Annotated in this window: 90 protein-coding genes and 1 other annotated feature (2 of these 91 only partly in view); of the genes, 14 read left to right on the forward strand and 76 right to left on the reverse strand. The window is 47.5% G+C overall.

Going from position 1 to position 115,343, the window contains the following annotated elements:
• Nucleotides 1-335 carry the 5' portion of a class I SAM-dependent methyltransferase gene (locus NST47_RS28700; protein ID WP_341158182.1) on the reverse strand. Its footprint begins 394 nt before the window's first position, so the window shows 335 of its 729 coding nt (coding positions 1-335); it begins with the start codon at nucleotides 333-335; its stop codon lies beyond the left edge, outside the window.
• 290 nt (nucleotides 336-625) lie between these two features.
• On the opposite strand from NST47_RS28700, the gene NST47_RS28705 reads away from it, so the two are divergent.
• The 3 genes from NST47_RS28705 to NST47_RS28715 all read left to right on the forward strand — a co-directional run bounded on the left by NST47_RS28705 (nucleotide 626) and on the right by NST47_RS28715 (nucleotide 3,477).
• Nucleotides 626-1,810, forward strand: coding sequence for an MFS transporter (locus NST47_RS28705; protein ID WP_341158183.1), 1,185 nt, complete (start codon nucleotides 626-628; stop codon nucleotides 1,808-1,810).
• A 338-nt stretch (nucleotides 1,811-2,148) separates the two neighbouring features.
• Complete coding sequence (locus NST47_RS28710) at nucleotides 2,149-2,427, forward strand: ArsR/SmtB family transcription factor (RefSeq protein ID WP_341158184.1); 279 nt, start codon at nucleotides 2,149-2,151, stop codon at nucleotides 2,425-2,427.
• 90 nt (nucleotides 2,428-2,517) lie between these two features.
• Entirely contained in the window at nucleotides 2,518-3,477 is a 960-nt protein-coding gene (locus NST47_RS28715) for a serine hydrolase domain-containing protein (protein WP_341158185.1), read from the forward strand.
• 75 nt (nucleotides 3,478-3,552) lie between these two features.
• Here the strand turns inward: NST47_RS28715 and NST47_RS28720 are convergent, their stop codons facing one another.
• The 8 genes from NST47_RS28720 to NST47_RS28755 form a co-directional block, all read right to left on the reverse strand.
• The gene (locus NST47_RS28720) at nucleotides 3,553-4,476 is read right to left on the reverse strand and encodes a helix-turn-helix transcriptional regulator (protein WP_341158186.1); all 924 of its coding nucleotides are present in this window, start codon (nucleotides 4,474-4,476) and stop codon (nucleotides 3,553-3,555) included.
• Between the two features lie 101 nt (nucleotides 4,477-4,577).
• Nucleotides 4,578-5,744, reverse strand: a complete 1,167-nt coding sequence (locus NST47_RS28725) for an epoxide hydrolase family protein (RefSeq protein ID WP_341159778.1) — start codon at nucleotides 5,742-5,744, stop codon at nucleotides 4,578-4,580.
• Nucleotides 5,745-5,917: 173 nt separating this feature from the next.
• Entirely contained in the window at nucleotides 5,918-6,940 is a 1,023-nt protein-coding gene (locus NST47_RS28730) for a GNAT family N-acetyltransferase (protein ID WP_341158187.1), read from the reverse strand.
• Nucleotides 6,941-7,013: 73 nt separating this feature from the next.
• Nucleotides 7,014-8,099: a saccharopine dehydrogenase family protein gene (locus NST47_RS28735; protein WP_341158188.1), complete on the reverse strand. Its 1,086-nt coding sequence runs from the start codon at nucleotides 8,097-8,099 to the stop codon at nucleotides 7,014-7,016.
• A gap of 25 nt (nucleotides 8,100-8,124) precedes the next feature.
• On the reverse strand, nucleotides 8,125-8,838 hold the full coding sequence (locus NST47_RS28740; RefSeq protein WP_341158189.1) for a class I SAM-dependent methyltransferase: 714 nt from the start codon (nucleotides 8,836-8,838) through the stop codon (nucleotides 8,125-8,127).
• 38 nt (nucleotides 8,839-8,876) lie between these two features.
• Nucleotides 8,877-9,569: an ABC transporter ATP-binding protein gene (locus tag NST47_RS28745; protein ID WP_341158190.1), complete on the reverse strand. Its 693-nt coding sequence runs from the start codon at nucleotides 9,567-9,569 to the stop codon at nucleotides 8,877-8,879.
• Between the two features lie 4 nt (nucleotides 9,570-9,573).
• Nucleotides 9,574-10,350 carry an ABC transporter permease gene (locus NST47_RS28750; protein ID WP_341158191.1) on the reverse strand — a complete coding sequence of 259 codons (777 nt, stop codon included), beginning with the start codon at nucleotides 10,348-10,350 and terminating at the stop codon, nucleotides 9,574-9,576.
• Nucleotides 10,325-11,194: an ABC transporter substrate-binding protein gene (locus tag NST47_RS28755; RefSeq protein ID WP_341158192.1), complete on the reverse strand. Its 870-nt coding sequence runs from the start codon at nucleotides 11,192-11,194 to the stop codon at nucleotides 10,325-10,327. Before NST47_RS28755 ends, NST47_RS28750 begins: the two co-directional genes overlap by 26 nt.
• Before the next feature lie 262 nt (nucleotides 11,195-11,456).
• On the opposite strand from NST47_RS28755, the gene NST47_RS28760 reads away from it, so the two are divergent.
• Entirely contained in the window at nucleotides 11,457-12,572 is a 1,116-nt protein-coding gene (locus NST47_RS28760) for a helix-turn-helix transcriptional regulator (RefSeq protein WP_341158193.1), read from the forward strand.
• Between the two features lie 81 nt (nucleotides 12,573-12,653).
• Here NST47_RS28760 and NST47_RS28765 read toward each other — a convergent pair whose 3' ends face one another.
• The 3 genes from NST47_RS28765 to NST47_RS28775 form a co-directional block, all read right to left on the reverse strand.
• A complete protein-coding gene (locus tag NST47_RS28765) occupies nucleotides 12,654-13,598 on the reverse strand; it encodes an NAD(P)/FAD-dependent oxidoreductase (RefSeq protein ID WP_341159779.1) in 945 nt (314 codons plus the stop codon).
• A gap of 149 nt (nucleotides 13,599-13,747) precedes the next feature.
• Nucleotides 13,748-14,341 (reverse strand): TetR/AcrR family transcriptional regulator, encoded by a 594-nt coding sequence (locus NST47_RS28770; RefSeq protein ID WP_341158194.1) that lies wholly within the window; start codon nucleotides 14,339-14,341, stop codon nucleotides 13,748-13,750.
• Nucleotides 14,342-14,357: 16 nt separating this feature from the next.
• Nucleotides 14,358-15,719 carry an MATE family efflux transporter gene (locus tag NST47_RS28775; RefSeq protein WP_341158195.1) on the reverse strand — a complete coding sequence of 454 codons (1,362 nt, stop codon included), beginning with the start codon at nucleotides 15,717-15,719 and terminating at the stop codon, nucleotides 14,358-14,360.
• 618 nt (nucleotides 15,720-16,337) lie between these two features.
• Between NST47_RS28775 and NST47_RS28780 the strand changes: the two genes are divergently transcribed.
• Complete coding sequence (locus NST47_RS28780) at nucleotides 16,338-17,261, forward strand: S66 peptidase family protein (RefSeq protein WP_341158196.1); 924 nt, start codon at nucleotides 16,338-16,340, stop codon at nucleotides 17,259-17,261.
• A 171-nt stretch (nucleotides 17,262-17,432) separates the two neighbouring features.
• On the opposite strand, the gene NST47_RS28785 is transcribed toward NST47_RS28780, so the two are convergent.
• The 14 genes from NST47_RS28785 to NST47_RS28850 all read right to left on the reverse strand — a co-directional run bounded on the left by NST47_RS28785 (nucleotide 17,433) and on the right by NST47_RS28850 (nucleotide 39,055).
• Nucleotides 17,433-18,350: a dihydrodipicolinate synthase family protein gene (locus NST47_RS28785; protein WP_341158197.1), complete on the reverse strand. Its 918-nt coding sequence runs from the start codon at nucleotides 18,348-18,350 to the stop codon at nucleotides 17,433-17,435.
• A gap of 57 nt (nucleotides 18,351-18,407) precedes the next feature.
• Nucleotides 18,408-19,406, reverse strand: a complete 999-nt coding sequence (locus NST47_RS28790; protein ID WP_341158198.1) for an ROK family protein — start codon at nucleotides 19,404-19,406, stop codon at nucleotides 18,408-18,410.
• Nucleotides 19,403-20,038, reverse strand: coding sequence for a D-sedoheptulose-7-phosphate isomerase (locus NST47_RS28795; protein WP_341158199.1), 636 nt, complete (start codon nucleotides 20,036-20,038; stop codon nucleotides 19,403-19,405). The genes NST47_RS28790 and NST47_RS28795 overlap by 4 nt, the downstream gene beginning before the upstream one ends.
• A gap of 65 nt (nucleotides 20,039-20,103) precedes the next feature.
• The gene (locus NST47_RS28800; RefSeq protein ID WP_341158200.1) at nucleotides 20,104-22,608 is read right to left on the reverse strand and encodes an alpha-mannosidase; all 2,505 of its coding nucleotides are present in this window, start codon (nucleotides 22,606-22,608) and stop codon (nucleotides 20,104-20,106) included.
• Between the two features lie 38 nt (nucleotides 22,609-22,646).
• The gene (locus NST47_RS28805; protein ID WP_341158201.1) at nucleotides 22,647-23,519 is read right to left on the reverse strand and encodes a carbohydrate ABC transporter permease; all 873 of its coding nucleotides are present in this window, start codon (nucleotides 23,517-23,519) and stop codon (nucleotides 22,647-22,649) included.
• Between the two features lie 27 nt (nucleotides 23,520-23,546).
• Entirely contained in the window at nucleotides 23,547-24,512 is a 966-nt protein-coding gene (locus tag NST47_RS28810; protein WP_341158202.1) for an ABC transporter permease, read from the reverse strand.
• A 78-nt stretch (nucleotides 24,513-24,590) separates the two neighbouring features.
• Nucleotides 24,591-26,180, reverse strand: coding sequence for an extracellular solute-binding protein (locus tag NST47_RS28815; RefSeq protein WP_341158203.1), 1,590 nt, complete (start codon nucleotides 26,178-26,180; stop codon nucleotides 24,591-24,593).
• 160 nt (nucleotides 26,181-26,340) lie between these two features.
• Entirely contained in the window at nucleotides 26,341-28,677 is a 2,337-nt protein-coding gene (locus NST47_RS28820) for an AraC family transcriptional regulator (protein WP_341158204.1), read from the reverse strand.
• 282 nt (nucleotides 28,678-28,959) lie between these two features.
• The gene (locus NST47_RS28825) at nucleotides 28,960-30,027 is read right to left on the reverse strand and encodes a bifunctional heptose 7-phosphate kinase/heptose 1-phosphate adenyltransferase (RefSeq protein WP_341158205.1); all 1,068 of its coding nucleotides are present in this window, start codon (nucleotides 30,025-30,027) and stop codon (nucleotides 28,960-28,962) included.
• Nucleotides 30,017-33,298 carry an alpha-mannosidase gene (locus NST47_RS28830; RefSeq protein WP_341158206.1) on the reverse strand — a complete coding sequence of 1,094 codons (3,282 nt, stop codon included), beginning with the start codon at nucleotides 33,296-33,298 and terminating at the stop codon, nucleotides 30,017-30,019. The genes NST47_RS28825 and NST47_RS28830 overlap by 11 nt, the downstream gene beginning before the upstream one ends.
• A gap of 309 nt (nucleotides 33,299-33,607) precedes the next feature.
• On the reverse strand, nucleotides 33,608-34,414 hold the full coding sequence (locus NST47_RS28835) for an HAD family hydrolase (RefSeq protein WP_341158207.1): 807 nt from the start codon (nucleotides 34,412-34,414) through the stop codon (nucleotides 33,608-33,610).
• Nucleotides 34,415-34,495: 81 nt separating this feature from the next.
• A complete protein-coding gene (locus NST47_RS28840) occupies nucleotides 34,496-36,523 on the reverse strand; it encodes a hypothetical protein (RefSeq protein ID WP_341158208.1) in 2,028 nt (675 codons plus the stop codon).
• Between the two features lie 317 nt (nucleotides 36,524-36,840).
• Nucleotides 36,841-37,833: a DUF4432 family protein gene (locus tag NST47_RS28845; protein ID WP_341158209.1), complete on the reverse strand. Its 993-nt coding sequence runs from the start codon at nucleotides 37,831-37,833 to the stop codon at nucleotides 36,841-36,843.
• An 85-nt stretch (nucleotides 37,834-37,918) separates the two neighbouring features.
• A complete protein-coding gene (locus tag NST47_RS28850; RefSeq protein WP_341158210.1) occupies nucleotides 37,919-39,055 on the reverse strand; it encodes an ROK family protein in 1,137 nt (378 codons plus the stop codon).
• 354 nt (nucleotides 39,056-39,409) lie between these two features.
• Here NST47_RS28850 and nfsA point away from each other — a divergent pair, with 354 nt between their 5' ends.
• Both nfsA and NST47_RS28860 read left to right on the forward strand, forming a co-directional pair.
• Nucleotides 39,410-40,147 carry an oxygen-insensitive NADPH nitroreductase gene (gene nfsA, locus NST47_RS28855; protein ID WP_341158211.1) on the forward strand — a complete coding sequence of 246 codons (738 nt, stop codon included), beginning with the start codon at nucleotides 39,410-39,412 and terminating at the stop codon, nucleotides 40,145-40,147.
• Nucleotides 40,148-40,326: 179 nt separating this feature from the next.
• Nucleotides 40,327-41,460, forward strand: a complete 1,134-nt coding sequence (locus tag NST47_RS28860; RefSeq protein WP_341158212.1) for an NAD(P)-binding domain-containing protein — start codon at nucleotides 40,327-40,329, stop codon at nucleotides 41,458-41,460.
• Nucleotides 41,461-41,553: 93 nt separating this feature from the next.
• On the opposite strand, the gene NST47_RS28865 is transcribed toward NST47_RS28860, so the two are convergent.
• From NST47_RS28865 to NST47_RS28960, 20 genes are all read right to left on the reverse strand, one after another.
• Entirely contained in the window at nucleotides 41,554-42,873 is a 1,320-nt protein-coding gene (locus NST47_RS28865; RefSeq protein ID WP_341158213.1) for an LLM class flavin-dependent oxidoreductase, read from the reverse strand.
• 80 nt (nucleotides 42,874-42,953) lie between these two features.
• On the reverse strand, nucleotides 42,954-44,303 hold the full coding sequence (locus NST47_RS28870) for an ABC transporter substrate-binding protein (RefSeq protein ID WP_341158214.1): 1,350 nt from the start codon (nucleotides 44,301-44,303) through the stop codon (nucleotides 42,954-42,956).
• Between the two features lie 282 nt (nucleotides 44,304-44,585).
• Nucleotides 44,586-46,448 carry an ABC transporter ATP-binding protein gene (locus tag NST47_RS28875; RefSeq protein WP_445667411.1) on the reverse strand — a complete coding sequence of 621 codons (1,863 nt, stop codon included), beginning with the start codon at nucleotides 46,446-46,448 and terminating at the stop codon, nucleotides 44,586-44,588.
• Nucleotides 46,393-48,147 carry an ABC transporter ATP-binding protein gene (locus NST47_RS28880; RefSeq protein ID WP_341158216.1) on the reverse strand — a complete coding sequence of 585 codons (1,755 nt, stop codon included), beginning with the start codon at nucleotides 48,145-48,147 and terminating at the stop codon, nucleotides 46,393-46,395. The genes NST47_RS28875 and NST47_RS28880 overlap by 56 nt, the downstream gene beginning before the upstream one ends.
• On the reverse strand, nucleotides 48,144-49,112 hold the full coding sequence (locus NST47_RS28885) for a carbohydrate ABC transporter permease (protein WP_262685521.1): 969 nt from the start codon (nucleotides 49,110-49,112) through the stop codon (nucleotides 48,144-48,146). The genes NST47_RS28880 and NST47_RS28885 overlap by 4 nt, the downstream gene beginning before the upstream one ends.
• A gap of 109 nt (nucleotides 49,113-49,221) precedes the next feature.
• Entirely contained in the window at nucleotides 49,222-50,088 is an 867-nt protein-coding gene (locus tag NST47_RS28890; RefSeq protein ID WP_262685520.1) for a carbohydrate ABC transporter permease, read from the reverse strand.
• Nucleotides 50,085-52,490: a DUF5696 domain-containing protein gene (locus NST47_RS28895; RefSeq protein ID WP_341158217.1), complete on the reverse strand. Its 2,406-nt coding sequence runs from the start codon at nucleotides 52,488-52,490 to the stop codon at nucleotides 50,085-50,087. Before NST47_RS28895 ends, NST47_RS28890 begins: the two co-directional genes overlap by 4 nt.
• Entirely contained in the window at nucleotides 52,487-54,580 is a 2,094-nt protein-coding gene (locus NST47_RS28900; protein ID WP_445667485.1) for an SMP-30/gluconolactonase/LRE family protein, read from the reverse strand. The genes NST47_RS28895 and NST47_RS28900 overlap by 4 nt, the downstream gene beginning before the upstream one ends.
• Nucleotides 54,581-54,645: 65 nt before the next feature.
• Nucleotides 54,646-55,548 (reverse strand): carbohydrate ABC transporter permease, encoded by a 903-nt coding sequence (locus NST47_RS28905; RefSeq protein ID WP_341158219.1) that lies wholly within the window; start codon nucleotides 55,546-55,548, stop codon nucleotides 54,646-54,648.
• A 30-nt stretch (nucleotides 55,549-55,578) separates the two neighbouring features.
• Complete coding sequence (locus NST47_RS28910; RefSeq protein WP_341158220.1) at nucleotides 55,579-56,568, reverse strand: carbohydrate ABC transporter permease; 990 nt, start codon at nucleotides 56,566-56,568, stop codon at nucleotides 55,579-55,581.
• Nucleotides 56,558-59,455, reverse strand: coding sequence for an extracellular solute-binding protein (locus NST47_RS28915; RefSeq protein ID WP_341158221.1), 2,898 nt, complete (start codon nucleotides 59,453-59,455; stop codon nucleotides 56,558-56,560). The genes NST47_RS28910 and NST47_RS28915 overlap by 11 nt, the downstream gene beginning before the upstream one ends.
• Nucleotides 59,456-59,596: 141 nt before the next feature.
• Complete coding sequence (locus NST47_RS28920) at nucleotides 59,597-60,703, reverse strand: ABC transporter ATP-binding protein (protein WP_262685514.1); 1,107 nt, start codon at nucleotides 60,701-60,703, stop codon at nucleotides 59,597-59,599.
• A gap of 224 nt (nucleotides 60,704-60,927) precedes the next feature.
• Complete coding sequence (locus NST47_RS28925) at nucleotides 60,928-61,965, reverse strand: aldo/keto reductase (protein ID WP_341158222.1); 1,038 nt, start codon at nucleotides 61,963-61,965, stop codon at nucleotides 60,928-60,930.
• Between the two features lie 51 nt (nucleotides 61,966-62,016).
• Complete coding sequence (locus tag NST47_RS28930) at nucleotides 62,017-63,219, reverse strand: LLM class flavin-dependent oxidoreductase (RefSeq protein WP_341158223.1); 1,203 nt, start codon at nucleotides 63,217-63,219, stop codon at nucleotides 62,017-62,019.
• 209 nt (nucleotides 63,220-63,428) lie between these two features.
• Nucleotides 63,429-64,751, reverse strand: coding sequence for an LLM class flavin-dependent oxidoreductase (locus tag NST47_RS28935; protein ID WP_341158224.1), 1,323 nt, complete (start codon nucleotides 64,749-64,751; stop codon nucleotides 63,429-63,431).
• Between the two features lie 238 nt (nucleotides 64,752-64,989).
• Nucleotides 64,990-66,057, reverse strand: a complete 1,068-nt coding sequence (locus NST47_RS28940) for an isocitrate/isopropylmalate dehydrogenase family protein (RefSeq protein ID WP_341158225.1) — start codon at nucleotides 66,055-66,057, stop codon at nucleotides 64,990-64,992.
• Nucleotides 66,058-66,163: 106 nt separating this feature from the next.
• A complete protein-coding gene (locus tag NST47_RS28945) occupies nucleotides 66,164-67,495 on the reverse strand; it encodes an LLM class flavin-dependent oxidoreductase (RefSeq protein ID WP_341158226.1) in 1,332 nt (443 codons plus the stop codon).
• Between the two features lie 28 nt (nucleotides 67,496-67,523).
• On the reverse strand, nucleotides 67,524-68,855 hold the full coding sequence (locus NST47_RS28950; RefSeq protein ID WP_341158227.1) for an ABC transporter substrate-binding protein: 1,332 nt from the start codon (nucleotides 68,853-68,855) through the stop codon (nucleotides 67,524-67,526).
• Between the two features lie 120 nt (nucleotides 68,856-68,975).
• Entirely contained in the window at nucleotides 68,976-70,334 is a 1,359-nt protein-coding gene (locus tag NST47_RS28955; protein WP_341159780.1) for an LLM class flavin-dependent oxidoreductase, read from the reverse strand.
• Between the two features lie 51 nt (nucleotides 70,335-70,385).
• Nucleotides 70,386-71,762: an LLM class flavin-dependent oxidoreductase gene (locus NST47_RS28960; protein ID WP_341158228.1), complete on the reverse strand. Its 1,377-nt coding sequence runs from the start codon at nucleotides 71,760-71,762 to the stop codon at nucleotides 70,386-70,388.
• Nucleotides 71,763-72,448: 686 nt separating this feature from the next.
• On the opposite strand from NST47_RS28960, the gene NST47_RS28965 reads away from it, so the two are divergent.
• On the forward strand, nucleotides 72,449-73,507 hold the full coding sequence (locus NST47_RS28965; RefSeq protein WP_341158229.1) for a bifunctional 3-deoxy-7-phosphoheptulonate synthase/chorismate mutase: 1,059 nt from the start codon (nucleotides 72,449-72,451) through the stop codon (nucleotides 73,505-73,507).
• Between the two features lie 169 nt (nucleotides 73,508-73,676).
• On the opposite strand, the gene NST47_RS28970 is transcribed toward NST47_RS28965, so the two are convergent.
• From NST47_RS28970 to NST47_RS29050, 17 genes are all read right to left on the reverse strand, one after another.
• Nucleotides 73,677-74,693 (reverse strand): sialidase family protein, encoded by a 1,017-nt coding sequence (locus NST47_RS28970; RefSeq protein ID WP_341158230.1) that lies wholly within the window; start codon nucleotides 74,691-74,693, stop codon nucleotides 73,677-73,679.
• Nucleotides 74,694-74,739: 46 nt separating this feature from the next.
• A complete protein-coding gene (locus tag NST47_RS28975) occupies nucleotides 74,740-75,483 on the reverse strand; it encodes an RraA family protein (RefSeq protein ID WP_341158231.1) in 744 nt (247 codons plus the stop codon).
• A gap of 416 nt (nucleotides 75,484-75,899) precedes the next feature.
• Entirely contained in the window at nucleotides 75,900-77,198 is a 1,299-nt protein-coding gene (locus tag NST47_RS28980) for an IS110 family transposase (RefSeq protein ID WP_341154505.1), read from the reverse strand.
• 111 nt (nucleotides 77,199-77,309) lie between these two features.
• Nucleotides 77,310-78,575 (reverse strand): sialidase family protein, encoded by a 1,266-nt coding sequence (locus tag NST47_RS28985; protein WP_341158232.1) that lies wholly within the window; start codon nucleotides 78,573-78,575, stop codon nucleotides 77,310-77,312.
• A 39-nt stretch (nucleotides 78,576-78,614) separates the two neighbouring features.
• Nucleotides 78,615-80,078 carry a hypothetical protein gene (locus tag NST47_RS28990; RefSeq protein WP_341158233.1) on the reverse strand — a complete coding sequence of 488 codons (1,464 nt, stop codon included), beginning with the start codon at nucleotides 80,076-80,078 and terminating at the stop codon, nucleotides 78,615-78,617.
• A 74-nt stretch (nucleotides 80,079-80,152) separates the two neighbouring features.
• A complete protein-coding gene (locus NST47_RS28995) occupies nucleotides 80,153-81,541 on the reverse strand; it encodes an extracellular solute-binding protein (protein WP_341158234.1) in 1,389 nt (462 codons plus the stop codon).
• A gap of 26 nt (nucleotides 81,542-81,567) precedes the next feature.
• The gene (locus NST47_RS29000; RefSeq protein ID WP_341158235.1) at nucleotides 81,568-82,464 is read right to left on the reverse strand and encodes a carbohydrate ABC transporter permease; all 897 of its coding nucleotides are present in this window, start codon (nucleotides 82,462-82,464) and stop codon (nucleotides 81,568-81,570) included.
• Nucleotides 82,465-82,470: 6 nt separating this feature from the next.
• Nucleotides 82,471-83,343 carry a carbohydrate ABC transporter permease gene (locus tag NST47_RS29005; RefSeq protein WP_341158236.1) on the reverse strand — a complete coding sequence of 291 codons (873 nt, stop codon included), beginning with the start codon at nucleotides 83,341-83,343 and terminating at the stop codon, nucleotides 82,471-82,473.
• 116 nt (nucleotides 83,344-83,459) lie between these two features.
• A complete protein-coding gene (locus NST47_RS29010) occupies nucleotides 83,460-85,082 on the reverse strand; it encodes a response regulator (protein WP_341158237.1) in 1,623 nt (540 codons plus the stop codon).
• On the reverse strand, nucleotides 85,075-86,847 hold the full coding sequence (locus NST47_RS29015) for a sensor histidine kinase (protein ID WP_341159781.1): 1,773 nt from the start codon (nucleotides 86,845-86,847) through the stop codon (nucleotides 85,075-85,077). Before NST47_RS29015 ends, NST47_RS29010 begins: the two co-directional genes overlap by 8 nt.
• Before the next feature lie 37 nt (nucleotides 86,848-86,884).
• Complete coding sequence (locus NST47_RS29020) at nucleotides 86,885-87,619, reverse strand: IclR family transcriptional regulator (protein WP_341158238.1); 735 nt, start codon at nucleotides 87,617-87,619, stop codon at nucleotides 86,885-86,887.
• Between the two features lie 24 nt (nucleotides 87,620-87,643).
• On the reverse strand, nucleotides 87,644-88,639 hold the full coding sequence (locus NST47_RS29025; protein ID WP_341158239.1) for a Gfo/Idh/MocA family protein: 996 nt from the start codon (nucleotides 88,637-88,639) through the stop codon (nucleotides 87,644-87,646).
• Nucleotides 88,640-88,819: 180 nt separating this feature from the next.
• Nucleotides 88,820-90,304: a sulfatase-like hydrolase/transferase gene (locus NST47_RS29030; RefSeq protein ID WP_341158240.1), complete on the reverse strand. Its 1,485-nt coding sequence runs from the start codon at nucleotides 90,302-90,304 to the stop codon at nucleotides 88,820-88,822.
• A gap of 46 nt (nucleotides 90,305-90,350) precedes the next feature.
• Entirely contained in the window at nucleotides 90,351-91,184 is an 834-nt protein-coding gene (locus tag NST47_RS29035; RefSeq protein ID WP_341158241.1) for a carbohydrate ABC transporter permease, read from the reverse strand.
• Entirely contained in the window at nucleotides 91,181-92,179 is a 999-nt protein-coding gene (locus NST47_RS29040; RefSeq protein ID WP_341158242.1) for a carbohydrate ABC transporter permease, read from the reverse strand. Before NST47_RS29040 ends, NST47_RS29035 begins: the two co-directional genes overlap by 4 nt.
• A 37-nt stretch (nucleotides 92,180-92,216) precedes the next feature.
• The gene (locus NST47_RS29045; protein ID WP_341158243.1) at nucleotides 92,217-93,716 is read right to left on the reverse strand and encodes an ABC transporter substrate-binding protein; all 1,500 of its coding nucleotides are present in this window, start codon (nucleotides 93,714-93,716) and stop codon (nucleotides 92,217-92,219) included.
• Nucleotides 93,717-93,813: 97 nt separating this feature from the next.
• Nucleotides 93,814-95,196, reverse strand: a complete 1,383-nt coding sequence (locus NST47_RS29050) for a response regulator transcription factor (RefSeq protein ID WP_341158244.1) — start codon at nucleotides 95,194-95,196, stop codon at nucleotides 93,814-93,816.
• Between the two features lie 137 nt (nucleotides 95,197-95,333).
• On the opposite strand from NST47_RS29050, the gene NST47_RS29055 reads away from it, so the two are divergent.
• Complete coding sequence (locus NST47_RS29055) at nucleotides 95,334-97,157, forward strand: cache domain-containing sensor histidine kinase (protein ID WP_341158245.1); 1,824 nt, start codon at nucleotides 95,334-95,336, stop codon at nucleotides 97,155-97,157.
• Between the two features lie 135 nt (nucleotides 97,158-97,292).
• Here the strand turns inward: NST47_RS29055 and asd are convergent, their stop codons facing one another.
• The 7 genes from asd to NST47_RS29090 all read right to left on the reverse strand — a co-directional run bounded on the left by asd (nucleotide 97,293) and on the right by NST47_RS29090 (nucleotide 104,925).
• Complete coding sequence (asd, locus tag NST47_RS29060) at nucleotides 97,293-98,360, reverse strand: aspartate-semialdehyde dehydrogenase (protein ID WP_341158246.1); 1,068 nt, start codon at nucleotides 98,358-98,360, stop codon at nucleotides 97,293-97,295.
• 97 nt (nucleotides 98,361-98,457) lie between these two features.
• Nucleotides 98,458-98,722 (reverse strand) — a binding site (T-box leader).
• A 55-nt stretch (nucleotides 98,723-98,777) separates the two neighbouring features.
• On the reverse strand, nucleotides 98,778-99,299 hold the full coding sequence (locus NST47_RS29065) for an OsmC family protein (RefSeq protein ID WP_341158247.1): 522 nt from the start codon (nucleotides 99,297-99,299) through the stop codon (nucleotides 98,778-98,780).
• Between the two features lie 27 nt (nucleotides 99,300-99,326).
• The gene (locus NST47_RS29070; protein WP_341158248.1) at nucleotides 99,327-100,358 is read right to left on the reverse strand and encodes an ABC transporter ATP-binding protein; all 1,032 of its coding nucleotides are present in this window, start codon (nucleotides 100,356-100,358) and stop codon (nucleotides 99,327-99,329) included.
• Nucleotides 100,345-101,394: an ABC transporter ATP-binding protein gene (locus NST47_RS29075; protein ID WP_341158249.1), complete on the reverse strand. Its 1,050-nt coding sequence runs from the start codon at nucleotides 101,392-101,394 to the stop codon at nucleotides 100,345-100,347. Before NST47_RS29075 ends, NST47_RS29070 begins: the two co-directional genes overlap by 14 nt.
• A gap of 36 nt (nucleotides 101,395-101,430) precedes the next feature.
• Nucleotides 101,431-102,345 (reverse strand): ABC transporter permease, encoded by a 915-nt coding sequence (locus NST47_RS29080; protein WP_341158250.1) that lies wholly within the window; start codon nucleotides 102,343-102,345, stop codon nucleotides 101,431-101,433.
• A gap of 17 nt (nucleotides 102,346-102,362) precedes the next feature.
• Nucleotides 102,363-103,310: an ABC transporter permease gene (locus NST47_RS29085; protein WP_341158251.1), complete on the reverse strand. Its 948-nt coding sequence runs from the start codon at nucleotides 103,308-103,310 to the stop codon at nucleotides 102,363-102,365.
• A 25-nt stretch (nucleotides 103,311-103,335) separates the two neighbouring features.
• Complete coding sequence (locus NST47_RS29090) at nucleotides 103,336-104,925, reverse strand: ABC transporter substrate-binding protein (protein ID WP_341158252.1); 1,590 nt, start codon at nucleotides 104,923-104,925, stop codon at nucleotides 103,336-103,338.
• Between the two features lie 217 nt (nucleotides 104,926-105,142).
• Between NST47_RS29090 and NST47_RS29095 the strand changes: the two genes are divergently transcribed.
• Nucleotides 105,143-106,066, forward strand: a complete 924-nt coding sequence (locus tag NST47_RS29095; protein ID WP_341158253.1) for a LysR family transcriptional regulator — start codon at nucleotides 105,143-105,145, stop codon at nucleotides 106,064-106,066.
• 109 nt (nucleotides 106,067-106,175) lie between these two features.
• Here the strand turns inward: NST47_RS29095 and NST47_RS29100 are convergent, their stop codons facing one another.
• Both NST47_RS29100 and NST47_RS29105 read right to left on the reverse strand, forming a co-directional pair.
• On the reverse strand, nucleotides 106,176-106,448 hold the full coding sequence (locus NST47_RS29100; RefSeq protein WP_262685467.1) for a glutaredoxin family protein: 273 nt from the start codon (nucleotides 106,446-106,448) through the stop codon (nucleotides 106,176-106,178).
• A 47-nt stretch (nucleotides 106,449-106,495) separates the two neighbouring features.
• Entirely contained in the window at nucleotides 106,496-107,686 is a 1,191-nt protein-coding gene (locus NST47_RS29105) for a M20 family metallopeptidase (protein ID WP_341158254.1), read from the reverse strand.
• A gap of 308 nt (nucleotides 107,687-107,994) precedes the next feature.
• Here NST47_RS29105 and NST47_RS29110 point away from each other — a divergent pair, with 308 nt between their 5' ends.
• Together NST47_RS29110 and NST47_RS29115 are read left to right on the forward strand one after the other, a co-directional pair.
• Entirely contained in the window at nucleotides 107,995-109,362 is a 1,368-nt protein-coding gene (locus NST47_RS29110) for an LLM class flavin-dependent oxidoreductase (RefSeq protein WP_341158255.1), read from the forward strand.
• 47 nt (nucleotides 109,363-109,409) lie between these two features.
• Nucleotides 109,410-110,657 carry an acyl-CoA dehydrogenase family protein gene (locus NST47_RS29115; RefSeq protein WP_341158256.1) on the forward strand — a complete coding sequence of 416 codons (1,248 nt, stop codon included), beginning with the start codon at nucleotides 109,410-109,412 and terminating at the stop codon, nucleotides 110,655-110,657.
• 181 nt (nucleotides 110,658-110,838) lie between these two features.
• Here NST47_RS29115 and NST47_RS29120 read toward each other — a convergent pair whose 3' ends face one another.
• From NST47_RS29120 to NST47_RS29135, 4 genes are all read right to left on the reverse strand, one after another.
• On the reverse strand, nucleotides 110,839-111,036 hold the full coding sequence (locus tag NST47_RS29120; RefSeq protein ID WP_445667486.1) for a hypothetical protein: 198 nt from the start codon (nucleotides 111,034-111,036) through the stop codon (nucleotides 110,839-110,841).
• 94 nt (nucleotides 111,037-111,130) lie between these two features.
• A complete protein-coding gene (locus NST47_RS29125) occupies nucleotides 111,131-112,432 on the reverse strand; it encodes an ankyrin repeat domain-containing protein (protein ID WP_341158258.1) in 1,302 nt (433 codons plus the stop codon).
• 49 nt (nucleotides 112,433-112,481) lie between these two features.
• Complete coding sequence (locus NST47_RS29130; RefSeq protein ID WP_341158259.1) at nucleotides 112,482-113,105, reverse strand: HAD family hydrolase; 624 nt, start codon at nucleotides 113,103-113,105, stop codon at nucleotides 112,482-112,484.
• 43 nt (nucleotides 113,106-113,148) lie between these two features.
• Nucleotides 113,149-113,913, reverse strand: a complete 765-nt coding sequence (locus NST47_RS29135) for a DeoR/GlpR family DNA-binding transcription regulator (protein WP_341158260.1) — start codon at nucleotides 113,911-113,913, stop codon at nucleotides 113,149-113,151.
• A gap of 179 nt (nucleotides 113,914-114,092) precedes the next feature.
• Here NST47_RS29135 and NST47_RS29140 point away from each other — a divergent pair, with 179 nt between their 5' ends.
• Nucleotides 114,093-115,010 (forward strand): helix-turn-helix transcriptional regulator, encoded by a 918-nt coding sequence (locus tag NST47_RS29140; protein WP_341158261.1) that lies wholly within the window; start codon nucleotides 114,093-114,095, stop codon nucleotides 115,008-115,010.
• Nucleotides 115,011-115,098: 88 nt separating this feature from the next.
• A protein-coding gene (locus NST47_RS29145; RefSeq protein WP_341158262.1) for a DinB family protein crosses the window boundary here: on the forward strand, nucleotides 115,099-115,343 show its beginning. It continues 283 nt past the right edge of the window; only the first 245 of its 528 coding nucleotides appear in the window; its start codon is at nucleotides 115,099-115,101; the stop codon falls past the right edge of the window.

The raw sequence follows: 115,343 nt of genomic DNA on the forward strand, positions 1-115,343 counted from the left end.
ACAATCAGGTTGAATGTCTCGTTATGGAACGGAAGTGTTTCAGCCAAATCACAAGTGAACACCGCTGTCTCTGAACCGACTCGTCTTTTACAAGCTTCTACCATGGCAGGACTTAGATCAACAGCCGTAACCTGAGAACCCCGTTTAATAAATTGCTCCGTATACCAACCTGCGGCACAGCCAGCATCCAGTACTGCAAGTTCACTCATATCGCTTGGCATAAGCTTCATCATCGCAGGTCGTTCATAATAAGCGTTATGTCCACTCGCAATATCCACATGTATTTCATAGTCTTTAGCAAGCTTTTCGTAAGCCTGGAGAACCTTTTCTTTCATTTCTTCACACCTTCCCTCTATTTGTCTGCACTTCACGTTATGTTAACGAATTCCACATTTAAGCTCATTTTCCTTGTTTTTATGCGCGAATAAGGTACTTGACGAACACCATCTTTAATTATATAGTTATACAAGTATCTAATTGAAAGCAAAAAAAGAAGGATGGTTTGCTGTGATTTAGTCTGTTTAATCCCGCCAGAGATGCTTGAGGTTTGAAGAAAATCGGCGCATGTGACTAGCGTCAATTGAGAGATTTACAACTACATGATAATTGGGAGATGATTTCAAAGGTGGCTCAATCCAAATCTTTAATTATATTCATCCTCGCATTCGGTATCTTTGGTATCATCAATACCGAAATGGGTGTAATCGGCATTTTGCCACAGATTTCCCAGCAATTTGGCATAACCGTATCCGATGCAGGTTTGCTTGTCAGCCTTTTCGCACTGGCTGTTGCGATCAGCGGCCCCTTCTTACCCTTGCTTTTTTCAGGAATGAATCGTAAGAACGCCATGCTCATGGTAATTGGACTTTTCGTTATCACCAATGTAATATCTGTTTATGCGCCTAACTTTACCGTGCTCCTAATAGCTCGGATTATCCCTGCGTTCCTGCATCCCGTTTATTTCTCGGTAGCTTTTACAGCAGCAGCCAGTTCCGTTAGCAAAGACCAGATTCCCAAAGTCATATCCAAAGTATTCATGGGCGTTACCGCCGGGATGGTCATTGGTACACCCATCACGTCTTTTATCGCGGACGTCATGTCGCTTGAAGCTTCACTTTGGTTCTTTGTTGTAGTCAATGCGGTAGCATTCGCAGCCATTCTCGCGTTCATTCCATCCATGCCTGTTAAGGAAAGACTATCCTATGGGGCGCAGTTGGGCGTGTTGAAGAAACCTCTGGTCTGGATCAGCATTGTGACTGTCGTTTTCTTGAATTCATCGATGTATGCCGTTTACAGTTTTTTTGCCGAGTATCTGGATACCGTTACTCACATGACTGGAAAACAAATCAGCCTGATGCTGGTATTATTCGGTGTCACCGGTATGGCAGGCAATCTACTAGCTGGTAAATTTCTAAGCAATAGAGCGATCGCAACAGCAATCGTGTTTCCATTTGTGTTTGGAGTCATTTATTTACTCATGTATTTGCTAGGGAATTTCACTATTCCGATGACGATAATTATCGCGTTATGGGGTGTGCTTTTTACCCTCGGGCTCAATATATCTCAATACTGGATTACTTCCTCGGCTCCAGAAGCGCCTGATTTTGCAAACGGCTTGTTTGTTGCCTTTGCCAATCTAGGCGTAACGGTCGGCACGCTAATTGGCGGTATGTTTATTGCAAGTATGGGCACTCATCATGTCATATGGTCCGGCATCATATTTCTGGCGCTTGGTTTTGTGACCATTATGCTAAGAACATCCCTTGGTTCAAAAAAAGCGAGATCTAAGCTAATCGTGACTAATCACTGATTGCCAGACAAGCAGCTCTTTTAGCAATAAGCATAGAGGGAACTACATTTCCCTTCTATGACTATTGCTAAATGGAGCTGTTTATTTGCTGTTATGAATCCGTCCCAATAGGATCAGAAATGTACGGGAGTGGAGGATCGATCGACCTGCCCTTCTCAAGAGAAATTTAATGCCAAATATGGTATGATAAACATAATCGCAGTTGCTTTTCATGGTTACCTGAGTCTGCGCTGCCAAATCAAGATACTTCCATAATAATCAAAATGAAGAATGGCTAACGACATATACTGAAGTTTAGATCCCAAAACAAAATGTCATAGAAAAGGAGAAAAATCTGTATGACTACGCTATCAGACCAGCAATTCGCGAGAATCTCCCGGGCTCTAGCCGAACCGCGACGTTATCAAATGCTCAAGGAAATCGGAGCAGCCAAAGAGCCGCTGCCATGCAGCATACTACACGAGTCCCACAACGTGAGCGCCGCTACCATCTCCCATCATATTAAAGAATTGGAGACAGCCGATTTGGTTCAATGCATTCGTGAAGGCAAGTTCATGAGTCTTGTCCTTCAACACGATGTTCTACGTGCCTATTTGGAAAAACTTTCGGAAATATAATAATCTTTCATTATATTCCAATTGACCTCATCGCTTCTGCCCAATCCATGATATGATGGAAAAAGAAACCATATCTACGGGAGGGCTATTATGACAGAACATCTGTTACCTCGTTCCAAACCTGAAGATCAGAATATCATTCCACAGGCCATTGAACAATTCATTATCGCCATTGAAGCTGCCGGATTGAATATGCACAGCTTTATGCTCCTTCGTCATGGGTACGTTGTATCCGAAAAGTGGTGGCCAACGCATCATCCGGACGAACCGCATGCTTTATTTTCAATTAGTAAAAGCTTCTGTTCAACAGCTATCGGTATGTTGGCTGATGATGGTCTGTTATCCATCGAGGAACCGGTACTGCAATATTTCCCTGATCACATGACACCGGAAATTGAGTCCAACATGAGCTCTTTACTGATCCGACATCTGCTTACAATGACGACTGGCCATTCAGAAGATCCTACAAACCTCATACGGAATACACAAGACGGTGATTGGGTAAAAGCCTTCTTCGAAACGACCATTGAAGAAGCTCCAGGTTCACGATTCGTCTACAATAGTGGCGCTACTTACCTACTGTCCGCGATCGTGCAGAAGGTAACCGGACAAACGCTCCTCGACTATCTACGACCCAGACTTTTTCAACCTCTTGGAATCGAAAATGCAACTTGGGAATCCTGTCCTATGGGAATTAGCTGTGGCGGCTGGGGTCTTAATCTTACGACAGAGGACATCGCGAAATTTGGACAGTTATACTTACGTAATGGAGTTTGGAACGGCCAACGCCTCATATCGGAGGAATGGATTGAGGAGGCGACTTCTGTTCATATATCAACATCTGCTATGGATGGTATAGACAAGCAGCAGGGTTATGGGTATCAGTTTTGGCGCTGCCAGTTTGGCGGGTTTTGCGGAAGAGGTGCAAACGGTCAATTTTGTATCATAATGCCCGAGCAGGATGTGGTCATTGCGATTACCTCGGACGAGAAAAGAATGCAGGCAATACTGGATATCGTATGGGAGAAGCTTCTTCCAGCTATAGAGTGAATACTGTCTATTTTCATATGTAGCAAAGCAAAGAGGCAACCATGTTCATTGGCTGCCCCCTAACCACATTCATAATTAGTCGACCTTGTAGATCTGGACCATTTTCATAATATGACCTTGCAGCTCGGCAATTAATTCGGGAGGCTCTATCAGCTTGACATAGCTGCTGTAGCTAAGAATGTTCTGAATCGCTTTTTCCATGGAGGAATAATGTGCCGTTACGGATATCGTCCCGTCCGGGTTATCTATGATCTGGTCATAACCATATTCATCCCGTACTCTCGTCTTGACCTCTGGATTAAAACACAAAACCGCTCTCACTTTAGCAAAATTAGCATGGCTCATGAACTGCCGTTCAACATCCTGCAGCGTATAAGCACGACGGACGAATAGCTCTGGCAAGCTTCGCAGCCTAATCATACGGGAAAGCCTGAACACACGTATAGCAGATCGAGTGAGACAATAGCCATACAAATACCAAACATATCCTTTGAGAAACAATCCCATCGGTTCGATCGTTCTTTCCGTTTCCGTTCCCTTGCTATCCAAATAGTCAAACCCGACGATATGCAGCTCTTTAATAGCCTGGCGAAGCGGGGCGATTTTCACCTTGTCATTGGGAGCTGGGGTGAAATCAAGATCCACATGAACCATATTGGCGGCATTCGATGGAGTCGGCATCAAGACATTGATTCTCTCCAAAAGCCCATCGATGTCCGAGCTGTCGGTAGCGGAGCGTGCTCCTTTCAATGCCGAACAAATAGCCGAAAAGTCATCGAGGGATAAGACTTGTTTATCTATACGATATCCAGACATAATCTCATACCCTCCGTCCGAGCCGGGAAATGAAACAATCGGGATTCCAGCCTGATTAATTGATTCCATATCGCGATAGATCGTACGCAGAGAAACTTCAAAGCGCTCGGCCAGTTCAGTTGCGTTGACACGGGGCTGATTGAGTAAAGTCATCGTAATGGCAAGCAACCGATCCAGTTTCACTTGAAGCTCCCCCTTGCCAAGTTTAATGGTCACACTTGCAGATTCTTATTATTTTCTACATCTAACCGTCTATAACCTTCTTATACAAGGAAGTCATGTCATTATCTGAAGCGACGGAAGAAGCTTTGCAGGTCGGGCGCCAAAAGATCCGGCGCATCCATGGCGGCAAAATGCGTGCCACGCTCAAACTCCGACCAATGTACGATATGAGTGTTATCGCGCTCTGCAAAACGCTTCATCGACTTGAAGTCGTAGCCAAACACAGCAACTCCGGTCTCGGTCGTATTAGGGCCTTGCACTGCCTGTTTGCTTTTATGTGCATTTTCATAATAGAGACGAGTGGAGGATTCCGCCGTATTGGTCAGCCAATACAGCATTACATTCGTCAGAAACGCATCACGATTGATGAAATCCACATGGTCACCAAACCCATTGAACAACTCGGCGATCCAGGCGAGCTGGCCTGCCGGAGAGTCGGTCAGCCCATATGTCAATGTCTGCGGCCGAGTCTGCTGAATCGCGTTGAAGCCTGCCCGTTCATGAAAACTGGCCAGAAATTGAAGTCGGCTCTGATCGTCTGCGGACAGGTCTACCATCTCCGCGGGATCGCCTGATGGGAAGGAGAACAACTGCAGCACATGGATACCGAGCAGACCGTCAGGCTTCTGGATGCCCATCTCACGGGAAACGAGCGCACCGCAATCACTGCCATGAGCACCGTATTGTTCATAGCCGAGACGTTCCATCAACTCTGCCCATGCATGGGCAATACGAGTTATATTCCAGCCGGCTTCGAGAGCGGCACCAGAGAAGCCAAACCCAGGTAAAGAAGGGATGACGAGATGAAAGGCATCCGCCGGATCGCCGCCGTGTGACCGTGGGTCCGTAAGCGGTCCAATCAGGTCCAAAAACTCTACAATCGAGCTTGGCCAACCGTGTGTGAGGATGAGCGGCATCGCGTCAGGCTCCGGTGAACGGACATGCAGGAAATGCACATTGGCCCCTTCTATCGTCGTGGTAAATTGTGGGAATTCATTCAAACGCGCTTCATGCTTGCGCCAATCATACTCATTGTTCCAATAAGCTGCCAGCTCTTTCACATACGGAAGCGACACGCCGTACTTCCATCCAGCGTCCTGCAAGGCTTCAGGCCAGCGAGTGCGGGACAAGCGGTAGTGCAGTTCATCAAGATCCGCTTGTGGAATGGCGATGTGGAAAGGGCGAATTTCAGTGTCTACATGGTTTGATGTGTGGTTAATTGTTGTCATTAAAAGTGCCTCCTCGAATTTGGGATCTCTGTGTTTCTTCTTTACACTTCTAATCATAAAGCAAGAACCCTGACAGCATACTGTCAGGGTTACGAGGGGGCTTAACATTTATTTCGTTATACGTATCTATTTCTCAAGAGTATGGACCGCTCGCATTGATTGTATGGTGATTCTCATCCTTGTCCACCCTGGACACGATTCCATACATCCTGCAGCTTGGCAATTATCCGATTTTTGCCTCGCAATGGCGCGTAACCTAAACGGCGATTAATTCTAAGAATGGGCTCGTTCGTGGAGTCATTATCCGTACGGATATAAGCGGCATTACGCTGTTTGGCAAGCTCTATCGCTTTTATTTTCAGTCCCAACGCGATTTTACGACCACGGTAAGCTCTACTTACACCGGTATACTCATGATACATTCCGTTGGTCAGCTGATTGTGCAATACATTAGATACACCCACATATTTATCACCATCTATCGCAATAATGACCTGTTCCGGTGCATAACCATCGACCTTCAAGTACCACTTACGCCATTCATCAATAGCTGGAACCTCACCGGTATGCCCCGGTATATCCTGAAGTGTCTCCTTGTAAAGCTCGTACAGCCTCTGTTCGCTACTCTCTTCAGCCTCATGGGCTAACGTTGAGAACCGCACCCCTTCACACTCCAGTGCACGGAAAAGATCATGGTCATTCATACTCACCAAGTCGACCTTCTCCATATCAAGCACGGACTGAAAAGAATGACGTTCGACTATAAACCCTCTACGTTCAGCAAATTGAAGCGATTCCGGACTGTCATCCCAAATCTCCATTACAAGTAGGGTAGCTCCAAGCTTGATTCCCCAATTCGTCACATGTCGCAGGAGAAGCTGCCCCACACCTTGATTGCTGTGCTGTTTAGCTACAATCAGCGTGCTATTGAGATGGCCGGGCTCTGTCCAGGGTGCCCGCCAAGCCCAAACAAAGCCTACGATCACTCCCTGCTCTGTAACCGCAACCTGCCGTACGCGATCATAGCCTGCAAGCAGCCCGTTATCATCGATGTAAGTATGGCCTACTTCGTAAAGCTTGGCATCGTCTTCCTCAAGCCTCTCGGCCGTAGTGGGTTCTGACCAGTATGTGTTTAATAGCTCTGCTAATTGTGCATAATCCTCCGGCAGCCTCAAGGGCCGAAGCGCAATAGACATGGTGATAACCTCTCTCCACTTTCAATTTATATCAAAAGTGTAGTTGTTTTTCCAGAATGTTACAACGGAGATTTTAGCTATAGTCGTTTATTCGGATATCAACCTTAACCTCGGGAGGAAGCGAGGGCAGCAAGCATTCCCATTCAAATAACTGATCAATATGATACACGCCATGCGGTAATTCAGAGCGGTAAACCTTATCTGCTACAGCCGCGGCCACTTTTGCCGTAATGCTGGCTTCCTTGATCCCCTGAATCAGGCACTCAATCAACACGTCATCTTGACCCCTCTTTCCCCACGCATCAATTTTCACGGCAAACATCTCTTTTCCAAATCGCAGCTTACCGAACAATAAGATAGCAGCATGGCGGATGCGCGGAAGCTTTAATAAACGGAACACACCCCCTGCTCTTAACCACGCCAGCAAGCCGGTTACGACAGCCGAATCGAAACAGAGCCGCGTGGATACCAATGGCACACCCAAGGTTCGTGATAAAGCATGCTGATCAGCAAAATTGAACCGATAAGACTTTCTATGTCCCATCGCTGATCCAAATTCCGTTATTTTACCGTCCGTAAAGCTGGATACAACAACCTTACTTCCCGCCTGCATCACAGTAAAATCCGTGCCCAGGTTATCCACTGTCCATTCGATAGCCGCTTTACCATGCTGGTCGCCCAAGCCCAGCATGATCGATATGTCAATCGCATCCGTCCGATCCATCAAATGTTTGGCATGAGCAGCCAGCAGGTTGGTAAGCCCCGGAGCGAGTCCAATGCTCAGCACTGCCGTTGCTTGGCCTGCGGCGGCTTCCTCATGTAGAAGCTCCAGCTGGGAAAGAAACGAATCGTCCGCAGAAATATCTACATAATGCACTCCGTTGTTGAAACAAGTCCGTGCAAATACAGGATCAGCCTGATCCAGACACATCACGACCAGCTTGATATCCTTCCATATATCCGGATCAACGACTTCCTTGATATTAATCTGGTAAGGCTTTACCTTCCCCTCCATTGTTAAGCAGAATTGCTCAGCACGGTCGAAGCTTCTTCCTGCCGCAATCACTGTTCCTGGATATAACTCACCCAGATGCTTGCAAATCATTTGTCCTACTTGACCATAACCACCAACCACCATGATGTTTTTTTTCAAAATCATTCTCCTGACCCGTATGCCGAATTCTCTATTCCGTCGTATCCTCGGATTTGAAGCAAAAATATCCTTCTATTAAATAAGAAGTAAAGTAACGCGATGTGTGAGTAAATCCAGCTTCCTGTAATAACAGTGCCACGTCTTCTGAGGAGATCGGATCTGATTCCTGTCCGATAGAAGCGGCGAATCGATCCCATTCCTCTTGTGTAATTCCGTTATCCAGCATATGAGTTTCCCAGGCTTTCAACTGCGTAGCAAACTGTTTGGTTTGCGGTTCACCATTCAACGAAGCCATACAGAGGGGAGCACCAGGCTTCAATCGCGCGGAGATCCCGCGAAGCAGCTCCAGCTTATGCTGCATGCCTTTGACAAAATGCAGAACCAGCATGCAAGCTGCGCCATCATAACGTTTCTCCAGCGGCAGCTCATCAACGGTTCCTTTTATTAAGCATACCCGATCCCCAAGCTCCTCCTGATTGACCCTTGATTCCGCGATCTTCAGCATCGGCTCGGAGGGATCGATACCTGTAAATGTCCAACTCTCATGCTTGCTGCCCAGCGTCACAATCTCATGACCGCCTCCTGCCCCAACGATCAGCATATCCAAGCTGGTATCCTCGGTATCTTCACTATGGTTGATCGTATTCAATATGCGATCCGTCATATCATGCAGTAGTTCGTAACCAGGTATTTTTAAGGAGATCGTCTCTCCATAGCGGTTCACATTTGGGCTATTCCAGTTCATTTTTGATTGAGGATTGTTCATTGTTATCGCTCCATTCCTTAGATTGATTGATGTCCATTGACAAGTTTGTGCAGCTTAACGATATCGTCTGCCGTAAACCGCATGGTGTCAGCTCCAACATCAGCTGCAGCATGGAAAATGTCCATCGCAAGCGAACCTGCCCCTGTAAGTACTACGATACGGGATCCAAGAGCCAGAGCCTCATCCAGATCATGCGTGACGAGCAGGACGGTTGGTTTATTCTTGTGCCATAGTCGCAGCAGCAGCTTCTGCATGTCTTGCCGGGTTCCGGCGTCCAGGCTTTGAAAAGGCTCATCCATCAGGAGCAATCCCGGATTGGCTACGAATGCCCGGATCAAGGAAACCCTCTGCTTCATCCCACCGCTGAGCTGATCGGGATAGCTTGTCAGCGCATGCGCCATTCCCGCTTCTGTCAACCAAACCGCAATATCCTCATCTCTAATCGCACGCTTCCGATCATCGAGCACCCATCGAACATTGTCCAGTACCGTTTTCCATGGCAATAGCCGGGGCTCCTGAAATACATAACCGATTCGCATATCGCTTCTACTTCTTATGATTCCCGCATCGGGCAGCTCCAGTCCTGCCGCCATTCGCAGCAGCGTCGTTTTACCGATACCCGAGGAACCCATGATGCAAGTAATTTGCCCTTCATGAAGTTCAAGAGATAGCTCCGACATAATCGTTCGATTACCGTAATGTTTGGTCACTTGTTCAAACCGCATAGCGTTTATTGTTCTCTCTTTCCTTGTGTTTTCCGTATACGTAGGTTCGCATTAACCATTCCAGACTCATTCCCAATAGAGCAACAAGCAGCGTCCAGGCGATTACTTCATCCGTCTTCAAATATAATCGTGAGGTGTTCAATGCTGCACCTATTCCGGTTTGACCACTGATTAATTCTGACATAACGACGGTCTTCCATCCGCTGCCGATGTTGATGGTGAGAGCTGACAACCAGTAAGGCCGCAGCGCCGGCAAATAAATGTCCCGTATTCGCTTCATGCGGTGAACGCGAAAGACGCTTGCCATTTCAAGCAAATCCTTAGGCACTTGTTGGATGCCCTCCACCGAATTAAAGAAAAACACTGGAAAAAGGGCAATCATGACGACCAGAATCTGCGCCCCTCCGTCTACACCTAACCATAGAATGGCCAAAAGAATCCATGACACAGGTGGTACGGATTGTAACAGTGTCACTGCTGGCCGTACGAATGCATATAGATTATCGTGATAGCCTGATACTATTCCAAGTCCGGTTCCAATGATAAAAGCTATACCGAAACCGATGGCAAGACGCAAGAAGGACTGTGACAAAGGTTCCCATATATGCCCGTTTCCAGCGATATGGAGCAGCGCCTGTAAGGTTTCACTTGGTGAGGGAAGAATTACAGCAGGGTACACACGGGCCACACCCTCCCAGATGGCAAGAATAACGAGAAAAGTATAGCAGCCCGGCCATTTGTTATAGACCGTAATAAAAACCCGCATCAGGCAGCCGGCCTCCTATCGATTCCGGTGAGTCCTGCAGCAAAATTTGAAAATATCGCTCTACTTCCGGCTTGGCATCCTTGGCGTCCTTATAAACCAAATTTATCTTGGTCATGGCAGCAGCTAGTACGGCTTGCGGGAGACCAAATGCTTCAGCAGACAGCTTAAGCGATTCATCTGGCCTTAGAACCGTCTCATTCAGCGCATCCCGATACATAATCTGAAATTGTGCTACTTCCTTGGTATGTGTCTTGGCCCAATCACGGTTTACGAAAATACCTGTCTGCGGTAAATCCTCACCAAATTGGGTTTGCCACGCTTTCTGGAAATCGATAACTTCATATAACCTGCCATCCAGCTTCATCCGCAATCCGCTGACCATAGGCTCTGGCAGTACAGCATACTTGATGGTGCCTGCTGCAAGCTGCTGCATCATTTCTGGGACGGTAGAATATGCAAGCTTGACCTTTCCGTCCAACCCTTCCTTTCTTAGCAAAAATCGGGTTAAAATATCGGGCGGACCGCTTTGTCCGGGAATATATACCGTCTCATTGGTCAGATCAGCCAAACGGTGTGCATCAGGTGAAGTGGAAATCAAATACATGGAACCCCACGTATTGACATGAAGCAGCTGCAGCGGCAATCCTTTTGCAGCAATATTGGCCCCAAGATTAAGCGGTGCGGCAACAAATGGTACATTTCCGGTCTGGATACGAGCAAGCAGCTGCTCAATGGTATCCCATGTTTCCACCTTCAGCTGCATATCTGGGCTCCCTTTCTTCTCGGCCAGCAATGCTGGAATCAGAGAAGGTGCTTTCGGAGATAACAGGATGACATTTTCCATATTTGTCGACGGGACCTTTGTTTCCTTAACGTCCTCCTCACTTCTGGAGCAACCACCTAAAAGAATAATGAGACCGATTAGAGTCAACAACACCAAATGCAGGGTACGACGACGCAGCATAGTTTCTTTTCATCCCCTTTTTTATATAGTAGAATAACAATAAGAATCATTCTCAATTATAAGGATGTAGTCGGTAAGGACAATCCCACAAATCTGGGATTTTCACAGAAAGCACATACCGGTTTGTACGAGGAGCAACGACATGAGCGTTCATACACATATAAGAGACGTCACCCAAAAGATATCTGCACTGGAAACAATTGAAACGAGTTCTGCATCTGGTTCGGATTATCGGGAAATGGTAATCCAACTCATACGCAGCGTCGTACCGTTCGAAGCGGCTTGCTGCACGACAGTTGATCCGAGGACACTACTCTCAACGGGGGCTGTTACGGAGCATAGTGTAGAAAAAATTCATCACCTGTTATTTGAAAATGAATACCAGCACGAGGATTTCAATAAATATACCAGCTTAATCCAAGCTGATGACCCCACCGCCACACTCAGTGGGGCTACGAATGGTCAATTGAAGCAGAGCTCCCGCTACCGTGACATTCTCAGTCCGGCAGGCTTTGGCGATGAAATGCGAGCGGCTTTGGTGAGCGATGGCGCATGCTGGGGGTATTTGACTTTATTCCGTGCTCAGAATCAACCTGTGTTTGGGGAGGCTGAGCGTTCCTGCGTTTCCTCTCTGGTCCCCGCAATTTCTCAAATGCTGCGCAAGAGAAGCCTGAAGCTGACGACACATGAATCGGAGCAGGTGCACATGGACGCTGGCATCCTGATTTTGTCGAACAGCCTTACCTCCCTATCCTCTGATGCAGCGGCCGATTATTGGCTTTCCTTGCTGCGCAAATGGGAACGAATCGACAGCACCACGCTGCCCCGGCCTGTTCGAGCAGTATGTGCTCGCGCCCAATCGAACCATACTCCATATCCGGACCAAGCGTATCCGTCCAAAGTCTGCTTTTATACACCAGATGGACAATTTCTGGTTATCCGGGCAAGTCGGTTAAGCGGACCCTCTGATTCCATGCTGCTGGCAGTTTGCTTCGAAACGGCGAAACCACTGGATATTATGCCCTTTATGGCGGAAGCCCATGGACTTTCATTACGGGAGAAACAAATTCTTGAGTCGGTATTACGGGGTTTTTCCACGAAAGAAATCGCCAGCTCGCTGCATATTTCCGCCTATACGGTTCAGGATCATATGAAATCGATATTCACGAAAACCGGCATGACGAGTCGAAGGGAACTCATATGGAGCTTGTTCTCCCGTTTTAGTCTGCCGAATGAACATGTACCGAACATAGACTGATATAATGAATAAAGAATAAAAAAGAATAGAGCAGGCAGAATGAACTCTGCTTACTCTATTCATATACAGTAATCAATGTATTCAATGATGTTCAAGCTGAAGATCTCGTCTGTAAGTTGGCGAGACTCCATGTGCGCCTACTAGCTCCTTGTGAATCCATATCGCAGCCTGAGAGCCTTCGCCCATGGCTATAGTCAGCTGCTCCGCGTGTACACCGATATCACCTGCTGCCCATATGCCAGGTATGTTGGTCATCTTGGTGCGTGGGTCCGTGAGGATATGCTTATTTTCCAGGCATTCAATGCCCACTTGGCGAGCGAGCTCCGAATGAACATGATTCCCGCCAAAAGCGATAAAACCCCGTTCGCCTGCAATCATACGTCCGTCATCCAGAAGAACACCCTGAAAATCACCGTTGAATTCACTTCTTACAACCTCTGACAACGCTGCGTCGATATGAACGATACCATGTGAAGCCAGCTTCTGGAGATGCTCATCATCTACCGCCTTATTCTGCCACTCATGATTGATATACGTGATAGCCTGGGTCCAATAGGTCAACGTCAGCGCCATGGCAGCACCAACATTACCTGCGCCCATAACGATGGTTTGTCGGCCATTAACTTCATAACCGTCACAATCGGGACATACATACACCGTTAGTCCGAGACATTGCTCAAGTCCGGGCAGCGCCGGAAACCTGTCGGTCAGACCCATCGCAAGCAATACGGTCATAGCCTGAAGGCTTTGATTGTCCTTTGATCTTTCTATCATAAATCCGTCTGCTGATCTTACAAGGCCGGTCACCTCATCTTGGATGAACTGCACGCCGAGTCGTTCCGCCTGTAATTTGCCAAGACTGCGAAGCTCATTGCCTGCCACCCCGTCCGGCCAACCGAGTATATTGTGGTAGCTTCTACAAAGGCTGGAACGGCCTTCCCCTTTATCTATAACCAGTATGCGGTGCTTGTACCTGCCCAGCTGTATGGCTCCTTGTAAGCCCGCAATACCTCCCCCAATAATCATACAATCGTATTTGGAAGTATCCAATGGTCTGTGACCCCTCATCGTTTTTCATTAGATTATCCAAGCTTTCCAATAAAAAACGAAGGTGAAGCCTTGTTGGCCGATCCAATTTATTCCTTTCCATCAGCTGAAGATCGAGCGCTTGGCTTCTAAAGGACTGTGCCATGGAGAAACACATGAATGGCTTGCCGATATATATTTAACGTCGTATCGTGGTTAGAGGAGCGTTTGGACATTTCGCCAAGTCCCATTAGCAGTCCCTCCAGTATAAACCCGAGTGTCCCCGCATCAGCCGACTTCAGTTCGCCTGCATCCATTGCCTGCTGAAGCATCCTTTGGTTCAATTGCACATGGTCAGAGAGATAATTGGCTACCTGTTCCTGCACATCGTTTCTTGCCCATTCACTGTATATAAATTCATCTGTAGCTTTGGTTAGCGGGTGGTTCAGATCATTCACGACGAGATGTTCAGCAAACCCATATAATTTTTCTTCCACGGTTGCGTACAGCTTTTCCTTCTCAGCCCATTGCTCCTTCCAATCCCGATCCCATTCGTCAAGCAAATACAGGAATAACCCCTCTTTGTTATGAAAATGATAATAAATATTCCCTTTGCTGCTTCCCGTAGCGGCTACAATATCCTCAATGGATGTGGCTGTATACCCTTTTTGGGCAAATAATGCCCTTGCGGCTTCAGCTACCTTTTTTTTAGTTTGCTCGCTCTGCAGCTGTTTTTTATTCATCGGGTCCATCTCCTTTTTAGATACCAGCCTTACGCAATGAATGTTTTCCTAAAGATCCCTGCCTCCTATAATAAATAACTATCGTGATCAGTACAATACATTCTGACAAGGGAACAGCCATCCAGATCCCCGTAATCCCCATGATCCTGGGAAGCACTATAATGAAGGCCAGCATAAGAAGCATTTCCCTTGCTGCAGTGATCCAGATTGCCATTCTCATGCTGCCGATGGATTGATAATAAGTCATCATCACAAAATTGATGCCCATAAACAGATAGGCGATTACAAAAATCCTCAGACCATGGACTGCATGAGCTGTGACCTGGCTGCTAAAATGTCCAAAAATCCCAACGATCGGCAATGTCGCCAGCTGTACAATCAGCAGTAAAACAGCCCCCGCTCCAAGCGCCGTGCGGACTGCAATCCGAATCGTTTGCCGCTTCCGTTCATCCTGCCGTGCTCCATGATAATAGCTGATCAGTGGCTGGATCGCCGAGCCCATTCCCAGGAAGGTCAGCAAAATAATGCTGTGAATATAACTCATAATAGAAAATGCAGCGACCCCGTCTGTGCCTGCATACTTTTCCAGTGAAACATTATGCGAAATCGTAAATACCGAGATACCGACCTCGGCCAGAAAGCTTGGAAATCCTACGATGATAACTGTAATCAGAAGTGCCTTATCCCATTTGAACCGCCGCAGCTTCAGATGATTCGTTTTTCTAAGAAAATGGGTGAAGAGCACCATTAAACCAAGAAATGCAGCAATGATCGTCCCCATAGCCACGCTGGCAACCCCCAGCTCGAACACATACAAAACAAAATAGTTGATAACAATGTTGGACAATGCAAAGGTAATCTGTGCCATCATCGACAGATTAGGATTACCGTCATTACGCACAAAGATGCTCACCGCATTCTCAATCGTAAATACGAATCCGAACAGCAGCATCACATTCATATAGGCAGACGCATAGGGATATGTCTCCGCATTGGCACCAAGCGCATAGATGAGCGGATCACGAAACATAAAGGCAGTGATGCCTATCACAAGTGTTGCTATGGTTATAATCGTCACGGAATACGAAAAGATAGTTTGTGCCTTATGATGCTCCTTCGCACCCATTGCCTGTGAATACAAGGTTGCACTCCCGATACCAATCCAGAGTGACATCGCGACAAATATCGTATATACAGGACTTGCAATGCCTAAGCCTGCGAGCGCCGTGGACCCCAGCTTGTTTCCTACCATGACACCATCAACGACAATATTGACAGCGACCAGCAGCATCCCCAGCATGGAAGGAATCAAGTAACGCAGGAATGCTCGACTAACCGATTGAGTATCCAGTAGGTGTGTCGTGTGTTGTTCTCTCATGTTGAAGCTCCTATCTGAACATTCATTTTATTATACTGAACGTTCGGTATAAATTGTAGCACATCAAAAAAAAAGTTACAACATTTCAAGACTTACAAGGGCTTGCAGGCAACCATCTCAGCTGGAAATTAAGTCCAGCGGATTTGTGAAGCCAGAGGGGTACTAGCAGTTCCAATAATAATTCTACTTGCATCTACTATGAGTAGTTTCATATACGAAAGCGAGGTGAAAGGTTATGTCTCATCTAAGAAATGATGTCGTAACAATAGAGTTCCGTCGGATTGCTGGTATTCGAGTGATTAGAGCTTTTCGAATTATTGGCAGTGTATTTCCATGTAGAGGTTTTTTATTTGTGGGCGGCCGCGTACTGCGTGCTGAACGCTGTCTCTTGAATCATAGATTCCGTCTAGTATCCTCCAGACCCAATATTTTAGTATTTGAACGCAGACGATTGCATCATTGATTATGATACTATACCCCATTTCCATTCATAACAATGAATACTAAAGCTAAAGCCTCGAAATTTGAGGCTTTTTTGTGTTATGGCTGATCGAATTTGTCCATATACATTAAAGAAATGAAGATACATATGCAATTTTGGGGGAGGAAGGTGTACGAATGGCAATTCGACCGGCTATTTTGCAAAAAGGCGATACCATCGGAGTTGTTACTTTGGGTAGTCCATTGGAGGCAGAGGTTATAGATGCAAACATTAATTTTCTTAAAGGTATGGGGTTTAATGTTGTTTTGGGTCAATATGTATATGCCCAAAATGGTTATATAGCAGGAACCGATCAGCAAAGGGCTCTGGACTTGATGAGAATGTTTGAAAACAATCAGGTGAAAATAATCCTGCCTACCCGAGGGGGTGTCGGAGTTGCCGGAATTATCCCCTATCTTGATTATCGTTTCATCCAGAGCCATCCCAAAATTATTTCCGGCTATAGCGATATAACCGTTCTGCTGAATGCCCTGTACCAATTTTCAAATTTGATCACTTTCCATAGTCTCATGCTTATCGATTTCAAACCGGATACGCCTGCGTATAGCTTTAACCAATTTTTTTCGGCAACGTCTTCGTTGGCTTTATACAGGGAAATCCAAAATCCGCCAGGATTGCCGTTGGTGAGCAGAGTGGGCGGTAACGTCGTCGGCCCCATAGTCGGGGGTAATCTGACTTCCTTGGTCGATACTTTGGGCACACCTTTTGAAATCGATACGCGGGGAAAAATATTATTCCTGGAGGATACGCATGAACCCATCAATACGGTATACAGGTATTTGAACCATTTGAAGTTGGCTGGCAAATTCGCGAATTGTGTTGGAATTATTATGGGAGAATGTACGGATTGTGCAGATGCCTATGGAAAGTCATATCAAGATCTGATTAATGAATTCGTTGTACCCCTTGGCAAACCTCTTATGACAAATCTGGCAAGTGCGCACGGTCCTTATAAAGCTGCGATCCCTATAGGAGCAATGGTAAATCTGAATACGTTCAATACTACTTTAACTGTGCTTGAGCCTACAGTCAGCTATTAATTCGAATTGCAAAAAAATCGACACGCTCCATCACATCAGCAATCGTGTATTGCCGTAAATCATCGATCAATTGACTTTAACTTGATGAAATTAGGCTACTTTCTTTGTGTCTACTTTGTTGACCTTCTTACATACAAGTAGACACAGAGAAAGTGTTAAATATAACGAATCTTACTTCAGCTCAGCCATCAATCGATCCGAATAACGCTTCAGCTGCTCCACCAGTGTACGCTGATGCGGCTGGAGACCCGCGCCATCCTTGACACGTGTAGTCAAAGTGATCGGAACGCCTGACAGCTGAATATTGTATTTGGCATCTACCGGATAATATTGACCCTCAATCCCCGAGGCGAGCCCCACGTAGTCCTGAACCTGCTCAGCCTTCTCCGGCTGCGTGTTCCAATTCTCAGTTAGCCACACATATAAATTTGGATGATGATTGGCCATGATTCCGCTAAAACCTGAAGCCCCGAGCTTCAGTGATTCCAGCAGTGTTGCCGAGTTGGCATTAAATAGCTTCAGGCCGGTTCCCTTGAGCACCTCAAGCCGAGCCTTGATCTCAACAATATCGCAGCACGTATCCTTAAGGAACAAGAAACGTCCTGTCGAGATGCACCACTCCAGCAATGCCGGGTTCATCAGTCTTTTATAAGGATAAGGGCATTCGTAAATCCCGAATTTGACATCGGGAACCGCCTGCAGAATACGCTCCGCGTTAGCCTTCCATACCTCATCGGATTCGTGCTCTGCTGCCAAACGGTTGCTCAGCATGACGAAGGCCTCAATCCCTTCAGCCCATATTTGCTTAATTTCCTCAATCTGGTCTTCGATAGAATCCGAGATATGTCCGGATGCAATAACCGGCACACGGCCGGAAGCCTGTCTGACGACAATCCGGGTCACCTTCACGCGTTCCTCCAGGCTCAGCATGAACATCTCACTGGAATTGCATACGGCAAACAACCCATGTACGCCCTGCTCGATATACCAATCCACCAGCCGCTCCAAGGCAGGCTCATCCAATTGATTATTTTCTGTGAACGGCGTGAGCATCGTTGGCCATACGCCATTCGCAATCGTGTTCCCCATTTTGTATTCCCACCCTTTATTATTAATGTTGCTTCATTGCTCATTGAGCAGTGACTGTTAATCGGCTGTTATCAGTTGATTCAACGCTACGGATAAACCGGCATAGTCGCCGACCTGCTCTTTCAGTCCTGCAGGCAGGATCCGGCACACGGACAATGAATGGGAGAGCGCTTCGCGCTGCAGTTCCTCTTGCATCACCCGTTCCAACAAAGGAAGCTGTCTGCCGTAAATACTGCCGATCACGATGACTTCGGGGTTCAGGATATCCACAAGGATCGCCAAGCCGCGGCCTAATTGACGAGCTACCGTCTGGAAAATATCAAACGCATCCGCTTCCCCGCGCTGCGCCGCCTCACCGATAGCTTCCGCTGTAATCGCAGGTATAGCACCAGGCTCAGCACAAAAGGAAGGAGTCCTTCCTTCCTTAAACAAACGTGCTGCTTCCATGCGCCCAAGCTCAGCAATACCCCCGCCACTGCAGAAGCCCTCAAAGGAGCCCGCTTTTCCATACCCGACAGGACCCGTTGGAGAGAGACGCATATGCCCAACTTCTCCAGCCATATCGGACGTTCCCGAATAGAGCCTGCCATCCAGAATCAAACCGGCTCCCATGCCGGTGCCGAAGGTGAGAAAGATCATATTGCGGCTGCCCTGACCTGCACCCCATTTCCATTCTGCCAATGCACACGCGTTGGCATCATTTTGCAAGCCGACAGGCACGGCGAAGCGCTCGCGTAATGGAGTGACGATATCGACACGGGACCAACCCGGCAAATTCGGCGGTGACAGAATGAGTCCCGCCTTGCTGTTCAATGGACCTCCGCAGCTAATGCCTATCGCTTCAAGCTGTCCATGTCCAGCATCTGCTTGACCAGCCTCAGCGAGCAGTTCTTCCAGCTCGCTCAACAATCGAGCGATATTGGCCTCCGCGCCTGATAAAGTAGCAAAGCGGCGTTTGGCAATAATTTCGATCTGCTCGCCAGCCCTATTCCCGATGACGCCCAGACTTACCGCACATTTGGTGCCTCCAATATCAATACCGGCCAAAATACTCATGAGGGGAAAAACTCCTCCTCCAGCATGATGCACAAGGCATGGTAAATCGGCAAATGCCGTTCTTGAATATCCGGCGTCAGCTCCCATGGCACCCGAATGGTTACATCGCACAGCTCCGCCATCTGACCGCCTTGATTCCCTGTAAGACCGATGGTATGAAGACCTTGAACCTTAGCGACCTGGATCGCCCTCGCGACGTTCGCGGAATTGCCGGAGGTGCTTAGTCCAAGCAGCGTATCTCCTCGCTTGCCGTATCCGTAAACCTGCTGGGCAAAGATCATTTCCGCTGACACATCGTTGGCATAAGCGGTTATCAAGGCCGAATGACTGACCAAAGATATTGCAGGCAGTGCTCCCTGCAAATGATCGGCAAGGAAATCCCCAGCGTCGGGGAATTGCTTGAGAAATGAGCTACGTGCTTCGTCCGACAAGTATCGCTTGGATCGAAAGCCTTTCATTAATTCGCCTACAATATGCTCACTGTCGGATGCGCTTCCGCCGTTACCGCACAGCAGCAGCTTGCCGCCTCCATGGAACGTTTGCTTTAGAAGCTCAGCAGCTTTCTCCACATCAGGCAGACATACGATCAGCTCCGGGTATTTATCACACATTACATCAAGTACTGCACTCATCGGTATACGCTCCTTTACAACAATAAAGTTAGCTCGTTCACTTGACTCGGTTCAGCTCATTCACTTTACTCGGCTTCAGCCAATTCAACGAAATTGACTTCTTTCACTGCTGAGCCTGCATCGTCGGGAACAAAAAATGTCTTGATTTCACATTTGCGGAACGCTGCGCTCCACTCACGCTGCAGCGCAGGCAGCTTGAACGCGGACTCGGTTTCCTGCCCCAGGGTCTCATAGCAGCGAACGATCCATCCGTCGCCATCCTCCGCACGCTTGAACGTCGTTGCCACAATAGCAGCCTCAGAAATGACAATGCCCTCTGATATTTGCGGAAGCAATCCTTCATGGTAAGTTTCCCACATGAGCAGCGGCGGAACATTAAGCTCATTTGCTTTTTGGACCAATCTGCCGTCCTTCCAGCTGCCGGAGTGAGGTACAAGTGTATAGCCAAATTCCTGTACACCTTGATCCATATATTCAACCTGATCATCGTCACGCTCGCTAAAATGATCGGCAAATATCGGACTGCGCACAACCGTCATTCGGATCTCGCTTCCCTGCACGTCATACGCATATTTGGAATCATTCAGCAGCCCCATTCCTCTGATCTGCTGTTCTTCACCATCCGTAGTATTCGGTGCGAGACCGTATACATCCACCCATTGCTGTCCTGGCACCTCGTTGCCATTCGTCGGCCGCTCAATAAAGCCATAAGGAATTTCCGAGACAGACTGTGGCTGCTCCACATGAACAGGGAAGGACAGCTTTAGCATCTTGTGTTTTTCTCTCCAGTCCAGCTGCACACGAACCTGTATATCCGATGAATGATGGCCCAGACTGATATCCTGACGCAGCACAGAGTTGTTATAATAGCTCGTCACACGAAGTGTAACGCGCAGTGGACCTTGCTCCAGCACCTTGATATGCGCATCGCCAAAGCGGCCGATTTCATCGCGGTATTGCACCAGATGATGGCCCCATGTATCACTGTGATGCTCGTCGATCACAATCGGCACAGCGCCCTTGCCGTTCAGCAGCTCGGTATTCGTCAACTTATCGAGAATACTGCTGATGTACCCGGTATGAGCATCCACTTGCACCCGGATCTGAGCATTTTCCAAGACATTGTTATCCACAAGAACCTCTCCTGCAAGTGGTCCCGCTGGAATGTCCTTATCGCGGTAAGTCCAATAAACACGATAGCCAAACGCAGGAACACGAGCCGTAATTAACGAGTCCCACTTGTCGTCTCTTCCATTTGTCCGTGACGCGCGTACAGTCTGGAGTGGAATCGGCGTACCCGCTTCGTCAGTAACACTTGTCAGCTTCTTGTTCACTTTAACAAGCGTCTCGACTTCCCAGGACAAAGGGTTAAACACAACGATAGGTGCTCCCAAATCATCCTGCTCCCAGGTTTGCCAATCCTTATCCTTGCTCAGTGACTTGACCTCAGGTTTCATCGTATCGATCGCCCACGATATTTTTTGCAAAGCCGCGTTCAGCGTTCTCGCGCCAATAGCCAATGCTTCTCCGTGAAACTCTCTCACATCGTCAAAGGCTTCCTTGATGCTGCAGCCGCCCATAATATCATGGAACTGATTAAACATAACGTTTTCCCAAGCCAGGTTGAGCGGTGCCTTGGGATAAGGAAGCCCCAACAACACATTGGCGAAAGAAGAGAATTTCTCAGCGCTCAGCAACCGATGCTCAGCGCGGCGATTGTTCGCTTTGGACTCGGAATGGGCAGAGTAGCAGCCAATAGCATGACGCTGCATTTCATCCTTGACAACAGGAATCGCCGGATTTTCCGTGACCATATCGGTAAAAAACTGATTCGGTGAGCTTAAAATAATCTGTTCGCGGCCATGCTCCTCACGAATTTCATCGATCAGCTGCAGGTTGGCTACCGTCGGTCCGCCACCATGGTTGCCCACTCCATAGAATGACATGTAGTCGTGACCTTTTTCTTTGGCAAGCCGCTGATGCTTGAGAATTTTGGCATCCTTGCCATGCTTGGTGAAATTGGCGTAGCTGTCTGACAAACGGAAGGTCATCACGCGGCTGCCATCCTCGGACTCCCACCAAAACAAGTCATTTTCCAGATGCTTCTCGTGCTCTTCAGGACGCATAAACAAGTAATAGTCCATACCGCTTTGCTTTAAAATTTGCGGCATCATACCGTGATGGCCAAATGAATCGACGTTGTAGCCAACGGTCGCCATAATCCCGAATTTTTCCTTGAAGTAGCGCTGTCCATACAAGCTGTGACGCGCAAAGGATTCACCTGACGGCAAATTGCAATCCGGCTGGATCCACCAGCCCCCGGTTATGACCCAACGCCCTTCAGCAACCCGCTCACGGATTTCTGCGAACATATCAGGAGCATTCTCCTCAACCCATTGATAATAGGCGGCGCAAGCGCACGTAAACACAAACTCGGGAAATTCGTTCAAGCGATCCAGAGCAGAGCGGAACGTTGCCTTGATTTCCGCATAACCCTCCTGCCACTGCCATAACCAAACCGGATCGAGATGGGCATTACCAATAAGATGAACCTTCGTATTTTCCGACATATCCACTGCTCCTTTGAAATAGTTTTACTCATCGTTAACTATCCTTTTACCGCTCCCAGCATAGCGCCCTGTATAAAATACTTTTGAACAAACGGGTACACCAGCAGAATCGGTAAAATGACTACGAATACGACGGCGTACTTAATATTTTGAGCCATCATCGTAATGCCTTCGGCAGAGCCTGTTTCTGTTGCTTGTGAAGTAAGCTCGCCCTGAACGACAATGTTCCGTACAAGAATTTGCAGCGGGAACATCGATTTATCGTTCAAATAAATCAAAGCCGGGAAGAAGCTGTTCCAGTGCGCTACCGCATAAAAGATAAACATCGTCGCCATAACCGGCAGCGATAACGGCAGCACGATTTTCCACAATATTTTTAATTCTCCAGCACCATCCACCGTAGCCGACTCATAGAGGGCTTCCGGTATTTCCTCAAAGAAGGTTCGCATTAGAATCATGTTGAACACATTGACCGCTGTCGGAATCAGCAGCGCCCATATCGTATTCACCATGCCGAGCGAATGAACGACCGTATACCTTGGAATTAATCCGCCATCGAAAAACATCGTAAATACTACGAAAAAAGCAAACAGCGATCTTCCGTATAAATACCTTTTCGAGAGCGGATACGCGCACAGCGTCGTCATCAATAAATTGACAATGACACCAAGCGAGGTGTACAGCAGCGTGTTCGTATAGGAACGCAGAATGGCCGGATCATCCATAACAATCCCGTAAGCTTTCATTGAAAACTCAATCGGGTACAAAAACACATCGCCCCTCTGCACCGCAATGCCCGAGCTTACGGACACAATTGCCATATAATAGAGGGGATAGATCGTAACGATGATTAAAACCAGCATGAGCAGCACATTCACAATGTCAAAGGGACTTATTTTGTTAAGTCTCATCCCGTAGTTGTCCTCCTCAAGGATAAATTAAAATAAACTGGCACCCTGTATCTTTTTGGCAGCCTGATTGGCCACGACAATCAATACAAGCGAGATGACGGATTGAAAAATGCCCACAGCTGCGGCAAAGCTGAAATCAGCGTCGATAAGTCCACGCCGGTACACATAGGTTTGCAGTACATCTGCGGTTTCATAGGTCGGGCCGCTGTACAGCAAAATAATTTTTTCGAAGCCTACAGACAGCATATGTCCAATCGTTAACAGTAATAATATAGTCGCCACTGTAGCCAAACCAGGTAGTGTGATATGGCGAATTTTGTGCCATCTGTTGGCACCATCAATAGTTGCCGCTTCATACAATCCAGGGTCAATCGAGGCCAGGGCGGCCAAATAAATAATCGAATTCCAGCCCATACCCTGCCAGATTTCGGAGCTGATATAGATAGTACGGAACCATTCCGGCAAGGCCAGAAACGTTTGTGCTTCTCCACCGAAATGGACGATCAATTGATTGAACAATCCGGAAATCGAGACAAAATTGACGATCATCCCGGCAATAACGACGGTCGACAAGAAATGCGGAACATAGGTCACCGTTTGAATAAACCGTTTGAACAGGCTGCTTCGCAGCTCATTCAGCAAAATCGCAAAAATGATTGGAGCCGGGAAATAAAAAATCAGTGCATACAAATTGAGCATTAACGTATTACGAAGCACCTTCCAGAAGTAAGGCTCATACAAAAATTGCTTGAAATATTTTAACCCCGCCCACGGACTGTGAAAAACGCCTTTTATGATCGAATAATCTTGAAAAGCCATCATATTGCCGATCATCGGAGCATAGTGAAAAATAAGAAAATAAATAAACGGAAGCACGAACATGGCATACAAGTATTGGCTTTTCCGCAGCTTTCTTCTTACTTGCTGCCATTTGGTTTTCTTGTTAACCGAAGGGTTGGATGACAAGGACGTACTGCCAGTGATGGTCGACATAATAATCCGCTCCTTTGGGTGAAAATGAAGGGACCGTCCCCGTCCATGGACTAAGCTCAGGTCCCTTTCTTCCATCCTTTATTTAACTCGGGCTAGTGCCGTATTATAGATTTTTTCAATTTCCTCCGAGCCTTTATCCTTGCATTGCTGAATAAAGGCAGCCCATTCCTTGTCTATTGCACCGTCGGTCATAATGAATTTATCCATTGTTTGCGTCAGGTAAGCATCCAGCTGCGTCCGCAGCTGCTTCAATTTCTCACGCTCTTCTTTGGTAAATGCAGGATCATACGCCATTCTGAACGCCGATCCATCCTTGATGTAACCAAGGTTCTTATTGGTCCATTCCGTCATAAGCTTCGCTTGCCCTGGAATATCGACAGTGTCATCCGCATATAGAGCAAAGCCTAGATAGCTCGTTCCAAGCTCCGATTTGATTGCTGCACCCGGATCGGTTTTATCCTTAAACTTGTTAGCAAATTCTTCTTTTTTAACCGGTTTTCCGTCAACCATGGTGTAATGCTCATTTTCAATTCCCCAGGAAAATAATTTCGTACCTTCTTCGGAGTAAATCCAATCGATATATTCGATGATTTTATCGGGATTTTTCACACTTGCACTAATCGCGTAGGATTCGGACAAATGGTCAAGCTGATACAGCAGACCACGCTTTACGCCCTTGTCGCTGGCAAGAATCGGCAGCATATCAAATTGCGCATCGGGATCCTTCTTCTGCAGGGCCGTATTGAAATTAACGCCAAACCCAGTATTATCCATATAATACAACGATTTGCCCGAGCTCAGCTTCTCCTGCCAAATTTGCGAGGTTGAGGTCGTATAATCCGGATCGAGCAATTTCTCGCGATACAGCTTGTTTAAGTAGGTAATAGCATCTTTAAATTGCGGCATCGCGGGTCCAAATTTATATTGCTTCAGCGCCGGATCATAATAAATCTTGGCTCCACTTACATTCGTATAACCGCTGCCCATTCCAAACGCAATCGGGTTGATCAGATTTTCAGTACCGGTCAACCCATTTGCCGCGCGGCTCGTGAACGGGAACGTATCCGGATAAGCTTCTTTTAGCTTTTTAAAAGCCTGATACAATTCTTCATAGGTAGTAGGGGTTGGAATATTCAGCTTTTTCAATAGATCGACCCGAATAACAGGTACCTGACCTGATTGTGAAGCACCTACCTTTTGCGCAAGCGGAAAGCCGTACAGCTTGCCATCAATTTTATTTTTGTTAATTTCCGGATTGTCTGCGATTACTTTTTTGAAGTTCGGCATCTTATCCAAATAAGGAGTCAGATCCAGAAACACACCCGTATCTGCAAAGTTGGAAATATCATCCTGCTTGACTAGCAGCACATCAGGAAGTGTATTCGTAGCAATCAACGTTTTCTTTTTATCATCGTAATTGCTTTGCGGAGTGCTTTGAATTTCAAGCTTGATGTTCTTTCTTTTCAGACTTTCCTGCACGACCATCGAGTTGGCGATCAGCGGTTGGCTCGGGTGCTCATACCTCATCCATGTTACCGTGATCGGCTTTGCGTTCTTCGCATCGTCTGCTGCCTTCGTTCCTGCCTCTGGTTTTGTGCTGCAGCCTGCTACTATAGTTCCTAATAAAGCGACCGAGCAGCCTGCGGCCAGATACCCCTTTTTGTTCATCGTCGTTCTCCTCCTTGAAACATGTAATGGTTGCTTTCACCCCCATAGTGTAAGCGGTATTCTGCAACCTTGAATACATCCGATACGACGCACGATGATACGTTATTCCACTTCGGACAGCGATGATACGTTATTCCACCCTGTTACAAAAGGACGATTGTCACTCTTTTCTGGCTTTAATATGACGGTAGTCGATAGGTGAGATGCCTTCATGCTTCTTAAACATTCGGAGAAAGGTCGTCCTGCTGTTCATCCCGATCCGATCTGCAATTTCATTGACTTTCAAATCCGTCTCCGTCAGCAGCTCCTTGGCCTTGGCCATCCGAATCAAGCTGATATAATCCGTAATGCTCGTTCCCGTCGTTTCTTTAAACATTCGGGAGACATACTTGGCCGACAATCCGATTTCATTCGCAATGTTTTCGAGATAAATATCCTTGGCATAGTTGCTTTCAATATAGTCGGTAATAAAAGAGATCACCGTACCCGTCCGACGCTCTCCCTTGGTCCCTGTTTCAGCAACGATCCGCTCGTAGAAGTTAATCAGCCTCTCTACGCGATCCGTAAACTCATTGGGTGTAATATTTTTATTGGCAAGCACCGCATACTCCTCTTCGGTAAGGAGAAGGTGGATGTCCAGCTGCCGCTCATTCGCATAGCGAATTCCTGTATTCCACAATTCAACGAGCAGGGCTCCAAGATGCGTATAGGATACACCGCGGCTTTTATTCGCTTGGATCAGACCCTCCACCTCGGTTGCCAGTACCTCTACATTACCGGCCTTCATGCCATTGACGATTTTTTTCTCATCCAGAAATGAGTAGTAATAGCTTTGCTCGATAGTCAGTCCGACCGCATCCGCAATGGCTATATCTGAATGATCCTTCCACTGATCCATCGCTGTAATGGCATCGCTGTAGGATTTGGTCATATCGCTTACCTTGTCATACGTCTTGCCCAGTCCGATAACCAGCTCGCAGTAAATCATATCGTATTCAAAGGTTTTTTTGATGGAATCCAGCGCCAGCATCAGCCGCTCATTGTCCGCTCCCTGCTTCAGATTAACCATGCATACATAAAAATTGTGCTCATACTCCATCAAGTAGCAGTTCACCTGCTGCTGCATGATCCCCCATAAAACCTTTTTCATTTTTTCCTGAATCAACAGTCGGTCTGCTTCCTCGATGTCCCGGTAAAACCGTTCCTTGTAATGAAACATAAAGCAGCAGCACAAATAGCTGTCGCCGCGAAAACCGATATCATCCAAAACCTGATCCAGCGTCTCCTGCTGCGTCCAGGGCTGACCACGAAATAAACTGGCAAAAAAATGATCCAACAGCCCGTTGGAATATTGGCTCACCTTCTGCACCGCATCCCGATTTTGCTGAATTAATTGATCAATCCGACTGCCAATGACACTTAGCTCATCGCTGCTTCTCAGTTCATTCGTAAATTCGATTTCCTTTTCACTCTGAACGAGAATATTGCGGATGTTTTTGATGGGATTGTACAAATTCATACTGAATATAAAGGAAAAGCAAACGCCAATAATCATCAAGGTGATGCATATCCAAAATACGAGGCTCAGGATACTCGCTGGCTCCTTGCCAAAGGCTTGAATCGGCGTAATCGAATAATAGTCCCAGCCAAAAGCTTCTGAGGGCATATGGACGACCAAAGCTTGCTCGTTAGCAACCTCCATGAACTCCGTGGAATCCGTTTTATCCAAATGCTTGCTGATTTGTTCAATCATTTCAGCACTGTAGCCGCTTTCGTTCAAAACCACTTGACGCTTTTTATCCAATATGAGATATGTAGTCGATGCATACATCGCGTTATTTTTTAGGGAAGCTGAAATCGCCTGAAGAGACAGACTTGTTACCATCGTGACCAATCTGCCATTAACATATTGGGTTGAGACGCTTGGAATTACCTTTCGGGTAATATCACTATCGATGTAGTTATGTACATCCGTTGGCGGCAGCAGCTCAAATAAACTGCTAGCTTGCAGCTTTTGCTTCCAATATTCTTTATCGTAGCCTTCCATCCGGTAAAACTTGTCGAAAAACATATCAAAGTCGGCCATCTCCTGGCTCGTATAAACCTTTACCGTATCCGTGTACATAAAAATATGATCAATGAAAGAGCTTATCGTATTCCGATTTCCCGCAATCGCTCTTACAATTAATTGCAAACTTAATTTTTCTTCGTTGTTCATCTGCAGATAAGGCTTTACATTTTGTTCGATAATCGGGTTTGAAAATAAATTATTGTTGGTCAATTGCGCACTGCGCAAATAAATATCAACCGTTTGTGAAGAAAACTTCAAATTATCGGTCAGCTTCTGCGAAACATCCTTTTTTACAACTTGATCAACATTGAAATACACGATCAAACCTATGATCAGGATAGGAATCAATAAGGAAAGAAAGTACATCAAAATTTTGGCAAATAACTTGTTCGCCGGGAATAGCTGCTTCAATGGATGACCTTTCATCTCTGTATCCCCCTTGTTAAATACATGGGTCGGGCATGAGTATGATTGCTTATGCCCGAATCCCTTTTTTGTTACCTGTTTAGAAGTCTGGTGAATAACGAGCGCAGCGGCCAAATGATCCTTGAGAAGCGTAAGCGTTCGCCTTTAAAATCGTGAATAAACCGCTTAATCTCATCCAATTTCATGATTTCGACAGTTGAGAGTTTGCTAAAGCAAACTGGCTTCGTAAGCATTATCACGGAAGGATATTTGGCCGCGCAGCGAGACTGATTCACCGGACTTCTAAACTTCGCTGTGATCCCAGCGGTCCAATATTTCTTGTGGAGATGCCGTCCCGGTCTCACCACACTTTTTCACTGTAACCGCCGCCGCCAGATGTGCGAATGCTGCTGCTTCAGGCCCTGTGCACCCGGTTCCCCAAGCGGATAAAAAAGCGGCCGTGAAGGAGTCGCCTGCGCCCACAATATCGATAGGAGGCGGCACTGGCCGTGTCGGTACCAGTATCATCTCATTATTTTCGAACCATACCGCTCCCTTTTCCCCCAAGGTGATGCAGCAAGGAGCACCGGCCTGTTTACTCAGCTGCAGACCTGCTTTCAATATATCACTTTCTGTGGCTTGTTGATGCTTTGAGCTTCCATTATACCAACGCAATGCCTCCAGCTCGTTCGGCTTAAGCACGACATGCTTGAATGTTCCGATCCGATCTCGGCTGTCTACAACGATTCTTTTTCCCTGACTTGCCCAGTAGCTCAGCCGCTCACGGACGATAGAACCGACCACACCATACTCCAGCTGGTCGGTTACGCTGATGACATCGACTTTTTCCGCCATGCGGTCCAACTGCTGGACAACCCTGTGCCCGGCAGCGTCGGACAAACCTTCCTGATTGATAAAATCTATCCGCGGCGCCTCCTGTCGCACCTCCTGCAAGCCGTGCAGCATAACCTTGCAGTAGGCGGGCGTGACTCGCCCTGCTTCCACCTGCACATACGCATCATCGATACCGCGTGAGCGTAAAGCCTCCTTCAGCAGATGTCCGCGCCAATCGTCGCCTGCTATCGAGCAGAAGCTGACCTCTTCACAGCCAAGTGCTTTGAAATTAACTGCTGCATTGCCGGCTGCTCCGGGAGCGAAGCGCTCCCCAACAACCGGTACATTATAGTGCGGCGTCTCTCTGGACAATTCACTGGCCGTCATATCGGCATGCCAATACATATCGAGGCAGCCATCCCCGATCACACCCACCTTTAAGCGGGATATGCGCTGCAAAATATCGGTTACCTGCTCACGAGCCAATCCACCAAATTGCCGGATCGAAGCCAGGTTCATCGATTCGTCACTGAGCATGAGACTGTCTCCCTTCCTGGTCCTCCGACTGGGCAGCCAGGACGATGCGGAACGTTTTCAGTTCAAATGGATTGAAGAAAGCTCCGAACCCATGATCGCCATGCTCAACAGGAACAGCCTCTTGTTCAAGAAGATTGACCTCTTCGGCTTGGTCGACTTTGAAATGCGTAGTAAAGGTAACTTCGCCGCGTTTACCCGCGTATTCATAGCAGCGGACGATCCAGCTGTCCGAATCCTCGGCTTTCTTGACGGTATCAATCATAACATGATCGCCGCTCACTCCGATAAAGCTTAACTGCGCAGGCAGAGACTGCGATTGTGGTCGGCTTGCCTGCGCTGGTATTTCCGCAACCACGACAGGCACATTCAACCGATAGGCCTGCTCTACAGTACCCGCTTCGAACCAATCGCCATCATGTGGAAGCAAAGAGTATGTGAAGGTATGCTCACCCTTATCGCATTCAGGATCTGGCTTATTGGACGATTTAATTAACGTGAGCCTCATCACGTGATCCTTAATATCGTGGCCGTATTTGCAATCGTTTAATAGGCTGACGCCGAATCCTCGTTCGGAAAGATCCACCCATTTATGTGCGCACGTCTCAAACCGCGCATAATCCCAGCTCGTGTTCCAATGAGTCGGACGCTGTACGTGTCCAAATTGAATTTCATAAGTCGCCGCGGCTGCACGAACGCATACCGGGAAGGCCACCTTCAGCAGGGTCTCACGCTCGTGCCAATCGACCCAGGTGGAGAAGTCAATCCGCGGGTGATGTGCATGCACAATCAGCTCCTGACGGATGACCGTCTTGCCATAAGACCATTCAAATTGGGCAACGGCGCGCAGCGGACCTTTCTCCAGCCAGACCACCGATTGCAATTCTGTAACATGACGGACCTTTTCCACATAAAAAATATCGATTTCCCAATTGTCATGATACGCTGGCTTATCCTCGTGCACATCAAAACGGTTGCCTGTCTCTCCCGCAGCAAGCACTTCTCGCTTCGAGCGTTTATCGAACAAACGGCTAAGCTGGCCAAACTCATTCCATTCCATATCATAAAATGGAGTCGACACTCCATTTTCCGAGAAGGAAAACGGCGAAGGTTGCATAACCTCTGTTGCTTCTGAAGCCGTCGAAGCTGCTGCTTCCAGTCCTGCATTCGACTCCATATGAATCGTTGTGTAGCCCATCGCCGGAATGTCGTTGACCAGCAGCAGCATCCGATCTCCTGCTCCATCAGCATCAAATCCACGAATCCGTTCAGCAGCAAGGACACGGCCTTCAGCATCTACCCACAACTGTCCTTCATAGTCTTCCTTCCAGGATAATTCTACCAGTTCGCTGCGCGTCCATGGCAAGGAGTTGAATATCATCCAGCCCTCGCCTTCCAAGGATACGCATGAGGTTAACAGACTCAGCCCATCCGTAAGTGCTCCCTGTGCCAGCCGCTCCGACTCCGCGTACTCAATACGGCAATCCTCGTAAACCTCTGTAATTGAGGAGCCCGGCAAAATATCATGGAACTGATTGCGCAGCACAATTTTCCAGCTGTCATACAGCTGCTTTTGCGGATAGCTGGAATAACCGGTGAGCGGACTGTTAAAGATCGACACAATCTCGGCATCACGCAGCAAAAATTCCATATGGCGATTCATCTTTTTCACATAGGCCTGTGAGGTATAGGTACCGCGATGCAGCTCCAAATACAGCTCTCCGTCCCAATGGTGAACGTAGCGGTCTGTTTGCTCTACCGTTTGCTCCAGCTTGTTGAAAAATTCGTCGGCCCGACCTGTTGTCGCCCTCGGCAAGCCCGGCATATTTTCCATTCTTCTGCGCATTTCCAGCATCGTACGTGTCGGTCCACCACCACCGTCTCCCCAACCATAGGATAACAGCAGCTCGGAATCGTTGACCTCCTTATCACGGTAATTGTTCCAGATCCCGCTTAATGTAGCAGGCAGCACCTGACCGTTGTAGGTATAGAAGCGGGTGAATGTGCTCTCCGGAATATCAGGGTCCGGCGTCGTAATATAATGCGTCAGCACCTCTGTCCCATCAATTCCGCGCCAATAAAAGGTATCGTGCGGAAAGCGGTTATATACATTCCAGCTGATTTTGGACGTCATAAAATGGCGCAGTCCGCTCTTTTGTAAAATTTGCGGCAGTGCCCAGCTGTATCCGAACACATCGGGCAACCATAAATATTCGCATTTCACACCGAAGGTATGCTCGAAGTAGCGTATGCCATACAGAAGCTGGCGGACAAGCGACTCCCCGGATGGGATGTTGCAGTCCGACTCCAGCCACATAGCGCCTCCAGCCTCCCAGCGTCCTTCCTGAACACGCTCTTTAATTTTGGCAAAAACCTCAGGGTAATCCTGCTGGATATATTCATAAAGCTGCGGCTGCGTTTGTAAAAATACATATTCCGGGAACTGCTCCATCAAGCGCAGCACCGTCGAAAAGGAACGAACTGCTTTCTCCCGCGTATGCTTCAATCGCCACAGCCAGGCTACATCGATATGCGTATGACCGATGCAGCGAACGGTTAGAGGCTGGTAGGTGGGCAGCTTCGCCAGCTCATCCTTCAGCCTTTGATTAGCCTCCTTAACGCTTGCGTAGAATGCCTCATCTCCAGGAACCCTCCAATTCAGCAGAAGAAAAGCACGGTCAAGCGCTTTCACCAACGCCTGTCGTTCCCAGCGGTTCTCCTCCAATACCTGAATCGTATGATACACAGCGAACGCGGTATGATACAAGTCGTCCGTTTCCGTTTCGAGCACGGCAAATGCGGACGTCCGCAGCTGATGCTCCTGCACAGTTTTTGTACCATCGGCTCCGCTTAATCCGCTCCACACTTTAAACAACAACTCCACCTTTTGCCCCCTGTACGATTCAGGGAACCATACCTCCGTATGATTGCTGCCCACACCCTGATAAGGCTCTCCGTTCACATAGAGCAGTGATTCGAAGCCCCAGTTATGACCGGAGCCGGTTTTGCCAAAATCGAACAAGCCAACAATTTGTCTGTCCGTCCATTCCGCGGGGATGGTTGCTTCGGTTTTCAACCAAGCGGTCAAATCCCAGCCTTTCCATCTGTCGCCGATAGCAATGCGGTCCCAGGCTGCATCCTCTGGCGGCTTCGCGGCAATTTCTGCCTCCTTATCGATCCAGAACAAGTAGGAAGGCAGCTCACGATGATCGATATAACGGTGCTCCTTCAGCTCCTCAATACGCTTTCCTAATTTATCCAATGTTAAAAACATGTGTAAGCCCCCTCAAGGTTTTTGTAAGAAAACTTACTTCGTAAGCTTCTTCTAGAAGTCCGGTGAATAAGTCCCGCTGCGCGTCCAAATATCCTTCCGAGAAGATGCTTACGAAGTTAGTTTGCAAGCAAACTCTCAGCTGTTGTTTCCGTATTTTTTAATTTTATAAGAGATTTAGCGGTAAAAATACGGAAACAAAGGCGAGCGCTGGCGCTTCTACAGGATCATTTGGCCGCTCCGCTCTTTATTCATCGCACATCTGGTTTTCGCAAGAAAATTCACTTCGTCAGTCTGGCACTTATGTACCTTTTAGCTGTCCAACCCCAACCATTGCTTCCATTTTGTCATGTCCGTGAAATCCCCTGCTATCCAGTCCGCTCCTGCAGCCTGCAGTCTTTCCAGCTTGACGGGATTCAGTCCCTCACGCTTGTCTTCGTCACTAGCCAGCCCAAGTGCCAACGCACCATTTTCCTTAGCCAGCCTGATCTCTACCTTGCCATCTCCAATGACCGCAAGCCCTTCACTATCGAACTGCTCGTGCCCCAGCAGATCCCTGATGACCTTCTCCTTGGAGCAGTCCGCACGTCCAACCGGAGCGCCGGCAATTTCTTTGAAATACGTTCGAACGCCAAGCACCTCAGCCTCATGCACAACATCGGGATGGTCGGTTCCACTAGCGATGTACATCGGGATTCCATGCTGCTGCAGCAGCTCAAGGATACGTTCCGAACCCTTTATCAAAAAATCCGATGGCTGATACTGCCCCGTCTCCAAACCTCTGATCCGCTCATTCACCTGGAGCAGCAGACGCCTGTTGTATTCCGCTTTATACTCCCATTCTCCGAGTATTTCCGCATTCCAGCCCTTTTCCTTTACCTTTTCGGCCAGCCAGCGCATCTGGAAAATAGTTTGAATCCCTGTAGATTGATCAATATAATCGATAATTTCCTCATTCAGCTTCTCTGCTTCCTCAGCTGTAAGTTGGTGGACGCCTGTAATCATTTCCGTAAAAAGAGGAATCATGACCTCCTCCCAACCTGCCCTGAGTGTCGATAATGTACCGTCAAAATCGAACAGCACCGCTTTAATCCGAACTGCCTGCTTTTCACTTGTCATTCGAGCCTGTTCCCTTCTATCTGGATAATAATGGATAATATTATTTTCTATGAAACATAGAGTAGCGAATTTTCCAATGGATCAACTATTGGCTTCAGCTGCTTCAATCGCTTTCCAGATTGCCGGAATCGTCTCCTGATGCAAGCCTTCAAAATGAAATCCTTTCCCCCCAAGACTGGTGGGACGATGTACGATATTTTTGCGCGGACGGTAGTAATACTCCCAATCGGCATAACCGACTTTAAGCGAATAATCACCAAGCCGGATAATATCAAAGTTAGCGGTCGTAATCTGATTCACAGGATATTGCAAATTTCTGGCGATCGACAGTGCCTTCAGAAATACCTCAGGACCCGTAACCGATGAGCCAAAGTTCATGAACACCCCGCCCTCCAGATGCGCAACGGTGTGACAATACGATTGAAAATCATAGCCGCTGGCACCAGCCTGAATGCTCAAATTCGATTTCGGGTGCAGTTGGATATCATCGGTACCTATCGTAATATGACATGTATAAGGAATATCGTATTTGGCACATGCCCCCAGCAGGCTTTCTTCGAGGTAGGGCAGCTTGTGCGAATGCTTACGGCTGTAATCGATCAAGCTTTCACCATAACCACGTTGGGACACATGGCCATCCTCAAGTGCCTGATGGATCAAATCTCCTGCCTCCTGCCACATGCCCAGCTTTCCTTCGCGTAAATAACCATCCTCCCGCTCTTCTGCCTGCCCGCTTATTGCAAGCTCTACATCCTGAAAGCAGGCGGCTCCATTCACAGCCAGATGGCTAATGAATCCTCGTCGGATCAGATCGATCAGCAAACGGTTAACGCCGCTGCCTATCATATTGCCTCCAATGGAGACGAGAATTCGATTGCTGTGTGCTCTGGCCAGCAGCAGCCGCTGCATGAATTCGTCAAAATGCGGAGATTGCCACGATTGCAGCGAAACAGCATGCTTCGAGCTCATTTCGCCAGCTGTGCTTGCTGATGGATCGAGCAAATCCTTCACATGCAGCCTGCTGACTCTTGTACCGATTGGATAAAGGATCGTTTTATTTCCATTGGTTGATGCGGGTTTGGTACCTTGATTGACCTCACTCCTGACTTCCGTTGGCGGGAATTCAATCCCAAGCTCCTGCTTTCTCCTCAAAAGACTGTGAAACAACGCCGGGATCGTCTGCTGATGCAGCCCGTGAAATAAATAACCTTTCCCGCCAAGCTCACTGAACCTATCGATAAACACACGGCGTGGACGATAGTGGTAATCCGGGTCAGTGGGGTCCGGCTTATCATCTGCAGACACGGGTACAATATCGAAGTTGGCCGCAATCATATCTTGCATGGGCAGCCCATGATTACAGGCAAATGATAATCCTTTAAGAAAAATTTCCGGTCCAGATATAGCTGATCCAAAATTAAGAAAAACACCTCCGTCACTCATCTCCGCAACGGACCTGCACATGCGGTCAAAATCCACACCGGAAGCTTTTCCCAAAGCCGCAAAATCAACGATGGGATGCTGGTGAATAATATCGGTTCCAATGGAGATATGGCATGTATAGGGAACACCATACTTCTGGCACTGTACGAACACGCAGTCATCGTAATAGGGGAACTTATCAGGATTTGCTGACAAATACTTGTATAGACTGGCGCCGTAGCCCAAGCCTTGCTCTGCTCCCTGTTGGATCGCTTCATTCATATAGCGACCCGTTTCCTCCCACATCCCAAAAGAGCCGTCCTCAATGGAGCGGGCTACATCCTCGGAGGTTTCACCAAGAAAGGCCAGCTCAAAATCATGAATGCTGGTAGCTCCATTGCCAGAAACATGCGTCACGAAGCCGTGTCTGACCAGTTCGATGATATATCGGGACAAACCGTTTTTAATGACATGGGCGCCCATCGACCAGATCACTGGTTTGCCAGCCAGGCGTTTTTCAAGAATGTGCTCGATCAGCTGCTGAAACTCAGGAGCCTCTGAGGCCGTTAAAGCTTCAGCTTGATCTTCATAGGGACGGGCCATGTTGGTGATCGTGACGAGATTCGTCCGTGAATACACGGAATTTGTTTTAATGCCTTCAAAAGATAATCGTTGTGTGTGTGCCACTTGGTTCCTCCTTAGAGTTTTGCGTATGCAAAACTAACTTCGTAAGCATTGACCTTAGAGTTTTGCGTATGCAAAACATAAGCTGATAAGTACGGTGAATAAGTCCCGCTGCGTGACCGAAGTATTCCTCCGAGATGATGCTTACGAAGCCAGTTTGCTTAAGCAAACTCTCAGCTGTTGTTTCCAGATTTATTTTATAAAAATATAGCGGTAAAATTCCGGAAACAAAGGCACCGCTCCGCTATCTCCAGAACACCACGGTCACTCCGCTGTTTATTCACCGTACTTATTAACTTATAAGATTGCGTATGCAAAACCTACTTCGTTACAGAAATTGCCTCAATCTCCAGCCAGGAAGAAATGCTCCCTCCGGCAGGGATCTCCAGCGCGTATCCTTGCTCAACCGCTTCACTCAAGGTCAATTTCGGTGGTATGTTGAACATTTCCAGTCCAATATTATAATCCCGGCCAAAAAAGGGAGCATCGCGGTCAGCCATGAAATTTTGCCAATACCACAAATACGGCCATACCTCGCCATCCCAGCGAACCTCAAGCGCTACTTCTTTAAGCGGATGGGTCACACGATATTGATAAGCTGCCAATTTAATGAACAGCAGATCCCTTACGGTACCTGGAGCAGGCATAATCGATAAATCTACAGCAGCCCCATCTTTTATCATATACGGCCATTCCCAGCTTTCACCGCTGGTCGGGTCGCATATTTGTGCGCCTTCTCCGAGGGAAATTATCGCTTCCCTCCCAACAAACGGAGCGCCGTAGGCCAAATGATGTCCCCAATTCGCCTCTACCGATGTTGCCGGTGACAAATTGTACAGTGTCTCCTCGATTCTCACCGCCCCACTTCCCGTGGTGAGTGTTATGCGCTTTTCCACACGTAAAGGTAGAGAACGAATAGAGTTGGTCAGCACAACCTGAATTTCGTCAGGTTCATCCTTTATTATGCGGTAGTCCCATGGCGTCACGGCCGATTCTCCACGGTGCACGGTTGCTCCCCGATATTGCGACGTATAGCTCACCTCCGGCAGCATTTCCTGCCACCCGCCCATATAGCTGCTTTGATAATCCGAATATAATGCATTAGCGCGAACAAGACCCTGCCCCGATATCCAGATGAAATCGGTATCTGTAGGTTTATGCAGCCAACGAATAGGCTCCGCCCCTTTATCCAACAGCAAATGAATAAGCAGCTTTTCATTTTCCAGCAGCATCGAACGGTAGCCTTTGTATTGAATGTCATCAACAATCCGACAGCCTTCATTACGCAGCGATCGATACAGTAAATCGGCCATTTTGCACCTCTTTTTATATTTACTTAATTATTAAGTTAATTATTCAAAAAAATTTGGTCCGCCCCCTGTCCAGAACGGACAGGGATTAGCTATCTTGTAGCGACAACAAGCGAACAGGCTCAGATAACAGGAACCCCAGCATTAAGGCAGCACCACCAACCGCACTTTGAGACGTCCCAAAGGTAGCTGGCTCTATTCTCAAGCGGTCTTTGGCAAAAGCATACAGCCTCGACTGCAAACGCGGCTTTAATTGGTCCAAATGTTCTGCCAGCAGCGGAAACAATCTGCCTCCAAGTAAAATGAGCTCGGGATCGTACAGATTCTGAACATTGACCAAGGCTGCCTCCAAATAAGCAAGCGTCTCGTCGATACACCGAAGGGCTTCAGGCTCCCCCTGACGTATGGCTGTCTGCAGCTCTGCAAGCGTGCTGCCCTGTGACCAACGGTTCAAAATACCCGGGATGGAACCAACTGTTTCCCAACAGCCGCGGTTGCCGCAATCACACATTTTACCATCCAGCACAATCGTCATATGGCCGACCTGACCGCATAGTCCATTCGTTCCGCGAACGATTTTACCATTGGTAACTACCCCGCCGCCAATCCCGGTTCCCATTGTAATGGAAACGAGATTTTGCACACTTTTTCCAAGTCCATACCAGCGTTCAGCCATTGCCGAGGTTCTGGCATCATCCTCAATCAGTGTGACAAGGTCAAATTGCTGCTCCAGCATCTGCTTCAGCGGATAGCCTTTCCAGCCGGGAAAATTGGGAGGTGCAAGGAGCGCCCCGCTCTCATAGTGGATCGGTCCCGGAATGCCTACTCCCAATCCAAGGATTTTTTCACCAGCGGCTTCAATCTCCTGTTTGACTGCCGTTACAATCGGCGTGATGACCTGAAAATAGGCTTCCGGCCCTTGAACGCCATTCATCTCTCGTTCAATAGATTGTAGGATGGTTCCATTCAGATCCATCACTATGATTTCAAAGCTGGTGCGTCCGATATCCAACCCGATAATGCGGTAAAAGCGCGGGTCAAAACCGAGCATAACCCGTCTGCGCCCGACATTCCCCGAAATCGCTTCATTTTCCCGCAAAATGCCCAATTGTATCAGATCATGTGTAAGATTGGTGATTGTACCTGAAGTCAGCCCCGTTAGCTCGACCAATTCCACACGTGAAATTTGACGATATTCCCAAATCCGTTCAAGGATCTCTGACATATTTTTTTGTTTAACCTGCTGCAAATAAATCATTTTGTTAGAGATACTCGCTCATTCCTTTAATTTTCTTAATCATTTAGTTAATTCACATTATACATGTGATACCTGCATTTTGTAAATCCCCAATATAAGCATCATACCGCACACAGCAGTGAAAGTCACCTTAAGCTATCCATTTCGAAGAACGTTGACATCACCAAAAAACGATGCTATATTTAATTTTGAGTATTACACTGTGAATAATATGTTTATATTTGCTACCGGATCACCGGAGACTGGCCTTATGGCTGAAGTCTTCGGTTTTTTTGTTGTCCAGCAAGTCATACTTCTTCAAGTTGAAAAGGGGAAACCGCGATGAATACCACAATAAGCCAATTACAGCAGCACCGCTCCATCCGTAAGTATAAACCAGATTCATTGACCGATGAACAGCTCCAAGCCATTATCCAGTCCGCACAAAGTGCTCCAACCTCCAGCAACATGCAGGCGTATAGTGTCATTGCTGTAACGAACCCCGAAATCAAGAGCGAGCTTGCTAAATTGGCTGCCAATCAGCCGTATATTGAGGAATGTCCTGTATTCCTGGTCTGGTGCGCCGATTTGTACCGCCTTCAATATGCCACCTCATCAGTAGAGGATATTCAAATACCGACCACTACTGAAATTTTCATTATCGCTACGGTTGATGCCGCACTGGCAGCCCAAAATGCTACACTGGCAGCCGAATCACTTGGACTCGGAGCCGTCTATATCGGAGGCATTCGCGACAATATTCGCAAGGTATCCGAGCTTCTACGATTGCCTAAGCTGGTTTATCCGGTTTTTGGCATGTGTGTCGGTTACCCGGATCAAGAGCCAAGCTACCGCCCCCGCCTACCTGTAGAAACGATCCTGCATCGGGAGCATTATTCCACCGACCATTATGACGAAGGCATTGGACAGTATAATCAGTCATTGCAGGCTTTTATGGCAACCCGCGTAGGCGGCAATCGAGACACGAACTGGTCCAAGGAAATGGCTAAACGTCTGAAATCCCGAAAACGCGATGATGTCACGGAATTTCTCCACGATCAGGGATTTGAATTGAATTAAAACTCAGCTAATGCTTACGATGCCAGTTTTGCATTCGCAAAACTCAGTTAATGCTTACGATGCCAGTTTTGCATTCGCAAAACTCAGTTAATGCTTACGATGCCAGTTTTGCATTCGCAAAACTCAGCTAATGCTTACGATGCCAGTTTTGCATTCGCAAAACTTTAAGGAGGGCCTTCATGCTTGATTTAATTATTATTGGTGCGGGTCCTTATGGGATTTCCTTGGCAGCTCATGCTTCCGCTCATGGTTTGACTTACAAATTGTTGGGATATCCCATGCATTTTTGGAAAAACCAAATGCCGCAGGAGATGTTTATTCGTACAAATCCGATTTCCATAGGACTTTCCGATCCACAGAACATGTTTACGCTGGACCGTTTTTCAGAAGAAACTGGGGTCGAGATTACGACTCCGCTGCCCCGCCCTGTTTTTGTTCATTATGCCATGTGGTTTGCTGACAAAACGAATGTCGTATTTACGCCTGAGTATGTATCTCTTCTGCAGCGGATTGAAGCCAGTAAAGACGGATATTCGGTCATCACCGAATCCGGTCAAATGTACTCCGCTCATAACGTTATCGTGGCAACAGGTCTGCAGCACTACGCTTACATTCCGGAGGTATTCGCAGATATTTCCTCTGACCTCGTATCCCATACATTTGGCTACAGCAGCTTCAGCTCATTTGCTGGGAAAAAGGTTGCTGTAATCGGAAGCGGACAAAGCGCGTGGGAGGCAGCAGCCCTGCTGCATCTCGCAGACAGCGAATGCGAATTGCTTTATCGGCGTGAAACTCCGAACTATAGCGTCAAGGCTGCTACAGGCGTTGAATTAATTGAGCTGGCCAATACGTTTTACGACTTGCCGCTGGAGCAAAAGCAAGCACGTTGGGTAAAACCAGCCGGCAGCATTGCCAGTTTCCTGCGTCCATATGTCGAGGGCAAAATACGTGAGACGGCTCATGTATCGGTTGAGCAGGCAGCTACGACCGCTGATGGCAAGCTGTTTCTTAAGCTAACCAATGGTGAGCATCGTATCGTCGACCATGTGCTGGCCGCTACCGGATTCCAAATTCAATTGGACCGTGTCCCCTTCATCGATCAGCATTTGCTGCAGCAAATTCAGCGTGAAGAAGCTGGATATGATCAATACCCTCTGCTAGATGTCCATTTCCAAAGCAGCCTCCCCGGGCTTTATTTTGCAGGCCCACTCTCCTCCCACACACATGGCCCCGCATTCCGATTTATCGCCGGGTTAAACAAGGCCTGCAAATCGATTATTCCAGAGATTAGTCGCGTACAGACTGTCGTGTAAACAAAGACCCCACCAATTCCACGAAATCGTGGTTTTGGTGGGGTCTTGTTATTTGTACGATATACGATATGCTTCCCAGCTGTAGTAGAATGCCTAGTTCGTAACTGCATGACGCAGATTAACAGGACGAGCCAGTCCCAGGTTCTCACGAAGGGTTGTGCCTTCATAAGCTGTACGGAACAATCCACGATTTTGCAGCTCCGGGATCACCTTATCGACGAATATTTCGAGTCCGCTCGGGAATATCGGCGGCATCAGGTTAAAGCCATCTGCGCCCCGCTCTTTAAACCAATGCTCAATCACATCCGCAAGCTGAAGTGGCGTGCCAGTAAAGGTAAGATGTCCCCGGGCACCAGCCAGATGCGTAATAAGCTCACGAAAAGTTGGCTGTTCTGTATGGATCTGGTCGATCAGCAGCTGGTGCCGACTTTTCATTCCTTGAATCGTTTCAACACTGCGTGCGCCTTCTATAGAAGGAATCCGGCTGTCAGGCGAATATCCGCTGAAGTCAATCCCAAGCCTTTCGGAAAGCCGCTGAATCGCTCCCTTCCAATCGGTCAGCTCAAACAGCTCATTTTCAATATCTCTCGCTTCTGCAACCGTATCGGCAATAATCGGGCTAAGACCCGGCAAAATTTGCAGCTGCTCGGGAGTACGTCCATATTTGGCTAATCTTGCTTTGACATCACGATAGAAATCCTGTGCACCTGTTAACGATTGCTGTGCCGTGAAGATCACTTCCGCCGTTTTGGCTGCAAGCTCTTTGCCGCTGTCTGAGGATCCAGCCTGCACCAGCACAGGCTGCCCTTGTGGTCCACGGGGTATATTGAGCGGCCCCTTGACCGAATAGCTGCTTCCTTTAAAGTCGATTTCATGGACTTTACTGCTATCGATCTGGATGCCCGCCTGCTTGTCATATACGAGAGCATCATCCTCCCAGCTATCCCATAGCTGCTTGACAACCTCCACGAACTCCTCGGCATTTTCATAGCGCTTGGCATGCTCCGGATGTTCGTCCAGTCCAAAGTTGTGAGCATCCGAGCCACCGCCGGTTACAATATTCCAGGCAGCTCTGCCACCGCTCAGATGATCCAGGGATACGAATTTACGTGCTACATGAAAGGGCTCATTGTAGGTCGTGTTGACCGTTGCGATCAGGCCGATATGCTCGGTTACCGTAGCCAAGCCCGAGAGCAAAGTGAACGGCTCAAAGCGTCTCCAGGTTCCCGAATAATTATCGGAAATAAATAGGGAATCCAGCAGACCGCGCTCGGCCGTTTGGGCCAAATGCTTGTAAAAGTTCACATCCAGTGTGCGCTCCGGCTGGGCAAGCGGATGTCTCCAGGCTGCCTCATGGTGTCCTGCCATAAAAAGAAATAAGTTAATATGCAGCTTCCGGTCTGTCTCACTCATGAATAAACACCTCGTTTTTTAAGATAAATTCGAGAGAGCACAGTTCAAGCCATCATGGCACTGTACTCCCTCCAGGGAAACTATTGATTCTTTTGCAATCGCTCGACTTCTTTATCAATGCTCTCCGATGCTTTACGGATGGCTGTATTGACGTCGGTACCCTTGGCAATACCTGCCGCCGCTTCCGTTACAAATTTGTTAATATCAAGCTCAAACTGGTGCGAGGTATGCTCCTGAATCGGCTTGACGGCAAATACATTTTGCACCTTTTTGCCTTTGAGCACCGGAAGGTCGGCACCGTATTCTTTTTCCAATTCCGGGTTAATGATCGCAGGCACTCTGCCGTTGCGTGACAAAATCCGTTGCGTTTCGTCGGACAAAATATGCGCAATCGCCTGGAACGCCTCGTCCTTATGTGTGCTCTTCGTAAATACAGACAGTGTATGGTTTTGCGCCTCACGCGACTTGCCCAGCTGATCGCTGAATGTAGGCACAGGTGCGATATCCCAGTTCACTTCAAGTCCCTGCTGGCGAAGCTCTTCAAGCGGCCCTACCATATTGGCCAGCCATGTAGGCCTCATCGCCAGATTGCGGTCCTTCATAAACTCATCGCGTCCGTACACGTATTTATCAGCTTTGCCGATATAACCGGGAATTTCATAATTTTGCTTGGCAATGTTGAATACACGAACCCAATCCGGTGTGCTTAGTAACGATTTACCTGTCTTCGGATCGATCACAGGCAGTGCCAGATTTTTGGCAATCCCGATTGGTCCTTCGGCATCAATACCGATATAGTTCACACCATTCTCCGTACGCGTCAGCTGACGTCCCAGCTCCAACGCCTGTTCCCAGGTCATCTGGGTATCGGACGGGTAAGGAACGCCGAACTTATCGAAAATATCTTTATTGTAGTAAAGAATATGTTGATTGGAGTTAAACGGAAGCTCCAGCAGCTCGCCTTTATTGGATAATTCCTTGGCATAGCTCAACATCTCCGGCTTAATTCGGGTAAGATCAAAATTATACTTTTTTACATACTCGTTCAAATCCAGCAGTACGCCCAAGCTAATAACTTTCCGGTGCGAGCTGGAGCTGGAATAAATGATATCGGGTATTTGCCCGGAGGAAAAGAAATCTTCCGGTGTTGTGCCTGTAGGTGGCTCAATCCGTTCCACCTTGATATTCGGATACTTTTTATTAACCGGATCAGCAATAAATGTTTTAAATTCGGTATTCGTGAACGTACCGCTGCTGTTGTAAAATTTCAAGGTGATAGGCTCGGTGCTGGCTGCTGCATCTTTTGGTGCCGATGATGCTCCAGACTTGGCAGGGTCTGTCGCTGCTGCGGTTGGAGCCTCTTTCGAGCAGGCGGAAAGTATAAGTAGAATAAAAATAAGAGCTACGGTTATTGAATGTTTGAACTTCATTTGGTCTGCACCCCTTGATTATGTTTAGTTATAGCTGTGTGATCAACTTGCTTGCCGCTCTTCGTACTCCCCGCTCCTCTCTGGGTACTTTATTCTCCATACAAAAACACCGGAGACCCCACAACAAATGTTGGTTGTCTCCGGTGTTCCGGTAGATTTATATTATTCCTATAGAATTACTATGAAATGAAATATAACACCAAACTTGAACGGTGTCAATCCTATATTCAAGCTTTTTTCACGTGCCGTATCACATAAATGGTTCTGGTTGTCCCGCTTGCCTTATCCCGTTTCTTGCGTAATCGTCCCTTGGGAGTGCAGATAAAGCTGTTCATAGTAGCCATGCAGCTCCAGCAGCTCCCTATGATTTCCCTCTTCCACAATACCTCCCTGGCTCATCACGATAATGCGATCGGCTTGCATGACGGTGGACAGTCGGTGGGCGATTACGATCGACGTTCTCCCCTGGGCAACAATACTTAACGCACCCTGAATCATTTGCTCCGTATGGGAGTCCAGATTAGCGGTAGCCTCGTCCAAAATCAATATTTTGGGTTGAAATACGATAATTCTGGCAAAGGAAATCAGCTGCCGCTCTCCAGCGGACAATCCGCTTCCCCGCTCCGATACACGCGTATCATAGCCCTCCTTCAAACGGGTTATGAGCGAATCAGCCCCAACCAGCTTACAGGCCTGAATGACCTGCTCCTGTGAAATCGTCTCATCAAACAATCTGACATTATCCATAATGCTGCCCGAGTATAAATACGGCTCCTGCTGCACAAGTCCAACCAATCGGTGCAGCTGGGCTTGTGGGATCTCCCGAATATCTACATCATCAATCCGAATGCTGCCCTGCTGCACATCATAAAATCGGCAGAGCAAACTGATCAGCGAGCTTTTCCCGGCACCTGTGGAGCCTACGACCCCGATCATTTCACCCGGTGCAATATGCAGATCGAGATCATGTATGACCTTCGTTTCCTCCTGATAAGCAAAGCTTACATTATCAAAATCAATTTTCCCGCTGATGGCAGCCAAATCCAGAGACCGCGTTTCCACTGCATCCGTAATTTCCGGCTTAATCGAAAATACATTCCAGATCCGGTTCAACGAAACCGTGGTCGATTGAAGCGTATTCCATTGCTGGGTAATCGTATTGATCGGCTGAAAAAACTGCCTGATGTACGTAATAAAGGCATACAGGACCCCAAATTCAATCGCCTTATCAAATACGGCAATGCCTCCAAGCCAGGTCACAAAAGCAACTGACAAATTGCCCAATATATCAAAGGAACGGTTAAACATCACATTCGTTCTGATCTCACGCAAATTTGCCTTGTAATAACTGACATTGTGATCCAAAAACCGTGATTGCTGCTCCTTTTCCTGATGAAAGGCTTGAATCAGGTGCATACCGGACAAATTTTCCGCTACATACGATACCAGCTGGGACAGCTGCGCTCTGGAGATTTGGTAGGTTTTGCGCATATAGGAACGAAATCCAGAGGCAATCAGTACAATAATCGGCATCATCACCATGCAATACCAGGTCAACTGAACATCCAATTGAAACATAATGACAATAATAAAAATCAGCGTCATCCCATCACGAACCAGACTTAACAGCACCTGTGTAAAAAACTGATTGAGCGTTTCCGTATCGCTGGACACATGCGTAATTAAGCTGCCGCTGGAGGTACGGTCATAGTAGGACATCGACAATTTAAAAATATGACGAAACAAATCCTTACGGATGCGAGCAACGATGGTTTGGCCAGCCAGCTGTAGCAAATTATTTTGCAAATAAGTAAAAAACAAGCTGCTGACCGATAATCCCAGATAGACCGCACATATGATCAGGAGAGTCCTGTAATCATTTTTGCCCACCATTAAGTTATCATCAATGGCGATCTTGACCAGATAGGGCTGCAACAAATCTGCGGCTATCGACAGCACGGTACAGAAAAATACGATGATAAAAGTAAGCCTGTGCGGCCTTGCATATACCGATAGCTCACGAAATGCGGACTTATAGGCTTTATTCGCTTGCGGTGGCTTGGTTTCCTGTTTACTGTTCGGCTTTTCCTTACTTAGGTTCGGCAATGCTGCTTCCCTCCTCTTGTATGGCAAGCAGCTTGGCATACAAGCCCTTTTGCTGTACCAGCTCTCTGTGGGAGCCGCGCTCAACAATACGACCCTGATCCAACACGATAATTTCGTCTACATGCTTGATAGCGCTAATACGATGGGCAATCCAGATCGTCGTCTTCTGGGCGCGTACCCTGCGCATCGTATCAATGATGCTTTTTTCGGTTACGGAGTCCACAGCACTGACGCTGTCGTCCAGAATCATAATCGGCGATTCCTTGATCAGGCCCCGGGCCAGACTGGTACGCTGCCGTTGTCCGCCTGATAGCGTAACTCCCCGCTCTCCCAGCTTGGTCTCGAACTTATCGGGAAATAAAGCGATGCTGGATGATATTTGCGCCTGTCGGGCAGCTTTTTCGACCAGATCCAAGGATGAGCTTCTCCGAAAAAAAGCGATATTATCGCGAATCGTCGTGCTGAATAAAAATCCCTCCTGAGGCACGTAGGCAATTTGGGTTCTCAGACTTTCCAGCGTAAGCTCGCGAATATCCGTACCCCCTATCCATACCGTGCCTGCCGGAGGATCATAAATACGGAGCAATAGCTTAACCAAGGTCGATTTGCCGCTGCCTGTTTTACCAACAATGCCTAATGATTTACCTGCCTGCAGACTGAAGCTGATGTTATGGAGCACTTCATCCTCTTCTCCCGGATAAGCAAAGGATAGCCCTCTTACCTGAATCCCCGAAGCGTTAAAATTGGACGAAACGGCCTGCTCGATTTCCACGATATCCGACTTCATATCCAGCAAATGGTTAATACGCTCAAGCGATGCTCTTGAGCGCTGCATCGTGTTAATAACACGACCGATTTGTTGAAGCGGATTGACCATCATGCGGATATATAGCGTCAGCGCTACGAAATTCCCCAAAGAAATTTGTTGATGAATCGTTAAATATCCCCCAAATGCTATCGTAACGATGAGCGAAAAGGCACCCAAAAACGGAATCATCGCTTCAAACAACGAGGATAAGCGAACCAGACGCAGCTGATGATCCCGGATGCGGTCTACAGCCTCCCCGAACCGTGCGATCATGATCGGCTCAACGGCAAATGTTTTCGCCACGCGAATACCGCCGAATTGCTCCTCCGCAGACTCCGTCATTTTGCCCAGAGACTCCTGTACGAGCAGGGAACGCTTCTTGATAACCGGACGAAAGCGGACAACGAGATACGGAATGAACAGCAGCGGGAATACACAGCAGACGATCAAATAAAACGGAATGGAGCTGAATAGCATCGTGACCACAACCGACAGGATCAAAATCGTCGAGTTGATAATGTGATTAAATCCCATCGAAATCGATTCGCGGATCGCGGTCACATCATTCATCACATAGCTGAGCAGCTTGCCTACCCCATGCTTCGAATAAAATTCAGCGCTTAACGTCGTGAAATGATCGAATAATCGTTTTCTGGCAACGTACTCAAACCGCCGGCCCATCCTCATGATCAAATATTGCCCGACCGCCGTCAACAGCCCGAAGGAAACACCAATACCGAGCAGCTCCAGGCTGTAATCGATAATTAACGTTTTGGTCAGTTCCCCCTGCTGCAGTTGATCGGTAAACAGGCCCAGCAGCTTCGGATAATACGATTGGATAATATTTCCACAAGAAATAGATAGAGCTGCCACAATATAAATCGGCCATTTGGACAGCACATAATCCGTCAACAAACGTGTCGCCTTCACTCGACCAGCCCCGTGCGCTCAATACCTTCAACAAACCACCGCTGCGCAATTCCATATACGATCAATACAGGGACAATGATGAGAAAGGACGCAGCCATTTTGATCGGCTCCGAGAAAATACTGGTTCCTCCCTGCGCCTCATCGGCCGACAAGGATGCAGCCAGCTTGGCCAAGCTGATCGACAGCGGGACTTCCTTGGAACCGGACATATACATCGACGGCAAATAGAAATCATTCCAATTCCACACAAACGAAAATAAAAAAACGACGATGATCGCAGATTTGGAAATCGGCAGCATGACTTTAAAGAAAAACCGGAAGGCATTGGCGCCGTCTATTCTTGCCGCCTCTTCAAGCTCCTTGGGCAGTGTTGAGAAAAATTGCCGGAAAATGATGACGAACAGCGCTCCCTTCAGTCCATGTCCGAATATAGCCGGTACAATCATCGGTAAATACGTATTCGCCCAGCCAATTTCCTTGAACATCAGAATCGACGGCAATATCGTCAGCTGCGGCGGCATAATAAACGTAAATATCAAGGCGGCAAATAACAGCTTTTTTAATGGAAATTCCAGCCGGGCAAACGCATAACCCGCAATCGAGCAGGATATAATTTGCAAAATGGAGACGGACAACGAAATCGTCAGGCTGTAAAAAAACGCCGTTTTAAATTTGAGCATCTCGAATGCCGCCTGAAGATGTCCGGTATACAGCGACCGGGGTACCCAGATCACGGACGAATCCAGCATATTATTAGCATCCTTGAGCATCGTGATCATCATATACAAAATCGGCTTCAAATAAATAAAAGCGGTATCGATCAAGATCAGATACAAAAACAAGCGGAATAGAAACCCTTTATCCGCCTCCTTGCCGATAAAAAAATATTTCGTGGAGATCAATCGGTCCCTGATGGATACATCGGCCAATTGACGTTTTTTGAATAATTGGAGCACGCGTTCCATGGTGGTCCCCTCTTTCCTAAGAGTTTTTGCGTATGCAAAAACTGACTTCGTAAGCATTTGCCGAGCTTCCTTTGGAAGCTTTCTTCGTAAGCATTTGCTTAAGCTTCTGCTAGCTGCGTTTGCCGCTGAATGCCTTGTCGACCCGGCTGTAGAGCAGCATGACAATACCGATGAATACAAGCACGATCATAAAATAGATCCACGCCAGAGCGCTGGACAACCCATAATTTGCTGTCGTCACCTTGCTAATAATCGGATTGGTCGGGAACGTAAACAAATCGACGACCGTAAAAATCAAATTCAAAAATATAAATGGGATGAGTCCCGGCAGCGTTATTTTCCAAAATGTATTCCAGGGATCTGCACCATCAATACGGGCAGCCTCATACACCGAGGAGGAAATCGTCTGCCTCCCCGCCAGAAAGATCAGAATTTGCACCCCGGAGTACCATAGTACAAGCACAAACGAGCTAATAACATGATTGATCGGTTCGACCCAGGTTTTGGGGACATATTCAATAATATACGAATCGATTCGTAAAGATTCCACAAAGGATAATGTTCCTTCACCCTGTTTAATAAATTCCAGTATAATTTGACCCGATGAAAAAATAACAGGCAGGAAAAAAACGACTCGAAAAAAGGTCCTTCCCCAAAACTGCTGGTTCAATAAAATCGCAATCAGCAGCGAGAATATAAGAATAATCGGGATCATTACGGCCGCTTCACGCAGAAAGGGAATCAAATCGTCATAGAGCAGCCCGCCATCAGCAAATAAAATTTCACGATAATATTCCACGCCATTGGGTATCGTCTCAATCCCATTGACCGTCACCTTTACACGATGAAAGCTCATGTATAAGGAGAACACCAAGGGAAAGGCTACAAAAGCCAGAAAACCGACTACCCATGGAGTAATAAAAAGCGTCCCCTCCAATTTGCGGAGCGTGGCTCCTTGAAGTTTCAGTTTGCTCATCGCTGCGCCCCCCTCTTCCCAACAATAAAATCCTGGGCCGGAACGCGAATACTGCCATTCGTGAATTCCTGCTCGTTGTAGTTCACAATGATGGTTTTGCCACCTTCGTAGGTGGTTTCTTTGACATTGGGAGCTAGCGTCCTGTGCCCGATGATCAGCTTATCCTGAACATCGCCAAGCGCTTCATTAAACCGTTTATATTCCTCGGCAGCCGGCTCCTCCCAATCCCGATAATTCATACTGTAATACCAGACAGAATAGGCGCCTTTCATCGTACCGGATGGAGCACTCGTAAATACATAGGCTGGATAAGCGCCCAATTCGATACTGCGCAGGAAATCCGTACGATATTGTTCACGTAAATTGGACCATTCGGATGTGTACGTGATCAAGCCGTGCAGCACTATCTGCGTAAAAGGTACCGATTCATCCACAAAAATATCATACGAGTAAGTATCAGCTAATCGGTGAATATGATTAACCTCATTTAAAGCATAGAAATTAGCGTTCTCCGCATGGACGCTGCCAAGCGTGTCCTTCGTCTGCTTAAGAAGAGCCTGCTGACTTTTTAACACCTCACTGCGGCTGGCCTGATAGCTGTTGTTGTAATCGCTGTTCAAATATTGCCCGATACCCTCATTGAAATAAATGCCGTCAGCACCGAGCGCTTTGTAGCTGCCCAAATCCTTTTGGGCCACATTAGCGGTAAAGATCGGACTCACCAGCGTTGTCATTTCGTGGTTAGCATAATTTTCAAATTCAATTACTTTGCCCGCCAGGTCACGAAGCCCGTCAAACATCGGCCAAAATCTGTCTCTGCCATTATTATTCAATGTATAGTTGGCTGTCAGGTATACGGGAATTTGCTGGGAATGCGCGTATTGGATAAATTGCTGCATCCCCTCATTACCCCCTATTCGTGAATCCACAGGGAACAGACCGCCATGTGAGCTGTAGCCATCCTGCTGCCATCCTGCATATTGAACCGTCAAATTTTTGAGCCCCCGTGCGGTCAGGCTCTTGATCATATCAATAGCCTCAGCCGTTGACGTTCCCTTCAAATATTTGTCCCACAGCAGTCCCTTTTTGATATCGGCACCAATGATGTCGATATATAGAGGAACCTCGCCGCTTTTGGGCTGAACAGGCTTCAAGCTTTTGTCTTTAACCAGATAGGTCCTGTATTTCTCCGCCATACCTACGTAATCGCTTTTGTCCGGTGCAAGGAAATAATAGCGGGTCTTGCGCTCCGGAACTGTAAACCGATCCTTACTGTAGGTAAAAAATCCGGTTTGCGCATTTTTGCTCGTATTTTGGAAAAATTTGATACGGTACTGCCATTCTGTCGTTACCCAGTTATATTGTCCGAAGGCACCATTCGGAGATGCGAATACCTTGCCGTATTCCTCACCCGAAACCATCACTCCGACCAGACCCTGAGCTCCCGATTTCAAACCAAATACAGGGATTCTAAGCGGATTGCGTGCTGTCGTTTCATTAAAGAAGGCACTATCTGGACCATATACATTAGCACGGTAAAACGATTTATCATTGGCCTGATTCGGCTTAAAGCGTATCAGCGCCCCTGAACCGTCCGGCACAAACAGATAGCCCTCCTGCTTATCATTGTAAGCCTCTGCTCCCAATAACGGATACAGCTTCAGATTCAGCAGACTAAGCTTGCCTTCTTTAATATCCGGATCCACAATAACCGCATCTACGTAATCATCCTGCAATCTGACCTCAACCGGAATTTTAAACTGCGTGCCTGTAAAATTGAACACGACCTTGAACCCGTTCGGCGTCGTTTGGAAGCCTTCCAGAACGCCTTTATCCTCCGTCCAGCTAATTGTTTTGGCCTGAGATTTGGAATTGGACGCATCGATGTATTCCAGCATAATCGGTGATAACAAATTATTTCGCCACGTTCCAGTTATCGTTTCCTTGGCCCACTGCTCCGGATTCGGATAGGAACGCCATAGTTGTCCGGTTTGCTTATTTTCCACCTTGAAGTGGGCAGTCGCGTCATCAACCCACAGCTTTAACACCGACGATTCGGCTATGACACGAAAGCCCACTTCTTCCGGTAGCCCTGACTTCGCCGCTCCAGCGGATTGCGGGGCGGGAGCAGAGGTCGCTGCTGGCTGCGATGCAAGAGGGGCCGCTGCTGGAGCAGCCGCTGTCGGATTTTGGACCGAAGCTGCGGGTGCAGATGACGCCACTATTGTGCCATTTCCGCTTGAAGGCTGTGGCGATACCGTGCCTGGCACCACTTTACCGTCCTCCTTCTGATCGGCGGCATACAGCCAGTTCATTCCCGGCTGTTGAAACAGCGCAATGCCGACTATCAAAGCTGCTATCAGCGCAGCTGCTGATCGATACCAAATCTGCCTACGCCTCATCGAATCGTTACCTCCTGGAAGACCGAATAACCGAAATCCGTCAATTCTTTCGTTAATCCAACCGTAATGAAAATCAACACGCCAAGCACCGTCATCGTAATCAACGACAGCACGACGCTCACTGACGTTTCTCCTATACTATAATTTTGCAAGCTCTGCACCTTCCAGAACAGCAGCAGGCCAATCCAGACAAATAAACCAATATACAGAAAATAATAAATCGAGCTTTCATTTAATGTCATCACATTGGAGAGGATCGTTAACGGCAATCCGACCAGCACCAATGGAAATAAGGCGTATGTGCTTCCATAAACAACATCACGGAATCGACCTTCCCCGCGTAAAATCGAAGAAATCAAATAGTTGGAAATGACCCATGCCAGCCATATCGCCAGAAATTGAACGACTACTGTCAGCAAATTAACTTCAAGAATAACAGCCGGGTTAAAAATGAAGCTGATACCTGCCTGCATGATGCAGTAAGATGCCAGAGCCAATATCCAAATAATCAGGCTGCTCCAGGCTCCTGCTTTGTTTTCGTAGCGAAGCCCTCCAAACCCGTCAATCGGATGCTTTAATATATAAAAGGCTTGCCCCAGCTGCTGTACAAGCAAACTTTCACTGCGCTTGCGCTGACGCCACTTTTGCCGCCAACCGCTTCGCTTGCTCCACTTTTCCAAAATAAACAGCACGATGAATACCGCTATAATGACATTCATCAGCACGCCGAAGTTCTTTTGGAACCAGACCAGACGGTTTTGCCAAAAGGCATCCGAATAGCCTTGCGCCTGACCCGCTTCATAAAACAGCTGCTGGGCCCGGGTATAGTCACCTTTTTTATAAGCAGCCTTCGCCAGTCCCAAAATCGCAGGCGTATAATAGGCGTTGAGCCGATTTACCTCTGCCCACAGTGCTTCGCTTTCCTCATATTTGCCTTCCTGGGTCAAATGGTTGGCTTTGTGCACCAAGGCGCCAAATTCTGAAAGCCGGAACGATTGAACGAAATTGTTTTCGCCGTCGAGAATAAACAATTCGTTCTTGGAGTTGGTTGTAATGGCCGTAGGTGTCTTGACCAGACCCAGCTTGGTCGTTACCGCATTGTCGTCGCCCCACCAGAAGAACAGCAAGTTACCGGAGCTGTCATATTGGTTCACAACCTTTAGCTTTGAATCAATCACGGTAATGTTGCCATCCCGGTCTACCGTTAAATCCGACAATAAAGGCACCCGATTCTGGTAATCAAAAAAGGCCATTTCCCCATAAGACGTTTTCTTATCGCTCTTGGCGAAATCACCTTTGCTTTCCAACTGGTCCAGCCCTGCGATATTCAGCTTTTTGATTTGTCCGTACTCCACATCCTTGGAAACCGTGTAGATCATGCCATCCTGATCAGCCGTCACGCTCGCTATCGAGCCGGGCAGCTTGCTGATTTCACGTACGTACATCTCCCGTGTGTATACCAGCCTTTTGAACATGTCGATTAAGGAAAAGCTTGTCGTATTGGCACCAAAGAAGCCTTGAAAATTGCCTGTCGGGTCCAGCTGGACAAGTCCTTGATAGCCGCCAAGTGCCGCTATATATAGAAATCCGCGTTTGTCGACGACCAGCTTCACCGGATCAAACTTGAACGATGCTGGAAGAAACTTGGATTCAGGACGCTTAAACTCACGAATGAGCTTGCCATCTTTATCGAGGCTAACCACACGCTTGTTCCCCGTATCGGCAACATAAATCGTTCCTTTGGGGTCGATGAACAGCCCTTGCGGCTTATTCAGCGGACTTTCCTTAACGTCCAAAATACGAACCAGATTCCCCTGTTCATCCAGATGTACAATCCGGTTGTTCCCGGTGTCTGCGATATAAATCTGATCCTTGTCATCTATAAACAGATCCTGGGCTTGCTTAAGCGGTGAAAAGATCAGCTGATCCGGCTTTTTCGGGTCAGGAATATAAATCTCGCGCCCAAGAGCCGCAACCGGATTGTAGGCAGATTGGGTCCAGACCAATTGATCGTAGCCATCCTTGTAATTCGTGTTATATGGCGTATAGGCAAGGATTTCCGCCGGTCGAATGAACACCGTCGAGATCATAGCCGCAAGCAGGATCAGAAGAAGCTGTTTGATAAGATACGAGCGCAAGAAGTCGTCCTCCTTTCTTATTTAATACCGGAATGCGCCATCGTGGAGATCACTTTTCCCTGGAAGAACAGGAAGATCAGCAGATTTGGCACGAACATAATTAAAGCCGCTGCTGCTGCTGCGCCTTGACGGGCTACAATATTGGCTGCATTGTTCGTTAATGTGCTCAGAAAAAACGGAAAGTTTTTCATTTCATCATTTTGCATAAACAGCTGCGAGGTTTCCACATTCCCCCATGAATTTTGAAACGTCAAAATCGCTACGGTCGCTACAGCCGGCATGCACACCGGAATAACAATTCGCAGAAACACCCGAATTTCGCCTGCTCCGTCAATTCTCGCCGCCTCCAGCAGCTCGTTCGGCAGCTGATCGATAAACTGCTTAAGTAAAAAAACACCTACCGGCATTGCAAGCAGCGGCAATATATGTCCCCAATAGGTGTTCATAATGCCGAGATGGCTGACGACCAGATATCGCGGAATTTGCATCACCTCGGGAGCGAACATCAGCGTCAGCAGAATAAGGCTGAACACAAAACGGTGACCCGGAAATTTATGCTTGGAAATCGGATAAGCGCACATTGCACTCACCAGCGTAACACCGATCACGGCAGCAACCGATATGAGCACGCTGTTAAACAAATAACGGGTAATCGGCACCGTGGAGTTGGCGGCTACCAGAAACAGCTCCGTGAAGTTCTGCAGGGTAGGCTCCCTGACAAAAATATTAGGCGGATACACAAACAATTCATGATAAGGCTTCAGAGCATGGTTCAAAATATATACGATAGGCAGCAGCATGAAGATGGACAAAAGAACCATCAGGACGATCAATATTTTTTGAAACGTGTCCATTCTTTGCAGCCGGGGTCTTTTGCGGAATACATGGGAAAGCTTCCAGGGCAAGCGCAATGTTGTCATTGTTTCAACCTCCTAAGGGCGAAAGCCCGATTAATCGTCGGCTGAACCGAACAACGTCCAGCTCAATTTGTTGGACACATACATCAAGATCAACAGAAATACCGAAATCGCTGCTGCATAGCCCATTTCAAAACGGATAAACCCATAATCATCGATATGATTAATAATCAAATGGCCTGCGTATTCAGGGGTCGGATTCACACCGGACAGCTCCACACCAATCGCTCCCGCTTTGAACGTCGCGACAATAGCCATCACCGCCCCGAACAGCATCTGCGGCTTCATCGACGGAATCGTGATAAACCAGATTTCCTGAATTCTGCTGGAGATGCCATCCAGACGCCCTGCCTCATACAGCTCCTTGTTCACATTGAGAATACCAGCCAGCATGGCCAGAAAGCCGACGCCCATACTGGACCAGAGCGTGACCACAATCATCGAATTCATTAAATAGTCTTTACTTGTTACCCACAGCTTAGGTACATCAATGAACCCAAGCTGCAGCAGTATACTGTTCAAATAGCCGATTCTATCACCCGTCAGCATAGGCAGCCAGACGATCGACATCGCAATACCAATCGTCAGGGATGGTGTATACATCGCAAGCGCGAACCATCTGCGCAGTGAATCGGGCAGTTGGGTAATCAGCCAAGCCAAGGTAAAAGCTGCAATATATCCGCCTGGCCCGACGATAAGTGCAAATTTGAACGTATTGGGCAGTGCATATTTCAAGAACAGCAGATCCTGAGAGATCAAATACTGAAAATTTTGCCATCCGATAAATCTCGGCTGTTCAATCGCATTAAAATAAGTGAAGCTCAAGCCTACCGCCGCAAGCACCGGGATCAAAATAAAGGCGGTGAAGCACAGCATGAACGGTGCAATAAAGAGATAGGATAGACGATACGCCCATATTTCCGAGAGCAGGCTGCCAAGTTTGCTCTCCTGCGGCTCCACCTGTGGCTTTGCAGACGCCTTGACGGGCGTGCTGATCGCGACATTCGAGATTTTATTTAACATAGGCGTTAACCCCTTCCCACGGCTTATTAATCACCGGCAAATCCAAAGTTTTGATTACACGTCCATCCTGATCGACATAACCGAATTCCTGCTGCTTGCGCCTGAGCTCCCTGTCGATGTCCAGAACAGCCGTTTCCAGTGAGCTTCGGTAATTCGTGCCATCCACAACAGCCCGCAGCCAGGCATTTGTAATCTCTCTTTCCAGAAAATATCCGCCCGGCAGGTTCGGGACATCCTTGTACCAGCTCCACTGCTTGAGAATGACGTTGGCATCCTCCTGCTTCCATGGCAGCTTGGTGAACGCCTGAACATTGGATGTATTCCAGCGGAAAGCGACACCATTCACCGCTTCGATATCGTTGCCATACCGTGCCTGGGTCTCTGGAGAAATCCACCACTGCATGAATTTCCAGGCCTGATCCTTTTTCTTGGACTTTTCAAAAATAACACCCGTTCTTTGCCCGCCTCCGGCCCACCGCTCAATGGTTCCATCCGGCTGCTTCACCCCGGGAATTTCGGCAATTCCCCAGCGGTTATTAAGCTCAGGCGCCGCAGCGGTCAGCTGTACATACATATTGTAGTCCGAGACGCCAATCGGCATCGTTCCTCTGCGGAAATGCTGGTAAAAGCTCGGGACTTCTTTTTCTACCGCATACGTATTATACAGATCGGTCCACTGCTTGAACGATTTAAAGCCCTGCGGCGTATCCAGCGCCGTTCGCAAGCCCTGAGGCTCGTAAAACTCCGAATGATTTTGATAAAAGAAAGGCGTATAATCCTTCGGATTCATATAAAAATTCAAAGAATTTTGCTGTAAAACCGGCAGCAGTGCATACACATCGTCCCACGTCTGCGGAATCTCGAGACCCAATTGCTTTAAAATATCCTTTCTATAAAAAAGCACCTGAAACGACTGCGTTTCCGGGATCGCATAATATCCCTTATTGTAATGAAGCGGCAGCCAGGCCCCAGGGCTGTACTGCTTATAAATATTCGCAAAATCAGGGAACTTTGATAAATCCGTGACACTTCCGCGTATCGCATAATCCACAGGTAAATCCTGCGTTAAGCCAAGCGCCACGTCCGGCTGAATGCCTGCTGCATTGGACATGACGAGCAGCTGTGGCGTAGGCAGCAGATTAACCTTCACCTTAATACCCGTATCCGCTGTGAATACCTCATCCGTGAGCTGCTGCAATTGATCCACATAGTCACGACCGCGCTGCACCCAGACGTTTAATACACGTTCATCCAGATCACTCAAGCTGTCCCGCGATTGGAAGGAGTAGAAAAAATTCGTGACTGAACCCGCTATTTGCGAAATCCAGGAAGCCTCCATCTCTGGAAACGGTTTTTCCAATGGAGCAATGTAGATTTCATCCAGCTGCAACGGCTGCTGCAGCAGTTGTTCAATGAAATTACTAATTTTTTCATTAATACTTGTAATTTGATCGGCATAATAAGGTACATCATCCAGCTTCTTCAGCAGCTCGCGAATATCCTGCGCGGACGTACTGAAGCCCTGGATAATGCTGTCTTTACTGCCGTTCACCTGCAGCAGCTGCCCGGACAAGCTATCCATCAGCTTGGCGGTATCATCCAAACGACCTGCCAGATCAGGCAGCTCCTGCTCCACCTTCCAGGTGCGGTTTCTATCAATCAAACCACCCGTGAGCGCTCTTAAATCCTGATCGATAGAACGAAGCCGCTGCGACAATTCATCAATTCCGATCAGAACCGGCTTGACTGGAGCTCCAGTCACAGCTATCGACAAGGTATGCTTGCCTTTTTCCAGAAACAGCTCGTAGGGCTTGCCGTCAGGCTGTTCAAGGACAGTTCCCTTCCAGCCCGAATTGTAGGGAAAACGATACGTAAGGAACTCTTCAAATGGAACCTTGTCATCAATCCTGATTCTGCGGAAAGAAGACTTTTGCGAAATTTGATTTTGCAGGGATCGCAGTGCGAGCTTGTATTTACCTGTCTCCGGCACCTCGAAGTTCCAGGTAATTTCCTGATTCTGATACATCCATCTTTTGGCTCCTACCGTATTGTAGGTGATTCTACCCTTGGCAACAGGAACGGTCCGCGGGTCGGTATCGGAGAACAGCTTGATCGAAGTATCATTCTTCAAAGCCATATCCTCGGCCTGTAGAGTCAAGGCTTGCGCTTCAACAGGCTTGGATTGTGGATAAGCAGCAGCCACTCCTGCGTAAGGCTTGAGCTTTTCGGGAGGTACGATTCGCAGCTCCTCTATAGCGACTGGCTCGTTTCCACTGAGTCTGATCGTATGAACGCCCTCGGTGAGATACCACTTTAACGGATTCGCATACGCGCCTTCCGAGTCAATAAACGGTTGTATACGCCAAGCCGGCGCTTCGATCGAACGGGGTCTGACTTCGTCTCCATCGTCATTTTTCAGGATCGGACGTGCGTCCTTCCATTCCCTGTAAAATGTAATCGATGAAGCCTCCCGAAAGGGATGCTTGCCATCAAGTGTTACGTCCCATGCGATTGGATTGCCGACCCCGTTACCCGGTAGCGGACGATAAGAAGCCTGAAATTCGTATAAGCCCTTTGCGGATACGTTAAACTGGTATTCCACCCAGCTTGTAGAAGCTGCCTTCCATAGCAAAACATCCGTTTTTCCTTCCAAGCTGCCTGTAGAAAAGATTGGACCCTCAGAGCGTGCCGCAGGTGCTGCAGCTTTAATGGTAACGGAGTTAGCTGCATCCTGAGCTCCCTGCTGCTTCCACGTTTGCAGAATATCTGCATAATATGGCTCGGAGTCAGGGCTATTTATGGTTTTGGCATCCGTTGCTTTGGCAGCTTGTGGTGTGACAGCAGTCGGGGGCTGCTGCTCCTGCTTAATAGCTGTCGCATTTGCCACCGGAGCTGTCCCTTCCGCAGGTAGGAGACTTATCGCTCCCAAGACGCAAGCTAACACAACGGGCAGGATTCGCTTCCGAGCATGTTTAGTAAAATGAATGGACAACAAAGCGTACACTCCCTTCCCGATGACAAATGTGATTTAAACAAACCTGGTTCCGGTATCTCTATGGAAAAATAATGCCTTCGTCATATCTGGAGAAAGCCGAACCTTTTCGTCTTCTTTGGCCTGGAATCCCGGATTGACCCGAACGACCAGCAGCTTATCCTGACCAATATCCAGATGAAGGAATCGATCCGCACCCATCAATTCACTAAGCTTATACACGCCGGTTAAAATCGCATCGGAGTAAAGACCTTCCAAATTAATATTTTCCGGCCGGATTCCAAGTGTTAACGTCCGATTAATCTGATTGTGTTTAACCAGGATCGGTACCAAATCATTAGGAATTTCCAATGTAAAGCGAGATGTGGAAAACTCCAGCTTGCCCGGAACATTTTCCACAATGCGCCCATCAATAAAATTCATTTGCGGTGAACCGATGAAGCTGGCAACGAAGGTATTGCTCGGGTATCTGTAGATCGTTTCCGGAGTATCCACCTGCTGGATGACGCCGTCCTTCATCACCACAATCCGATCACCCATCGTCATCGCTTCGATCTGATCGTGTGTTACATAGATGAAGGTGACACCCAGCGTTTTGTGAAGCTTGATAATTTCCGTACGCATCTGCACCCGCAGCTTTGCATCCAGATTGGAGAGGGGTTCATCCATAAGGAACACTTTGGGATTACGCACAATCGCACGGCCTAACGCAACACGCTGACGCTGACCTCCCGATAAATTTTTGGGCTTGCGGTCCAGATATTGCTCAATCTCCAGCACGCGCGCCGCCTTTTTCACCGCCAGATCGATTTCGTGCTTGGGCAGCTTGCGCAGCCGGAGACCGAAGGCAATATTCTCGTAGACACTCAGATTCGGGTATAAAGCGTAGTTTTGAAAAACCATCGCGATGTCCCGATCCTTCGGAGGCAGGTTGTTCACCAGCGTATCGCCAATATATATCTCGCCTTCCGTGACATCCTCAAGCCCGGCAATCATCCGCAGTGTCGTTGATTTGCCGCAGCCGGATGGACCTACAAAGACAAGGAATTCCTTGTCTTTGATGTCCAGATGGAAATCGTGAACGACCGGATGCTTATCCTTGCCATACCGCTTGTATAAATGATTAATCACAATTTCCGCCATGATCACTACTCCCTTTTGTTGCTAGAAGTACGGTGAATAAGTACCGCTGCGCGGCCAAATATCCTTCCGATCGCTGTTGTTTCCATATTTTTTTGATTTTATAAGAGATTTGGCTGAAAAAATACAGAAACAAAGGCGAACGCTAACGCTTCTCCAGGATCATTTGGCCACTCCGCTCTTTATTCACCGTACTTCTAGGTCATCCATCATCCATAGCTTCCTGATCAGCCTTTTGCTGTACCTGCGGGTTCTTTACGCGCTGATCCACCTTGGCCGGAACCTGCCGCTTCGCTCGTAATAACATCGATCTCGGCCAGCTCTTCAGCCGAGAGCTTCTCGCCTACATGCTGCACCGATTCTGTGACTTGCAACGCACTGGAAGCTCCCAGAATAGCGGATGTAATATGCGGTCTGCTCACAACCCATGTTAGTGCCAGCTGAGCCAATGACCAGCCCTTACGCTCGGCAATCCCTTTCAGCTGCTCAACAATTCGGAAGTTGCGCTCTTCATCAAGCAGCACCTGCAGACGTTTCTCGCCAGCTGCTCCACGAGTTCCTTCCGGCGGAGCTTGCTCAAAGTTGTATTTGCCGGTCAACAAACCACGTCCAAGCGGACTGTATACAATGACACCAACTTCTTCGGAAGCGGCAAAAGGCAGCAGCTCTTTTTCAATATCGCGGGCAATAATGCTGTATTCCGGTTGTACACTTTCGTATCGGTGAAGGTTTAAGCGGGCCGAGATGCCATGAGCCTTGGCAATTTGCCATGCGGCGTAATTGGAAGCACCGATGTATCTAACCTTGCCTTGACGGACCAGATCGTCCAAAGCTCTCAAGGATTCCTCAAGCGGCGTTTGTTCGTCAAAGCGATGAACCTGGTACAAATCGATGTAATCCGTTTTCAAGCGTCTAAGGCTGTTTTCAACCGCGCGAAGAATATGATAGCGGCTCTGCCCTGCGTCATTGGGCTCCAGTCCTACTCGACCGTGAACCTTCGTTGCCAAAATGATACGGTGTCTGCGTTCTCCTAGCAGGTTGCCAAGAATCGTTTCCGATTGTCCGCCCTCCAGCGGATTATTGCGATCCGAACCGGTTCCGTACACATCTGCGGTATCAATCAGGTTAATACCCGCGTCCAGTGCCGTGTCCAATACGTCAGCCGATTGCTGCTCGCTGATCCAGCGTCCAAATGCCATAGTGCCCAGACTGACCTCGGATACCTTTAAACCGGTTCTGCCAAATTTTCTAAGATTGATGCTCATGATTAAACACTCCTTATAGATGGGGATGGGTTATTTGTATTTATGAATGCGTTAAGATACGAAGCTATCCTTGTTGGTGACTGCAGCACGCTCCTGCAGCTTTTTCTTTACAGCAGGGATCAATGCTTTGCCGGAAATCGATGCTTCCTCCAGATTCGGATAGCCTGAGAGAATGAAGGAGGAGACGCCGATATCGATGTATTCAATCAAACGATCCGCAACCTGATCTGCTGTGCCAACAAAGGCCATTGCACCACCTCCGCGTACAACAGACAGCCCTGCCCAGAAGTTGGGGGCAATGACATAATCATGTTTGGCCGACTGCCTCCGCACCTGATTTTGCCTCTGCTGTCCTGCGGACTCGGCCTGTGAGAACCTAACCTCTGTTTCCTGAAGCGTCGTTGGATCGACTTTGCTTACAATCAGCTTGGCTGCTGCCCAAGCCTCTTCCTCCGTCTCGCGAATAACTACCTGCGCTCTGATGCCATAACGGATATTGCGATCAATCCCCTGCGTCCTGTGCAGCACATCGCGGTGATATTCCACTTCATCGATCTGCTCCTTGATCCAATCGAGCGGCTCCGCCCACATCAGATATACATCGGCTATCTCGGCTGCGGTTCGCTTCGCTGCAGGAGAGCTGCCGCCAAAATAAAACGGTGGATGCGGCTTTTGCACGGGTGATGGATAGCTGACTCCACCCTCGATTTGGAAGTACTGGCCGTTGAAGTCAAAGGGCTCCACTTCCTGGCTCTTGCCACGGGTAGCCAGTATTTGATTCCCTTCAACCTGCTGAGAGTTAATCCACAGCTGACGGACAATCTTGATATATTCCAGCGTACGTGCGTATCTGGCATCCTTGTCAAAGGCCAGTGAATCTCCCATAGCCTTCATATCCTCGGCAGAGCTGCCTGTCACGATATTGATCAGCGCTCTGCCTCCTGTCACCTCATCGAGCGTTGCTCCCATCCTTGCAGCCAGCGCAGGAGCGATTAAGCCTGGACGCATAGCTACCAGCGGCTTGAACACCTTCGTATGGGCGGCCAGTGTCGCTCCCATAATCCAGGCATCTGTACAATGCCCGCCTGTCGGGATCAAGGCAAAGGTGTAACCAGCCTCCTCCACAGCTTGTGCAACACGTATCATGTAGGCGGTATCCACGACACGGTCAGGCTTGACGCCAATAAATGGGCCATCTCCTCTTGTTGGCATATACCAACCGAATTCCGGCTCAATGGCTTGATGCTTTACCATCTTCTCCTCACTCCTTTGAATCCAGTCTGCGATTTTAAACAAAAAGAGCACAACAAAGTGTTGTGCTCTTCCAGTGGTCTGGTCATCGCAATTTATTATTCCTATAGTTTTAGTATGAATTTGATCACTTTACCATAGCACTGCCATTATGGCAATGATATTTTTAAATTTGTTCAGGATTACCTTACAAGCCTTTAACTATTTAGTGCCTATACATGAAGCAAGCTGTTGGCCGGACGTACAAGCCCCAGATTTTCACGCAAGGTTTTCCCTTCATAGCTCGTACGGAACAGACCTCGGTTCTGCAGCTCGGGGATTACTTTGTCAACGAAAGCCTCCAATCCGTTCGGATAAAGCGGCGGCATTAAGTTAAATCCATCAGAGGCACCGTGGGTAACCCAATGTTCAATCACATCAGCGAGCTGAATAGGCGTACCTGTGAAGGTTAAGTGCCCACGACCGCTGGCAAGACGATTCACAAGCTGACGAATCGTCAGGTTCTCCTTGCGGATCAAATCCAGTATAAGCTGATGACGGCTTTTGCTGCCATTGACCGAATCTATCCCCTTGGCGCTGTCAAATGCAGACACAGGAAATGGACCATCAATGGGGTAACCTGTCAAATTTACGCCGAACCGCTCAGACAGCTTGTCTACGGCATCCTCGACATTATTAAATGCGTTCAATTCATCCTCCAGATCCTGGGCTTCAGCTGCGGTATCCCCTATAATCGGACTTAGTCCCGGCAAAATCACGAGCTGCTCCGGGGTGCGGCCATATTTAGCCAATCTGGCTTTGACATCTGTATAAAATGCCTTACCTTCCCCATATGTAGGCTGTGCTGTAAAAATAGCTTCCGCCGTCTTCGCAGCCAGCTCTTTCCCGCTCTCCGAGGAACCCGCCTGAACCAGTACGGGATAGCCTTGCGGAGGACGTGGAATATTAAGCGGTCCTTTGACCTTGTAGACCTTGCCTTTAAAATTGATTTCATGCAGGCGGGTTTCATCAAACTGAACGCCGGACTGCTTATCAAAGACAAGCGCCTCCTCCTCCCAGCTATCCCAGAGTTGCTTCGTTATTTCGACAAATTCCTCAGCAGCCTCATAACGCTTGGAATGCTCCAGATGCTCCTCACGGCCGAAGTTGTATGCAGTCGCATCCGTATGTCCGGTAACAATATTCCATCCGGCCCGCCCCCCGCTGATATGATCGAGCGATGCAAATTTACGCGCCACATGATAGGGCTCGTTGTACGTTGTCCCCACAGTGCCGATCAATCCGATATGCTCGGTCACAGAAGCCAAAGCCGAGAGCAGCGTAAAAGGTTCCAGCCTTCTGCCGGTTCCTACATAGCCGTCTGCCATAAATAATGAATCCAGCAAACCCCGCTCTGCGATCTGTGCCAGCTTTAAATAATAGCGAAAATCAAATCCCAGCTCCGGGTGAGTGTCTGGGTGCCGCCATGCCGCTGCGTGATGACCGGCTCCCCGCAAAAAAACATTCAGGTGTACTTGACGTTTGGTTGTACTCATCAACCCCGCCCCTTTCTTTCATGTTATTGATCTCTGTGTCCATCATAGGTCCACGTGAAAAAACCGAAGACATAGCTTATAAAAGCCAGATCTCCGGTTGTCCGGTAGTTGGTCACCTAATGTTTATTATTCCTATGCTATTACTGTAGTTTGAAATATAACACCCCTTATGTTCTGTGTCAATAAGGTTTCGCAACATTTATTTGGAATAATTCTTAAGAATCCATCCCGGTTAACGTCAAGCCAGCTTTCTGATAACTGCTTGTGTGAATGCAGTCGTTGAAGCCGAGCCGCCCAGATCCTGTGTCCGTACACCGTCCGCAATCGTACTTAATATTGCCTGTTCAATAAGTCGTCCCAATTGATAAAGCACAGGATCGTTATGCCGATTGCTCAGCCAGTCCAACAGCATCACAGCCGAGAGCAGCTCCCCGATCGGATTAGCGATATTGCGGCCCGCAATATCCGGTGCTGATCCGTGGGCCGCCTGCGCCATCGCTCTATCATCGCTTGCATTAATCGAGGGAGCTAGTCCAAGGCTCCCCACCAGCTCACCTGCCAAATCAGAGAGAATATCGCCGAACATATTCGTTGTCAAAATGACGTCAAAATCCTTTGCACGCCGCACCAGATGTGCAGCCATCGCATCAATATGATAGTCCTCCACTCTAACCTCCGGGTATTGAGCCCCCACCTCACGGCAGGTGCTTAAGAACAGGCCGTAACCGAGCTTGATCACATTAGCCTTGTGGACAATAGTCACGTGCTTGCTTCGCTTCATCGCCATCTGAAAAGCCGCATGGGCGATACGTTCCGCAGCCTTCCGCGTAAATACACCTACCGATATAGCTACATCAGGAGTAACCAGCCACTCTCCTGTACCTGCATACATATTGCGATCCGGATAAAAGCCCTCCGTGTTTTCACGGTAAATAACCAGGTCCGCAACACCCACTACACTCTGGATTCCCGGAATCGTTTTGTTCGGACGGATATTGGCATACAAATCAAAATGGTGACGCAGCTCGCCGCTTGGATTGCGCTTTTCCTGATGCTCCGGTGGGTAGGATGAGGAATCGTGAGGTCCAATTATCCAACCATCGCAGCTTCCGAGCGCCTCCTTCGTGAGAAGAGGCAGTGCATCGCCGTACTCCCTGATCGCAGACCAGCCCATTGGTAGCTCCAGCCAGTTAAGCTCAACATTCGGCACGACTTTCGATGCAGCCGTCAACACATCGACCGTAGCCTGAACGATTTCCGGTCCAATCCCATCCCCCAACAAAATGCCAATTGTATACGCAGTCATTGGAACTCCTCCTTGTCATTTGACATGAATGCTGCCAATCATAACACCCCGCAGCCATTTCTACCAGAGGGTTGGCAATAAATAGACGAGCTCTTACGCTATCGGATCAGCTCTGCTGTACGGCAAGATTAGAAACTTGATGCAAATTTGCCGGTCGAACCAGACCCAGATTCTCACGCAGTGTATGACCCTCATAGGCGGTTCGGAATAGGCCACGGTTTTGCAGCTCAGGGATAACTTGTTTCACAAATACATCCAATCCGCTCGGATAGAGCTGCGGCATCACGTTAAAACCATCAGCAGCCCCATTTTTGAACCAATGCTCCATCACATCAGCCATTTGCAAGGGAGTCCCTGTAAAGGTAAGGTGACCCCTTGCACCAGCAAGACGCTGTACCAGCTGACGGATCGTCAAATTCTCATTGCGGACCAGATCGATTACAAGCTGATGACGACTTTTATTGCCATTGACCTCTTCAAGCTCCTTCGCTTCATGCAGGGGAACCGGGCCATCTATCGGATACTCCGATAAATCGACACCAAAGCGAGAGGATAACCTTTTCACAGCATTCGTTGTATCTATCAAATTGTCCAGCTCCCGCTCAATCTCTCTCGCTTCGGCTTCCGTATCCGCCAGAATCGGACTGATTCCCGGTAATATATGCAGCTGCTCCGGTGTTCGTCCATATTTGGCCAACCGCGATTTAACATCTGTATAAAAGGCTTTGCCGTCCGCAAACGTCTGCTGTGCTGTGAATATAACCTCGGCTGTCTTGGCCGCCAATTCCTTGCCGCTTTCAGAGGAGCCTGCCTGTACAAGCACTGGATAGCCTTGAGGTGGACGCGGTATGTTCAGTGGACCCTTTACGGAATAATACTTTCCCTTGAAGTTGATTTCGTGGACTTTACCATGGGCGAACTGGGTACCCGACTGTTTATCATAAACCAGCGCATCGTCCTCCCAGCTATCCCACAGCTGCTTTGTCACCTCAACGAATTCTTCTGCGGTTTCATAGCGAAGAGAGTGCTCGGGGTGTTCGTCCCTGCCGAAATTCGCCTCTGCCGAGCCTGATCCGGTTACGATGTTCCAGCCAGCACGTCCGTGGCTGATATGATCGAGAGAAGCGAATTTGCGCGCAATATGGAAGGGCTCATTATACGTCGTATTGACTGTGGCTATCAGTCCAATATGCCGGGTGACGGCAGCAAGCGCAGACAAAAACGTGAACGGCTCCAGCTTGTTCGTCTTGCCCACATAGCCATCAGCCAAAAAGAGCGAATCGAGCAGGCCACGTTCTGCGGTCTGAGCCAGCTCAATGAAATGTTGAATATCAAGCGATAGCTCCGGATGTGTGTTCGGGTGCCTCCATGCCGCCTCATGATGCCCGGCTCCACGAATAAAAGCGTTCAAATGCAGCTTGCGTTCGGATGTACTCATCTAATCAACCTCTCCTTTTGGATCATTATCATTGATTTTTCTGCAGCCTTTCAACCTCTTTATCGATGTTTTCAGACGCTTTGCGAATCGTCGAGTTAACATCAAGACCATGGGCCAAATCCAGATTCGCTTCAGTCATATATTTGGCAATATCCGTTTCGAATGGATTGGATTTATGGGTTTGCAGTGGCGTCCCCACAAAAATATTTTGAATTTTCTTGCCCTTCAAAGTGCCTACCTCTGCCCCATATTCCTTCTCCAGCTCAGGATTAATAATCGCAGGCACCCTGCCGTTGCGCGAAATAATTCGCTGCGCTTCATCTGACAGCAGGTATTGAATAACCTGGAAGGCGGCATCTTTTTTCTTGCTAAGGCTGGTCATTGTGATGGAATGAACCTGGGTCTCCCGTGTTTTGCCGAGCTGATCAGCAAAGGTGGGAACCGGTGCAATATCCCAGTTCACATCAATTCCCTGCTGGCGCAGCTCCTCCATCGGCCCGACCATATTGGCTAACCACGCCGGCCGCATCGCCATCGTCCGATCCTTCATAAAGACATCCCTGCCCCACAAATATTTGGTGTTGTCCTTAGGGAGGAAGCCGGGAATTTCAAAGTTAGCCTTCGTGATATTGAATACCCGCAGCCATTCCGGGCTGCCAAGCAAGGATTTGCCCGTTATCGGATCAATCGTCGCCAGCGCCAAGCTTCGTGAATAATAGGTGAGGCCTTCGGCGTCCAGACCGATATACTGTACCCCATTTTCTGTCCGTGTCAGCTGGCGGGCCAGATCCAGAGCCTGCTCCCAGGTCATCTGCTCGTCTGACGGATACGGAACACCAAATTTATCAAAAACGTCCTTATTGTAATACAAAATGTGCTGATTGGAATTGTAAGGAACACCATAAATTTCGCCGTTGTCGCCGAACGTATGAATATAGCCAGTCAAATAGGGCTTGATCCGGCTTTCGTCAAAATTATATTTTTTAAACCACGGACGCAAATCCTCGACAACCTTAAGCTTTTTTAACGTATGATAATTGTCTCCAAACACCAGATCTGGAACAGTACCTGAAGAAAACAATTCCGGAACCGTCACCGTAGAGGGTGGCTCCAGCCGGTCAATCGTTATATGTTTAAATTTCTTTTCCACCGGGTCCTTGATCTGGTTTTTGAATTCAGTAGCCGTAAAGGTCGCCCCACTCACATAAAATATCAGATTAACCGGCTCGGTAATTTCCACAGGCTTGTCTGATAACGACTGCTGATTCTGCTCGTCAGTCCTCTTCCCATCTTTGGAGCAGGCCGTGATTAGAACAGATATAGCTGCAATAATAGCAAGTGCCGATTTGGTTGGTTTCATCCTCCACATGCTCCTTTGGTTCAGTCGTTTGTTCATTGACATGAAAAATAACCGGAAACATGGTATTAAGCATGTCCCCAGTTGTCTGGAAGTGTAGTATTCATGATCATATTGCAACAGCTATCTCGCTGCCTCTTGTGCTTCGATTGTTTGGTTGTTGGCTGCCCAGATTTTATTGTGCTGGTTATCCGGTCTTGCCAAACCAAGATTCTCACGCAGTGTCCTGCCTTCATAGGCCGTGCGAAAAATCCCGCGATTTTGCAGCTCCGGTATTACCTTGTCCACGAAAGCATCCAGACCGGTCGGGAAAATTGGCGGCAAAATATTAAAGCCGTCAGCTCCGCCTTCGCGGAACCACTTCTCGATAAAGTCAGCTATTTGCAGCACAGAGCCTGTGTGGGTAATATGCCCATGGCCTCCGGCACTCCGGCTAATAAATTGTTTGATTGTAAATTTATCTCGAATCGCAGCATCGATAATCACGTCACGCCTTGACGTGATCCCTACTCTGAACTCCTCTGCTGGCCTCAGCTTGTCTATCGGCACGAGCGCATCCAATGGATATTCGGATAAATCCACCGTAAAGAAGCGAGACAGGTTACGCAGCGCGTTCTGTGTGTCCAGCAGCGTGAACAGCTCCTCTTCGAGGTCCCTGGCCTCCGCTTCCGTATCGCCAATAATCGGGCAAAGCCCGGGTAAAATCAGCAATTGATCCGTCTTTCTTCCGAATTTGCCCAGCCTGCCCTTTACATCTTTATAAAACTCCTGCGCAGCGCCAAGCGTTTGCTGAGCAGTGAAGATCGCTTCTGCCGTCCTTGCCGCCAGCTCCTTGCCGCCTTCCGAAGATCCAGCCTGAACAAGCACAGGATATCCCTGCGGTGGACGCGGAATATTGAGCGGACCTTTTACTTTGTAATATTCTCCCTGAAAGTTAATGTTATAGACCTTGCTCGAATCAAGGCGAATATCCTTTTCTTTGTTATATACGAGCGCATCCTCTTCCCAGCTATCCCACAGCTGCTTGACGACATCTACAAATTCCTCTCCCACCTTATAGCGCTGTTCCACATCCGGGTGCTCATCCCGACCAAAATTGTGTGCGGCAGATTGGGCTCCTGTTACAATATTCCAGGCCGCACGCCCTTTGCTGATGTGGTCCAACGAGGCAAACTGACGGGCAACATGATAAGGATCGTTATAGGTCGTTCCGACGGTAGCAATGAAGCCAATATGCTTCGTAAGGGCGGCAAGCGCAGAGAACAGCGTGAACGGCTCGAACCCGCGTGATAAACCGGCATAACCGTCCGCGACAAACAGAGAATCCAGTAGTCCCCGTTCGGCAGTTCGCGCCTGATTGGCAAAATGCGCCAGATCCAGGCCAGCGTTCGGATTGACTAACGGGTGCTTGGAAGAAGCCGCATGATGTCCGGTACCACGGATAAATACATTAAAATGGGCCTTTCTGGAAAAATCAGTCAATTCATTCACCTCATATCATCATATTCGTGCGTAAAGCAGATTCTCCCAAACCTATTGAGCTGGCTCGTAAGCGGTATCCTTCACTGCTTGGTGGTGTCTGGCTGTCCATATTTCCCGATTTTTGTTTACAGGGCGCGTCAGTCCAAAATTTTCACGTAATGTGGTACCCTCATAAGCTGTTCGAAAAATACCGCGATTTTGCAGCTCGGGTATGACCTTATTAATGAATGTTTCCAGACTGTGCGGCACAACCTGCGGCAATAAATTGAAGCCGTCAGCTCCACGCTCACGCAGCCACGTTTCAATAAAATCGGCTACCTGCAAATAGGAACCCCGATAAGTAACGTGACCATGGCCACCAGCACTGCGATTTAAAAATTGTCGGATCGTCAAATTATCTCTGCGCACGGCGTCAAGCACAACCTCACGCCGGCTTGTTATGCCTCCGTTCCGGCTGCCATCCTCAGGCTTAACCTTGTCGAGCGGCACCCGGTCATCCAACGCATACTCGGACAGATCGACCGAGAAAAAACGTGAAGCCTGCTTTAACGAGCTTTTCAGATTCAGTAAAGAAAATAAATCATCCTCCAGATCCTTGGCCTCTGCTTCGGTCTCGCCAACAATCGATCCCAGTCCAGGCATAATGAGCAATTGATCCGGATTTCTTCCATACTTCGCCAATCTGGATTTGACATCGGTATAAAACTCTTGCGCAGCTCCGAGCGTCTGCTGTGCAGTAAAGATCACCTCGGCATGCTTGGCCGCCAATTCCTTGCCAGCTTCCGAGGAACCTGCCTGCACCAGAACCGGATAGCCTTGCGGAGGGCGAGGTATATTCAGCGGTCCCTTTACATTAAAATAAGTGCCTTTAAAATCAATTTCATGAATATTGGTATGATTGACCTGCAGATTCCGCGCACTGCTGCTCGTTGCATTATCTTCATCCCAGCTATCCCACAGCTGCTTGGTGACCTCAACGAACTCATCGCCAATTTCATAGCGTTTGCTGGGCTCCGGGTAACCTCCCCATCTCGTAATATTGTTGCCGTCCTCTGGTGAATGCCCTGTGACGATATTCCAGGCAGCACGCCCTTTACTCAAGTGATCTAACGATGCCAGCTTTCTCGCAACATGAAACGGATCATTATAGGTCGTGCTTACCGTTCCGATCAAGCCAATATGGGTCGTTACTGCCGCCAGCGCCGAGAGCAGCGTGAATGGCTCCAGCCTTCTGCCCGTCCCCGAATAATTGTCCGCCATAAATAGTGAATCGATTAGCCCTCGTTCAGCCAATTGAGCCAGCTCTGCATACTTGTCAATGTCCAAATCTCGCTCAGGCTCCGCATCAGGATGCTTCCATCCCCCCGCATGGTGCCCTGCAATGCGAACAAACACATTAAGACGTATCTTTCGTTCCGTTTCACTCATATCTCCCACACTCCGCTCCGCAAATTAAATTCACCGCACCGACACGTTATCCAATAACCTTCATGCCTAATTCTACTTCAAGAACGCATTTTCCCAGAATGCAAAAAAACCAGAAACAAGCCGAGGCTGGTTTCCGGTGGTCCGGTTTTCCTATCAATTTATAAAATTCATATGCGAATACTCGGTTATAAACTTACCATCGAAATTATAATTTTGTCAAGATGTGTTTCCTTAAGAAATATACAAATTGGTCTGCTTGACTTATAAACAGCCTCTTACATACGTCACAACGATAAAGCGAATCAGCGTTAAACCACATGCTTGCAATATTCCAAAAATGATTTAGAATGCATAATAATCAAGTACAACTTCATTGCAAAACAAGCGATGACGGAAAGAGTACACGGTAATCGATTCATTACAGGGACGGAGTGCCACCGACTGAAAGCACCCGATCGAACGATCCGTCGAAGTTCACTCCCGAGCTGGTTCCTGAACGGCTGCCTGCATATGGGCATCTCTTAGGGATACCCGTAACTCCCTGCGTTAAGGGACTAAAGTGAGAATAGCATTCCTGATCGTACAGGAACTGTTGTTCTAATTAGGGTGGTACCACGGCTTCTCGTCCCTTGCGACGAGGAGTCTTTTTGTTTGCCAAAAATCATATTTAGAGGGAGCGAATGAAAATGGATCAAATCAATTTAGAGCAATTAAGGGGAAATTTAACAGGAATCAATCGACAGCTGCTGGAGTTGTTGTCGGAACGGGCACGGATTGCTCAGGAGATTAGGCATCTGAAAGAAACGCACGGCATTCCTGGGTTCGATCCTGTAAGGGAGAAGCAAATGCTGGAGGAGCTCGTCGCCTGTAACACCGGACCTTTGGATCACGAAGCCATCCGCAAGCTGTTCAAGCAAATTGTCCAAGCCACTACGGAATCTCAACAAACGGGTCATAAAAAACCATTACTGGTCAGCCGAAAAAACCAGAAGGCAGATACTATTGTGACCCTGGGAGATATTACTATTGGAGGTGGAAAGCCCGTCCTGATCGCTGGCCCTTGTTCGGTCGAAAGCTATGAGCAGGTGCGTCAAGTAGCTGCCGCATTGAAGCAAGCGGGAGTTACCGTCATGCGCGGCGGCGCATTCAAGCCAAGAACGTCCCCATATGATTTTCAAGGCTTAGGAATAGAAGGGTTGAAAATTTTGAAGGAGGTGGCAAGCGAATTCGGTCTTAAAACAATCAGCGAAATCGTCGACCCTGCCCATATTGAAATGGCATGCGAATATATTGACGTCATTCAAATTGGTGCGCGTAACATGCAAAACTTCGAGCTTCTAAAGGCCGCAGGCCAAGTACGCACACCTATCCTGTTGAAGCGTGGCCTTGCCGCTACTATTGAAGAATTTCTGCATGCGGCAGAATACATTTTGGCTGGTGGCAACAAGCAAGTGATGTTGATTGAACGTGGAATTCGGACGTATGAGAAGGCAACCCGCAATACGCTGGATATATCGGCAGTTCCGATTCTGAAGCAGGAGAGCCATCTGCCGGTTCTCGTGGATGTTACCCATTCAACAGGCCGCAAAGAAATATTCGCCCCTTGCGCCAAAGCCGCATTGGCCGCGGGTGCAGATGGCATCATGGTGGAGGTACATCCCGATCCTGCGGCTGCCTTGTCCGATGCAGCCCAGCAGCTCAATATTGAAGAGTTCCATCGCTTCCACGCGGAGCTCCAAATATAGTTTATTCGTATTCGCTATCCTCATGTACAAGTATCAGATATGCAGCGCCAGTTACCATTGAGCATCAGCTATAATCGAATAAACCCAAAGACCCATGAGATTGGAGAGCAAATCTTTCTCCGTTCTCATGGATCTTTGATTTTTACATAAAATGGTAAAACCACCTCCTTTATAAGGTGATTTGCCAGAACGCGATATTTTCTCTTTTCCAGGTATAAGTGATGAATATACGCTTTCCGTCGGCAATAATGGCAGGGTAAGAGTATTCTCCCTCCTGATCCTCCAGAACGAATTCATCGTCCCATGTATGTCCATTATCATAGGATGCTCTTAGCACCAGAGGCGTACGTGGCCCCCAATTGACCCCAACCGGATTAAAGGCCAGGATCAACACGCCGTTATCCATTCTCACTAGGTCAATACCGCTGTTATTATTAGGAAGCGGTGTCGGATATGCCTTGGACCAGATATGTCCCGAATCTGATGAATCGCTCCTATACATATAACCTTCACTGCTTCTCAGCAGCATATGTACCTTCCCGGGCTGCGACTCCCAAAGTGTAGGCTGAATCACACCTCTGCCAAAAAAGGATTGCTCCGAAACCGGAATATCGCTGCCTGTCACAGCTTCAATGCTGCTGTAGTCCAGCTCCTGGATCCAGATATCTCCACTTCGTATCCACGCAGCCCCTTGATCTGCAGAAATGTCGACAAAAGCCTTCCAAATGCCGTCCTCAGTAGATGCCGGCGCCAGCCATGTACCGTCCGAGAGCACAATGGGCTTATTTCGTACCGGACCTCTGCCTCCACGGTCGCCCTTTACCAGCTCAACCGGCAGTGACCATGTGTATCCGTTATCCTTGGATACGATAACTTGAGTGCTCCATTCCTTGAGAAGCTGTCCGACCTTGTAAAAAAGCATAAGCTCGCCATGATCCTTCCAAAAAAAGACGGGATTCCAATGAGGAATTCCGTCAGCAGCTGCTAACTGGATGGGAAACGTCCATGTTCCCTTGTGTCTCCGCGAATACCAGATAGCAGAGTCACCCGCTCCTTCCTTGCTCCCTGCAAACCATGCCGTCAACATATCACCATCCGGGAGTATCGCCAAGCTGGATGCGTGACAGCTCTCGAATGGTGCCTGGGCAGTCATAACTAATTCCTTGACCGCTTGAGTAAACATCATGGACCACCCCTCGCCTCCTCAAAAAGCTGGTGTTGTCGGATCGCTTCTACCACTCGCCTTTTCGTCCGAATTGGGCTTGGGCTGCAGCTCCGAACTGATTCCCTGCCTCTTTCATTCCTTGCAATAAAGCATTCATCTCGATACCTGCTGTATTGCGCCCTGATGTTATAACGGTGTCACACTCATTTTTATCCATAAACCGTGTCGCGTCAAGCAGTCCGGCCTGATCCTCCTCGGGAATGACGAGAAAGCCATGTTTGTCGGCATGAATCAACTGCCCGGGCTTGATTGTGGTACCGAAGACCTCAACTTCACAGTTCCAGCGCACAGGCCAGCTATAGGCATGACCAATACACATTTTGCTGGCAATCGCTTTGAATCCTGCATTATTCATTTCATCAAGATCGCGAATCGCTCCATCCGTAATTGTCCCGACGCAGCCGAGAGAACGGTGCATATTCGCACCTACCTCCCCCCAATAAGAACCATACGCATACGGTTTATCCAGATCCTGAACAACCACGATTTTCGGTCCGGGAATGCTGGCTATATATTCGCGATATTCAACCTGGGCGTTCGGATTTCTGGTCTGATGGTCGGGGTTGCTTGGTTCACACACTACAGTCACCGCATATCCAACCATAACTCCCATATGAGGCATGAAGTCTTTGGTCTCCTCCAGGTTAAAGCACGTTCTGCGATCGTGCTTAGAGATTTGTTCCCAGCCATTAAAGACGGATGGGGTATTCCAACGTTTGAGCTGCAGCAATTCGCTATGGGTTAAAGTCATACTGAGCTTCCTCCTACTATAAAGTAATATTTTCTCCTGCTTTCTCGCTTATCCTCAGTATTTCAACATTGACACCTTGAGTGGTAGTTGTGCAGAATGTAGCCTACACCTGATTTTCTGTAAGGACGTAGGCAGGAACAGAGCTTAGGATCGTTTGGATTCCAAAACTGTGGATAATTGGATATGATCGCACAGTTGGATCTCCACATTCACCCTTGGGGTTTACCCTCCTATGTCACACTGGGTCTATGCCCTCACATTCCTTCGTTCTACCTCTCAAGGGGTGGATGCCGATTCTTGCTCCTTTACGGGGTCGTTGCCCTTATGGAATGTTGTTCGTCGGCTTCTCCGATGCTTCTGTTGTCATTGCCTAACACATGTGAATTAACTCGAGTTACAGATGATTTGCTTTGTTTTTAAGCTGCCTCTAGCTGCATATGAAACTGTCGAACAGGACCGAGTACATCTTTCGCGTTGTACTCTCTTTGCTTTGTCCCCAAGGTATGCAGGACTCGAATCAGCTTTCCACATAAGGCAATGAGGGACTGTTTCTTCTTGAGCGGATTCTGGCTACGGGTCGTGTATTGCTTATGAAGAGCCTTAAACGCTTCGTTTTTAGCAGCCATTGGCATCACGGCGCGGAACAGTAGCGCACGCAGACGTGATCGCCCTCGCTTACTAATCCCTGTCCTGCCCTTGCGCTTGCCCGAACTGTTCTCTCTCAAGTTCAGTCCAGCGAGCCGTATGATTTGTTGTCCGTGATCGTAGTTGTTCAGATCGCCTACCTCCGCTAGAAAACCGGCTACTGTTATCGCTCCGATTCCTGGCACGCTCAGCATCTGTTCAGCCCCTGGGATCTCGCTGAGTATGTGCATAACCTGATTGATGATCTGTTCGAGTTGTTCACAAAACAGGTCGTACTGCCCCAGTAGCGTGTCCAACTCAATCCGAGCAGCTCTTGCACCCTCTGTAAGTCCGATCGATTCAGAAGCAGCCGTGTAGAGTGCCTCTGCACGTTTGATACCTACGCCACGTTTGACCTCCGTTTTCCAGTGAGACAGAACACTTCTTGCCCCTTTCAGGACAATATCCGCTGGCAGCGCAAATGATCGCAACGTCATGAGCGATGCCTTACCTTCCCAGGCCTTGAATACCGTGGTGTACTCGGGAAAGAACCGATCAAGCCAGTTACCAATGCGACCTTTGACCTGAGTCAAGCTAGCCGACACCTTCTCCCGAAGGTTCATGAGAATTCGTAATTCTGCATATTCCTTCGTCGGTAGCTTTGGCTCCGAGTACTTCCCGTTTCGGATGAGATCGGCAATGACTTTGGCGTCCTTGTAGTCGCTCTTGGTCTGAGAGTTGTCCTCCAGTTCTTTCGTCTTATTCACATGATGCGGATTCACAACGACGACTTGGATGCCTTGATCTTGCAAGAAAGCCGCTAACGGAAACCAGTAGTGTCCGGTAGGTTCGATGCCAAACACGATGTCTGTTTTGCTGTGTGTTTGACCGAGTTCCTTCATCCACATGGCCAGTTTCGTTAGCCCTGTATGGTCGTTATGGAACACGCAGTCTTTTCCTAGCTCAATGCCTCGGAAATCCACCGCTCGAGCCACATGAACCTTTTTGGCGATATCTGCTCCAACGACCAGTGTTTTTTCGGTAATTCGGGTAATCCGTTGATTCTGTTTCTGTTTTAGCTTATTCTTCATAGTGAGTGCCTCTTTTCGTATGTGGGTTTTGTTCTTCCCGGAACGTTCCCAGTATACTAGAGGCGCTTTTTTCATTCAAAGCTCAAATTACTTCATTACAGGAATGGCTCCTTAATAAATTAAATTTCGAAAATCGGTAATCGTATGAAACGAGATCAGATTCACATTATGCGCATCCTTGGCACGATGGTCCCCTGTCCGGCTGAGTACATACAAATCATTCCCGTCAATGGCCAGACTCGCATAATGGCGTGACTGCTTCTGCGAAGCACCCATCGTTACCATACCGGCAAAGCACCAATCGATGCAGTTGCGGGAAAAATGAAGCTGCAGCCGATGTCGTTCATTATTCGGTGTCCAGAACCGATCCTCAGGAAGCTTTTCCGCGCGCGTCATACTATCCGTTGCCTGTGTGCTAAGCAGCCAATACATCTCCGAGACATCGTCGTAAACAATGTGGAACTTCATCTGTCCACCCGGCAAAGGCACGTAGACGATATGTTTACCGGAAGGAACCTGCTCCAGCAGGGTTGTCATACTGCCATCGTCGTTCTCCACAACCTTTGCAATGGCGCCATATCCCGTGCCACCGGTATGCGCCCTCATCCAGAGATGGAAGGTGCGTCCCTCGGGATCGTAAAAATAATGATCCGGATCTACGATCTGTACGACATTCGTCTCCAGCCACCCGGCTGGCGCGCAATTGCGTCCGGGGGCGATCATCGTTCCCGTAATCGGTGCGGCATTATAAAAGGGAATGCCGAAATAATCCAGCTGATCCACAGGCACTGTATCGCAAAATGCCAGCTCGGATGCGAACGTCCAATTTTCCCTGATCAGCAGGTCACTGTCGATGCTACCTCTCATGAGAACAGGAGCAAGAATGCTGCATGGCCATATTTTCATACCGGTGAACGTCATTCTTTCCATAACCAGGTACACATGATCCTTAACGTAAAGGACATTAGCAGGGGCCTGATGCCAAATCTCCCCCTTAGATAAAAAGCTGGTCTCACTCCACGTTTCTCCATTATCGTCCGACCGGACTATCGCAAGATCGTTGCAGTGACCGATGACATAGATGGAATTCCCCGCTACAAAAGGTCTTGCATGCATGAATGGAAAGTCCGCACGAAACTGCCACGTTGCTCCTTTATCATCGGAGGTGAATATTTTACCGAACCATAATTGACCGTGCTCGATGACACGCTTTGGACCCGGAAGATCGTCCATACCTGGTCCGCTCAGATCAAGCGTGGCGACCAGCCTGCCATTCGGCAAGACGGCAATGCCGGGACTGTACGTATAAATATTGTCGGGATCGGGCGATTCATATACAGTTACATAATCCTGGGCAAGCGGTTGTATTGGCTTCATAGCATAACGCACAACCTTTCCATATGATCGATAATAGGTTTAAAGAAATGCACGAAATTTCTCAAGGGTATGAAATGTCAAATAATTGGCGTTATGAAAATTGTAGGCATCATTAAGCGCGGTCCGACTTAGATAAATCATATCGTCCCCATTAAACAGCCAATCGACGTATTGGAATCCGACCTTAAGATCATCCTCTGTCCAACCGTTATCCTGATAATTTAAAGCGTCCGTATGAACCTGCCACGATTCCAAATCGGCTGATGATACCAGAGACAATATATTGCGCTGAGATACATTGGGCAAGGTTACTCTGTTCACTAACGACCAATATCTTCCGCTGACAGGATCATAATGAACCGTGAATTTGGACATATTGCCATGAAAGTCAATGACACTGCCGAACGTCAAGTCCGCATCAGGATGTACGGTATTCACATTCAGTATAATAGCTCTTCCATAATCTGGATTGCCCTTGCCCGTATTATAACGAAGCAGGTTGACGAGCCTGCCACCGGGAGCGATTACGATATTCCCTTCCAGCAGCGATGGTCTGCCACCCTCAATGACACCCGGCCATTCATGACTGTATGGCAGAAAAGGAGCTATCGCCCAATTGGCCGGATCCAGCAAATCCGCATCCGCTGGTGCAGAGATGACTCCGGTGGCATGACCACCGAGAGACCATGACCCGTATTCCACCGCGCTCCAAATCCGCCCCTCGTGCTCAACGATAGGCATTGGCGCTTTATGAGGTCCGCCTTCCTCCCTGCTTCCGGCTGGTATCAGCTCCGTTGGCGCAGACCAGGTTGCTCCGCCATCGTCAGAGCGGCCTATCAGCAAAGCGCCGTATTCCGTACTTGTTGCAAGCATGTACAGTGCTCCGCGATGAAGAAACAATTTCCCCCAAAAGCACGGATAAAGATCGCACAGGAATGACCAGCTTTGACCGTCATCCGTAGATCGAAAAATCTTGCTCAGATTTTGTCCGCCCAGCCCCCAAAAAACATCATGGGAGGCAAGCAGGGTTCCATCCGCAAGCTTTACGATGGACGGGCTTGCCGGGGAACGGCCCGAGAAGTCATACGTGTAGTCATCGGGATGAATATAATTGACAACAATACCGGGTACCTCTCCGGTTCGCGCCTTTCTTGCCGGGCTTTCCGCCAACCGCTCATTGGAATCCTTCCTGATGGCACGAACGACAACCTCGTAATCTACGGCATGATCCAGATCGCTAAGTAAAATCGAAGTGGCGTCACCCGGTAGTTGGCGAGTTTGAATTTCTATCTGTTCTTCGCCTGCCGTCAGCTTGACCTCGTAAACAAATTCATCGGAATTGCATAATCCCTCATACTGCCAATCCAACTGCAGCTGCCGGTTTCCCGGAGCAAGCCGTACGATATTTAACTCACTATATGGGGCTCCATAACCCTTGGAAGCATAGGCGATTCCCTTGGCTGTTGAATAGCTCCAAGTAGGGTCCTCTTTACGAACGCTCATCCACCATTCATCCCTTCTTACGGCGGCAGGCTTCAGCTGCCGCCTCATTCTTTGCTATTTCTATCGGATTTGAATCACTTTTTATTTTTGGAGGCATCGATGATTTTTTGCTCTTCGACCCATTTATTAATCTTTTCCTGAATGTCTGCCATTTCAGCTGTCAGATCATACTTTTGACCATGATTAGCCCTCGATATCAGCTCTGCCATCCAAGGACGAATAAGTGAGAACATGATCGGCGGAAACAGCACGTTTTTGGTATCCTCTACGACCGTTAACAATTGTTTGGCATAAGGATTATCCTTTTCGCTGACCCAATCGGCATTTTTCCAGGAAGGCAGGTACTTGTAGTTATCATAGATAGCTTTTTGTCCTTCAGCTCCCGTAATATATTTCAGCACCTGCCATGCCGCTTCCGGATTTTTCGAGTCTTTGGCCATCGTATACGTTTGGGCTGTACCATAAGAGGTTTTTCCGTTCTTGTCCCGTACCCCTTTGGTCACGACATAACGATCCTGCAGCTTGTTTTTGAGGATTTCATCCGTTTTGCTGCACCATAAACAAATCGCTACATTGTTCTCGACCTTCCCCCAATTCTCAAAGCCGCGTCCAATTTCATATCCGGGAGGTAGGCTGGAGTTCATATCGATCAAGGTTTGCAAACTCTTTTTAATTTGCGGGGTATTGAAATTCAGTTTACTGTTCCCAAAGTTCGCCCAGTCGGTTTCGCCTAGCTCTACACCGTTCCCATCTGAGAAATAATCGAGCATCATGTGACTGCTGCTGCGCGGATCGTAATACATGCCGTAGGTTTGTTTGCCGGTCTTGGGATTGATCCCCGTCAGCTTGGCCGCTTTTTCCAATATTTCCTGAGCGGTTGGTTTATCACTGAGCGGTGCCACACCCCAATCATCAAATATTTGCTTGTCATACATAACCGTACTCGTATTGACGATTCCCGGCAACGCCATGACTTTACCATCGGTAGCATTCGTAAAGCGCTCTTTGTCCAGCCATAAAGAATCGTAATAATTTTGTTTCCAATTATCCCGTTTCAAGTAATCGTCCAGAGGCATCAGAAACCCTTGGTTATAAAAATCGATAGACGAATCCAGAATTAACACATCCACACTTCCACTAAGCAATAAAGATTGAAACTTCGCCTTTCTGTTATCTTGCGGAACTTCAATATATTCCACAGTCAGCTTCGGATGTTTGTCTAAAAATGGCTTCAGCATCGTTTTCATCCCTTTGACATTGCTGCCCGTTACCGGATCGATACCGTCATCAACCGGATAACTAAAAACAGCAAACTTGACAACACCGGATAAATTATCCGCATTTGCTGCGGGACCTGGAGCTGCACTATTGTCACCTGTCCCCCCACCGCCGCAAGCAGTTAAAAATAAAAGCAGTAAACACATTGTTAGCATCAGTGTCATTTTCCATCTATTCACTCGCATCGTATCACTCCTTATAAGTGGATGTTTCATTGTTTAATACCTGAATGGGCAACGCTTTGAATGATATATTTCTGGAAAAACAGGTATACCAGCAGAACAGGAATGATGGACAATACCGTGGCGGCCATATTCAGACCCGGAGGTGATTGTCCGGTTTGTGTGCGTGCGTTAAGCAAAGCGATTCCGATTTGAATCGTGTACTTGGCCGGATCATTCAGCATAATGAGCGGGAACAAAAAGCTGTTCCATACGTTCAGAAAGGTGAGAATAATCAAGGTAGCGACGATTGGCATGCATAAAGCAAAATAGATTTTAGTGAAGCATTGGAACTCTCCCGCACCGTCGATAATGGCAGCCTCCCTAAGTTCGCCAGGAATGCCGTCCATAAATTGCTTGGCCAAAAAGGTACCGAATATATTAGCGATGGCCGGCAAATAAAAAGCCCAGTAGGTGTTGATAAGCTGCAGCTTCTTAAATAGCATAAACAGCGGGATTAATGTCGCTTCACTTGGAATCATCAACGTAGCCAGCACGACCAGCAGTATGATTTTGCCACCCTTGACGTTCAGCTTCGACAACGCATAACCCGCGAGCAGCGCTGAAAACGTACTAATCACAATAACACCAACAGCAATCATAAACGTATTTACATACAATCGCGGCATATGGGTATTGATGATGGCAATTCTAAAATTTTCGAAACTGAGGTGCTCCGGGATCAAGCGAAAGGGAAAAGGGAATTCGAAAATTGCATCCTTGTCAAAGCTAATCGAAAGCATAACAATGAAGGGAAATAGGATCATTACGCCGCCGGCGAATAGGAATAACAGGGTCACAAGCCTTCCAAGCCTATCCACTTTTTTCCTCGATTGCAGTACCACCCCGGTTTTTGTTGCAGTGGACATCAGGGTCATATGTCTCATCTCCGGTTAATCCTTATTTTGAAACGCTTTAAAGTTAAAAAGAGTAAACAGCAAAATAATAATGAAAATCACATACGATGCAGCAGCAGCCTTGCCAAACTCATAGGTGTAGAAGCCGTATCGGTATACGTAGAGCATGAGTGTAAACAACGATCCGCCCGGGTTTCCATCCGGTCCCCCAATCACGAAAACATCGCCGAATCTTTTAAAAGCATTGATCGTACCCATGACGACCATAAAGAAAATGACGGGCTTCATTCCGGGAATCGTTATATAGAACCACTGCTGTATTCTCTTGGCACCATCCACGCTGGCAGCCTCATACAGATCGCGCGGAATGCCTTGAAGTCCTGCCAGCCAGATTAATACGGAATAACCCAACCCGTGCCACGTATCCATCAGAATGACACTAAACTGTGCGAGTCTGGGATCTGCCATCCATCCGAGTGGAGCCACGCCAAACCAGCTTAACACCGAGTTGGCAATCCCTTTTTCCGTCGGATACAGCAGCAGCAGGAATACAATTGAGGCCGCAACCGTTGAAGTCACATTCGGCAAAAAATAAATTGCTTTGAACAGAATGCTTATCCTGCGGGCAGCGATACCGTTAATCAATGAAGCGATAATAAAGCTCAGAGGCAATCCCATTCCAAGCCCCATGACACCCATGATTATCGTGTTACGAAGTGCACGCCAAAAGGTCTTATCGTACCAAATAAATTCATAATTGCTGAACCCTGCCCAAATCCCCCTTACCCCGTTATGGTGATACAAGCTGATACGGAAAGCCTCTCCTATCGGGTACAAGGAAAAGGTAACGACCCCCAGGATCAGAGGAAGCAAAAACAAATAGCCAACCGTATGTTTATTTACTAACATATTTCTTTTCGGGATCATTATCGTTCACCCCCTGTATGCTCATCCCTTGCTCTTATTATCCGTAATTTGCACATGGATAAATAGGTGAAATTCCTATGATTGGTTTGTAATGTTATTCAATTGGGCTGCATTTTCCGATACTCCAACGGGGTAACACCTACCCTTTTTCTAAACACTTGTCCAAAATACTTGGCATCGGTATATCCGACCTGGCTGGAAATATCGAATATTTTCAAATCGGATTGCTTTAACAGCTGCTTGGCTTTGTTGATCCGAATATCGGCCAAAAAATTCAAAACCGTCTCATTGGTCCTTTCCTTGAATAAATTGGCGAAATAATTAGGTGTCAAATAGACAACGTCGGCTACGTCCTGCAAGGAGATATCCTGCGCATACTGCGACTCCATGAACGAAATTGCCTTCTGAACGATCGAAACATGACGCTGCTGCATTTTCCTTTCGATGCTATGGGCCAGATCGTTGACATAATGTAAAAGCCACATTTCAAGCTGTTCAATGGTTTTCCTTTTCTTTATTTGTTCATCCAATGCCGTGATTTCCATGATGTTCCCATCTGAAAGATCCCACTCGATTAATTGGCGAAGCAGCGCGTAGACCAGCTGTAGACAAATCTTGCGTAAATGATCAGGAGTTGGGGTAAAGTCGTCGACAATAGCGCGCAAAAACTGCCTTGCATACCCAACTGCTCCGTGTACATCCCCGATCTTCAAAGCCAGGCACAATCGTTTTTCCAGGTCATACGGATATACGGTATGTTCAACTGAAGCCTGATATGTGACGTCACCGATGTACACGATGCTTTCTTTACCTGAATACAGACGATACTGGACAGCCTCCACCGCTTGTTTGTTGGATTCCGGTATCCATTCCGGTTCATCGTAGATGCCGCCAATTCCAATAGAAACAGACACCTTGTAATAAGTTTGGATATAATATTTTATTTTTCTTGCTATCGCTTGCAGCAGCTCCAAGTAATATTTACTTTCCATAGGCTCTGCTCGGCTAACGATCACTATGAGCTGGTTATCGTAATTTTCGACGATCTCGGCGTATAATTGTTCCCGAAGCAGCTCTTCTACAATGTTGCGAAAAGCAAATAATAAGAGCTGCTTATCACGAATTCGGGCACTCTGTGCTACAGCATCCTCATCATCGATCTCTACAACCAGGCATGCAAATAAATGGCTGCCGATGGAAAGGTCCAGGTAGTCACATCTGTTTCTTATATCCAATAAAGACATTTGGCCGGAAAGCAGGTAGCGCAAATACCTTTCCTTGAGCACAGGGATGCTATGCAGCAGCTGCTGCCTTAATTGTACAACGTCCTTCACCTGGCTCCTTTCTTGCTCCAGGCTTTGCTTGGCTTTTTCGATGATGGCGAATAACTCTTCAATTGTGCTCGGTTTCAACAAATAATCAAAAGCACCATTGCGAATCGCCGTCTGCACATAGGGAAAATTATCATAGCCGCTTAACAAAATCACCTTCGCATGCGGTACGATGCACAGCGCCTTTTCCGTTAACTCCAATCCGTTCATATGAGGCATCAATACATCGGAGATGATCAAATCCGGCTTCTGGTCCATGATCAACTCCATCGCTTCGACACCGTCTTCAGCCTCACCAACAATCTCAATCTGATGCTTGGACCAATCCATACTCATTTTCAGACCAGTCCTCACGCGTTCCGAATCGTCCACCAGAATCATTTTATACATCGATATATCCCCCTGGAAGTATGATTTGTATGTGGGACCCTTCATCTCTCCGACTTGCGAAGTGTAAGCCATATCCTTCTCCATAAGCCAAATGAATCCGCTCATTAATGTTATAAATGCCATAACCTCCGTTTTGCGAAGGCGGCTCGAGAAGCGCTTCAATTTGTTCCAAATCCATCCCGATTCCGTTATCGATAACTTCCAGCAGGATGAACTGACCTTCCCTTTTGGCTACAATTTTAATCGTCCCACGTTTATTTTTTAACGGTTTGATGCCATGCAGCAGCGCGTTTTCCACCAATGGCTGCAAAATGAGCTTAATGCACGCTTCCTCCAGTACATGGGGATCGGCTTCAATCGCATACTCAAATTTATTTTTGAACTGCAGCTTCTGAATCGTCAGGTAGTGCTCGATCGTTTCCAATTCCTTGGCGATGGTTGTCATTTCGCTGCCTTTATTGAGAATCAGCCGGAAAAATTGGGCAAATGCCGTTGTCATTTCCGCAATTTCATCATATTCCTTTGTTTTGGTCATCCAATAAATAGAATCCATCGTATTATACAAAATGTGCGGATTAATTTGAGATTGTAAGGCCCTCAGCTCCGCCTCTCTGATCTTCTTTTCATCATCCCGCACTTTGTGGATCAGGGTCCCGATTTCTTCCGTCATTTCATTGAAGCTCTCCGATATTTCCCCAAATTCCTCCTGTGTTCCCAGATGAACCTTGGTGTGGATGTCCCCATCCCTTACTTTTTTAATATGACGAATTAATTTCATGAGCGGTCGGGTAATGCTGGATGAAATGAACACGGACAGTAGAATCGATAACGCCACGGTAATAAGTATAATCATCACAATCGTGCCTTTGGCCAGCTCAATATGCTTGTAGACAATAGACTGCGGAATCATCGTAACAAGCTTCCAGCCCGTATATTGCGATGTAAAATAATGAACGGAATACATCGTGCCTTGCAGCATAATCAGTGAGCTTCCATTGGACGAGCCGGTAATCATCCTCCATACATCAGGATCTGCCTTGGTGGAAACCTGATCCTTGTTAACATGAGAAATAATGAATCCATTCTCGTCAACCATATACGTAATCGCTTTCATATCCGTGAGAATGTTTTTGAAGCTGTCAAATATAAAGCTTTCGCGGACACCAATCAGCATAAGCCCCCAGTCTTTAAGAGCTAACAAGCCCAATGTTTTTCGCGCATTATAAATCACCTTGGGCCCTGAATCGCGGTTGGAGAATATGTCCTTGTTGGCAAACAGCCATAAGGGCTTGCCCTTGGCCGCATACGACTGTTGATAAATGGCCGTTTGTTCAATTTCCTCTCTTGTCCGATTGGCATAGGAGGTGTTCACGAATAAGTTCAGGCCGTATGGGCCAAAAAAACTTACGGATTGAATCTGTTCAGAGCGCCCACCAAAAATACTCGGATACACCGTTTCGTAAAATATTTTTTCATAATTTGCTCTGACCGAGTCGGTAGAGGCATCGGATTCCATAATGATTTGCAGCTCTTTGTTCGATACGATGTTAACGTACAATTCGTCAATATCCTTGAGCTTGTAATCAATATTTTGCATCGTTTGCTTAAGTACCTCTTGGACAGATTGACCCACTTCATTTACGATGGTTTCTTTTAAAATAAGAAAAAATATCCAGCCGATGATAGACGTGGATATTACAATAAGTAGTACAAAGGATACGATTAATTTGGATTTAAGCCTCATATTACGAAGTGAACCTGCCATCGTTGCCACTTAAATCACCCCTATCTGTTTCATGCTTTTACAGCTTATCCTCGATATGGCTAACCACCTGCTGCAGCTTAACCGCATAATTTTCAATTGTGGAATCATCAAACCTGAGGGAGGGACCGGCAATGCTTACTCCGGCAATGACTTCCCGCTTTTTGTTGCGAATCGGCATTCCCATGCATTTAATTCCGTATTCATGCTCCATATGATCAATAGAATAGCCTCTTGCCCGAATCTGCTGCAAATCCAGTATAAGCGCTTCTTGGCTGGTTATCGTACTATCTGTAATGGCGATAAGACCCTTGTCTATGACTGCCTTGATTCTGTCATCGGGTAAATAAGCAAGCATCGCTTTGCCAATCCCGGTACAATAAAGCGGCGCCTTAACACCCAGCATAGACCTCGTGGAAAGCTGATTTCGCGGACAGGTAGAATCCAGATAAACGACTTCATTTTCTCTTGGCGTACCCAGGTACACGGTTTCATTCGTAAAGTCCGATAGCTCCTGCATCAACGGCAGCACGATAGTTCTGAAATCAATGTTACTATGGATTACGTTGCTGAACTCCAGTAGCTTAAATCCTAGCCTGTATTTCCCATTCTCCTGATTTTGCTCCAGATACCCTGCCTTTAAAAAAGTATCTGCGATATTGTGAACATTACTTTTATAAAGTCCCAGCTTCTCGCTTATTTCTGTAATACCCAGCTCAGGCGATTGTACCGTGAAGCAATCGAGAATTTTCAGCGCTTTAATTAATGATTTCACTTTTCCTTCATCTGACAATTCGATTCAACTCTCTTTCGTTGTATAGCTCGGTAACCGTATGATCCGGCCCTCGGTCGCAGAATCATGTGCCGCAGAGGTCACTTCGAATGTGCGGAAAGCATCGTCATAATCAGATAAGATACGAGAAGTATCCCCCGTTCGCAATGCATGCACAAAGGCCGCATTTTCCAATATGTACGGGTCCGAGCTATTCCGGTACTCTACCGTTCGGTCACGTCCGATTTCCTTCAGGCTATCCATACGAATTTCCACAACACCAGAGGTCGTGTACACATCCAGGCCTGTATGGTGACCTCTTGGAAGTATGCATGTATTGGATATCGTGGCCACCATCCCATTCACCAATTTGAGTGTAACGGTGCCCACATCCGGTATATCCATGCCTTCTTGAATTTCATGTAAACGTCGCTTGCTAAAGGCTGCGTACACTTCTTCGACTTCCCCGCATAAATAACGAATAAGATCAACAATATGAGTAGTCTGTTCGTTGAATTGCCCTCCCGAGCCGTTCATTCGTCTCCACCAGGCAATCTGCGGGAAAGAACTCATAAAGTAACCGAGTGCCATTCCCATCGTGCCTTCCAGCAGAAGCTCGCGCGCTTTGGCTACAGAATCGAGATAACGCCAATTATAGCCAACGGAAGTAATAAGGCGTCTGTCAGCTGCTTGCTTCCGCAGCAGCTCCAAATCCTCGGTCAACTCGATTCCGAGCGGTTTCTCCACAAAGAAAGGAATGCCGCGATCAACCAGGTGCCTTTCAATTTCACCGTGCCCCATCGGTGGTACGCAAATGTAGACAGCATCCAATATACACGTATCCAGCATTTGTACCACATTTGTATACGCTTTCGCGTCTGGCCAACTGCGTGCTGCCCGCTCCACATTTTCCTTGTTTCTGCCGCAAAAGGCTACGACCGATACACCCTCCATTTGTGAAAGTATACGTTGGTGCTTATCCGCATATCTACCTGTTCCTATAAAACCGATACGAAGTTTCATATCTCTCTCCTTGTCGTTCTATAATAGAGAACATAGTTCTATATATAATAGTAGGCTATACTGCTGTAATTTTCAAGTGAAGTTTGAAACAATCCAAACAAAACAATCCTCCTCATTTCTGAGGAAGATTGTTAATTCTTTCATGTACGTAATACTCGGGCACTCCGGATCGATCAATGGTCAGCCTCTCTTATTCGTAACATGAGGGACGGCATCGCAGGTTTCCTGATAGAAGGTTAACAAGCGTTCCTTCAGCTCTGCTAACACACCAGCCATTCCGGGATCATCAATCCGGTTGACCGTTTCTCCGGGATCATTTATTAAATCATATAATTCGTCCAGCTCGTAAAATCTGCGAACATACTTATACTCCTTTGTTCGACACATCACAGCTTTCGTATGCTCCGGTCCCTCCTGCAGCTGCCATTGAATTCGCGGCCAGTAGAGCCCGGTCGCACTACTGCCGTTGGCTGAGGTGCTTTCTCTCTCCATGCACTGTTCTTCACCATGAAGACGGCCCCCTTCACAGAACACAGCGTCACGTTGCTCGTCTACATCCCCCGCAAGCACAGGCAGGAGCGATTTGCCAAAATGGCTATGCTTGGGCTTAATGCCCAGCAGCGCTTCCACTGTAGCAGGAAAATCAATAAGCTCCACCATAGCTTCACTAACCCTGGGCTGCACGGATATCCCTTTGGGCGGCTTTATGACAAATGGCACCCGGGATAAGCAATCCTCGAAGGTATTCTGGGTTTTCTCGACGAGTCCAAAGTCACCTGTATAATCACCATGATCCGAGAAGAAGAATGCGGCAGTATCATCGTACATTCCTGCTTCTTTCAAGGCATCCATGACCATGGCGAATTGTTTATCAACACGGGCACACATTCCGTAATAGGTTGCACGAAGCTCATCCCAACGTTCCTCCGTCCAGCCTTGTAAAGCCTGCTGCTCATATATCCCCTTCATCAGGCTTGGCTTGGTGCTCCAGTCCTGTGGGGCAGGAACCCGCTGTGGCAGCTTATCACGATCGATCATACTGAAATAAGGCTCTTCAACCCCATAGGGAGGATGTGGATACAGCAAGGGCAAGTAGATACATAACGGCTTATCGGAAGGCGCATTCCGTATCATATCAATAGCTCCAAGCACATTTGCCCAATCCCCATCGTAGTAGGCTTCCTCCTCCTCCCCCTTCTCCAGCTTTCCAGCATAGAAAGAGAAATAATTATCTTCCTCCGGCGCCCCTCTCCAGCTATCATGGGCATGTAAATTTGTCTCCCGCCGGGGAATACGAGCAGGTTGATATTTGACGTCACAATACGACTCAAACCCGTTTTCAGCCGGCACAAGGTCGTTTTTACCGCCCCACCATACATAATAGCCTTCCTCTTTAAGTGTTTTCAGTAATACAGGCTCTTCCGGCTGCATCATATGGTACATGGTCCGATGTCCTCGAACATGCGGGTACCACCCACTCATAAAGGAGCAGCGGCTCGGTGTGCATACCGTATTCTGGCAAAAGGCATTGCGAAACGAAACACCGTCGGTTTTTACCATCTGATCCAGGAATGGAGTTACGGCAGCCGGATTTCCCATATGGCCCATAACATCACTGCGCCATTGATCGGGGTTAAATATAAGTATATGCGGCTTTTTCTTCATGGTTTGAAGCCTCCTCAAGTCAAATTTTTCAACTGATTTACATTCATTAGCCTTTTACAGATCCAGAAATGCCTTCTATAAAAAAACGCTGGAACACAATAAAAATCAAGATGACGGGAACGAGCGAGATCGAGGCACCGGCAGCCATACCGGACCAATCTATTGTATGCTCTCCAGCGAATGAATACATCCCGACTGCAAGCGTTCTGAGCTCCGGTTTGTTGATGCTGAAAATAAGCGGTACGAAAAAGGAATTCCAGGTCCATATAAATTGCATAATAGCTGTCGTTGCAATGATAGGCTTCGAGAGTGGCAGCATCACCTGGCAAAAGGTACGTAAAAAGCCGCAGCCATCCATCTCTGATGCCTCTTCCAATTCCTTGGGCAGGTTATGAAAGTAGGTCATAAATAAAAGGATAAACAACACATGCGCCCCGGACGATTCTGCCAATATTATACCCGGCAGCGTATTTAAAAGACCCAGGCTCTTAATAATTTGAAAAATAGGGATAATGGTATACCCTTTGGGTATGAACATTGTAGCCGTAATAGCCAGAACAAATAATTTACGCCCCGGAAAGTTGACTCTACCCAATGCATATCCGGTTAGCGCGCAAAGAACAATAACGATGACCACAGTGGAGCACGTAATAATAACAGAGTTGGCGAAATACGTCGAGAAATGCCCAACATTCCATGCCCTTGCATAGTTCTCCCATTGTGGAACCTCAGGCAAAAGCCTAAACCCGGCATTGATGTACTCGGTGTTCGTTTTTAATGAAGACAGGATCATCCAGACAAAAGGATATACCCATACGATCCCGCAAACGACAAGTACAAGGTGGAGCAGCAAACCCGTTAGCGATTTAGATTTAATCATTTCAAGACGCCTCCCTCTTGCATTTGGGCGAGTTTTGCATGCTTCGCATCTCTCCCTTCCTTGGTGTACCTGGCCAGCCAGCCGAGAGCAAGGGTAAGGATGAAAATCGTTAAGCCAAAAATGATGCCAGCAGCAGAAGCGTAACCGATCCGGGGAAATCCGCTGGAGCTGAAAGCATACTCATAAATATACAAATCGACGGTTTCGGTGGCGAAGAACGGGCCGCCGTTCGTTAGTGTTTTAACCAGATCGAACACATGCATGCTGTTTACAACAGTCAACAACAGAATGACTGTTGCAACGGGCATTAACAGAGGTAACGTGATACTTCTCAGTGTCTGCCAATAGCTCGCGCCGTCTACCTTGGCTGCCTCATACACGTCCCCCGGTAGTGACTGAAGTCCGGCAAGCCAATACACCATCATCATGCCAAAAAACTTCCATGAGCCTATCAGGATAAGGACAGCCATCGCCGTACTTCCGTCACCCAACCAGGGGATCGGCTGCTTCAAAATCCCTAGTGCCATTAATACTTCATTAACCAAAGCATGCTCATTACCAAATATAAATTTCATGATAATACCAACAATCGAAGTGGTGGTGACGACGGGAAGGAAGTAAATGGTTCGATACCATACCTTTCCTCTAAAAAAGGCCTGATTAAGAATAAGCGCCATAATCAAGGTAGTTGGCATCAGGATAACAGACTTAGCCGTCATGAATAGAAGACTGTTGCCAAATGCATTCCAAAACTTATCATCCTGAAGCAATTTACTGAAATTTTCAAAAGCCACAAAATTCGATAAGGGACCCAATCCACTCCAATCAAAAAAAGCGTAGACATAGCTCATAATAATAGGATATATCGTAAATCCAACAAAAAAGATCAGTTGGGGAAGTATAAATAGAAACGCCCAAACATGTCGGATTCTTTCTCTTTTCCTCGTACTGGATGTACCTGATCCTGATGCTATGAAGGATATTGACTCACTCATTGCACACAGCCCCCTTTAAGAATGAATTGAGCTGAGATTACTTGCCAATCTCGTCGTATTTATTTTTGGAATATGGTTGAAGCGGTGTCCAATTGGGAAATTTGTAATCATCAATGCTGATCTTGGAGCCGGCTCCCTGCACTTTCTTGATCGATTCCGATAAAGCCAGATTATATTCAGAGCTAAGCTTTTTTAGCGTTGCCTCTACATCTTTAATTTGCCCTGCCAGATAACCCTCCAGTATTTTTCCAGTGTTTTCCTTAGGCTTTTTACCATTTAATTCGGTGTTGACCTTTACAGCAGATGGGTTGCGCGTGTATGGATGAGGAGATAAAATAAAGGTCTCATCCTGAATCTTCTGTCCCTGCATAAACTGGACATTATCCACCTTCGTGTTTTTATTCTGCGCAATGATTGGTGATCCTTCAACACCCATTTCAAGCTCCATGGCATAAATCCGGTCCATATAAAATTGCAGGAACAGTTTGACTTCTTCATAATTTTTTGTGTTTTTGCTTACGTGAACCGAAGCCTTCGTCTCGCCTTGGAAAGCATAATATTGCTGCTTGCCCCCCTTGGTCGGCAATGGTGCGACACCAAAATTGTTGAACTTGTTATTCTGCTTCAGCTCCGAAGTCAGGAAAGTACCGTCTATAACAAAAGCGGCTTTGCCTCCGGCAAACAAGGTGGAAGCTTCACGGTAGTCAATAACCAAGCTGTTCGGGTGCAAAATCTTATCCTCTTGCAGCTGCTTGATATACTTCATCGTTTCAACCACACCGGCTGAATAATGTTCATATTCACCCTTTTTATAATTAAAGCCTGAATTTACCCCATCATTAGGCAGAATCTCAGGGGAAATTGCTGAGGCCATCTGCCCTATCATACCGCTCATTAACCAATCGGTCTTGACTCCAAGAATCAGCGGATATACATCCGGGCTTTGTTCTTTAATCTTCTTGCCAACCGCAACCAGATCATCCCATGATTTAGGAACGTCACTTTCTGATAATCCCGCTTTCTTGAGCACATCCAGATTATAGTACATAACATGGGCGTATCGGCGCGGGGTAAAGTGAGGCATGGCATACACCTTGCCTCCCATCGTTGTAAATCCCTCGGCCCAGGTTCCTTCATAGAACTCATCCTTCTTCTTCTGCGGGAACAGATCCTCCAGATCGCGGATGAGTCCAAGCTGGTATAATTGATCCGTAGGAACTGCAGCTTGATTGGAAAATATGTCGGGCAAATCGTTACTTGCTACTGCAGCCTGCAGCTGAGCGGTATATTGCTGAGAAGCAATTGTTGGCATATCCACGGTGATGTAAGGATATTTCTCCTTAAACTCTTTAATAGCCTTCTCGAATACAGGCTGCGATTCCGGCCAACGATGCCAAAATTTGATCGTTACCGGTTTTTTTCCATTATCTACAGCTTGGCCATTCCCGGCCTGGGGAGTATCACTCCCGCTGCATCCCGACATTATGGCACTCACAGCAACTATGCCAAGCAACCCTTTTGAAAGCGTTCTCTTCATTTTCAAACTGCCCCCTTATTAATTGATCTTCCTGCTAAGTATAATAAACAGTTACTTGATTAAGTAGTAGAATAAATTAACATGAGGTATGGACTTTTTAGCCATCTGTCACGCCATGCTTTTTTCGGTACTCCGAGGGACTCATTCCATAATGCTGCTTAAACAGCACACTGAAATACTTATAATCGGTGTAGCCCACGACCTCTGCAATTTCACCTACTTTTCTCCCGCTTTCCTGCAGAAGCTTCTCGGCTTGCTTCAGCCTATGCCTAACGACATATCGAATAAAATTTTCCCCTGTCTGCTGTTTGAATATGCGGCTTAAGGTCACTGGATGCATATACAACTGAGCAGCCACCGACTCCAGATTAATATCGGCCCCTTTGTAACGACTGACGATTTGCATAACCTTCTCAACTATATCACCAGGCTGGCTATGGTCCAGTCCAGCAAGCGCCTTGACTCCGCCAACAACAAATTTTCCCAGCCGTCTCTTCAGATCATCCCAATCGTTATGTTGATTAACCCATGATGTCCAATAAGCTAATTTGTCCTCCTCTACAACGCTAATATCGTATTTGGTGGTCATAGCTTCATCAAGTGCTGCCATCAGGAATGCACATTCCTTGCGCACCTGATGCATGCTGAAGCCTTGAAGCAGCTGAATATACTCACCAAGCTGCGTTTCCAAGCCAACGATATTCATTTCCTTCACATTCAGGAGAATACTGTGACGGATGTGAACTGCCAGCTTCAGCTGCTGCTCGCTCCCCCTATGATGCAAATCGGTTACAGCTCCAAAAAAACGACGTTCCTCACAGCTGGCCAGCTTAAGAAGAAGGACATTCGGGAACTCACTCCCCCTCATAAACGTTTCTTTTTCCTGCCGCGTACAACCGACAATCGCACCATACACCCCCTTATAGGCAAATATAAGAACAAGAGGCTCGTCCAGCGACTTCTTTAAATGGTCCAACTCCCGATTCAACACAATTTTTTTTGAAACATTCGTATCAAACCATAATGCTGTATGGTCTATTTCAAGTATGTCTATGGTTCCCGATTGCTCAGATAGATGTGCAGTTTGGTGGCGAAAATCATGTTCCAGCGTTGCCTTTTCCTCCTCCTCCACAATCGTGATCAATTCCAGCAGCTTGGTCGGGTCCACTGGCTTCAACAAGTAATTCATAGCTCCGTGCTCAAGAGCTTGACGTGCATATTCAAACTCGCTATACCCGCTTAATAGAACGACACGGGTGGCCGGAAGAGAGACTTTAATTTGACGAAGCAGCTCCAGTCCGTCAAGCTCAGGCATTAAGATATCGGTAATGACAATATCCGGCCGGATACTCCTAATCAAATGAAGAGCAGAGTGGCCAAAACCTGTATCGAAAACCTCAACGTTCTTTTTCAAGCTGTTTAATTTATAGATAATACCGGATCTTACAGCACTTTCATCATCCACTACACAAATTTTCACTCAGACTTCACACTCCCGCAAGGAAATCAATGGCTTGCTATCGAAATCATATCCCTATCAGTAAATCATACATCTTGACCATTAAGCAAAAGCAATCTTCAACAAATCTCATCAGAGTGATAAGGGAGTGCTATTCCATGTACCAAGGATTTTCGGCAGCATATCGTCGAATGAGGGCTCTATCGTTAAAAAGCAAGCTATTCATACTGCTGATTCTGATCTCTTTGGTTCCGACCCTTATAGTCAGTTTTTTATCGCAAATATTGATCATCCGCTCAAGTACGGAATACACAGCTTCCATATCTGCCCATATGATGGATAACCTGTCCAAGGAAATGAATAAATATTTGCTGGGTATTAACGAAACCCTCAATTCCGTCGTGATCGATTCTGAATTTCAAAAGTATATTTCTGTCCCTAATGACAATATCCCGCTTCAATCAAGCTACTCCATTAACTTCAGGCCCTTGCTGCAGCTGCTGATTCAATCCAAGAAGGAAATTATAACTGTATTGTATCTGGATAGATTAGGTAAAATATATTCTGAATCTCAGAAGGCTCATCTTAACATGGACTATGCTTTCCACACAGATCCTATGTTCAAGCAGGTGTTTAATATGAGCCAGGAAGGCGTCCTGGTACCTCATAAGCTTAGTTATTCAATATTTCCTACCTCTAATCAGGAGGTTTTTGCGTTTGTAAAGCCTGTGATCGACCTCAGCAAGAAATCCGTTAATGCATGGATCATTGTGGAAATTGATAGTGCCTGGCTCCAAGCGCTGCTGGATAATTCTAAACTTGGACAAAATGGACAATTGCTGCTGTATAGTAATAACGAAGGAAAATTTGCAGTGTTTGGGGATCAGCAAGCACCTATTTACCAAGCTTTAGCTCAAGAACTAGAAGCCCGCTCACAAAACAGCACGAATACGTTTATTTTCTCTTTTGAAGGAAAATCATATCAGGTTATGCATAATACGGTACCCTTAGGTAATTTACAGATGGTAGGACTAGTCCCTCTTGAGGAAATGACCAAGGGAGTAAAGCAAGCTCAGCTGCTAACGATTGTGGTTGCCTCCATCAGCTTTCTCGCAGCTCTGCTAATTGCCTTTCCTTTTATGGGGATCATGCTTAAACCGTTATACCGCCTCAAGTCTGGCATGCAGCTATTGGGCCGTGGGACCTCCGTCCCCATCAAGCATTCCTCTCAGGACGAAATCGGATTTCTGATTGAGACCTATAATAAAATGCTCAATGACCTTGAGACTATGAAGGAAGAAGTTTTGAAAACAAGGCTAAGTGAGAAGGAAAAGGAGCTGCTGCAGCTGCAAGCTCAAATCAATCCTCATTTTCTGTTTAACACACTTGAAACGATTGAATCCTATTCCTTGCATAATAACAGCGAGGCGGTCAGCGACATGCTTCAATGTGTTTCACGTATGATGCGCTACAACGTCCGCATGGATGGGGGGATGGCTCCTCTTCAAGAGGAGATGAGATATACAGAAAATTTCCTCAACATTCATTATTACCGCTACGGTAAACGGGTTGAGACCTTATTTTGCATAGAGCCGGAGCTGCTTCAGATTTCCATTATGAAATTATCCATTCAACCGTTCGTCGAGAACGCTTTGAAATATGGCTGGAGTCCGCTGCTTAAAAATCTGGATTTTCAAATCACAATAGGTGTACACTCGGAAGGCAAACAATGGGTCTTCACTGTAACAGACAATGGACAAGGTCTTCCTGAGCATGTAATGGATATCCTCAGTGAGCTGACAGCAAGTGATGGGGATACCTTGAATCCTTACTTTAAACAGCATACCGGTATTCATAATGTTTACCGCAGATACAGACTGGCTTATGGCAATCAATTTTCTATGAAATTCGCAAATAACGAAGCTGCAGGTCGAGGTCTAATTGTTGAAATCCGCTTGCCTGTTGAAGCAACATGGACTTAACTGAAAAGGAATGGGCTTATTGGCGGTTTCCTGTACGAATAACGGGGACCTGCTCGACAGGAATACTGTATAGCGCCCAAGCGCACAATCAAAACCCGCCGAATGCATCCATCCAGCGGGTTTTACGTTGATCTACTATAAGATACCTTGCTCAAGCATCGATTCGGCAAGCAGTACGGCGCCTTTGCCCGCACCCATCTTGGTGTTATGTGAAACGAGCACGTATTTAACCCCGCCTAGTACTGGATCTTCCTCCAGTCGTCCCAGGCTGGTCGTCATGCCATCCCCGACTTCCCTGTCCAGCCTTGGCTGCGGCCTGTAAGGGTCCTCATACACATGAATCATATTGTTTGGAGCCGAATGCAATTTTCTGTTTGTATACGGATTGTAGCCTTGTATCGCTGCCCTGACTTCTGCGATATCCGCTTTCTTGTCCAATCCTACAAAAACCGCTTCCGTATGCCCATCAAGCACATTCACTCTTGTACACAAACAGTTAACATTTATTTTCGCTTGTGCTATGGAATTATTATCAAATTTACCCAATATTTTCAATAATTCAATTCTTACTTTTCCTTCTTCATTCGGAATATAAGGAATAATATTGTCCAGAATATCCAGCGTTCTTACTCCGGGACTTCTTCCCGCTCCACTCACGGCCTGCATCGAAACCATTAGCACATTATTAATGCCAAAATGCTGCTGCAAAGGTTTAAGCGTTATGGCAAGCCCTGTAACCGTACAATTAGGCACAGGGAGTACAAAACCCTTCCACCCCCGCTGCATGCGTTGTGTCTGAACTAATTGTGCGTGATCATCATTAACGCCTGTGATCAAAAGCGGTGTATCTTCAAAATAACGAAATGCAGAAGCTGTTGAAAACGTAGGGGTAGTTTGAGCAAACCACGGTTCAAGCTCTTTGGCCAAATCTGATTCTACAGCTGTAAAGATCACATCCAGCTTTTCAGGTGAAAAGTCTTTTGAAGAAACGACAGGAATACCTTTCATATCTTCAGGTATGGGTAAGCTCTGTGTCCACCTTGAACTGCCATTGGCTTCAATCAGTGCTTTTTCATAATTGTCTGCATTTCGTGAGGTCACCATCTGGACGACCTCAAAATTCGGATGTTCTGTAAGCGCCAGAACAAATTGCTGCCCTGCCATTCCTGTTGCTCCTACGATTGCGGCTTTTAATCGACTCATAACCAGCATCCCTTCTAATTGGATAGTGATAGTACATTCAATTCACTTACAGATAACTACGTGCAAACAAAAAAATCCCACCCCCAAGACTTATAGTCTTGGGGACGAGATTGGTTAAATTCGTCGTGGTACCACCCCAGATTTGCTGATACGTCGCCGCAGCAGCCTCTTCAAGTACGGCATTACATAGAATGCTTATACTCTAGCTCTATAACAGGAGCTCCTGTCACACCATCCCTTTTGTCCGGTTCCGATGTGCAGCTCAGAGGCTTTCTTCAATAAATCATTTTTTACTCCCTTTCAGCTACCGGAGCTCTCTGTGAAAAAATCAATTTATTTACTTTTCTCTTCATCGCATTTGAATATGAGGCTTATGATAGCAAATACTGACCAAATTGTAAATCAAAAAGTATCCAATCAAGATTTCTTAACAAACTGACCTTGAATAGTTTGCGGATTCACCAACAGGTTGTAGATCGGGCACACCCGTTCAACGGCATCGCGCAGTTCCTGAATCGTTTCATCAGTTTCAGTTGAACCCAGAGTAACCGTATAAGCGATATTGTGCGGGTACACGGGAATCTCTTCATAACCAGGCTTGCCAGCAAGCGGGTGCAATTCCCCCGTTACTTCAACCTCCAGTGTTTCCAGTGAAACACCGCGAATCGATGCCTGAATTAACGTTATATGCGTCAGGCAGCTGCCCAGCACGCCAAGCTGCAGCTCCGGTGAGCTGGGTCCGAGATTATACCCGGCAAAGTCGTCCGGACTATCGCTAATAATTTGAAAATCCCGGATTCTGATTTCACGGACACCACTTCTACCGGCCGCACGCACCTTGGCCCGGTGAACGATGACCTCGGTGTTGTGTTCCGCCTGTGCAGCTCTGGCCTCTACCGCCGCTTTTTTTTGAACCAAATACTCGTTAAGTGTAGTCATATCGGGTTTGCTCCTTTTTATATCCTATTATTTTGTTATTTCAGCCTGCAAATGACAGGCAGACCTGTGATGGGGTGCTATCTCACGCAGTATGGGTATTTCCTGCCTGCACACATCCATGACGAACGGACAACGCGTATGAAACACACAGCCGGACGGAGGATGCAGCGGTGAAGGCAGGTCGCCTTTTAGTATAATCCGCTCCCGTTTGACTGTCGGATCAGGGATCGGCACCGCCGACAATAATGCCCTCGTATACGGATGCTGCGGGTTGAGAAACAGACTATCGGTCTCGGCCTCTTCCACGAGCTTGCCGAGATACATCACACCGATCCGATCCGAAATGTGCCGGACCACGCTAATATCATGAGCAATGAACAGATACGTGAGTCCAAGCTCCCCCTGGAGCTTCCTGAGCAGATTAATAATTTGCGACTGGATAATCACGTCAAGTGCAGATACGGGTTCATCGCATATGACGATCTTCGGATTCAGGATCAACACCCGGGCCAGTCCAATCCGCTGCCGCTGCCCGCCTGACAGCTCATGCGGATAACGGTAATAGTATTCAGGCTGCAGCCCGACCTTGTCCAAAATCTCAAATATCCGCTGCTCACGCTCCTGGCGTGAACCAATACCATGAATCACGAGCGATTCCTCAAGAATACTGCCGATTCGTTTACGCGGGTTCAATGACGTATAAGGGTCCTGAAATACCATCTGCAGCTGCTGACGCAGCGGGCGCAAGGCACGGTTGGACAAGCTCAGGATATCGGTTCCGCGGAATCGCACCTCACCCGATGTAACGTCATTAAGACGAAGCAGCGACTTGCCAAGGGTACTTTTCCCACAGCCCGACTCACCGACAAGACCGTAGGTTTCCCCCTCCCATAAGTGGAAGGAGACATCATCCACCGCCTTGACCACATTTTTGTTCAATCCAAACGAAGCGCCAGCCTTATAATATTTCTTCAAGTGCCTGATTTCCAGCAGTGGCTGCTGGTCAAGAGGTGCCGTTCTAATGGGTTCCTGATGAGGATGAGGCTCAATTCCCGGCATAATGAGTAACCTCCCGAGCAGCGTCTTCAGCTGTAATGCTGTCCAGTAATCCTCCCGAAAACTGCCCGGCATACCAGCAGCGCGCGGCATGATTATCGTCCGTACGCCTATATGGCGGCTCCTCTTTGTGGCAGCGTTCATCTGCATACTGGCATCTGCCCGCGAAGCGGCACCCTGCAGGGATATGATGCAGCGATGGAACATTTCCTTCGACCACATGCAGCTCCTCCAAGCGATCGCCATTCAGACGCGGGATCGATTTTATCAAGCTGATCGTGTACGGATGCAGAGGCCTCGTGAACAGCTCCATCACACCGGCTTCCTCAACAATTTGTCCAAGATACATCACGATGACACGACTGCACATTTCCGCGACGACACCAAGATCGTGGGTGATGAGCATGACGCTCATGCCGAACTCACGGTTTAATTCGGTCAGCAAATCCAGAATTTGTGCCTGAATGGTCACGTCAAGTGCGGTAGTAGGTTCATCCGCTATAAGCAGCTGAGGTCTGCAGGCAAGCGCAATAGCTATCATGATTCGCTGCCGCATTCCACCTGAAAGCTGATGGGGATAGTCGTCAATTCGCTGCTCAGGAGCGGAAATGCCAGTCAGCTTGAGCAGCTCAAGCGTTTTTTGCCGCGCCTCCCTGCGGGAGATTTTTTGATGGAGCAGCAGCGTCTCGGCGATTTGGTCACCAATCGTAAACACCGGATTCAAGGAGCTGAGTGGGTCCTGGAAAATCATTGAAATATCATTGCCCCGGATCGCCTGCATTCTTGCATTTGATGCCTGCAGCAAATTCTCCCCTTGATACAGCACCTCACCCTCGTAGCGAACCGTCCTTTTTTCATCAAATAACCGGAGAACCGACTGTGAGGTAACACTTTTGCCGCAGCCGGATTCACCTACGATCCCGATGAATTCGCCTGAATCGATATGAAAGCTGATCCCGTCCACTGCGGTAACCTGCCCTTTTTCCGTATGAAAGTGGGTTTTCAATTCCTTGATTTCCAACAAATGCGCTTGTTTCAAAGGAAGCCTCACCCCTTTGTATAAATAGTTATGACTTTATTTCCTAGCTGTCGTGTGCGGGTCCAGAAAATCTCTCAAGCCGTCACCAAACAAGTTGAAAGCCAGGGCCAATACAAGGATTGCTGCACCCGGGAAGGCCGTCATCCACCATGAGTTAAAAATATACATTTTGCCGTCAATCAGCATGTTGCCCAAACTCGGTGTAGGCAAAGGCACACCTGCGCCAAGGAAGCTGAGCGCCGCCTCCACGATGATCGCTTCAACAAATATAAAAGAGGCCTGAACGATCAGATTCGAAATGGAATTGAGCGCAATATGCCCCCACAGGATTCGCGTTGACGAAGCGCCTAAGGCTTTCATCGCCTCGATGTAGGTTTGCTCCCGAATAATGAGAGCAGTCGAACGGATAACTCGCGCTACATGCGGTGTAATGACAGCAATCAGACAGATGACCAGATTACGGATGCTCGGGCCAAGCATCGCCATGATTGCAAGCGCAAGCAGGATGCCGGGAAACGCCATCAAGCCGTCGGAAATTCTCATGAACAGATGATCCAGCGTCCGGTAATAGCTCGCATACAAGCCAATGATCAAACCAAGAATCGAAGAGCCCAAGGAAACCGCGAATCCAACCTCCGCCGAAATTTTCACCCCGTACACAACTCTGCTCCATACATCACGGCCAAAATTATCAGTCCCGAACAGATGCTCAGCATTAGGCTTCTGAAATCGACTTGCCACATCAATCAAATAAGGATCATGCGTGGCGAACCATCCAGGAAATAAGGAGAGCACAATAATGATCAACAGGATCACACTGCCTGCAACGACTCCCGTGTTCGTAATAAATCTCCGGAAAATTCGCCTGCGCTGCTCTTTGCCAAGCTCCGGTGCTACCGACGGCGCCGTATAGCTGCCGACTGCCTGGCTTTTTGCGTTATCTGCTGCCATAACCAAGCTCCTTTATGCTAACGGTTCAGTCTTATTCTTGGGTCAATCACTGCATATAGCAAATCAACCAGCAAATTAATCATGACGGTCAGGAACGCCACGAACAGGACCGCTCCCTGAATGACCGCATAATCCCGCCGCTGTACGGAATTAACCAGCAGCTGTCCGAGTCCGGGAATATTGAAAATCGTTTCCGTGACCGTCGCGCCCGCAATCAGCGAGCCAAACGATTGGCCGATAATCGTTAGAATAGGAATAAATGCATTCCGCAGCGCATGCTTGTAAATCACGGAACGTTCCTTTACCCCTTTGGAGCGGGCTGTTTTAATAAAGCCTGCGTTCAAAATCTCCAGCATCGACGATCGGGTAATACGTGCCAGAAAAGCTGAATGCACAACGCCAAGCGCAACGGCCGGCAAAATCAAATGACGCAGATGCTCCCACAGCCCCGCGCTTAAAGGCTTGTAGCCTGCGACAGGAAGCCATTTGAGTTCAACGGAAAAAATAAGCATCAAAAACAAGCTCAATAAAAATCCCGGTACCGTAATGCCGAACAAGGAAAACGCCGTGACTGTTTTATCGGCGGCCGAGCCATGACGCACAGCAGCAAATATGCCTACCGGAATGGCAATCATGACCGCAATGATTTCCGCAAGAATCGCCAGTGATAGCGTCGGCCCCAGCCGCTCGATGATCGTTTCCGTCACCGATTTCTTCATAAAGTAAGAATTGCCGAGATTACCGTGAAACACATCGGACATCCAGTGCACATACTGCAGGTATAAGGGTGTGTTCAGCCCCATCTGCTCACGCAGCTGTTCGACAATTTCCGGACTGGCTCCATCCCCGAGCATAACGGATGCGGGATCTCCGGGGATCAGATAAATAATGAAAAACACGACAATCGATAAAATGAACAAGACGGGAAACAGGTGCAAAATTCGTTTGAGCAAATAAATCGCCAATACGCTTCTCCTCTTTCATCGCCGATTATTTAAGAACTTTCGTGTTCCACAAAATTGGACCTTCAAAATATTTGTAGCCCGTAACATTTTTACGAACTGCCTTATAGGTAGCGAAATCGCCGATCTTAATGGCCGCCAGATACTCATATTCGTAAGCTTGGAGCGCATCAGCCGCTTTCCGTTTGTCTTCCTTAGTCAAAGCCGTCGTCGTCGCTTTAACCAGATTTTGCAGCTTCTCATCTTCAGGCCAGCCGTACGTTTTTCCAAGATAAAGCAGCTGGGACGGACTGGATTGCAGCGCGAATGATCCTACATAAATATCCCAGGTGCTCGGATCGCTTCTTTTGCTGATCATCGTAGTAAAGTCGTATACCTCAAGCTTCGATTTCACACCGATTTTTTCAAGCTGATCCTTGACCAGCACGGTAGGGTTATAAAATACGCCGCCCGAATCGCGAGTTGTCAGGAGCTTCAGCTCTTCACCGTTATAGCCTGCTTCCTTCAGCAGCTGCTTGGCCTTCTCGGGATTTTTCTGATTGTATTTCTCCTTGCCCGCCTCGCTGTACCAGTCCGTACTGTCCTTGTTGATCAGGCTTGGATTCAGCTGAATCAGGTTCGGATCGGAGGTAGAGCCGACAAGTATTTTTTCCACATCCAGGGCAGCGGCAATGGCTTCACGGAACTTCAGATTGGAGGTAATTGGCGCTTTTTTATTGAACACGACATTGTAGTCGGAAGACAAAACCTTTTGCACCTCTACATCCGGAAGGCTTTTCACCTGATTCAGGTTATCTACCGTAATATCGGCGAAGTTATAGTTGCCTGCCAGGAAGCTTGAGAACATCGTCGAAGTATCGGGAACGAGATCAAAGTATATATCCTTAATAAACGCTTCTTTCTTGCCCGTTACTCCATCCGCCGGCTTATCCACCGATTTATAATCATCGAACTTGGCGACGTGCACATACTGATCCTGCTTATATTCAACAAACTTGTATGGTCCGGTACCGATGAATTCCTTGACACCTTTCGCATCTGCTCCTGCAATAACCTCCTTGGGCATTATAGCAGCAAACTGCAGATAGCTGGCCAGCTGGGACGGGATGTCATTGCTCGGCTGGCTAAGATTCAGGACAACGGTGTACTCGTCCTTTGCTTCGAAGTTCGAGGCCCCTATCGACGTTTTGGCACGGGCCGTGATTTCTTTCCAACGATTCAGCGAGGCGACCACATCCTCAGCCTTCATTTCCTTGCCGTTGTGGAACTTTACGCCCTTGCGCAGCGGAAACGTGTACGTTTTACCATCATTGCTAATATCAACCGATTCAGCGAGTACCGGAATGGCTTCATACTTCGTATTGAAGGCGACCAGCTGCTCATAAATGTGTCTGTCGATATTGGCCACGCCGCCCGTTGGAACCAGATGCGGATCTAACGAGGCAAAGGTGAGCGAGAGCGGATACCTGACTTCACTTACGGTTTCGACCTCTTTCGTATCCTTGCCGCCAGTGCTTGCGGTTCCGGTTGCAGTCGAGTCGGTTTTGGAGCATGCGCTTGTAACCAGTAAGGCTGATAATAATAAAGTAATAATTGTAAGCTTGCGATGTGTTTTCATGTGCTGTTCTCCCCCTTGAAGCATAATAGTGTAGTTTCGCGTAAAATAAAGCCTTGTTTGCCGAATTGTTTCCCTTCGTTCACAATTCCTTGTAATCCGCTTGTTTTAATTATGTTTATATTTGATATAATAAAGCAGAATCGTCATTATGTATAATTGAAAAAAATAAACGAATAGTTTAGAAAACGTAAATTTACTTGATAACGGAGGTAGCAGCATGGAAATACGTATGATTCGAACGTTCCAGATGATCGTCAAGCTTGGCAGCTTTCAAAAAGCCGCTGAGGCATTGCAGTACTCGCAGCCGACGGTAACCATGCATATTAAAAAGCTGGAGGAGGAGCTGGAGGTCGAGCTTTTGGTTCGAGCCAAAACGATCAAGATGACGGAAGCAGGGCGCATTTTCTATGAACGGGCCGACAAAATGCTTAAGGAGTACGAATATTTGTGCGATGCCATCACCGACTTTCGGCATGGTGAAGCAGGACTTGTGCGCATCGGCGGCTCCGAGCCCTGGGTGAGCGAGTTTATGCCCACGCTGCTGCCCGAGTTCGTCAAGCTGTATCCGAAGGTGCAGATCAGTATTATGAGTGGAACGAGCAACAAGCTCAGCGAAATGCTTGCGAACGATCTGATCGATTTTGCCGTATGCACCGAGCCCGAGGCCAATTTGCAAATACAGTTCAAGCCGCTTCTGAAAGAACCGATGGCACTGTTGATTCCGCAAACCCACCATTTGTCCAACAAGAAAGAAATCACAGTCAAGGAATTGAAAAACGAGAAGTTTTTGATGACGATGGGCAACTGCCCGATACGTATTAAAGTGGAATCCATCATATCCGAAAAAATCGATGAGCTGCACAAAAGCATCGAGGTCGCCAACATCTCCTCGCTCAAATACTACGTGCAGGCTAATCTCGGTATTGCACTGGCACCGATAGTAGCGATTTATCCGGAAATTCCGGGAACCCTGCTCAAGCCAATCGTCGATCTTCACGAAGGGTTTCAAATCGGAATATTGAGAAGGCGATACGATCCCCCGCAAGGAACAGCTGTCGTCCGTTTTATGGAGGAAGTCGAGCAGTTTCTCATCTCTCGCCATAAAGTGGCTCATTCGAGTATGATTTACCGAATGGCCTGAGACTAGTTGGGGACAAAACGAAAGACTGTTCCATCATAGCCTGACGGAACAGTCTTTCTGCTTGACTTCAGGCCGTATGGCAGCCTTAAAATCGTAATATGAACCGGCGTTATGAGCTGGATGATTTCGAGGCTTCCAGCACTTCAGCCAGGCGCGTTAAATCGGCACCAAACACGGCTTGATATTGGCCGTCACCACCAATTTCCGTTACAGGGATACGGCGGATATTGTACTTGGCTTCGAGCACATCCCTTAGGATATCATGTCCTTCCACATCGATGGACTCATACTCGTATTGGTTTGCTTTCAAATAATTCCTGACCTGATCGCAATAAGGGCATTCCTGCTTGCTCCATAAAACGATTTTCGGCTGTGCTGACATATTTAATTGCCTCCTGTACCTAATGTTGTCATGTTATTACAAAATAATTATTCAGACCAATCCAGCAGCTTATCAGCAGTCCGCAGAAATACCTGCACACCCATAGCCAAGGCATCCTCGTCTACAGTGAATCTTGGGTGGTGGTGAGGGTAGACGATGCCTTTGTCTTTATTCTCGGCCCCGATATTGAAGAACACGCCTGGCGTTACCTGCTGGTAAGCAGAGAAATCCTCCCCTCCCATGCTCGGCGGAATATGCACAACAGCTTCCCGTCCAAATAAATCAACGGCTGCCTGTTCGACAACACGCGTAATTTCCTGCTCGTTCAGCACTGGACTATAGCCATATTCATACTCCAGCACGTATTCAGCTCCATGCGCCTCGGTAATCCCACGTAGAATCCTGTGAAAATGCTTGGGAGCCGCACTGCGTATATGGGGATCGAAGCTCCGTACCGTACCTCCGAGCTTGACCGTCCCCGGAATTACATTATTGGCTGAGCCGCCGATAAACTGCGTTACGGAGACGACAAGCTGCTCCATAGGATCGATATTGCGGGAAACGATATGCTGCAGGTTGATAACAGCCTGGGCTCCGATGATAATCGGATCGACCGTCAAATGAGGAGCAGCCGCATGTCCGCCTTTTCCGCGAATCGTGATGGTGAAATTATCGGGTGAAGCCATCATCGCACCATATGCGATACCGATCCGGCCGAGCGCAAGCTTGGAACTGAGATGGCTGCCAACAACGAAGTCCACCCCGTCCATCACTCCCGCATCCACCATTTCCTGTGCTCCGCCAGGCGGCATTTCTTCAGCATGCTGAAATATGAATCGGATTTCTCCACTCAGCTGCTCTCGCCTCGAAGTCAATAGCTTGGCGACGCCCAGTACCATAGCCGTATGGCCGTCATGGCCACAGGCATGCATGACACCTGGAACGGCGGATGCGAATTCCAGCTCATTCTCCTCCTGGATCGGCAGCGCATCCATATCGGCGCGAATTGCCAGCACCTTGCCGGGACGCGGCCCGATCAGCCTCGCCAGTACGCTGGTCGGTGTTGGACGGCTGATTTCGAGTCCGCCAAAACCTCGAAGTGTTTCCTCAACGAATTCGGCCGTCTTGAATTCCTGAAATGAGAGCTCCGGATTCCGGTGCAAATGCCGCCGCCATTCAATCACCTGTGCCTTGAAAGCTTCAGGCAGCTCATAGCCCGCTTGCAAAGTCGTACTCATCGCAGCTAACCCCCTTATTCCACATCATCGATGTGAATCTGTTTTCTGGTTTTGCATAACGCAATAATAATTCATCCAATCCGATATGTATAATTGGAAAAACTAATCGTTCTGTTTATAAAATATAAACTGACCGATTATCCATTCTTTTAACAGAAAGCCTCAGTCAATTTATAATTACTAAATTCGCTGTTTGCTTTTTTCAATTTTACAAATCATGACCTATGTTTTATGCTTTTGATACGATATTATTTATTATTCCAATCGGTTAACTCTATTTAAATACAATGGATAAAGGTGGAATCCCCATGAAGCAAATTCATCTCGGTGTTTTTGAAGTTAACGGCATCAATCATTTGACCCAAGGCATCTGGACACATCCCAATCAAAATCGGGTGAACTACAAGGACATCAACTACTGGATCGAGATTGCGCAAATTTTGGAACGAGGTAAATTTGATTTTATGTTTTTCGCCGATTCGTACGGCTATCCGAAGCAAAAAGAGGAGCTGGCATTCCGCGAAGCTTCCGGCTCCCCCTCCAACGATCCTATGCTGATCATCCCGGCTTTGGCTGTTTCTACCCAGCATATTGCGTTTACGATGACGACCTCGACAACCTATGAGGCGCCTTATGCCAATGCACGCCGCTTCTCTACGCTGGATCATGTAACCAAGGGAAGAATTGGCTGGAATGTGGTAACGACCAGCAGTAAAGCGGCTGCCGATTTGTTCGGACGTGATGTATTTGTTCCCCATGATGAACGGTATGATATCGCCGATGAGTATCTGGAGCTGAGCTACAAGCTGTGGGAAGGCAGCTGGGACGATGATGCTGTACGTATGGACAGGGAAAACCGCGTCTACACCGACCCTGCGAAGGTTCACAAAATCGTCCACGACGGCAAATATTTCAAATTGACCGGCTATCACGGCACAGAGCCGTCGGTACAACGTACCCCGGTCTTATTTCAGGCTGGTAGCTCTGCCCGCGGACGAGCCTTTGCCGCCCGGCACGCCGAGGGCGTTTTCCTTAAAGCACCGACAACACAGGTGCTGCGCGATCAAGTCAAGGATATTCGCAATATTGCCCAATCGTATGGCAGAGATCCAAGCTTCATTAAAGTGTTTACCGGACTCTCAGCGATCGTCGGCCGTACAGAGGAAGAAGCGCAGCGCAAATATAAGGAATACGAGCATTACAAAAGCAAGGAAGCGACACTGCTCAGCTACCAGAGCGTAACGGGGATCGATTTGACGCAGTTGGACCCGCAGTCATTTTTTGAAAATATCCATACCGAGCAGGGACAAACCCATACCGATCGCTTTACCAAGCACAGCCAAAGCCGCAAAACGGTTCAGGATGTGATCGACGATTTTTCTGCCAAAGGGTTTCGCGGGCTAACGGTCATCGGCACACCGGATAAAATAGCCGATCAAATCGAGCGTTGGGTGGAAGAAACCGATGTTGACGGGTTCAATCTCGAGCCTTATATACTGCCTGACTCTTATCTCGACTTCGTCGATTTGGTTGTGCCTATTTTGCAGGAAAGAGGAATTTTCAAAAAGGAGTACGCACCGGGCACGTTCCGTGAGCGTTTGTTTGGCCAAGGCGTAGCCAAGCTGCCTCATCATCATCCAGGCGCGGTCTATCGTGACGTCAGCCGCTTGAGTTAATGCTCTTGGGTCGATAAAATCAATAAATGTACCCGGAGGGAAGTCATATGTTCAGCTTTGATGATCACGCCAGCCGTGTCGAACTGTTCGAATATACGAACGAGCAGTACGATCACGTTCAGCGAATACGCAGAATCGGGCGCACACAGATTGGACCTGCAGCACGACAAACCGATCGTGACGGAACTTTTCCGGCTGTTGGTATCCATGCACTTAGGCAAGCCGGTTTAACAGGCTTGTGCGTACCCAAAGCCTCAGGCGGCTCAGGGGCAGGCATATACGGTGACACCTTGATGCTCACACTCGCATTAATGGAAATCGCTTCCTGGTGCTCATCGACCTCGCAGGTGTTTACGCTGCATCATACGGGTGTGCAGCTCGTTCATGCCATGGGCAATGAGGCACAGCAGAAATACTTTTTCCAGGAGGCGTTGGATGGCCATTTGTTTGCCAGCTTCGGCAGTGAGGCCGGACCGAATCGCTTTCAGCTTGACAGCACGCTTCGACAAGCCGACGACAGCAGCGGCTATCGACTCACCGGCAGCAAGCAGTTCGCCACCTCGTCTACCGGCTCCAAGTGGGCATTTTGGCGCTCGGTGTCCGGGGATGTGGAAGGCACACAGGATGACCGTTATGTGATGCCCATTGTTCGGTTGTCCGCACCCGGCGTTACGATCACCGATGATTGGAACGGGATCGGACAACGAGGTACGGGCAGCGGACATGTGACGGCAGACAACGTATGGATTCCGAACGAGCATTTATTCGGGAAGCCCGGCAGCTATCGGGAATGCGCCGATTATTTCGCGGCCCAGTTCCAGATCAACTTCGCAGCCCAGTTCGTCGGCATGGCTCAGGGCGCTTATCGTGACGCGTTGAATTACGTTAAAGAACGCGCTCGTCCTTGGGGCGAACAGGCCCATGCTTCTGAAGATCCTTATATTCAGCTGCGCGTAGCTGATATGGCGACCAAGCTCGCCTCTGCACAGCAATCGGTCATTCGCGCCGCTCGGTTGCTGCAGGCATATATGACGTATCCCGACCTGCGCAGCAGCATTCATATTGCCGCTTCCCATGCCAAGATTACGGCAACCGAGGTCTCGCTAGATGTAACGAATTCTATTTTTCAGGTTATGGGAGCTTCCTCGGCAACGCAAAAATACGGTTTCGATCTTTATTACCGCAACGCCAGAACGCTAACCCTGCATGATCCGGTCGATCGCAGACGGGAAGCTGTAGGCAAATACGAGCTAGGCTTGGCAGAGCCTGTCCCCCTTCCAGGAAAAGCTCGCTAATATACAAAAAAGTTACCCTCATTCTTCGGAATTGAGGGTAGCTGGCATTTCCGTTATTGATCGGGGAAAGGAACTAGGTGCTTGTGTGACCTACAGTTTTACGGCTAGTGATAAGCAGTTGTACTCCGATCATCGCAACAATAATTACAAGCATGGCGAGAAGGACGCTTTCGTTGTAATATCATCTTGGGTGTGGATAGCAGGACGGAAAAGGATGAATATCCTGAACCTGTGCAAAAGTATAGTGCATGGTTGCAAATTGGGAGTGGTACAAATATTGAAGTACAAAAATTTGGCCATTATGCATTCCGCATAAAATGCCGGAAATCCCTTGGCCAGTCGCTAAGGAAACGCCTACCGGTCGGCCGATCAAAGACATGGCTTTCTGCTGCCAGGGCACTGGTGATCCCTCCTCGAATCAGCATATGAGAAATCCGCCCTGAGTATTACCGGTGTCCTGGGAATACAAAGCCTTAAATGTCAATCGAACTATCCTGCCCTCTCATGATCCCGACTCCGTGACGCGCTAGCACTTCCTTTACGTCTTCGCTGCCTGACGCTTCGTTGGGCAAGGGAACGCCGGCTTGAAGGAGTTGCTCCGCCACCGCCGAATAATCCCCAGCCTGATCTCGAAAGTGAACGGATCCCCACATGCAGCTGTCCAATGCATTGCCTCCGTAACCGTGGGTTAGATGAGCAGATGCGCCGTACGCAAGCAGCAACTGTACCGCTTCGCCGTTTCCTCGCATAGCCGCGTTATGAAGCGCCGTAAAATCCTTGTCATCGCGGCGGGAATCGGCAGGGAACCCGGCTTCGAGCATCGTACGAACAGCTTGAACCTCATTGTTCCATGTGGCATCGGCAATTAAGCTTAGATCCTCGGGCGAGAGCGATTGTACCAGATTTGAATCCTGCTTAAGCAGAGTTTGCACAGCCGCGGGCTCGCCCTGCATGCAGGCAAGTAACAGCCGCTGATTTGATGGACTATGCTTCGCGATCAGATCCACGATCTCGGGGTGATTGCAGCGCGCCGCAAGATAGAACGGTCGCGTTTTTGCGCCTATTTTGTACGTGTAGATGTGTCCTCCATTTGATTCGCCGGAAGTGAAACTACCTCGTCCGACTTGAGCTTGAAGGCACTCGGGGTCAGCACGAATGAAAGAGCGGACCAGCTCCGGATCTCCGATATGGATCGCTATAAAAATATCTGCTGTCGAGCCACGATCAATGAGAAACCTGCATTTTGCCGTGTTATCGATCGCCCATTGAGCTGGCGTGCTGCCATGATCGATATCGCGCTTATCGATATCGGCGCCGTGAGCGAGCAGAAAATCAATGATTTCAGGCTCAGTGGCATAATGGAGCGGAACCTGCCCATCGGGTCCGCGCTGATTAACGGCGGCGGCATTCATCTTGACCATTTCTTTCACAGTATCCAACATGCCCAGCGCTGCGGCCGCATGTATATCAACGGGAGCTCCTCGTTCAATCAAGTATCGGGAAAGCTCATGATGTTCATGATGTAAAACCCCGAATCCTCCAGCCCACCAGCTGCTTTTTGCATGCAAATCAGCGCCGTGAGCAAGCAATACGTCCACGGTTTCACGGCTCCCGTTTGCCGCTGCGGCGACGATTGCAGGCGTATTAAAGGCAAACCACGGCTCGTTAATTTGCTGGACGAGAAAGGGATGCTCGTTTAGGCATCGGCTCGTCGCGACCGTTTCATTGCTCATGACCGCCTGTTTGAACTGTTCAACGACCATCTGCTCGTTCATGTCTTTAGCCTCCAATCAAATTTCGTATAGGCTCCCCTGCACCGCCTATCTATATGATCTTAAGCATGTCTTGCGGTTTAACAAACTTATATTTTGCAGGTATATGCTCATGATTCTTGCATCCCCATAAAGCTAAACCAAAATCAATACCGGCATCGAGAGCACATTTATAATCATAAATGGTGTCTCCAACATAAATTGAAGTCTCATGATTAGCGTTTGAAATCTCTAAAAATTTTAGTAATGGATCTAAATTAGGCTTATGTTTTGCAGTATCATCTGCACAAACAACATGTGATAAATATTTCATCAGATCAAACGGGACAAAATCGTTTTGTAGTTCAATCGTTGTTTTCGAAGTCACAATCCCCTGTTGTATACCTTTATTACCGAGCGAGTTCATTAAATCAATAATACCATCGAATATAGTAACTGTATGGAAGAAGTCCTTCATGAAATAATTCCATCTCTCATTTGCTTCAGCAATATCAGTAATTCCGAGTTGAGGTAATGCGATAGCGCCTGGGATTCCTAGTACAAATTTGAGCTCTGATGGGTCAATATCTTTGTTATAATCTATGCTTAACAATTTCTGAAGCGAAGCTAAGACCGCCTTTTCAGTGTCAATCAATGTACCATCAACATCAAATATTACAGTGTTATATTGAGGCATTACCAACACTCCTCTTCATTTACGTGTAGAAACCAAAACTGATCTATTCTTTGTTCACGACTTTAATCTCTATGCCATTTTTCGAAATAACTTTATTAAGATTATCTGGTAGCGATTTGTCCGTAATTATTGTATGAATTGAACTATAGGGCAGCCCTTTATATTTATGATGCTTATTAAACTTCGTGTAATCAGCCAATAAAATGACGTGATCCGCATTCTTTATCAACTCTCGCTTAAAGTAAATATCTTCTTCAAAACCATAATAAATGCCGTCTTCCGTAATTCCGGCAGTCCCAATGAACACTTTATTAAAGTTAAAGTCACTTAGCTTCTCAATAGCAGAGTAGCCTGAAATATGTCGTGATGATTTGTTTACTATGCCGCCTAAAATATGAATGGTTGCTTTATCTGATTGGACCAGTTCGTACACACAATCAATCGAATTAGTAACAACTGTAACTTCTTTTGATTCCAAGTATTGAGGTATAAAGTTTACCGTCGTAGAAATGTCCAAATATACCAAATCCGAGTCATTTATCATATTTGCAGCAGCTTTACCAAGTAAATTTTTTGAAAATGGCTCGATTTGAAGTCGTTCCTGATAATCCTCAATTTGCTTGTGAAAAGAAGGTAGTGCAATTCCACCGTAGGTCCTGGTTGCTAAATTTTGATTAGTCAGATTTACAATATCTCGTCTGGCTGTATCCCGAGAAACGTTGAACTTCTCACATATTTGTTTAATATTAATCGTTTTATGCAGTTCTAAATAATTTAAGATACTTATTAATCGTTCCTCTTGGTTCATAAATTCCCTCCTTAACATAAATATAAGTTAGTTTAAGCGATAACTCAACAATTATTACTTAAACTAACTTAATTCTTTCATATGCAGCACCGGTTGGTAAACGTATAATGCTAACAACAGTATGTCAGTGATATAATAATGAGCAGTGATACGAAATGGACTAACAGGCGGGGATACACATGAAATTGGAGCGATTGATCTCCATAATCTATAAGCTGCTGAATCACGAAGTTTTGTCTGCCTCCATGCTGGCCGAAGAGTTTCAAGTTTCCCAAAGAACCATCTATCGGGATATCGATGTGATCTGTGCAGCGGGCTTCCCCGTCATATCGTATCAGGGAATTAAAGGCGGTTATGGCATGATGGACGGTTACAAAATGGACAAAAGTTTGCTCGGTTCTTACGATGTCGATTCCCTGATCACCGTGCTTAGCAGCCTCTCCACCGTGTTTAAAGACGTGCGTGCCCAGGGGACCATTGAACGACTACAAACGATCGGACCCGAGCATCAGACCTCTAGTCTATCTGTGGACTTTGAAACTCGCCGGACGGAGCCTGATGCGCTTCGTCATTTACGAACGGGCATTACGGAGCGAAAAATCGTTCGGTTTGATTATATCAATGCAAATAATGAACGTACGACCCGTGATATAGAACCGACGTGGCTTCATTTCAAATATCGCAATTGGTATGTTTATGGGTTTTGCCGATCACGACGTGATTATCGGGAGTTTCGACTATCCCGGATGATGAATTTGTTCTTGACACAGGAAGACTTTCAGCCGCATCACGTGGTACCGAAGGAGGCTGTTTCCTCAAACCAGGAATGGTACGATCAGTTGAAAGATGTGGTAATTCGAGTGGGGCCGAAGGCTTTGTCGGAAGCATTGGATCAGTTTCACCAGGCAGATAAGCAATTTCATGACGATGGAAGTATGACGATACGAATTCCTGTTTATAAACCACTAGAAGCACGCTGGCTTTGGTCAATTCTTCTCAGTTTTGGCAGCGGCGCCGAAGTCCTCGAGCCCTTGGCACTACGAGGGGTCTTAAAAGAACAGCTTCAAAATACACTCCAACTTTATGAAGAAGTATGACAGACTGTTGTCATACTTCTTTGTTTATGATAGCAACAGAAACAAAATCAAATTCATAACCATTACAAGTCAAAAGGAGACTTTACCAATGTCGAAACATCCTGAACAAATGTTTGAATACCACACATGGGCCACCCAAACTATCCTGGGAAGAATCAAGGAGCTCCCGTCCTCTGTACTGAGTCAAGAAGTAAACAGCTCGTTTCCCACCATCGGTGAAGCGTTCGCGCATATCTATGCGCTTGACAAGTGTTGGCTTCAGGTTCTGAGTGGTACCAGTATGCCCAAGGCGCTGGAGGCGTGCCTTCCACTTCAACAAGAAACCCTTCGGTC

It is taken from the genome of Paenibacillus sp. FSL H8-0034 (genome assembly GCF_038000305.1).
Lineage (GTDB): Bacteria > Bacillota > Bacilli > Paenibacillales > NBRC-103111 > Paenibacillus_S.

What these genes read in the sequence shown, in the direction of transcription:
- NST47_RS28865 (WP_341158213.1), bottom strand. Translation starts at nt 42,873, where the DNA reads ATGAGTGAGACAGACCGGAAGCTGCATATTAACTTATTTCTTTTTATG.
- NST47_RS29140 (WP_341158261.1), top strand. Translation starts at nt 114,093, where the DNA reads ATGAAATTGGAGCGATTGATCTCCATAATCTATAAGCTGCTGAATCAC.
- NST47_RS29090 (WP_341158252.1), bottom strand. Translation starts at nt 104,925, where the DNA reads ATGAAAACACATCGCAAGCTTACAATTATTACTTTATTATTATCAGCC.
- NST47_RS28750 (WP_341158191.1), bottom strand. Translation starts at nt 10,350, where the DNA reads ATGCGGGTTTTTATTACGGTCTATAACAAATGGCCGGGCTGCTATACT.
- NST47_RS29070 (WP_341158248.1), bottom strand. Translation starts at nt 100,358, where the DNA reads ATGCCGGGAATTGAGCCTCATCCTCATCAGGAACCCATTAGAACGGCA.
- NST47_RS29030 (WP_341158240.1), bottom strand. Translation starts at nt 90,304, where the DNA reads ATGAAGAAAAAGCCGCATATACTTATATTTAACCCCGATCAATGGCGC.
- NST47_RS28885 (WP_262685521.1), bottom strand. Translation starts at nt 49,112, where the DNA reads ATGGAACGCGTGCTCCAATTATTCAAAAAACGTCAATTGGCCGATGTA.
- NST47_RS28905 (WP_341158219.1), bottom strand. Translation starts at nt 55,548, where the DNA reads ATGACAACATTGCGCTTGCCCTGGAAGCTTTCCCATGTATTCCGCAAA.
- NST47_RS29040 (WP_341158242.1), bottom strand. Translation starts at nt 92,179, where the DNA reads ATGAGTGAGTCAATATCCTTCATAGCATCAGGATCAGGTACATCCAGT.
- NST47_RS28735 (WP_341158188.1), bottom strand. Translation starts at nt 8,099, where the DNA reads ATGATTTTGAAAAAAAACATCATGGTGGTTGGTGGTTATGGTCAAGTA.
- NST47_RS29120 (WP_445667486.1), bottom strand. Translation starts at nt 111,036, where the DNA reads ATGTCTTTGATCGGCCGACCGGTAGGCGTTTCCTTAGCGACTGGCCAA.
- NST47_RS28895 (WP_341158217.1), bottom strand. Translation starts at nt 52,490, where the DNA reads ATGAGGCGTAGGCAGATTTGGTATCGATCAGCAGCTGCGCTGATAGCA.
- NST47_RS29015 (WP_341159781.1), bottom strand. Translation starts at nt 86,847, where the DNA reads ATGGCAGGTTCACTTCGTAATATGAGGCTTAAATCCAAATTAATCGTA.
- NST47_RS28755 (WP_341158192.1), bottom strand. Translation starts at nt 11,194, where the DNA reads ATGGAAAATGTCATCCTGTTATCTCCGAAAGCACCTTCTCTGATTCCA.
- NST47_RS29115 (WP_341158256.1), top strand. Translation starts at nt 109,410, where the DNA reads ATGTTCAGCTTTGATGATCACGCCAGCCGTGTCGAACTGTTCGAATAT.
- NST47_RS28765 (WP_341159779.1), bottom strand. Translation starts at nt 13,598, where the DNA reads ATGATTATTGGGGGAGGTATTGCGGGCTTACAAGGAGCCATACAGCTG.
- NST47_RS28930 (WP_341158223.1), bottom strand. Translation starts at nt 63,219, where the DNA reads ATGGTAAAGCATCAAGCCATTGAGCCGGAATTCGGTTGGTATATGCCA.
- NST47_RS28785 (WP_341158197.1), bottom strand. Translation starts at nt 18,350, where the DNA reads ATGGGGAACACGATTGCGAATGGCGTATGGCCAACGATGCTCACGCCG.
- NST47_RS29005 (WP_341158236.1), bottom strand. Translation starts at nt 83,343, where the DNA reads ATGTTAGTAAATAAACATACGGTTGGCTATTTGTTTTTGCTTCCTCTG.
- NST47_RS28725 (WP_341159778.1), bottom strand. Translation starts at nt 5,744, where the DNA reads ATGACAACAATTAACCACACATCAAACCATGTAGACACTGAAATTCGC.
- NST47_RS28730 (WP_341158187.1), bottom strand. Translation starts at nt 6,940, where the DNA reads ATGTCTATTGCGCTTCGGCCCTTGAGGCTGCCGGAGGATTATGCACAA.
- NST47_RS28925 (WP_341158222.1), bottom strand. Translation starts at nt 61,965, where the DNA reads ATGAGCATCAATCTTAGAAAATTTGGCAGAACCGGTTTAAAGGTATCC.
- NST47_RS28790 (WP_341158198.1), bottom strand. Translation starts at nt 19,406, where the DNA reads ATGAGTATTTTGGCCGGTATTGATATTGGAGGCACCAAATGTGCGGTA.
- NST47_RS28850 (WP_341158210.1), bottom strand. Translation starts at nt 39,055, where the DNA reads ATGTCAGAGATCCTTGAACGGATTTGGGAATATCGTCAAATTTCACGT.
- NST47_RS29095 (WP_341158253.1), top strand. Translation starts at nt 105,143, where the DNA reads ATGGAAATACGTATGATTCGAACGTTCCAGATGATCGTCAAGCTTGGC.
- NST47_RS28820 (WP_341158204.1), bottom strand. Translation starts at nt 28,677, where the DNA reads ATGAAAGGTCATCCATTGAAGCAGCTATTCCCGGCGAACAAGTTATTT.
- NST47_RS28740 (WP_341158189.1), bottom strand. Translation starts at nt 8,838, where the DNA reads ATGAACTGGAATAGCCCAAATGTGAACCGCTATGGAGAGACGATCTCC.
- NST47_RS28960 (WP_341158228.1), bottom strand. Translation starts at nt 71,762, where the DNA reads ATGAGTGAAACGGAACGAAAGATACGTCTTAATGTGTTTGTTCGCATT.
- NST47_RS29110 (WP_341158255.1), top strand. Translation starts at nt 107,995, where the DNA reads ATGAAGCAAATTCATCTCGGTGTTTTTGAAGTTAACGGCATCAATCAT.
- NST47_RS28800 (WP_341158200.1), bottom strand. Translation starts at nt 22,608, where the DNA reads ATGTCGGAAAATACGAAGGTTCATCTTATTGGTAATGCCCATCTCGAT.
- NST47_RS28760 (WP_341158193.1), top strand. Translation starts at nt 11,457, where the DNA reads ATGAGCGTTCATACACATATAAGAGACGTCACCCAAAAGATATCTGCA.
- NST47_RS29000 (WP_341158235.1), bottom strand. Translation starts at nt 82,464, where the DNA reads ATGAGACATATGACCCTGATGTCCACTGCAACAAAAACCGGGGTGGTA.
- NST47_RS29135 (WP_341158260.1), bottom strand. Translation starts at nt 113,913, where the DNA reads ATGAACCAAGAGGAACGATTAATAAGTATCTTAAATTATTTAGAACTG.
- NST47_RS28965 (WP_341158229.1), top strand. Translation starts at nt 72,449, where the DNA reads ATGGATCAAATCAATTTAGAGCAATTAAGGGGAAATTTAACAGGAATC.
- NST47_RS28950 (WP_341158227.1), bottom strand. Translation starts at nt 68,855, where the DNA reads ATGAAACCAACCAAATCGGCACTTGCTATTATTGCAGCTATATCTGTT.
- NST47_RS28775 (WP_341158195.1), bottom strand. Translation starts at nt 15,719, where the DNA reads ATGAGAGAACAACACACGACACACCTACTGGATACTCAATCGGTTAGT.
- asd (WP_341158246.1), bottom strand. Translation starts at nt 98,360, where the DNA reads ATGAGTCGATTAAAAGCCGCAATCGTAGGAGCAACAGGAATGGCAGGG.
- NST47_RS28710 (WP_341158184.1), top strand. Translation starts at nt 2,149, where the DNA reads ATGACTACGCTATCAGACCAGCAATTCGCGAGAATCTCCCGGGCTCTA.
- NST47_RS28890 (WP_262685520.1), bottom strand. Translation starts at nt 50,088, where the DNA reads ATGAGCAAACTGAAACTTCAAGGAGCCACGCTCCGCAAATTGGAGGGG.
- NST47_RS28870 (WP_341158214.1), bottom strand. Translation starts at nt 44,303, where the DNA reads ATGAAGTTCAAACATTCAATAACCGTAGCTCTTATTTTTATTCTACTT.
- NST47_RS29130 (WP_341158259.1), bottom strand. Translation starts at nt 113,105, where the DNA reads ATGCCTCAATATAACACTGTAATATTTGATGTTGATGGTACATTGATT.
- NST47_RS28845 (WP_341158209.1), bottom strand. Translation starts at nt 37,833, where the DNA reads ATGGCCGATTTACTGTATCGATCGCTGCGTAATGAAGGCTGTCGGATT.
- NST47_RS28795 (WP_341158199.1), bottom strand. Translation starts at nt 20,038, where the DNA reads ATGAGTGCAGTACTTGATGTAATGTGTGATAAATACCCGGAGCTGATC.
- NST47_RS29035 (WP_341158241.1), bottom strand. Translation starts at nt 91,184, where the DNA reads ATGATTAAATCTAAATCGCTAACGGGTTTGCTGCTCCACCTTGTACTT.
- NST47_RS28810 (WP_341158202.1), bottom strand. Translation starts at nt 24,512, where the DNA reads ATGTCGACCATCACTGGCAGTACGTCCTTGTCATCCAACCCTTCGGTT.
- NST47_RS28770 (WP_341158194.1), bottom strand. Translation starts at nt 14,341, where the DNA reads ATGAATAAAAAACAGCTGCAGAGCGAGCAAACTAAAAAAAAGGTAGCT.
- NST47_RS29045 (WP_341158243.1), bottom strand. Translation starts at nt 93,716, where the DNA reads ATGAAGAGAACGCTTTCAAAAGGGTTGCTTGGCATAGTTGCTGTGAGT.
- NST47_RS28860 (WP_341158212.1), top strand. Translation starts at nt 40,327, where the DNA reads ATGCTTGATTTAATTATTATTGGTGCGGGTCCTTATGGGATTTCCTTG.
- NST47_RS29055 (WP_341158245.1), top strand. Translation starts at nt 95,334, where the DNA reads ATGTACCAAGGATTTTCGGCAGCATATCGTCGAATGAGGGCTCTATCG.
- NST47_RS28920 (WP_262685514.1), bottom strand. Translation starts at nt 60,703, where the DNA reads ATGGCGGAAATTGTGATTAATCATTTATACAAGCGGTATGGCAAGGAT.
- NST47_RS29105 (WP_341158254.1), bottom strand. Translation starts at nt 107,686, where the DNA reads ATGAGTACGACTTTGCAAGCGGGCTATGAGCTGCCTGAAGCTTTCAAG.
- NST47_RS28980 (WP_341154505.1), bottom strand. Translation starts at nt 77,198, where the DNA reads ATGAAGAATAAGCTAAAACAGAAACAGAATCAACGGATTACCCGAATT.
- NST47_RS29025 (WP_341158239.1), bottom strand. Translation starts at nt 88,639, where the DNA reads ATGAAACTTCGTATCGGTTTTATAGGAACAGGTAGATATGCGGATAAG.
- NST47_RS29065 (WP_341158247.1), bottom strand. Translation starts at nt 99,299, where the DNA reads ATGACTACACTTAACGAGTATTTGGTTCAAAAAAAAGCGGCGGTAGAG.
- NST47_RS28900 (WP_445667485.1), bottom strand. Translation starts at nt 54,580, where the DNA reads ATGATCTCGACGGTGTTCATTCGACCGGCGGAAATCCTTGCCTATACG.
- NST47_RS29125 (WP_341158258.1), bottom strand. Translation starts at nt 112,432, where the DNA reads ATGAACGAGCAGATGGTCGTTGAACAGTTCAAACAGGCGGTCATGAGC.
- NST47_RS28935 (WP_341158224.1), bottom strand. Translation starts at nt 64,751, where the DNA reads ATGAGTACAACCAAACGTCAAGTACACCTGAATGTTTTTTTGCGGGGA.
- NST47_RS28985 (WP_341158232.1), bottom strand. Translation starts at nt 78,575, where the DNA reads ATGAAGCCAATACAACCGCTTGCCCAGGATTATGTAACTGTATATGAA.
- NST47_RS28910 (WP_341158220.1), bottom strand. Translation starts at nt 56,568, where the DNA reads ATGTTAAATAAAATCTCGAATGTCGCGATCAGCACGCCCGTCAAGGCG.
- NST47_RS28815 (WP_341158203.1), bottom strand. Translation starts at nt 26,180, where the DNA reads ATGAACAAAAAGGGGTATCTGGCCGCAGGCTGCTCGGTCGCTTTATTA.
- NST47_RS28780 (WP_341158196.1), top strand. Translation starts at nt 16,338, where the DNA reads ATGGCAATTCGACCGGCTATTTTGCAAAAAGGCGATACCATCGGAGTT.
- NST47_RS28990 (WP_341158233.1), bottom strand. Translation starts at nt 80,078, where the DNA reads ATGAGCGTTCGTAAAGAGGACCCTACTTGGAGCTATTCAACAGCCAAG.
- NST47_RS28970 (WP_341158230.1), bottom strand. Translation starts at nt 74,693, where the DNA reads ATGATGTTTACTCAAGCGGTCAAGGAATTAGTTATGACTGCCCAGGCA.
- NST47_RS29080 (WP_341158250.1), bottom strand. Translation starts at nt 102,345, where the DNA reads ATGGCAGCAGATAACGCAAAAAGCCAGGCAGTCGGCAGCTATACGGCG.
- NST47_RS28975 (WP_341158231.1), bottom strand. Translation starts at nt 75,483, where the DNA reads ATGACTTTAACCCATAGCGAATTGCTGCAGCTCAAACGTTGGAATACC.
- NST47_RS29010 (WP_341158237.1), bottom strand. Translation starts at nt 85,082, where the DNA reads ATGTATAAAATGATTCTGGTGGACGATTCGGAACGCGTGAGGACTGGT.
- NST47_RS28945 (WP_341158226.1), bottom strand. Translation starts at nt 67,495, where the DNA reads ATGAGTACATCCGAACGCAAGCTGCATTTGAACGCTTTTATTCGTGGA.
- NST47_RS28995 (WP_341158234.1), bottom strand. Translation starts at nt 81,541, where the DNA reads ATGCGAGTGAATAGATGGAAAATGACACTGATGCTAACAATGTGTTTA.
- NST47_RS28715 (WP_341158185.1), top strand. Translation starts at nt 2,518, where the DNA reads ATGACAGAACATCTGTTACCTCGTTCCAAACCTGAAGATCAGAATATC.
- nfsA (WP_341158211.1), top strand. Translation starts at nt 39,410, where the DNA reads ATGAATACCACAATAAGCCAATTACAGCAGCACCGCTCCATCCGTAAG.
- NST47_RS28875 (WP_445667411.1), bottom strand. Translation starts at nt 46,448, where the DNA reads ATGCCAAGCTGCTTGCCATACAAGAGGAGGGAAGCAGCATTGCCGAAC.
- NST47_RS28940 (WP_341158225.1), bottom strand. Translation starts at nt 66,057, where the DNA reads ATGACTGCGTATACAATTGGCATTTTGTTGGGGGATGGGATTGGACCG.
- NST47_RS29100 (WP_262685467.1), bottom strand. Translation starts at nt 106,448, where the DNA reads ATGTCAGCACAGCCGAAAATCGTTTTATGGAGCAAGCAGGAATGCCCT.
- NST47_RS28825 (WP_341158205.1), bottom strand. Translation starts at nt 30,027, where the DNA reads ATGCTCAGTGACGAATCGATGAACCTGGCTTCGATCCGGCAATTTGGT.
- NST47_RS28805 (WP_341158201.1), bottom strand. Translation starts at nt 23,519, where the DNA reads ATGAGACTTAACAAAATAAGTCCCTTTGACATTGTGAATGTGCTGCTC.
- NST47_RS28835 (WP_341158207.1), bottom strand. Translation starts at nt 34,414, where the DNA reads ATGACAAGTGAAAAGCAGGCAGTTCGGATTAAAGCGGTGCTGTTCGAT.
- NST47_RS28830 (WP_341158206.1), bottom strand. Translation starts at nt 33,298, where the DNA reads ATGTTTTTAACATTGGATAAATTAGGAAAGCGTATTGAGGAGCTGAAG.